Origin of the sequence: Hymenobacter algoricola, from assembly GCF_039539525.1 — a bacterium.
GTDB lineage: Bacteria > Bacteroidota > Bacteroidia > Cytophagales > Hymenobacteraceae > Hymenobacter > Hymenobacter algoricola.
In genome coordinates, this window is sequence record NZ_BAABDH010000016.1 from 1 (window position 1) to 111,788 (window position 111,788).

Sequence of the window (111,788 nt, forward strand, 5' to 3'; positions counted from 1 at the left end):
CCTGCGCGGCCGCGTCCAGGTAGCGGGCCCGCCCGCCCGTGGCCGGCTTGGGGGCCAGCGAGCCGGTGGCGGCCTGCAGACGCAGCAGGTCTTTGACAAACGAGCCGCTCACGCCGAAGCGCCGCGCCACGGCTACTTTCCGGGCACCCGGCTCCTGGCATGCCGCTGCTACCTGGGTGCGTAAATCAAGCGAATACGGTCTCATCTTACAGAATACGGCCACCCGACAAATACGGACGAACTGTTCACGAATCCGCTATATGTACGCAAGAAGCCTTCGGGAAGCATACCCAAATCAGCTTGCTTCCCGAAAGTCTGGCTTTATAGGCCTAACGTGTCGAGTGGGGAAGCGGGGCGGGTAGTTTGCGCCACAGGCGAATGGATTTCGGTGGTTTTGGTGCGGCTATGGCCCAGCCTACCGCTTACTTACTCTGCTCCGCTGCCGGCACCAGCCGAAAATACGTGGCCCGAAACCGGTTGTCTACCACTGTGCCCTGCACTTCCGCCTGCCGGATGGCGCTGCAGAAGCCGTCTTTGGCGTGGGCATCGCCGTGGGAATCGATGGTGGTGCCATCCACGAAGTAGGCCTGCCCGTTCAGGCGAATGGCCAGGTCGCAGCTTTGGCCCGGCAAGCCCAGCCGGCACTGCCCGCAGGCTGCCTCAACCACCCGTATTTCTTGGGCGGTATCAGCAACCGTGGTGCCGGCGGCGGCCCCTTGCTGTGCCTGCGCCGCGGCCGAGGTAAAAAAGCTCAGCAGCAGCAGGGTCAAAAACGGTTTCATAAGGCAGTTGGTTGGGTTGACGGGGAACGGGGGCGAAGGTACTGGTTTAGGACAACTGCCGGGGAGTCCTGCCCGCCGCTATCCGGCTTTGCGCCGCCGCTTACCGGGGCGGGCCGAGCAGCTGGAGCGTCTTGTTATCCGCTGAGCCGCGGAAGAATTTTTCCAGCACGGCCTGAAACACCGGGTTGCTTTGTAAAGAAGCAAACAAGGTCATCGACGACTTCAGCTTCAGATCGTCGGGAGCCCCGAATATCCGGCTGGCGTCACTGGATTCCAGCTGCAGCAGCTCCTGACAGATGCTGACGAGCCGGCTGCCCAGCACCGGGTGCTGCACGTAAGCCTCCGCCTCCCGGCGGTCCTGGATGGCGTAAAACTTCGCCGTCTCACTGAACCCCAACCCCTGAATCTGGGGAAAAACATACCACATCCAGTGGCTCCGCTTGCGGCCGGCCCTGACCTCGGCCAGGGCAGTGGCGTAGTCGGTTTCCTGGGCGGTGAGGAAGCGCTGTAAGCTGTTTTCGGTGGGCATCGGCTGGAGGCTTTAAAACGAGGAATACCTGCCCCGGGGCGGGCAGGTATTCCGGCTCTACGAAACCGGTTGGGCCGGGGTAAGCGCCGCCGCACAAAACGCCCGGCAGGCCGCGCCTCGCTCAACGGGAGTCATTCCACGCAGAAAAGGCCTGCCCGGTACCGGGCAGGCCTTTTCTGCGTGGAATGACTCCCGTTGCCTCAGGGAAACTTGGGGTACTTGGAGAAGTCCGGGGTGCGCTTCTCCACAAAGGCGTTGCGGCCTTCCTTGGCTTCCTCGCTCAGGTAGTAGAGCAGCGTGGCGTTGCCGGCCAGCTCCTGAATGCCGGCCTGCCCGTCGAGCTCGGCATTGAAGGCCGACTTGAGCATGCGCAGGGCCAGGGGGCTTTTCTCCAGAATCTTCCTGCACCAGGCCACGGTGGTTTCCTCCAGCTTATCGAGCGGTACCACTTTGTTGACCAGGCCCATGTCGAGGGCTTCCTGGGCGTCGTACTGGTCGCACAAAAACCAGATTTCGCGGGCCTTCTTCTGGCCCACCACCCGCGCCAGGTAGGAAGCGCCGAAGCCGCCGTCGAAGGAGCCGACTTTGGGGCCGGTCTGCCCGAAGCGGGCGTTGTCGGCGGCAATGCTCAGGTCGCAGACGACGTGCAGCACGTGGCCGCCACCGATGGCCCAGCCGGCCACCATGGCAATGACGGGCTTGGGAATGGAGCGGATCTGCTTCTGCAGATCCAGCACGTTCAGCCGGGGCACCGTGTCCTCGCCGATGTAGCCGCCGTGGCCCCGCACGCTCTGGTCGCCGCCCGAGCAGAAGGCTTTGCCGCCCTCGCCCGTGAGCACCACCACGCCGATGTCGGTGCGCATGCGGCAGATGTCCATGGCCTCAATCATCTCCTGCACCGTGAGGGGCGTGAAGGCGTTGTGGACCTGGGGGCGGTTGATGCTGATTTTGGCGATGCCCTCGTGGAAGGTGAAGAGGATTTCGCGGAACTCCTTGATCGGGGTCCAGATGATTTGTTCAGCCATAAAAGGAGGAAAAAAGAACGTCATGCTGAACAAAGCCGAAGCATCTCGCGGGCAATGGTAATCAGATTACCGTGGCGGTAGAGCTGCTTCGGCTTTGCTCAGCATGACAACGATTGGTAGAGTTAAGAGGAGAAAGACGTGCGCACGGCGGCGCGGTACTGCTCGAAAAAGGCGGCGTTGGTGGCGCTGTCGGTGGTGATTTCCAGCAGCGCCGCGCTGCTGCCGGGTGCAAAGAAAACCGACAAAGCCGTTTTGAGTTCAGCAAAGGTAGTGGCCGTGAAGTAGCGCAGCCCAAAATCCCGGGCCGTGTGCTCGGCCGTGAGCGGCTGGCGGGTTTCGAAGAGCTCCTCTAGCTCCGGCTGCTGCCGCGGCCCGTCGATGAGGCGGAAGATGCCGCCGCCGTGGTTGTTGAACAGCACCACGCGCAGGTTGGGCGTAGCATAGTTTTGCCAGAAGGCATTGCGGTCGTAGAAAAAGGCCACGTCGCCGGTCATGAGCACCACGGGCCGCGCGGGCTGGGCCAGGGCCGCGCCCACGGCCGTGCTGGTGCAGCCGTCGATGCCGCTGGTGCCGCGGTTGGCGAATACTTCCACGCTTTTGGTATCGGGCACGCCCAGAATGTTGGCGTAGCGCACGGCCATGCTGTTGGCCAGGTGCAGCGCGGTGTGGTCGGGGAGGTGGCGCAGAGCGTGGTGGAAGGCCGTAAATTCGTTGAACGGCTGCTCGGGCTGGGCCATAAAATCGGCCAGGAAATCCCGGGCCCAGCGGTCGGCTTTGTGCCAGGGCGTGGCGTAGGCAGCTTTGGCCGCGGCGTCTTTTTCCGGCACCGCCCAGCCCGCTTGCGGCCAGGTGAGGCGCTCGGGGGCACTGGCCGGAATCGGGCCGGCAGGTCCTGGAACGGCTTTGGCGGCGGGCTCCGCTGGCCTGGCCGCACCGGGTGCTTCGTCCGTAGCCGTCAAAACCCGGCCCTCGGCCAGCGGATCAGCAGCGGCCAGCTGCCGGAAAAAGTCGGCGGGGTCGAGGCGGATGATGCGGGTCAGGGATTTGAACGTGTCGGCTACCGGCCCGGCAGCCTGCACGTGCCAGTGCTGGGCCGGGGCCGCGTCGCGCAAATACAGCTTCAGCGCCTTGGAAATCAGGGACTGGCCGAAGGTGATAAGCAGCTCGGGCCGCAGTGCCGCCTTCAGCCCCGGCTCCGGCACGGCCAGAAACAGGTCGTGGTGGCTGATGGGGGCGGTGCGCAGGTCGTAGGTGGCCCCCATGGGCTGGTGCAGGTTGGCAATACTGTCGCCCACTACCGGCGTCTGGTAGGCGGTGCTGAACTGGCGCAGGGCCAGCCGCAGCGCGTCGTCGGGGCGGTGCTGGCCGGCCACCACCAGCACCCGCGGCGTGGTCCGGACGGCCTGGCGCAGGGCTGCCACCTCGGGGCCGGCAAGGTGGGCTGCTCCGGTGGTTTCCCGGATGATGCGGACCTTCTCAAACCGGATTTCCTCGCCCTGCTTGGGGTAAAAGGGCTCCCGCAGCGGCACGTTTACCTGCACCGGCCCGGCCGGAAACTGCTGGGCCAGGTTGATGGCCTCCGATACCAGGCGGGCCGAATGCCATTGGGCGTCGGCGTGGGAGGTGTCGGCGGGGAAGGTGAACGTGCCTTTGGCGTGGGCTCCGTAGAGGTCGGTCTGGCGGATGGTCTGGCCGTCGAGCTGGTCAATCCACTCCGGGGGGCGGTCGGCGGTGAAGATGACGAGCGGAATCTGCTGGAAAAAGGCCTCGGCCACGGCCGGCGCATAGTTCAGCCCCGCCGTGCCGGACGTGCACACCAGCGCCACGGCCCGCTGCTGGCTCTGGGCCAGCCCCAGCCCGATAAAGGCTGCTGCCCGCTCGTCGGGCACCGTGCGCACCCTGATGGCCGGGTGGCGGGCAAAGGCAATGGTCAGCGGCGCGCACCGGCTGCCCGGCGACAGCACCACGTCGGTAATGCCGTGCTGGGCGCAGATTTCGGCGATGTTATGAACAGCCTGCATTTTTAACTGAGAATTAAAAATTAAAAACCGAGTTGCTGACACGAGTCAGGGGCGAGAATCAACCAGACCAGACGAAGCCTGATTTTTAATTCTCAACTTTTAAGTAAGCACCGCGGCCACGGTGCTGAGCTTCATTTCCGTTTCGCTCCATTCGCGCGCCGGGTCCGAGTCGACGGTCAGGCCGGTGCCGGCGTACAACACGGCTTCGGTCGGGCGGAGCTGCAGGCAGCGCAGGTTCACGAACAACCGCGCCACGCCCGCCTGGGGCAGGTTCACGGGGCCCAGAAAACCGCTGTAGTAGGCCCGGTCGTAGCCTTCGTGCTGGTGCAAAAAGTGCAGGGCGGCCTGCTTGGGCATGCCGCCCACGGCCGAGGTAGGGTGGAGCAGGCGCAGCATGTCGGTGCCCAGGGTGGGGAAGGGCACGGCGCGCAGGTTCACGGCAAAGTCGGTGCGCAGGTGCAGCAGCTGTCCGGCCACGGCCGTGCGGGGGCCGGTTTCCTCGTACTCGCGCAGCCGCAGCTGCTTGAAGCAGTTCACGATGTAGCGCGACACGAGGGCCTGCTCCTCAATTTCCTTCTGCCGCCAGATGGCCTGCTGGGGCAGCATGCCGGGGGCCAGCGGCTGAGTGCCGGCCAGCGCCATGGTGCGGAAAATGCCGGCCTCGTCGATGGTGACCAGCACCTCGGGCGACGCGCCCAGCCAGGTGCCCGCGCCCGGCGCACTGACCACCGACACAAACGCCTGCGGGTAGCGCTGGCACAGGCTGTCGAAAGCCCGCAGGGCATCAAACCTCGCCGGCAGCGGCTGCCGGGCGGCCCGGCTCGATACCACTTTCACCACCTGCCCGTGGCGGATGGCCGCCACGCCGGTTTCCACCAGCGCCGTGTACTCGGCCTGCGAAGCCGTGTGCGGCAGCGGCTGCGGACTCAGGTGCCAGGGCAGCGGACCATCGGCCCCCGTCGGAGGCTGGGCCAGAAAATCCAGCAGCGGGCGTGCCAGGTGGTCGGCAGAGTTCAGCTGCAGCTCGGCCGGACTGGCAGCATCCCAAAACACGTCGCCGGGCAGGAACAGGGCCGGGTTGTGGTCGGAGTCGCGGAAGGGGAAAAAGGCGAAGCCGGCCGGGGCGTCGGGCGTCAGGGCCGGCGGCAGGCCGGTCAGGGCCGCCTCGGCCGAAAAGCTCAGGCACAGCTGCGGGGAGGCCGCGCCGGGCAGCCGCCACACCGCCACCGGCAGCCGGTGCAGCAGCGCAAACGCGAGCAGCCGGCGCAGCTGCTCTGCCGGGCTGCCGGGCAGGCTCGGCCACGCTACCGGTTGCGGGCTGGCCTGACTCATGCGGGCTGGCCGGGGGCGGGCGGCAGGTCGATAACGGCCATGGTGATGCGGCTGATGCAGACCAGCGCCCCGGTTTCTTCGTGGCTGATGCGGATTTCCCAGACCTGAGTGGTGCGGCCCACATGCAGGGCCGTGGCCCGCCCCACCACGTAGCCCGAGCGCACCCCCTTGAGATGATTCGCGTTGATTTCCAGCCCCACGCACGCTTTTTTGCGTAGATCAACCTGCAGGGCCGCCCCGATGCTGCCCAGCGTTTCGGCCAGGGCCACCGAGGCGCCGCCGTGCAGCAGGCCCATGGGCTGGTGCGTGCGGTGGTCCACGGGCATCCGGCCCACCAGCAGCTTGTCGCCAACCTCCGTTATTTCTATGCCCAGGTGCTCGCCGAGCGTGTTGCGGCACCAGGCATTAAGCTGAACGAGGTCGGCGGTGAGTTGTTCCATGCGGGATACTGCGAATAAAAAGGGTTTTTTAGGGGCCGAAAGCCGTACTTTGGGGCCTGAAACGACAAAGCTAGCGGGAAAGTGAGCGTCAAAAAAATATACCTCATCCGGCACGGCCAGACCGACTTCAACGTGGCCGGCATCGTGCAGGGCAGCGGCGTCGATTCGCGTCTGAACGAAGCCGGCCACCGGCAGGCGGCGCGCTTCTTCGCGGCCTATAAACACCTGCCCTTCGATAAAGTCTACACCTCCACGCTGCAGCGCACCCACCAGTCGGTGCAGGGCTTCCTCGATCTGGGCCTGCCCCACGAACAGCACGCAGGCCTGAACGAGATTAGCTGGGGCGCCCGCGAAGGCACCCGCATCACGGCCGAGGAAGACGAAGAATACTACCGGGTGCTGCGGCAGTGGCACCAGGGCCAGACTACGGCCCGCCTGCCCGGGGGCGAGAGTCCGGACGAGGTGGCCGCCCGCCAGCGCCCGTTTATCGACCTGATGGCCGCCCGCCCCGAGGAGGAAAATATTCTGGTCTGCATGCACGGCCGGGCCATGCGCGTGCTGCTCTGCCAGCTGCTGAACTACCCGCTCAGCCACATGGACGCCTTCGAGCACCGCAACCTGTGTTTGTACAAAGTGCATTACACCGGCACGCTGTTCTCGGTCCGCAGCTTCCTCGACGTGCAGCATCTGCAGGAGCCGGCCTGAGCCAGGCTTTTCCAAAGCGGCTGTGGCTGAAGCGTTAACCCGAGGGGCTGCGCCGCCGCCGGCAACCCTGGGTTCAAAGGCGAATTTTCGCTGGCAAACGGTAAAGAACCAGAAGCTTCCGGATAGTTTGCTCCCCCGGATTTTCGGGCTAATTTTGACCCTACACAATACAAGCGAAGACACAGATGGCCGAAATCATAAGAATGCCCAAAATGAGCGACACGATGACCGAAGGGGTCATTGCCTCGTGGCTCAAGAAGGTGGGTGATAAAGTCAAGTCCGGGGATATTCTGGCCGAAGTCGAAACCGACAAGGCCACCATGGAGCTGGAAAACTATGAGGACGGCACACTGCTGCACATTGGCCCCAAGCAGGGCGACGCCGTGCCCGTAGACGGCGTTCTGGCAATTGTAGGCAAAGAAGGAGAAGACATTTCCGCCCTGCTGAGCGGTGACCAGGGTGCCCCGGCACCCACGCCTGCCCCCGCTGTTGAAGCAGCCCCGGCCCCGGCCCCGGCTCCGGCCGCTGAAGCGGCCCCGGCCCCAGCTGCCGCTCCGTCTGCACCAGCCCCGGCTGCTGCTGCCGTGGCTCCCGCACCAGCTGCTGCTGCCACTCCGGCCCCCGCGCCAGCTGCTCCGACCGGCAACGGCAAGAAGGCTACCGTCATCCGGATGCCCAAGATGAGCGACACGATGACGGAGGGTACTATTGCCTCCTGGCTCAAGAAGGTGGGTGATAAAGTGAAATCCGGCGACATTCTGGCCGAAGTCGAAACCGACAAGGCCACGATGGAGCTGGAAAACTACGACGACGGCACGCTGCTCTACATCGGCCCGAAAGACGGCGAAGCCGTAGCCGTTGACGGTATTCTGGCCATCATCGGCGAAGAAGGAGCTGACGTGCAGGCGCTGCTCGGCGGCCAGTCGGGTGGCAGCGCTACGCCAGCGCCGGCAGCGCCGGCGGCCGAAGCCGCTCCGGCAGTACCAGCACCGGCCGAAGCCGCTCCGGCAACTCCCGCACCAGCACCAGCACCAGCACCAGCACCAGCCGCAACGGCGGCGGCGGCTCCGCAGTCGGCTACCGTGGCGCAGCCCGGCGGGCGTATTTTTGCTTCGCCGCTGGCCAAGAGCATTGCCAAGGACAAGGGCATTGACCTGACCAGCATCAAGGGCTCGGGCGAAAACGGCCGCATCGTGTCGCGCGACCTGGAAAGCGCCCAGCCCGGCGCTGCTCCGGCCGCCCAGCCTGCCTCCACTCCAGCCGCCGCGGCTCAACCTGCTCCGGCCGCGCCAGATGCGCCAGCAGCTCCGGCCGCGCCAGCGGCTGAAGCTCCGGCCCCGCAACCAAGACCCGAGGACCCCAAGACCCCAAGCTCCCAGGACTACACCGACACGCCCGTGTCGCAGATGCGGAAGGTTATTGCCCGCCGTCTCTCCGAAAGCCTGTTTACGGCCCCGCATTTCTATCTGACGATGGAAATCGTGATGGACCGGGCCATGGAGGTGCGCACCCAGCTCAACACTCTGTCGCCGGTGAAGCTCAGCTTCAACGACCTCGTAATCAAAGCGGCCGCCGTGGCCCTGAAGCAGCACCCGGCCGTCAATTCCTCGTGGCTCGGGGACAAAATTCGCCAGAACCACGTCATCAACATCGGCGTGGCCGTGGCCGTGGACGAAGGCCTGCTGGTGCCCGTGGTACGCAACGCCGACGGCAAGGGCCTCTCGACCATTGCTACCGAGGTGAAAGCCCTGGCCGAGAAAGCCAAAACCAAGAAGCTGCAGCCCAGCGAGTGGGAGGGCAGCACCTTCACCATCTCCAACCTGGGCATGTTCGGCATCGAGGAGTTCACGGCCATCATCAACCCGCCGGATGCCTGCATCCTGGCCGTGGGCGGCATCAAGCAGACGGCCGTGGTCAAAGACGGGCAGCTGGCCGTCGGCAACCTGATGAAGGTGACGCTCAGCTGCGACCACCGCGTGGTGGACGGGGCCACCGGCGCCGCCTTCCTGCAGACGCTGAAGGCCCTGCTGGAAGACCCGATGCGGATGCTCATCTGATAAAATCGTAAGCTATTCAGCCTCAGAGAAGCCAGCCCAATCGGGCTGGCTTTTTTGTTGCCGGCTAACCCCGATAATCCACTGGGCAGCGGATAGGGCGCTTTTTTTATTGTAAAAGCTCTATACTTACCCCCAGAGGGCTTCAGATGGTAGCCTTTGGATGGTTGAATCTTTCACCTTGACTAGCGCTATGAAGCAAAATTTACTGGCACTAACGCTGTGTGTGGTCAGCGCCACCGCCTTTGGGCAGGGCCAGGCCCTGACCGGACAAGTTCTGGATGCCGCCGGCCGGCCCGTTATCGGGGCTACGGTGGTCGAGCGGGGGACTAACAATGGTACGGCCACCAACAATGAAGGCCGCTTTACGCTGTCGTCGCGCACGGCCAGCCCGCGCCTGGTGGTCAGCTCTATCGGCTTTGCCTCGCAGGAAGTAAGCGCCAGCGGCGGCACTGTGAGCGTGCAGCTGGCCGAATCCAGCACCAGCCTGGGCGGCGTACAGGTGGTGGGCTCGCGCAGCCAAAACCGCTCCGTGACCGACTCGCCTTCGCCGGTCGACATTATTGACCTGCGGGAAGTGACGGCCAAAACCGGCCAGCTCGACGTGAACCAGCTGCTGCAGTTCGTGGCGCCGTCCTTCAACTCAAATCGCCAGACCGGCTCCGACGGGGCCGACCACGTAGATCCGGCCTCCCTGCGCGGCCTGGGTCCCGACCAGACTTTGGTGCTGGTGAACGGCAAGCGTCAGCACCAGTCGTCGCTGGTAAACCTGTTCGGCTCCCGCGGCCGCGGCAATACCGGCACCGACCTGAACGTGATACCGGCCGCCAGCATCGAGCGGATTGAAATCCTGCGCGACGGCGCCGCCGCCCAGTACGGCTCCGACGCCATTGCGGGCGTGATTAACATCGTGCTCAAAAGCTCGGTGAAGGAGCTGACGGCCAGCGTGAACTACGGCGCTTACGACGCCAAATACCGCCGTGACGACCAGAAGTTCGACGGCGGCAACTTCAACGCCAACGTCAACTACGGCGTGGGCCTGGGCGAGAAGGGCAGCTTCATCAATGGCACGCTCGACTTCAACCAGCGCCAGCACACCCAGCGCGCCGCCGTGCCCATTGGTCCCGATGGCCTGGCCCGCCGCGAGTACGGCGACCCCCAGGTGGCGAACGTCTCGGCTTACCTCAACTCCAAGTTCGCCCTCAGCGACAAGGCGCACGTGTACGTATTTGGCGGGGCCAACAAGCGCAAGGGCGATGCCTACGCCTGGACCCGCTTCGCCGACGACGACCGCAACGTACCCGCTATCTATCCCAACGGTTTCGACCCCATTATCACCAGCGACATCTGGGATGCCTCGGCCGTGGCCGGGGTGCGGGTCAATGTGGGGGGCTGGGAGCTGGACCTGAGCAACAACTTCGGCTCCAACCGCTTCCAGTACGGGGTCGAAAACTCGCTGAACGCCACCCTGGGCGCCAGCTCGCCGACTTCCTTCGACGCGGGTGGGTTCCAGCTGCAGCAGAATGTGGTGAGTCTGGGCCTGACGCGCAACTACAAAACGGTGCTGGAAGGGCTCAACATCGCCGCCGGGGCCGAGCTGCGGCGCGAGTGGTATTCGCTGTTTGCCGGCGAGCGAACTTCCTGGGATACGTTTGACACGAACCCCGAGGCGGCACCCGGCTCCCAGGGCTTCCCCGGGTACCAGCCCAAAGATGAAGTTGAGGCCCAGCGCGACAACTTTGGCGCCTACGTAGATGCCGAGCTGAACGTGACGCCGCAGTGGCTGCTGGCCGGGGCACTGCGCTACGAGGACTACACCGATTTTGGCAACACGTTCAACTACAAAGCCTCCACTCGCTATATCCTGACCGAGTTTCTGACGTTGCGCGCCACGTACAGCACCGGCTTCCGGGCGCCGTCGCTGGCCCAGATCAACTTCAACTCCACCTTCACCAACTTCATTGAGGGCAAGCCGGTGGAAGTGCTGCTGGCCCGCAACAACAATCCCATTACCCAGAAGCTGGGCATTCCGACCCTGAAGCAGGAAACGTCCAGCAGCGCCAACGTGGGCCTGACCAGCCGCATCGGCTCCTCGCTGAGCCTGACCGTGGATGGCTACTATATCAAGGTCAGGGACCGGGTGGTGCTCACCAGCCCGTTTAAGGCCCGCATTACCGACCCCAACGACGAGACTAAAACCATTCCGGACCCCGTCATCGGGGCCGAGCTGGAAGCCGCCGGAGTAGCGCAGGCCCAGTTCTTCGCCAATGCCACCGACACCCGCTCCCTGGGCCTCGACGTGGTGCTGAACCACAACGCTGCGCTGGGCACGGGCCGTCTGAGCTCCACGCTGGCCGCCAACTTCAACCGCCTGCGCATCGACCGGGTGCAGACCTCGGGCCGCCTGGCCGGGCGCGAAGATGATTTCTTCGGCCCCCGCGAGCAGGCCTTCGTGAAAGCTTCGGCTCCGCCGTCCAAAATCAACCTGACCTTCGACTACAAAGTGAGCAAGTGGGGCGCGCTGCTGCGCTTCGTGCGCTTCGACAAAGTAACGCTGCTCGACTTCGACAACGAGCCGATGAAGTACAAGTCCCGCATCACCACCGACCTGACGCTGAGCTATTCGCTGACCGACCACCTGCAGCTGGCCGTGGGCAGCTCCAACCTGCTGAACAGGTACCCCACGCTGTTTGATCCGCAGCGCACCGAAACCGGTGGTGCCTGGGATCCGGTGCAGATGGGGGCCAACGGACGGTTTTACTTTGCCAAGCTGCAGGCGCGGTTTTAACCCCGGTTGCACTGCCTGTACAAAAGAAGCCTCTTCCTGAGCCAGGAAGAGGCTTTTTGTGGAATAGAGCACCAAAGTACGGCAGGCGGCTACTGGCGGTGCCAAGTGCCGGCCCGCTTCGTGGTAAAGCCTATCAGCCCGTTGTAGCGGGAAAAATATACGGCCGTGACGGTATCGGCCCCGGCGGTGGGCGGCACCACAACCCGACCCAGGTAGCGGTAGGGCTGCCCGCTGAAGGTGGTGTCCCAGGCCACAATACGCTCGGAGCTGCTGGTGCCCACGCGCGAGTAGAACATGGTGCGCCCGTCGCTTTTGTTGGTGAGGAAGGAAGCAAATTCGTCCCCGCCCTTCGATACGTGAACGTAGTTGGCCCGGGCTTCCAGGGCCATGTTCAACAAGGAGTCGGGGCCGCTGCGGTACCACACGTTGATAATTTCATGCTCGAACTTGCCGATCTGGTTGGTGCCCGACCGGATGTGCCGTTTGCGGGCCACGGTCAGGGTGCGCACCTGCCCGGTGCTGCTGCGGAAGGTAAGCACCTCCCCGTGCTGGTTGTGCAGCCAGTTTTTGGTGTAGTCCGGAATTTCCGATTCGTCCATCGAATCCAGCATGTTGCCGCAGGAAGACAAGAGGATAGCAAGGCCCAGGGCCGAGGGTAGCAATAGCTTCATCCAGGGAAGGTAGGGAGAAATTCAGAGTGGCCCGGGGCCACCCCGGCAAGTAACCGGCGGTCAGACCCACATTACCGGGGCGGAAGTGTAGCTTTGCGCCGTCATTGACAGCCTTCGGGCTACTTCTTTTATTCTGTATCATGAAGATTCGCTCTACTACCGTGCTCGGCGTACGCCACAACGGGGAAATTGCCCTCGGCGCCGACGGCCAGGCCACCATGGACAAGCACGTGGCCAAGAGCAATGTGCGCAAAGTCCGCAAGCTCCACGACGGCAAAGTGGTGACGGGCTTCGCCGGCTCCACGGCCGACGCGTTTATGCTGCTCGACAAGTTTGAGGAGAAGCTCAGCGGCTACGGCGGGCAGCTGCGGCGCGCGGCCATCGAGCTGGCCAAGGAGTGGCGCAAAGACCAGTACCTGCGCAAGCTCGAAGCCATGATGGTGGTCTGCGACAAAGACGAGCTGCTCATCATTGCCGGCACCGGCGACGTGCTGGAGCCCGACTCCGACGTGGCTGCCATCGGCTCGGGGGCCATGTACGCCCAGGCCGCCGCCCTGGCCCTGAAAAAGCACGCCCCCCACCTTACGGCCCGGCAGATGGTGGAAGAAGCCCTGCACATTGCTGCCGACATCTGTATCTATACCAATCACAACCTGATGATTGAGCAGCCTTCCTAATTCTTGCCAATTCCTCCTGTATGATAAAGTCAATGGCTACCTGGAAAGTACTTATCGGGCTCTGCCTGCTGCTGGGCGCTACTCCCGACGCCTGGGCCCTGAAGCCGGACCGCGTCTATCACCAGACGCCGGATTCGCTGGGCCTGGCGTACACGGCCCGCGTGCTCAAAACCCCGGACGGGGCCGCCATCAACACCTGGACCTTCGTGCCCGCCGCGGCCAAAAACCGCCACACCACCGTTGTGCTGGCGTATGCTGACGCTGGCAACATGGGCAGCTTCCTCTACCACGCCAATGCCCTCAGCCAGGCCGGCTACCAGGTCGTGACCTTCGACTACCGGGGCTTCGGGCAAAGCTCCGATTTTGCCATGAACCCCAGCCAGCTCTACTATCCCGAGTTTGCGGAAGACCTGCGCACGGTGGTCAGGGCCGCGCGCCGGCAGTTTCCGCAGCAGAAGCTGGGCGTGGTTTCGCTGTCGATGGGCACCATTGTGGCGGCTACCGTAGCGGCGGAAGGCAAGCTGGATTTCCTGGTGGGCGACGGGTTTGTGACCAATCCGCAGGAATTCATCGGCCGGGTGAAGCTGGCCAAAAATAAAGACGTGCTGCTGCCGGCTGCCGCCAGCCAGTACCCGCAGTTGCTGGCGAAGGTGAAATGCCCGATGCTGGTATTTTCCGGCACCCAGGATCAGGTTACCACCTTGGCCGACAGTCAGCAGCTGGTAGCCCGCAAGGACCGCCACCGGGAGCTGGTGCAGTTCGAGGGCGGCCACATGGCGGGCTTCGCGGTACTGTCGCGCCAGCCGATTTCCTTCCAGACTTTTGGCGACTTGTACGTAGAACGTATTTCCGCCTTCCTCAGTAAAGCCGGGCTCGGGTAAGCCGGCTCAACGCCAGGCTCCGAACCAACAACCAAAAACGAAAAACCAACCACCAACCGATGCAAGTCACCAACTTCCTCAAGCACCACTACCGCCACTTCAACGCCGCGGCGCTGATTGATGCCGCCGAGGGCTACAACAAGCACCTGGCCGACGGGGGCAAGATGATGATAACCCTGGCCGGGGCCATGAGCACCGCCGAAATGGGCATCCAGCTGGCCGAGCTCATCCGTCAGGACAAGGTCCAGATCATCAGCTGCACGGGGGCCAACCTGGAGGAGGACATCTTCAACCTCGTGGCCCACGACTTCTACGAGCGGGTGCCCAACTACCGCGACCTGACCCCCGCCGACGAGCAGGCCCTGCTCGAGCGCCACATGAACCGCGTGACCGATACCTGCATTCCGGAGGAGGAGGCCATGCGCCGCCTCGAGCACTCGGTGCTCAAGTTCTGGGAGAAGGCCGACAAGGCCGGCGAGCAGTACTTCCCCCACGAGTTCTTCTACCAGATCCTGAAGTCGGGCGAGCTGGAGCAGTACTACCAGATTGACCCCAAGGACTCCTGGATGCTGGCCGCGGCCGAGAAAAACCTGCCCATCATCTGCCCGGGCTGGGAAGACTCCACGCTGGGCAACATCTTCGCCGGCCACGTCATCAGCGGCGACATCCAGAACGTGCACACCGTGCGTACCGGCATCGAGTACATGATCTACCTGGCCGGCTGGTACACCGAGCAGGCCACCGACGAGAGCCCGGTCGGCTTCTTCCAGATCGGCGGCGGCATTGCCGGCGATTTCCCCATCTGCGTGGTGCCCATGCTGCACCAGGATCTGGGCCGCACCACGGTGCCGCTGTGGGGCTACTTCTGCCAGATTTCGGATTCCACCACGTCCTACGGCTCTTATTCCGGGGCCGTGCCCAACGAGAAAATTACCTGGGGCAAGCTGGGCCAGGACACGCCCAAGTTCATCATCGAGTCGGACGCGACGATTGTCGCGCCGCTGATTTTTGCCATCGTGCTCGGGCAGTAGGTATTGCTCAATAATTTATAAAAAGGCCCGCCGCTGACGTTCAGCGGCGGGCCTTTTTGTGCTTTCTTCCCTGTCACCCGGCATATTTGAGCGATGGCGGGGAGCTATGACGGCAGGTCGGGCAGTACGAAGGACGCACTTGGCTGCCCATTGAGAAATACCTGTTCGATATACCGGATAGCTATGTCGCTTGCGTCATCCCACCAAGTGCCCAGCTCAATACTGTTTTCCGGATTCTTATTCCACAGGACGATGACTTCACAATCAGGGTCTAGCTGAATACCGAATTGAACAGAGGCGTCTTCGTAAACTGCCCAAACGTCTTCTGACTGATACTCCTGAGGGTGGAAGAACCGAAGCTTAGAGATGAAACCGGGAAAACGGGCTTCCAGGCGGGGAAACGAATCCTTGCCGAAGCCTGAGTACCGCGTTTGCGCTTCCGCATAGCTTTCCTCTGCAAAGCGTAAGCTGGCTGGGAGTAAGTCGTGAGTTGTCATGTTTGCCTCAATATTGCTCCGCCGTCGCTCGGCTATGCCGAGTGACCTCTATGCTCTGAACAGCTGTGCTGCGAATCCGTCCGCGCCAACCCGCCCAACCGGCGTGGGACACTCGCGGCCCAGCCGAGCGACTGCCTGCAAAGAAGAGACTTATTCCCGGATAAGAAAACGTCTAAAAAAGAACGTCGTGCAGCGCGCCACGCAGTATCTTTACCTCCATACTACTTAATTACTCGCGCAGTAAAGATGCTGCGCGCGGCATGACGTTCCGGTTGTTTTCTTCTGTCGGAACAAGCCTATTACCTGCCCAGGCGTCAGCACGGCTTCATCCCTGCCCGCCGGTTTTGCGTCAACAATCTTCCTACATGGCTGATTTTCCTGCTTCCATCGACTACCAGACCCTGTTTCGGACCCTGCCCGGCGCGTATCTGCTGCTGGCCCCCGATGGTACCATCCTCGACAACTCCGACCAGCACGCGGCCGTGTCGCTGCTGCCCCGCGAACAGGCGGTGGGGCGCTACATTTTCGATGCCTACCCCGGCGACCCCCAAAGCCAGGCCGGCCTGCTGGCCTCGCACGACGCGGTGCGGCGCACCTTGCGGGCCCACGTGATGCCGCTGCTGCGCTACGACATTGCGCGGCCCACCGCGCTGGGCGGCGGCACCGAGGAGCGGTACTGGCAGATAACGCATTACCCTATCCTCGACACGCGCGGCGAGTTACAGTACATTCTTCAGATTCCGCAGGACGTGACCGAAGCCACGCTGGCCGCCCGGCGTGCCACCGACGTGCAGCGCGCCCTCGACGAGGCCCACGAGCACAACCGCTTCATCCTCGAAAGCCTGCCCATGCTGGTGTGGACCACCCACCCCGATGGCACGGCCGACTTCTTCAATACCCGCTGGACCGATTTCACCGGCCGCCCCCTGGCCGATACCCTGGGCGGGGGCTGGGTCGCTGACCTGCACCCCGACGACGTGGCCCCCACCACCGCCCGCTGGGAAGCCGCCCGCCAGCAGGGCACTTCCTACCAGGCCGAGTACCGCATGCGGCGGCACGACGGCAGCTACCGCTGGCACCTGGCCACGGGCGTACCCCGCCTCGGCCCCGAAGGTCAGATTCAGATGTGGGTGGGCTGCAATGCCGATATTCACGAGCAGAAGCTCATGGTAGCCGAGCTGCTGGAAGCCAATGAGCAGCAGGCCGCCCTTTCGGACCAGGCCTACGAACAGTACCAACGCGCCCAGCAGCAGCGCCAGATCCTGCTGGACCTCTTTGCCGACGCCCCGGCCATGATTACGGTGGTGCGCGGCCCCGAGCACCGCTACGAGTTTGCCAATACCCGCTTCCGGGAGTTGGTGGGCCAGCAGGAAATTGTGGGGAAAACCGTGGCCGAGGTGTTTCCCGAAATTGTGAGCCAGGGCATCATCGCGATGCTCGACGGCGTGTTTCGTACCGGTGAGCCCATGGTGGGCCAGGAACTGTTGGTGCAGCTGGCCAGTCCCGACGGCCAGGAGCTGCACGACCGCTACTTCAACTTTTACTACCAGCGCTTCGCGGAAAACGGCCAGCCCGCCGGCATCACGGCCTACGCCTACGACGTTACGGAGCTGATGCTCACCCGACAGGCCCTGGAGCAACTCCGCAGCCGCACCCCCAACGGCCCCGACAGCGGCCTGGCGTCGTAAGCAAGGCGTCCCGTTGCTTCCCTATCTACCCGCCTTTTGTAGTTCCCGGCATGCCTCTCTCCCCTTTCGACTTTCAACAGGCCCGCGTCAAGCAGGTGCTCTTTAAGTCGCGGCTGCGCTCGGTGCTCTACGGGGTGCGCGAAGCCGAGCCGGCCCTGTTTGCCTACGCCGAAAACCCGCTGGGCCAGTGGATTCAGACGGTTTTGAAGCCCGAATTGGGCAACCAGCCCGCCGTGCACGAGCTGGAAAATACCCTGCAGCAAATGCTGCACACCGGCTCAGACCTGGCCAACCGCTACCAGCGTGGCCTTATTGAGGAAGCCCGCGCCGGCCTCGACCAGGTCAATGCCTTCGCCGACCAGATTGAAAACCAGTTGCTTTCTCTGGAAAGCAGCTTGTAGCGCGGACTTTAGCGTCGCTTCAGCTTACAAGCTTGAGGATTGCTAACCGGCCGCCCGGCGACGCGGGCTACCGGGGCGGCTCCGCATCAGGGGGCGTTTCCAGGGCTTCGGCCAGCAGCCCGGCTTCGCGCCGCCCCCCGGCGAGACGTGCTTCCAGCCGCCGCCGCGCCGTAGCCCCGCACTTATCGCGGAGCTGGCAGCGGGCTTCCAGCTCGAAAAGCGTGAGCCAGTTCTGCTCGTCGTCCGGGCTGGCGACGGGGCCGGGGTAAGTCCGCAGGGCCGGCGCGCCGGCCAGCCGGGCCACGTAAGGGGCCGCCCGGCGGCGCAGCGTTTGCAGCTCCAGCTCCAGGCCCTGAATCCTGGCCCGGCACTGGAGCAGGCGGTAGGTTGCCTCCTCCAGGTCGGGGGGCGGCTCGGGCAGGGCGGCCGGGGCCGGAAAGCTGCCGCTGGCCCCATCGTACACGAGGCCCCGGGCCGCCAGCGTCAGGCGCAGCTCCTGCACCCCGTAGTCGAGGTAGTCGATTGGTAGCCCCGCTCGGCCAGCGCCAGACTCGACCGGGCCACCCCCAGCCAGTCGGCCATCATTTGCTGGGAAAGCCCGAGACGGATGCGGAAGGCGTGAGTATCCATAAGCAGGGAACGGCGGCGCACGAGTCCAAACAATTCGAGGACAAACATTCTCAAATTGTTTATCCTCGAATTGTTTGGACTCGTGCACCGCAGATAAAACGCATCCGACCTTCACCCTGATGTACCACTACGACACGTGCGACACGGCCAGTAGTTGGCCGCCCCCGGCAGTCGCCCGGCTGGGCCGGGCGACCTTTACGCTCTGAGCAGCTATGCTGCGAACCCGGCCGCGCCAGCAGAGTAACCGAACGGCACGGCATGCGCGCGGCGCAGCCGCTCCGGCATAGTGGTCACCCGGCCAGCCGGGCGACGGCGAAGAGGCTTCTTAAAGAGCCGACGTGTTGATTCCCAGGTTCAGGCCGGGCATGGCGGCATTGGTACGCTGCACATACGCCTGAATGCGCTCTGCCGGCCCCTGATAGTCGGCCAGTAGAACCAGGGCGCGCATGCCGGGCGACACCTGCGGGGGCTCGGGTAAGCCGTTGGCCGCAACCGTAAACTGCGAATATATCCCCTGTGGCAACGTAGTCGGGGTAGCTCCCAGCCGCCGCAGAGAGTCGCCCAAGATTGCTGCCGTAATATTCGGCAGCGACGTAACGGCCGTGCCCCAGATAATCGAAGAAGGCATAAAACGCAGTTCTGGGGTGGGTACCTCAACCAAGCTAGGGTTACTGCTGGTGAGTGTGATATGGGTGCTTTGCAGTTCCAGCGTGCCCGTGGTCGTAGCGTTGCCCACCTGTAAGCGCAGAGAATAGGCCCCGACGGGAAGCGTCGAAATATCAACCAGTGAAGAGGCCGGGCCAATAGCCGTCAGGCATATGCCATCGGCAGCCGTAACGCCGGTAAAGGTCAGCCGCAGCAGCTTGTCGTGCCGCTCAAAGTCAGTGACAAGGCCATAATTGAAGCAGGGATAACCGCCCTCATCCTGAAAGCGCAGGACGAGTGTCCGCCGCTGGCCGGTGCGCCATTCCTGCGCCCGCATCTGGACTCGCCCCGTTATGCTCAGGCTAGGCAGCGGAGAGGCCTGGTCACAGCCGCTCAACAGGGCCGTGAGGAACAAAAGAGTGAGGTAGAACAAGCGCATAAGGAACCAGGTATGGGTGAGCTACATCCTTGCCAGCGGAGTACCGGCGCTTTTCGGACGAGCCGGCCATATGGCAAAAGGTTGCACGCGGTCTGCCGCCATGCCTTCGGCTTCTCTTTACTTCCCCCAAACCGCTTCGCATCATACCGCACCCTGACCGCGTCGGGCTCGTCGGTGTGCATCCTCACCTGGTCGGGCCGGAGTGAGCTTGAGCGGGCGGATGGCGGCTTTGCGGGGCTTCGCTTCCGGCCGGCCGTCGTTCCGCACGTTGCCTTAGTGCGTCAGGCGGACAAGCCACAGGCTGAGCAGGTTCAGGAGCAGGCTGTTGCCCAGCAGCCCGATGAAGGCAATGATAAAGCCCCGCCACAGGCTGCCCGCCAGCCGGTAGGCTCCCAGCGCCAGCAGGGTAAAGGCCCACATCTGATACACGGGTAGCAGGAAGGTATCGATGAGATAGAGGGTTTTAAGCCAGGGCGAATGACGGGCCCAGGCCAGCAGGGGCAGAAAGAGAATCTGCACGGCCAGCACGCCGCCTATTACCAGGGCGTTGGCCATCAGGTGCTCCACGAAATTATAGCGCAGTCGCCGTAGCAGAACCCAGGAGAGCAGGCTGTACAGGGGCAGCATGGCAATAGTAAACCAGGCAAAATATTTAAATACCAAATGGTTGGCGGCTATAGCTTCCTGCCCGGCCGCGGTGACGGCGGCGCGGTTGGGCTCCAGTTGCTCAATGTGCAGCAGCAGGAGCAGAAAGGAGGCCGCCCCCGCCAGCAAAAGCACCAGCGCCACCGGCCGAAACAAGTCGACGCGCTGCCCGGCCAGGTAGCGACGGATGGTATGCCCGGGCCGCACCAGCATTTCTTTAAGGGTGTAGGGCAGGCCCCGGTCGACGTGCCAGATGCTGTGCGGAATCTCGTGCAGCAGGTGCGCCAGGGTGAAGCGGTGCGTGGCGGCGCTCTGCCCGCACTGCGCGCAAAAGGCGCCCGTAAGGGACGCCTCGCAGTTCAGGCACGCCAGCGGGGCATGGTCATCGGGTGCCGGAACTGTCGGGGTATCGTTAGGGGTCATAGCAAAGCGGAAGGGGATAGTAGCCCGGGCAAGTTAATCGGAAACTCGTTTGCTGCTGCCCGCAGCATGCTGGTAGTAAACCGCCCAACCCCCAAACCCCCGTACCTTGCCGCCATGCCCCTCGACCCCGCCACCTTCCTGCTCCACACTGAGCCCGCCGCCAAAACCACCGTGCGCACCCGCGCCGCCGACGGCACGGAGCACGAAATAGCCGCCCTGCTCATCGCCCAGACCCGGGACCAGAAGCTGTTCATCACCCTGGAAACCCCGCGCCGCTACCTCACTCACACCCGGCTGCCCGATGGTGAGGACGAAGACGAAATAGAAATCGACTTTGTGCAGGACTACGCCGAAATCGAGGCCCTGCTGGAAGACGCCGGCCTCGACGGCCTCCACGCCGGCGAGCGGGGCGTGCTCTACCCCAACCTGCTGTATCTGCTGATGAACCCGTAGCCAGGACGTTGGCTACGGCTGCGGCCGGGTCGTTGTCGCTGTCTGGGCGGCCGCCTGCGGCTGGGCCGGCCGCATCTGCTGGCGCAGGGTAGGCAGCAGCAGGCCAATCATGATCAGGGCAATAAAGAGCAGCAGCACGATAAAATTGAGCCCGCTGGTGAGCAGGCCGCGCAGGTAGCGGCCCGCAGCCCCCAGGCCGGTGGGCCGCAGCAGCTGGGCGTAGGCCCGGGTCTGGTAGGCGACCATCACCAGCATGGTGACTGAGGTAAGCCGCACGATGCCGGCCGTGCCGCTGAGCACGTACATCAGCGGGATGAAGGCCATGTTAATGATGGAAGCCGTACCGATGACGAAGGCGTTGATAACGATGCACTCGGCGTAGTTGAAGCCGCCACGGCGCAGCACCAGGCGGGTGGGCAGCGCCAGCAGGGGCAGAGCCACCACCTGGTACCAGCTCATGTACCTGAGTACCGGCCCGAAGGCGTGCAGCTGCAGCTCCCGCGTCCGGGCCGACACGCGCGGGTCGTGCAGGTCGAAGGGCACGATGTGGAGGGCCGCCATCAGAAACGTGGCCACGCCCACGGCCAGCAGCAGGTAGGAGAGGGGGGCGAAGTACGGCCGCCGCTGCCCACCCAGGTAGGCCCGCAGCGCGGCACCCGGCCGCAGCACCAGCTCGCGCAGGGTAAACAGGATGCCCTTGTCGACGTGCCAGATGGAGTGCGGAATCTCGTGCAGCAGGTGGGCCGTGGTGATGCGGTGAGTAGCCGCGGGCTGCCCGCAGCGGGCGCAGAACTGGTCGTGCAGGGCCGTGCCGCAGTTCAGGCAGGCGTGCGGAGTGGGGCTGGCACTGGCGGTGGCCGGGAGAGGCAGCTCAAGCGTTTCCATAGCGGGGCAGAGAGTACCCGGGAAATATAAGCAGAAAACGATACTTGCCCACTCACCCCCGGCCGACGGCCAACCTTTGCCCGGCTTTTTACTTACTAGCGGTATGCCCACGCCCATTCCGAAGAAAATCCTGGCTCGCCAGCACGAAATCAGTGCCGACTGTGTGCGCCTGGTCCACGCCCACCTCGCCGACGTGGTGGCCGGCCGCGCCACCGAGATGCTGGAGGTGCGCGACTTTGCCGATCAGCTCCATATTCACTCCACCCACCTGAGCGACACGCTCAAGCTGGTCACCGGCCACCCGCCGTGCTATTTCTTCGAGGCCCGCATCATGGAAGTGGCCCGGGAGCAGCTGCTGGACCCGGCCCGCTCAGTCGCCGCCATTGCCGCCGGCCTCACCTCCGACGCGTCGAACTTCACCAAGTTCTTCAGGCGCTTCCAGGGCTGCACGCCCAAACAGTACCACGAGCAGGCCTGAGCCGACCGGCGGGTTGAAAAAACGGAAACTGTCACCATTTAAACTGAATTAGTCACCATACGGCAGTAGGAGCGGGACCGGACCTTTGGGGTATTCCTTCATCCTCCGCAACCTACCGTGTGAGCACTCCTGAAATTGCCCTCGTCACCGGCAGCCGCCGCGGGCTGGGCCGCAACAGCGCCCGGCACCTGGCCCAGGCCGGCCACGACCTGATCATCACCTACCGCACCAACGAGGCTGAGGCCCGGGCCGCCGTAGCCGAAATTGAGGCCCTGGGCCGCAAAGCCGTGGCCCTGCCGCTGGATACGGGCAACGTCAGCTCCTTTCCCGCTTTTGGGGCGGCCCTGACCGAACTTCTGGCGCTGCACTGGCAGCGCCCCACGTTCGACTTGCTGATCAACAACGCCGGCATCGACGCCCGCTCGGAGTTTGCCGTCACCACCGAGGAGGACTTCGACAACCTGCTCAACGTGCGCTTCAAGGGCGTGTACTTCCTCACCCAGGCCCTGCTGCCCCTGCTGGCCGATGGCGGCGGCATCGGGAACTTCTCCACCGGCCTGGCCCGCTTCACTACGCCCGGCTACGCGGCCTACGCCTCGATGAAGGACGCCGTGGAAACCCTGACCAGGTACCTGGCCCAGGAGCTGGGCAGCCGCGGCATCCGGGCCAACGTGGTGGCCCCGGGCATCATCAAAACCGACTTTACCGCCGCCGCCCGCGCCGCCCACCCCCAGCTGGAGCAGTACATGAGCCAGCACACCGCCCTGGGCCGCATCGGGGAGCCCGACGATATCGGCGGCCTCGTCGCCTTCCTCTGCTCCGACGCGGCCCGCTGGGTCAATGCCCAGCGCATTGAAGCGTCGGGCGGGTATTCGCTGTAAAGAAGCCCCAAAGGCCAACCCCGCCCGTCGCGCCCGCGCTTTGTTGGGCTTGCCGGGCGGGGTTGGCTTTTGGGGTCCGGCCTGAAAACGCCGAATGCCAGCCCGGGACGGGGCTGGCATTCGGAAAGGGGGCAGGCAGGTTGCTAGGCGGCCTTGCGCGACTTCTGGTAGGTGTTGAGATTTTCGCGGATGACGGCCAGTACGGCGGCGTAGCGGCGCTTGGCTTCCTCGTGCGTCTCCAGCTGCTGCAGATGCGCATCGATCAGCTGGCAGAACTCCTCCCGGGAGAAGCGCGGTTTGGGGAGCGGGTGGGACACGTTGCGGAAGGTAAAGACGGAGGGAAGCAGTACGGGGTTATAATACTACGCAGGTTTTCGCAAAAAAAGCTAATCGGTTTCGCCCGGCCATTTGCCTGACTCGCCGAATAAGGCTTGACGCCCTGCAAACGGCTCCGGCCTCCTCCGATTATGTGAGGGCCGGAGCCGCCAAGGCAACCGGAAAACCTAGAAACGAAACAGCGGCCGGGCCGGATTCCAGAGGCCCCACGGAATCATGAGCAGCACCAGAATGAGGGCCACCAGAAACCAGGCAAACGCCTTCTTGTGCTTAAGCACCGGGTCGGTGGCTTTTTTCGACAGCGTGCGGCCCACCTGCGCCACAATGACGGCCAGGATCATCACCGTAATGTGCTCCACGCCCCAGAACCGGCCAATGGGGTCTTTCATCACGGCGCCGCCGGCCGCTTCGAAGGCTTTCACGCCGTAGGGACCGGTGAAGTACAGAATCAGCCCCAGCAGCAGCTGCAGATGCAAAGAGCCCACGAAGGAGGCGCCCATGCCGTTGTCGGCCCCCAGGTAGGGCTTGCGGCCCTGCCAGCCGCTGTAGGCGCGGAAGATGGCAATCAGGCCAAACACCAGCACGAGCCAGCGGGACCAGGAGTGGAGGGCGAGTACAACTGAATACATGCGAAAAGAAATTGGTTGAAGGGCAAAAGTAGGAGTTGCTGTTGGTTGTTGGTTTTTGGTGGGTGGTTTTTGGCTTTCGGTCTGCCGGATGAAAGCCAAAAACCATCCACCAAAAACCACCCACTAAAAACCAACTTCTACACCGGCTCGGTGACCCCGCTGAAGGCAAACACCTCTTCCCGCAGAAACAGGCTGCCCTGCTGGCGCAGGATGGCCAGGTTGTCCACGGTAAGCTTGAGGTTGAAGGTCTGCTTGTTGAGGTACTGCAGCACCGGGCCCAGCAATTCGGGGGTGGTATCGTGCAGGGCCAGGGAAATGTGGGGCAGCCAGCAGTCGGGGCCGCTGAACTTGTCGGTGCGCAAACACAGCGGGGCCGTGGCCGCCACAATGCGCTGGTGCAGCTCGTTGAGCTCTTTGGTGCGCAGTACCGGAATGTAGATGGTCGGATTCGGCCCCGGAAACACGCCCAGCCCGGTAGTGTGCACCGCAAAGGGCTTGGTGCTGCAGGCCACGTCGTGCAGCGCCTGGTGCAGCGCCGACAGCTTGCGCACCCCGGCCAGCTGGTAGGTGATGTGCGGCTCGGGCGTGGCCTGCACGTCGTCGATGCCGAATTCGGTTTCCAGACCCTTGATGATCCGGTTGATGCGGGCCGCGTAGTGCGGGCTGAGCAGCGAGGTAATGGCGAGCATAGGCGCTAAACTACGGAACCGCCCGCAGGGTTGGCCCGGCCGCGCATTTGTTGGCCGCCCCCGGCCCGCCGGCCACCACGACTTGCGCCCGCACCGTCGAATGGGTCAGGAGCCGGCGGGTAAACCGGAACCGGAAAAGGCCCGGCCCGGAAAAGCAGAAACATTCGGCCCGCCCGCGGGTCTGGGTAATGGACGGGGGCCCGATTCAGCCGCTCTGCGGCGTAATTGCGTACCTTTCCTGAGTTGCCCCGCGCCGGCCCGCGAACTTTAGCGGTGCCGCGCCGGGTTTCATGTTTCCTTCCCAGGTCTTCTCTTTACCCCTCCGGCTTATGGCTATTCTGGCTTTTTTTCTGGCGCACTGGTACCTGTCGCTGTTCACGCAGTCGTTTTTTCAGCACCGCTACGCCGCCCACAAGATGTTCACCATGACGCGCTTCTGGGAGCGGTTTTTCTTCGGCATGACCTACGTGTGGCAGGGCTCCTCGTTTATGTCGCCGCGGGGCTACGCGCTGCTGCACCGCATGCACCACGCCTACTCCGACACCGAGCGGGACCCGCACTCCCCGCACTACTCGTCCAATGCCTTCACCATGATGTGGAAAACCCGCGGCATATACCAGGACGTGCTCTTTGGCCGCTCCAAGGAAGCCGGGCGCTTCGAGGGCGAGTACCCCGAGTGGCCGGCGCTGGAAGCCTTCGGCAACAAGTGGTATTCCCGGGTGGGCTGGGGCGCCTTCTACATCCTGTTCTACGTGCAGTTCGCCACCACCTGGTGGCAGTTTCTGCTGCTGCCGGTACACTTTTCGATGGGGGCCGTGCACGGCGCCATCGTCAACTGGGGCGGCCACAAGTACGGCTACCAGAACTTCGACAACAACGATAAGTCGCGCAACTCCCTGTTTTTCGACTTCCTCACCGGCGGCGAGCTGTTTCAGAACAACCACCACAAGCTGCCCTCCCGGGTCAATTTCGGGGTGAAGTGGTGGGAGCTCGACCCTACGTACCCCGTTATCTGGACCCTGGACAAGGTGCGGGTTATCCGCCTCAAGCCCGCCAAGGCCGTCGGCACGGCGGCGGCCACCGCCTCCGCCACCCTGGAAGCGACGGGCGTCAGGGCCTGGGAGTAGCCCTGAGGGCTGGTGCTGCTCTATTTAGCTGAAGGTCAGTTCGTAGTAAACGGCCTGCGGCTGCCAGGCTGAGGGAAGGAACTTTGTGGACTGAGCCGTGTTAAGCAGGCTTGTCCGTAAATTTGCGCTACGGTCAGGCGGCAGCTAAAGCTGCCGGCCTGATTTTTCTGGCGCGCCATTCTACCCCATGTCTGAGCCTTTATTCGACGTTAACCTGCAGCACTTACCCGATGACTACCTCACGGGAGACTGGTGCGTCGCCAACCGCGTGCTGAACCAGGGCAACCCCGCCAGCAGCATGGCCCGGGCCACCCGCCTTTGCCTGCAGCCGGGGAGCGTGGAGGTGCAGCTGCCCGGCCCGCCCGATTCGGGCCACTGGCTCGTGCAGCGCGACGAGCTGCTGAGCCGCCCTTACCTGGAGCTGGAGCTGCTGCAGGAGTCCACCCGGGCCCTGATTACGCGGCTGCGGCGCTCTGCCGATGGCCTGGAAAGCCAGCTGGGTCTTTATTTTCAGTCGGGCATGGAGCTGCAGCTCACCCGCCCTTGTTAAACCCCGCGTCGAATAGCATGAGTGCACCAACCCATTCCGCTCCCCACGAGGCCCTCCTGCGCCAGCAGGGCGAAGAGCAGTTCCACTTTCTGGCCGACTTCATCCCCCAGCTGGTCTGGTTTACGGATGCCACGGGCTACCACACATTCTTCAACCAGCGCTGGGTTGACTTTACCGGCTACACCCTGGCCGACAGCGTGGGGCCCAATATGTGGAACAACCTGCTGCACCCCGACGACCAGGACCGGGCCCGGCGGGTGTGGGGCCATTCGCTGGCTACGGGCGAGTTCTACGAAATAGAGTACCGCTTCAAAGCCAGAGACGGCTCCTACCGCTGGTTTCTGGGGCAGGCCCGCCCGCAGCACGACGAGCAGGGCCGGATCCGGCAGTGGTTCGGCACCTGCACCGACATTCAGGAGCAGAAGGCAACCGAGCTGCAGCTGCGCCAGCGCGAGCAGGACCTGGAGCGCGCCTACGCCGACCTGGAGGTTAAGGTGACGTTCCGCACCCTGGGCCTGGAGCAGGAAGTGCGGGAGCTGCGCCAGCGCCTGGGCGAGTAGAAACCCCGGAAATGATGCTGCAAAGAAGCTGGGCCGGTTGGCGCGGCTTTTTTTGTGCCTTTTTCCGCCCCCGGCCGCCCCCGGCTGCCGGCTGCTTAAACCTGCGGCGCCCAAACGGGTACATGCAGAAGCCTGTGCCCGCGCCAGCCGCGGCCGGGCTCCCGGCGCCGACTTGCCGCCGCGTGGGCAACCGCCCTGCCGGGGTCTTGCGTTAAGGGATTTTTTAGCTTCTAGTCTGCTCCGTGGCTTTGTCTTCGTCGCCTATTTCTGCTCCGATCCAGGCCTCGCCCCCGACGCCCGCCCCGCCCCGGTGGTGGCGCTGGGTGGGCGGCCTGCTGCTGGTGCTGACGGCCCTGGTGCTGGCCGCCCTGCTGCTGCTCGACCCATGGCTGCGGCGTACGCTGGAAGAACAGGTCGCCCGGCGCAGCCAGGGCCGGTATCAGCTGCGCATTGGCACCCTGCACACCAGCCTGTGGCAGCGCTCCATCCGTCTGAGCCGCCTGCGGCTGCGGCCGGCCCAAGATCCGCGGCTCTGGACCGACACCACGGCCCTGTCCCGCCTGCTGGCTGATGTCGGGGAGCTGCGCATTTCGGGCGTGGGCTTGTGGGCCGCTCTGCGCCGGCAGCAAATCCCCGTCGACAGCGTGGTAGTAGCTGGCGTAACGCTGCGGCTACTCGACCTGCCCGCCACGAAAGTCGCCGGCCAGCCTTTGCACGAGCGGCTGCCGGCCCGGGTTCCGGGGCTGGCTATCGGCTACCTGGGCGTGCGGAAGCTGCAGGCGGCCTACGGCGCCGGCCGCCGGCCCGAGGTGAGCTTGCGGGAGGGCACCGTCACGGCCCGGGACGTCCTGCTCAGCGCGGCCGGGGCGGCCGACACTCAGCGCCTGGGCTACGCCCGCACGGTGCTGCTGCGCGTGGCCGGCGTGGCCGCCCGCAGCGTGCTCGACCATGAAGTAGTGCTGGGCCACGGACAGTTTTCTTCGGCCCGGCAGCTGCTCACGCTGGACGCGCTGCGGCTGCGCTCCTGGCGGCCGCCGGGCCGGCGCCAGCGGCTGCCCCAGCTCAACCTGACCCTGGCCCAGCTCCGGCTGACGGGCCTGCAGCCGACGAGCCTGGCCCGCCGCCGCCTGTCGCTCGACTCGCTGCTGATCCGGCAGCCCCACCTCACCTTCACGCCCCCGCGCCAGGCTCCGCCGCCTGTGTATCAGCTGGTAGCGCCTTACCTGAACCGGCTCACCCTGGCCCACGTCCGCCTCACCGGCGGCTACGTGCGCGTTGCCGGGATGGCGGCGGCTCCCACGGTGCGCCGCATTGCCCTCACCGGCACCGACCTGCGGATTGATAAAGCGGCGGCCGCCGACCCCAAGCGGGTGCTGTACGCCCATGCCTGGCAGCTGCGCACCGGCCTCACCACGGCCCGCCTGAGCCCGCCGGTGTACCGGGGCGGCTACCAGGCCCTGAACCTGGACACGAAAACCGGCCGCCTGCAGCTGGAGGAAGCCTTTTTGCTGCCCACCATGTCGGCGACGGCCGTGAACCGCTACAAGGGGCACCAGTCGCCCAACATCACCCTGCGGCTGCCCCGGCTGCAGGCCACGGGGCTCGACTTCGCGGCCCTCGATCAGCGGGGCGCGGTGCTGGCCGGCCAGGTAACGCTGAGCCGGCTGCAGGTCCTTGTCGACGGCGACGGCCGCTTCCCGCTGAATCCGACGCCGTCCATCGTGACGCCCGAGCGCCTGGGGAAGCTGCCGCTGCGGCTCAATGTGCGGCGCATCCGCATTGCGGATGCCACGGTGCGCACCAACTACCTCTCGCCCAGCAGTGGGCGCCAGGGGACGCTGACGTTTAACCGCCTCAACGGGACGCTGACCAACATCACCAACGACCCGCGCCTGATGTCGGCGGCGCAGCCGGCCGTGGTCCGGGCCTCCGGCTACATTGCCAACCGCTGGCGGGCCGACCTGCAGATCTGGCTGCCCCTGCTTGACCCCAACGGCACGCACTGGGGCCGGGCCACCTTCGGCCCCGGTTCCATCACGCTGCTCAACTCCATGACCGAGCCCAGCCGCAACGTGCGCTTCGCCCGCGGCAACGTGCAGCAGGCCACCATCGGGTTCCGGGCCAACCGCCGGCAGATCACGGGTACCATGCGGGCGCAGTACTCCGATTTGAAGCTGGAGCTGCTCAGTCCCAAGGGCGGGGCCGACCGCAAAACGCTGTTCACCAAAATCGGGACCTCGCTGCTCAACGGCGTGGTGGTGCGGGACGAGAATCCGCGCCGCGACGAGGGCCGGCTCAAGGTCGGCGACATGACCAGCCGGCGGGAGCTGCGGGTGTCGGCGCTTTCGCTGTGGCGGCAGGGGCTGGTCAGCGGCCTGCTCAACAGCATCGGGGCCCCGAAGAAGCTGGCCCGGAAAATCAGTGAGCAGCAGTAAGTAGCTATCCGAATTGGGCGTCATGCGGAGCATGACGCTCTGATTTAGGGCCTATCAGGACAGGCTCTAAGCCAAACTTTCCCGGCTCCGGGCCGTTGTCTGCAAGCTTTTACGCCCCGCCAATGTCCCCTCTTCCCGCCAAGCTCACCAAGGGCAACCTGCCCACCAAGATCTGCCTGACTTGCGGCCGCCCCTTCGAGTACCGCAAGAAGTGGCGCGCCTGCTGGGATGAGGTGAAGTACTGCGGCGAGAAGTGCCAGCGCAACAAGCCCCGCACCCCGGCCGCCGCTTCCTGAAGCCGGGCGCTGTGGGGGCTGGGAAAGTGCCCGGCCGGCCCTATCTTACCCCAAAATTCCCGCTATGAACCGAAGACTATTCCTGCGCAACGGCAGCCTGGCCGGCGTGGCCCTGTCCACTCTCTCGCTGAGCGCCTGCACCGCCCCCACCCAGGATTCGGCCTCCGCGCCGGTGGCCGGCGGCCCCGACGACGACGCCACCACCAAGGTCTTTGAGCTCAGCGAGGCCACGGTAGCCCAGCTGCAGGAAAAGATGCAGAGCGGCCAGGCCACGGCCCGTTCCCTGGCGGAGCTGTACCTGGGGCGCATCAGGGCCATCGACCAGGCCGGGCCGAAGCTGAACTCGGTTATCGAGCTCAACCCCGATGCGCTGACCCTGGCCGACGCGCTGGACCAGGAGCGCAAGGCCGGCAAGGTGCGCGGCCCCCTGCACGGCATTCCGGTGCTCATCAAGGACAACATCGACACGGCCGACCAGCTGCACACCACCGCCGGCTCGCTGGCCCTGGCCGGGCACCGGGCGGCGCAGGATGCCTTTATCGTGCAGAAGCTGCGGGCCGCCGGGGCGGTGCTGCTGGGCAAGACCAACCTGAGCGAGTGGGCCAACTTCCGCTCCACGCGCAGCACCAGCGGCTGGAGCAGCCGCGGCGGTCAGACCAAGAACCCCTACATCCTGGACCGCACGCCCAGCGGCAGCAGCGCCGGCTCGGGGGCGGCCGTGGCCGCCAACCTGTGCGCGCTGGCCATCGGCACCGAAACCGACGGCTCGGTAGTGTCGCCGGCCTCGTGCTGCGGCATCGTGGGGGTGAAGCCCACCGTGGGCCTGCTCAGCCGCGCGGGCATCATCCCGATTTCGGCCACCCAGGATACGGCCGGCCCCATGGCCCGCACCGTGCGCGACGCCGCCATCCTGCTCGGGGCCCTGACCGGCGAAGACCCCGCCGACGCCGTCACCAGGGAAAGCGCGGGCAAAGCCGCCGCCGACTACACCACCTTCCTCACGCCCGGGGCCCTGCGGGGCCAGCGCCTGGGGGTGGAGAAAAACCACCTGAAGGGCTCTTCCGACGCCGTTGCCCTGCTGCAGGCCGCCCTGACCGTGCTCCGGGCCCAGGGGGCTACCATCGTGGAAGTGGAGGTCGAGAAGCGCATCGACCCGCTGGGGCAGGCCGAGTACGACGTGCTGCTCTACGAGTTCAAGGACGGCGTCAACCAGTACCTGGCCACGGCCCAGGCCCCGGTCAAAACCCTGGCCGACGTCATTGCCTACAACGCCCAGAATAAGGCCAAGGCCATGCCTTTCTTTCAGCAGGAAATCCTGGAAGACTCCCAGAAGCTGGAGGGCCTGAGCAGTCCGAAGTTCGTGGCCGCCCGGCGCAAGTCGCACGAGGGCGCGCGGCAGGTGCTGGATGCGGTGCTGCGCGACAACAAGGTTGCCGCGCTGGTCGCCATTACCACCGGCCCCGCCCGCTGCATCGACCTGATCAACGGCGACGGGGGCGGCGGCCCGGGCTTTTCCTCCCCCGCGGCCATGGCCGGCTACCCCCACGTGACGGTGCCCATGGGCCTGGCCCACGGCCTGCCGGTGGGGCTGTCGTTTGTGGGCGGACCCTACACCGAGGGGCCGCTGCTGGGGCTGGCCTACGCCTACGAGCAGGCGTCGAGGCTGCGCGCCGTGCCCGGGTTTAAGACCCCGTTTGTGGGCTAGGAGCGGGGCCGCCTTGAACCTGAACCAGTATCTTTGCCCACTACCCTTGAGCCGTTGAGTATGCCGCCCATCACCCAGCTTTCCCAACTCGACCTGACCCGGCGCTACACCTACGCCGACTACCTGACCTGGCAGCTGACCGACTGGGTGGAGCTGATCCGGGGCCGCATCCGCCTGATGAGCCCCGCACCCCGGCGGCAGCACCAGGATATCACCCGCAACATTGAGTTTCCGATCATGCAGTTTCTGCGGGGCAAGTCCTGCCGGATGTACCACGCGCCCTTCGACGTGCGCCTGAGCCGGACCACGCCCAACGGCGACGCGAGCATTGAAACGGTGGTGCAGCCGGACGTGTGCGTGATTTGCGACCCGGCCAAGCTGGATGAGCGGGGCTGCCTGGGTGCGCCCGACTGGATTATCGAAATCCTGAGCCCCGGCAACGTGGCCCGCGACACCAAGGAGAAGTTCGACCTCTACGAGGAAGTAGGAGTACGCGAGTACTGGATGGTGACGCCCGAGCAGAAAAACGTGGTGGTGTACCTGCTGGCCGACGACGGCCGCTACCAGCTGCGTGGCGAATTCTACACGCCCGGCCTGATTCCGGTGGCGACCCTGCCCGAATTGCAGATTGAGTGGGCGGAGGTGTTTGAGGAAATGTAGGGCCGGCGGGCCACTCAGGGAATAAACTGCTGGGTCAGGCCGGTGATGACGCCGTCTTTGGTTTCGACGATAAAGGGCGTGGACCGGAAGAAGTCGGGGCTCTGGGCCCGCAGCTCGGCGGGGGTGGTCAGGTACTGCCGCAGCTCCCCCGACTGGCGCCAGAGCCGGATGACGGCCGTGGCGCTCAGCGGGAGGGTGCGCGGGCTGGGCGTGTCGTTGATGATGTAGTAGTCGTTGAATACGGAGTACACCGTGTCGCCCTTCACTACTTCGGCCAGGGCATCGCCGCGGCGGCGGGCGGCGGCCACGGCGGCCTTACCATCCAGAAACTGAATGTAGTCGACGCTGGCGTAGTACTGGCCCTGGCGCTGGGAGAAGCGGCGCAGGTAGCCGTGGCTGCGGGCCGTGGCGCCCACGGCTTCGGTAGCGGAGGTTTCGCTTTTCAGGGTGGCCGGGATTCGCTCTTCGTAGCTGACCGCGCCCGCCGATTCCTGCTCGGAGCGGCAGGCAGCCAGGGTCAGGAGCAGCGCGGCGGCAAAGGTTGGGTACTTCATGGGAAGGTGTACGCGGGGCGCCAAGGGCGGTTGGAGGCCGGGCCGGCCGGCCCGATGCGCAAAAGTAGCCGCCACCACCCAAACCCCGGCGGCCAGCAGCCGAAAAGCGCATAAGCAAGCCGCAGAGCCCGTGGCGCCGCAAGAAACGCCGGCGGGCCGGGGCCGCCGGCAGGGCGCCGGAAGGTCGGGTGAAGCTCGGGACTACGGGCCGGGCGGCGGGGGGCTACCCGGCCAGGACCTCCGTCAGGGTGCGGTTGAGCAGGCCGGTCAGGTGGCCCGCTTCCTGGTGAATGGCGGCCGTAGCCACCGCATTGCCCCACGCATCGACGGCCGAGCCGGTACTGCCGATTTCGGCCAGCAGCGTCAGGCTGTGAATCAGGGCGGGGATGGTGAGCTGGGCCTGCTCGCGTGAGGAGGCGGGCTGCGCCTGGGTCAGGCCCGCAAGGCGCAGCTCCAGCAGCAGCATCACGGTGGCGGCCAGGTGCTGGAGCAGGGCCTGCTCATCCGCCGAAAACGTGCGGGCCTTCCGGTCGATAACGCACAGGGCCCCGATGTTGAAGCCCTCGGGCGTGCGCAAAGGCTGGCCGGCGTAAAACTGCAGGTTCAGGGCCTGCAGCGCCTGGGGCTCAACCAGGGCGCAGGGACGGGCCTGCAGGTCTTCAAATACCGTGACCTCATCGTGTAGAACCGCCACCGAGCACAGGCTCTGGGTCCGGGCTACCTGGCGGACACCGGGCAGGCCGAACTGCGCCTTGAGCCAGACGCTGCCTTCGGCCACCAACGAAACCAGCGCAATGGGGGCGCCAAACAGCTTGGCCGTCAGGGTGGTGAGCTCATCGAACAGCCCTTCCGGCGCCGTACCCACAATTTCGTAGCGGCTCAGAGCGCGCAGACGGTCCTCATCGTTGCCGGGAATCAGGGATAGACGGGAAAGCGGCATTGAGGGTAAATACGGATGGCGTCCGGGTTTCTACGGATGGTAGTCGGGAAGGATGACTAGGTTTTACCGTATGTTTTGCGGATAGAGTAGGGCGCTGCCGGCACTGGCGGGCCTGGGGCCGCTTATAACTATCTGGGCCGGCCAACTTATTGCCTCAACCGAATGAGTTACCTTTGCCACTTCATAGCACAGCAGGATGATTTCGATTAACGACCTTGATTTCCATTTTGGCTCCCGTACGCTCTACGACAAAGCCAACCTCCACATAAAGCCCAAAGACAAAATCGGCCTGATCGGGCTGAACGGCACGGGCAAATCGACGCTGCTGCGGGTGCTGGTGGGCGAGTACAAGGCCGACGGCGGCAGCATCTCGATGAGCAAGGAGGTGTCGCTGGGCTTTCTGAACCAGGATCTGCTCAGCTACGACACCCACGAGAGCATCCTGCTGGTGGCCATGCAGGCCTTCGAGGAAGCCCTGAACCTGCAGAAGCGCATCGACGAGATTCTGGTCGAGTTCGAGAACAACTACACCGACGACCTGGTCGAGAAGCTGGCCGACGCCCAGGATCGGTTTGAGGCGCTGGGCGGCTACACCATGCAGGCCCAGGCCGAGGAAATCCTGGAAGGCCTGGGCTTCACGACCGAGGAGCTGCAGAAGCCGCTGAAGACCTTCTCCGGCGGCTGGCGCATGCGGGTGATGCTGGCCAAGATCCTGCTGCAGAAGCCCTCCTTGCTGCTGCTCGACGAACCCACCAACCACCTGGACCTGCCCAGTATCAAGTGGATTGAAAACTACCTTTCCGGCTACGAGGGCGCGGTTATCATCGTGAGTCACGACCGGGAATTCCTGGACCGCACCACCAACACCACCGTGGAGGTTACCGGCGGCAAGCTGGTGCTCTACGCCGGCAACTACTCCTACTACCTGGAGGAGAAGGAGGAGCGCAACCTGATTCAGAAGGGCGCCTTCGACAACCAGCAGGCCCAGATCCGGGCCGCCGAGCGGTTCATTGAGCGCTTCAAGGCCAAGGCCAGCAAGGCCAAGCAGGCCCAGAGCCGGGTGAAGGCCCTCGACAAGCTGGAGCGCATCGAAGACGTGGCCAACGACGCGGCCAAGGTCAACATCAAGTTCAACTTCACCGTGCAGCCCGGCCGCCACATCCTGCGCATGGAGCACGTGGGCAAGAAGTACGGCGAGAAAATCATCTTCCGCGACACCCACGTCCACATCGAGCGGGGCGACAAGATTGCCCTGATCGGGGCCAACGGCAAGGGCAAGTCGACGCTGATGCGCCTGGTAGCCGGGCAGGAGGCGCCCACCAACGGCAACCACCAGCTGGGCCACAACGTCATCATGTCGTTCTACGCCCAGCACCAGCTCGAAAGCCTGAACGTGGACAACGAGATTCTGCAGGAGATGAACGAGGCCGGCTCCCGCCGCAACGACATGGAGCTGCGCAGCGTGCTGGGCTCGTTCCTGTTTACCGGCGACCAGGTCTACAAGAAGATCAAGGTGCTCAGCGGGGGCGAGAAAAGCCGGGTGGCCCTGGCCAAGACCCTGATTTCGGAAGCCAACTTCCTGCTGCTCGACGAACCCACCAACCACCTCGACATGCAGTCGGTGAACATCCTGATCCAGGCCCTGGAGCAGTACGAGGGCACGTTCATCGTCATCAGCCACGACCGGTTCTTCGTCGAGAACGTGGCCACCAAGATCTGGTACATCGAGGACTTCCAGCTCAAGGAATACCCCGGCACCTACGCCGAGTACGAGCAGTGGCAGGAAGACCGGGAAAAGGCGGCCAAGAAAGCCGGCCTGCCCAGCCCGTCGGCCCCCAAGCCGCTGCCCAAGCCCGAGCCGGTGAAGGAAACAACCTCGTCGCCCAGTACTTCCAAGCAGAAAAAGGAGCTGGCCGAGGTGGAAGCCCGCATCGAAACCCTGGAAAAGGAGCTGGCCCAGTACGAAGCCCAGCTCGCCGACCCCGGCATCTACAACAACGCCGCCCAGCTCAAGGACGCCACGCTCAAGTTTGAGCAGGTGAAAAAGGAGCTGACCGCCCAGACCAGGCGCTGGGAGGAGCTGATGTAAGCTCCGCCAACCCCAAAGAAGCCTCGCCAAATGCTATCCGCTGCTGGCGGGGCTTCTTTTTTTAAGCTTAAGCAAAACCGGTCCCTTCTTTCTGCCGTTGCCCGAGCCCCATGCTGACCTTCCCCTTTGAGCCGTTTCCCACGCTGACCACCGCGCGCCTGACCCTGCGCCAGCTGCAGCCCGCCGATGCGCCCGACCTGCTGGTGCTGCGCGCCGACCCCGCCGTGATGCAGTTCATTCCGCGCCCGCTGGCGCAGTCCGTGGCCGAGGTGGAGGAACACATTGCCCTCGTAAACGCCCGGACCGCGCAGGGGAAGTCGGTCAACTGGGCCCTGGCCCGGCGCGACACCAACCAGGTGGTGGGCACCATCGGCTACGTCGACCTGCTGCCCGAGCACTTCCGGGCCGAGGTGGGCTACCTGCTGCACCCTGCCTGCCAGGGCCAGGGCCTGATGCAGGAAGCCCTGGCCGCCGTGCTCGACTACGGCTTCGAGCAGCTGCACCTGCACTCCGTAGCGGCCATCATCGATCCGCTGAACGAAGCCTCGGCCCGGCTGCTGGAGCGCAACGGCTTCGTGCAGGAAGGCCATTTCCGGGAGAATGAGTTCTACAACGGCCGGTTTCTGGACGCGGTGCACTACTCCCTGCTGGAGGGCCGCCGGCCGCGCTGAGCCGGTAGCCGGGCACGAAGCCCAGCTCGCCGACTTCGATATGTACCACTACTGTCGTCCCGGGAGTTGTAAAAAAGCGCCGCCGCTGTTTCCTGGGAAGCAGCGGCGGCGCTTTTTTGTGGGTAACGTTGAAGCATTGGCGTTGTGGCGGTATTCTGTGTTCCGTCTGCCGACAACTGAAGCCGATTAAAGATATAATGTTTAATGTTTTCTACTGCTGCTTAATTTATAACATCAAGCTGGAACTGCCGATGAAAAGCGAACTACTGCTGATTGCTCCAACGTCTAGCCGCCATAATGCCAAACCGAAAGCTGGTGACAGTTCATATTTGTAGAGATTTTAGAAAATGTATTGCTTCTTCAAAATCACTCGGGCTATAGTCATTTGGGCTTATTACTATCGACATCTCCCTAGATATTGTTGAATTTCTGGAATAAATAGCATAGGAAAGAATGATGCTTTGTATTATTAGTATAGCGGTTTCGTGAACGGTGTACCCGGTCTGACGGCTTTTCGCCGTCGGACCGGTCGTCGCTGGCTGCCGATAAATACATCGGGCCTACAACGACCGGTCGGACGGCGGAAAAAGCCGTCCGACCGGAGCGAATGCAACCGCTACACTGTTCGCGAAACTGCTATAGTAACGACAAATTAACATTTGCTAATCCTGCCCCTAACACTGGTACCGAAAACTTTTTCTTACGACCCTCAACTTTTATTTTCTCCCACAAGCCAATTAAAGCTTGGTTTAAGATAAGATGGTCGGATTGAGTGTGTTTGTCATTTCCAATGAACTTTAGTTTCGTTAGAATAACCACAAAAATTCTTCTGTTTGCTTGAGGTAAAACGGCGACTGTACCAATTGGATAACGCAGTTTATTTCCACTGGGCTTTAATTGATCTAATTCAGCAATATTTTCCAATCCTACAAGACTTTGTTGGACGATATTGTTAATATAGTTAATGTCGTTGTCAAAAAGCCTGCTTATCATTTGGCTTTTTAAAGACACTCCAATAGTTCGATTGTAGTTGAAATCAAAGAAGTCACTGCTGCCAATCACTATGTCTTCTTTTTCAGCAAGCAGGTCTCCAACTTTTAACGAAATACTGGTTTGAGCACTTTTGAATTTCTTAGTGTAAGACGTTCTGGAAAATGCTTTAAATATTGCAAAAGCAAATGAAACTACCAAAGCAGCTGCCAAAATAAATAGTTCGCCTTTATCAATTAAGTCTTCAAGCTTAGAGCTTAACGCACTTGGACATTCAATCAATAGCCAAATTGTGCCAAATGCGAGATGAAAATATTTTCCAATCAGGAGGTAATTAGTTGTGAATAGATAGTTCCACTTAAGTTTTCTCATTACAGTTTAAGTTTATCACAAATTGCCACCAACGGTCGGGTATTGCTGCAGGCAGGGAATTCATTGCTGTGTCCGCCCCCAACCGCTGATGAATAAAGTTATAAAAGTAAAAGATAACAAACAAAAGTCCACCCGTGTTTGTCCTGCCCGAACCACTGCTGATAGCGACCTACAGCCAAAGATAACAAAGTCCTGCCCTGCTTGCAGCAATACCTTTGTTAGCGGCTGTTTTAGGTAATCTTGGTCATGTCGGCAAGTTCTTTTTCAACGTCAATCTCAATAATTTTCTGTTTGCCTTCAAGAACTAAATCCATATTCGCTCTTGGTTTAATTGTAATTTTTTTGTTAGCCACATTTATTGTCCCAAACCAACCACCGATTAGAAATATGTTTTCCTGTCCGAACTTCCACTTTGCTATTTTGTCGGTTTCTTTGTCAACAATTGTGAAATAAATTTCTTCTTCATTTTGTCCTAATATAGTCTTTGTAGAAATCGTGAATGTAATCTTATTATTCTCCTTGGCTTTATAGATAATTTCAGATAATACTCCTATTTCTTTTGCTTCACTAATTGCTGCTAAAACTTTTTCCTCGTCAAGTTTGTCTAACTCTGCAATATCGATTAGTCCTTCTTTAAGTGCATTTAAAACAAGTGCTTGCTGTTCAGAGTGGTCTGCTTTCAGTAATATGTCTTCCTTTAAAACCGCGATTCCATAGGCGAACCAATCTTCTACAACAATTGCTCTTTTTAAAGCTTCTTCTTTTGTGTCGGCAATAGAAATATAAAGATGGTGATAATGAGGACATTTAAAATCCTTTTGAATTAGTTGTCTTAACACAATGTCTGCATACCGATTTAGATAAAATAAAGTTCTTGGTAGTTTGTAATCGAATAATAACCTAATATCTCGAATTAATGTATCGCTTGTTAATTTTCGGTCTTTCCGTTCTTGTCGTTTAATTTCAGAATTTTCAATTTGAAACTTTTGTAAACTAATATTTTCTTGCTTTGAAGTTGTTATTAAAAATTCGAGAGAAATTTTCTGTCGTATGTTTATAAGAACGTTTTCAAAGGTTTCAAAATCAAACAAATCGTCTTTTTTTAGCTTTGATTTTATGATTTGTAAAGCCTCAAAATATTTGTCTATTAAAACATTTGCAAGTTCAGGCTCATCTATATTTTTATATTCATCTGCTATTTCAAATTTGTCTTTGTAATTTATTTGCTCCTCTTTTTGAAAATGTTCTGAAAATTCTGGGGCTTTCAGATTAATGTCAATAGTTTTAAATTTCCTATTCATTCTCGAATAAGGAAATGTTTCATAGTACTTATTAAATGTAATTTCCATTCCAACAATATCTGGAACAACATACATTGCCGGATAAGATAAACTCAACCAAAGTTCATTGAACGACGATTGAAAATTTGATTTATCCAATTCACTTTGAATAAGTCGGTCTAAGTATTGAAGATTTCCTTTGAGCCCGCCGCCACTAATTCCTACTGTCCTTGGTGATAAATATATTTTCATTATAGCGGATTAGTGAACGGTGTACCCGGTCTGACGGCTTTTCGCCGTCGGACCGGTCGTCGCTGGCTGCCGATAAATACATCGGGCCTACAACGACCGGTCCGACGGCGGAAAAAGCCGTCCGACCGGAGCGAATGCAACCACTACACTGTTCGCGAAACTGCTATAAGCCTGTTGATGTCTGTTATTGTAAACAGTCTGTAAAAATAGCCGCCAACATTCGGATTGCCGCAACTGCCCGTAGCGGCAATCTGCGCGTAGTACGCAGGTGAGTTGCGGCAATATACCCACCGTCGGCTGGCTAGCCGCTACTGCCGCCCAGAAACTTCGCCCATACCACCACGCCGCCAGTTGCGGCTTCACGCCTGGCCGGCCTATCGAAACAGCGGTGGCTTAGCCGTGTCGCGAGCTGGTTTGCGAAAGCGGGTAGGGGACGGGGGCACATCCTACTTCAGGGTCCTTATAAGGGCTGGGCGCCGGAACTCGGGGCCTGATGGGTGAGCACACCACTTGCCGGCCGCAGCACAGGGGGCGGGTGAGGCCTGATACAAGTCGGCTTGATACATTTTTATTTGTATCAAGCCGACTTGTATCAGACTCCGTCGCACCTTTGCCGTGCGGCCCCCTTTCGGGGCGGCCCCTGCCTATGTCTTCTATGCGCCTGCCCGCCGCCGGCACCCTGCCCGCCCTGCGCCGCTACCTGGCGCTGACCCAAACCCAGCTGGCCACCCTGCTGGGCACCACGCGCGGGGCGTTGGCCCAGGCCGAGGCCGGCACCCGCTTCCTGACCGTGGAGGCCCGCGACGCGCTGAGCGCCTTGCTGGCGGCCCTGCCCCTGGCTACGCGGCAGGCGCTGGCCGGGGACGCTGGCGAGGCCCCGCCGCCCCAGGTGCCGGCTCCACCCGCGCCCCTGCCGCGCCCGCTGGCCCGCCGCCGCCACCTGGCCACCCGGGAGCTGGAGCGGGTGCTGGCGGCGCTGGCCCCGCTCGAAGCCCGCCGCCTGGCCAGTGCCGCCCGCCTGGCCCTGCTTGCGGCCCCGGCCTGCCCGCCCGCCCTGGCCCGGGACGGACCCTTTGCCGCCCAGGCCCGCCTGTGGGCCGGCCCCGCTGCCGAGGCCGCCCGCCGCCTGCTGCTGGCCCGCGCCGCCGGCCTGCGGGCCGAGCTGGCCGCCCTGGCCGCGCCCGCCGGCGAAGCAGAGTAGCTGATGCCCGGCCGGGCCGCCGCCGGCCGGGCGCGCCCCCAAAAGGGAGGACGGCTTCGGAGTATCCGGCGTACCTGGCTAAGGGGGAGGCGAATAGCCCGCAATATGCGCGCCCGGACTTTCGTTCAGTGGGTCGCCGGCGGGTGCCGGCGCAGTATTCACTCCTTTCCCTATTTTTTATGACCGTTCCCACCTTTGATTTCTCGGCCCTGACGACCCGCGCCGCCTGCGACAAGGCCCTGGCGCCCACCCGCCGCCTCCAGAATCGTCTCGAAAAAGACGAGGTGGTCCTCGGCTTCAACGAGGAGGAAGGCGAGATTCGCGCCGGCATCGCCCAGCAGCAGTTTGCCCGCGCCGACCGCAACCTGCAAAACGTGACGGCCGCGCTGGCCGACCTGCCGGCCGGCCCCTCCGCCGAGCGCGAAAAGCTCGAAGCCGAACAGGCCACGCTCATAGCCCGCAAGAAAAACCTGGCCCTGCAAGGGGCCTCCGGCGACCAAAGCTCACTCCAGGACTTGGCCGAAGCCCGCAACGCCGCCGACCTGGAACTGGTGACCGGCTACATCACCCAGCTCGAAGCCTACCGCCTCACCCTGCCTGCCTAGCTGGAGTTGCGCGTATCCGCGTCGCGCAGTGGTTGGCGACGAGGATAGCCGTTGTTTTCAATGGAAAACGCCCCGTAACGGATTCGTTGCGGGGCGTTTTCTGGTAAAAGCAACGAACAGGGCTTTGCGATGTTGGGGGATTTGAAAAACGTCAAGCCCGGAACCGCTGCTGATTGAAAAATAAATGTATCAAGATAACAACCAAAAGCCCACCGATGCTTGTCCTGCCCGAACAACTGCTGCCATGTTACTAATGATGAAGATTAAAACGTCCTGCCCCAATATTGCAAAACCCCGTGTTAGCGGTTCGCCTTTCTTCTTATGTTAATTGAGATAAGTCATTTTTGAAATCAATAAAAGATTTCCAACTTAGAAGTTCTACAATGTCAAAAGCCAAGTTAGCGGTACGAAACCGATTAAATTTAGGGTTAATTTCTTTGGTTAATGTGTCAAAACAAGTTATAACTGCTGGGTTAAAATTTCCTTCTTCAAAATGAATGGCTTGATTTCGTCCTTGCCAAATAATTTGCTTTAAAGCCTGTGTACCAATGAGACGACCATTAGGACAATTCGCAAGTCCACCATGAATGATTGAAATACCTTGCTTAGCCATTTGCAATAACGAGCCTGATAAACTTGCAATTGCAAATTCGTGGGTTAACAATGTTTTTCTTTTTAAATCAATCTCTTTGTCTTTATGAAAAGCTTCTTTATCTTCTGTAAAATAAGCGTCCCACATTAACCCTACTCCTGTCATATAATCATCAATGTCTTCGCTTTCTTGAAGATTGTCAGCTCTGCGATATTTGTCTTGTGCAACTCTAATAAGAACTTGAAGTTCTTTGTCAAGTTTATTTATTTCTTCTAACTCATGCCAAATTGAATAAATGGTAGCTGTTGCTGCATATTCAATGTCAATTAAATATTGTTGCATAACGAATGCTGTTTTAAGGTGACCGCTAACATTTGGATTGCCGCAACTCGCCGCTAGAGTAAGTTGCGGCAATACATCTTTAGTACGCAACTCACTTGCGTACTATCGGCCAAATGAGCATGCTTGCCGCAACTCGCCCGGTTGTAACCCGAAGCTGTCGAAGGGCGAGGCGGGGTAGTTGTGCTGAGCCACAGGGGGTAAGTTTCGGTGGTTTTGATGCGGCTGTGTCCCAGCCGGGTTTGCATGATGCGGGTGTCAGCTCCCGCCTCCATCAGCTGCGTAGGAGTGCCGGAGCAGGTGCAAGGTAACCGTTCGGCTGACCTGGGCACGCGCGGCGGCCTGTTTTATTACCTGCTGCAGGCTCCGGGCACTGTAAGGGGCGCCGGGCTGCTGGCCCTCAAACGGGAATGTGGCCGGGCGCAACGGCTCCTGCGGCCGGTGTAGTGGGCTATAGAGCCGTGGCAGGGCGCGGCCCTGTTTGCCCTTGCTGCCGCCGCGTAGCACGATAACCACCGCCTCCTTACCTTCGCCGCTATGCGCTTACTGTTCGCCTTTCCGCTCCTGCTGCTCGCCACTGCCTGCGTTCCGCTCGGTACGCCCATCACCGACCCCAATGCGGCCCGGCGCCCGGCGCCCGGCCAGCAGCCCCCGCCCGAGTACTACGCCGACAAAACCATCCGCTACGAGGACTACGTCTACAATCCCGACGTGCGCTCGGTGCAGTGCTACGTGGCCACGGGCCAGCCCACGGAGGTATTCCAGCCGCCGGTGGTGCCGCTGGGCCAGAGCCAGCCCGTCACGCTGGAGTTTGACCTGCTGGGCTCCAATTCCCAGCGCTTCACGGCCAGGCTGGTGCACTGCGACGCCAACTGGCAGCCCTCGGTGCTCACCGACATGCAGTTTCTGAGCGAGATAAACGAGTTTCTCATCACCGACTACCGCACCGGCGTGGGCACCAAGGTGCCCTACTACCACTACAAGATGCAGATGCCGCGGGTGAAGCTCAGCGGCAACTACCTGCTGCTGGTGCAGAGCGCCGGCGGCGTGCCGGTGCTGAGCCGCCGGGTGCTGGTCTACGAAAACCAGGTGCAGGTCAGTCTGCGCCAGGGCATTCCGGTGGCCGGTGCCGAGCGCTACACCCTGCAGCAGGTCGACTTCTCCATCGGCTACGGCGGCGTCAACTTGGTCAATCCGGCCCAGGAAGTGAAGGTGCTGCTGCGCCAGAACTTCCGCTGGGACAACGCCAAGTACAACCTGCGCCCCACCTTCGTGCGCGACGCCGAGCAGCGGCTGGACTACCAGTACTTCAACTTCGAGAATGCCTTTGCGGCCAGCAACGAGTTCCGCTTTTTCGATTTGCGCTCCTTGCGGGTGATGGGTGCCGGCATGGCCCAGCTCGACCCCAACGCCTCGCCCCGCTCGGTGGTGCTGACCAACGAAGTCAGCCGCAACGGGCAGGCCTACTCGCAGTACGACGACATCAACGGGCAGCGGGTGTTTGAAAACCGCGAATACGGCAACGGCGCCTCCAACGGCGACTACGCCACCGTGGCCTTCCAGCTGCAGGCCGAGCAGCAGGCGCCGGGCGCCGTGTACGTGCTGGGCGCCCTCACCGACTGGAAGCTCAAGGACGAGTTCCGGATGACCTACGACGCGGAAGCCCGGCAGTACAACACCCGCGTGCTGCTCAAGCAGGGCTACTACAACTACTACTACGTGGTGGCCCGGCCCGGCGCGGCTCCCGACGACGTGTACTTCGAAGGCAGCCACCAGGAAACCGAAAACCAGTATGATCTGCTGGTGTACTACCGTCCGCCCGGCACCCGCGCCGACCTGCTCATCGGCTACCAGGCCATCACCATCAACAGCCGGCAGCGGTAAGGGGCAGTCGGGGAGTTGTGGTAAGGGATAAAACAGCACGTCATTCCGGGCATTCTGCGGCTCAGGTAGATTCCTCGCAAGCCCGGAATGCCGGGCTTTGGCAAACCGGGCCGCGCTAATACCGGCCCTCGGCGCCGCCACCGCCCGAGGAGCCGCCCCCAAACCGGAAGCCTGGCTCATGGGGCTGCATGCTTGTTTCCGTGACGTGCGACATAACCACTGACTCCAGCTCCGGCACGCTGAAGGCGGGCTGGTCGGTGGGCTCGGCGGTGAGGCCGTACCTGGCGGGGCGTAAGTAGCGCATGGCGGCGCCGGCCAGCAGAATCAGGACCGCGCCGCCCAGGGCTAGGGCCACTTCCGGGGGCAGCACCGCGCGGTAGAAGCGGTAGGTATAAAGGGAGAAGGCCAGCGTCAGCAAGCCGGTATGCAGCAGGATCCGGTCGTGCCGGCGCAGGCCCTGGTAGAGGTAGAGCAGCGGAAGAGCGCCGGTAAACAGGTAAAACAGCGGCGCGAAGCTGATCTGCACCGACGAAGGCAGGCCGTGGAGCAGGGCGTTGGCTTCGCGCACCACCAGATAGTTGCCGGCCAGGTAGAAGCCCGCCAGCGCCAGCACTTTCACCGTGCGCAAACAGGTGCGGTAGTACAGGTAGTCGGGGCGGCGGGAAAGGAGGCCAACCAGCTGGTAGCCCCCGGCCGAGGCCAGCATCAGCCCAAAGGGCAGCAGGGCTTTGCCGCTGCTGAATTGCAGCAGCAACACGGCTACAGTCGTCAGGTAGAGCCCGAAGCTCAGGGCGCCCACCAGCGGGTCGGCGTAGCGCACTACGGCCGCCAGCAGGAGCAGCAGCCCCGGCAGCAGCAGCCACCCGAGCAGTCCGCGGGCCAGCAGCAGTTCCGGGTCCAGGGAGCCGGGCAGGGCAAGGCTGTACCCGAACGCCAGCACGGCGACAAAGTAGCCCAGGGCCACGTACAGCAGCGCATTGTCGACCCCGGAGCGGTAGAGCTGATTCGACCGGATCAGCACTTCCAGCAGCCCGATGGCGCCCCCCCCACTCAGCAGGCAGCCCAGCAGCAGGCGCCCCTCCCGGTTCTGTGAGCCGCTGTACGAGCCTTCACTGAGCAGCAGGAAAACCAGCCCCGATACGGTGACCACCGCAAAGCAGGTGAAGAGGAACAGGGCTATTTTGACGAACAGGTGGGGCTCGTAAAAGTCGCTGGGAAAGGCCTGCCGGATACTGCCCACCTGCTCGGAAGAAAGAAGCCCGGTTTTGCCCCAGCGCCGGGCCGTATCCTGCACCAGGCGGTTGAAAATGCCTTGTTCGTTATAAGCCTTACTGCTCATGGCTGGCAACTATTTTTTTCAGGTTGAGCAGTAACAGCACCACGCCTACTGCCGACAGCGGGAAGTAGATCGTAGCCAGCCCGACAGAGAGGCTGTTGTCGAGCTGGAAAAAGAGGTAGGTCAGGGCTATGTAGCCGTAGAGCGCGCCCAGCAGCACAAACACGTAGGAATGGGTGCGGCGCGCGTACCAGTACAACGCCCCGCTCAGCCCCAGCATCAGCAGCGCGGCCGCCCCGGGCGGCAGGAAGCCGGCATTGTAGGGGCTGCGCCACAGCGCACTGCTCAGGGCCAGCAGGGCCAGGTTGCTGCCCAGCAATAGATATGTGTAGCCGAAGTGCTTTTTGCGGTCCTGGTATTCCGAGGCCAGGCCCCCGGCCGCCAGCAGCAGGCCCAGCCCGATGGCCGCCGCATCGAGGTGGGGCAGGTCGTAGTTGTTCTGCGAAAAGGCCGAGAGCGGGGCAATGGCCACGCCCACCCAGGCGGCCAGGCCGGTAAGGGCCATGGAAAGTACGCCCCGGTGGTCGAAGCGGTAGGCGCAGAAAAAGAACACGACCGTCGGCACCAGCACCAGCAGGCCGTAGCGGGTGCCGAAGAAGCTGTACTGGTATTGCAGGTAGCCCACCAGGGTCAGCAGGGTAAGGCAGGCCAGCAGCAGCGCGTAGTCGGCCCCGGTGGAGGGCCTGGGGTTCAGCTGCCACGTAAACGGCTGCCGCTGCCGGTAGGCATAGGCAAAGCCCGCCGCCGACAGCCCCGCAATGCCCGCCACAAGCACGCCGTGGCCGAGCGTGTCGATGTTCTTATAAATCAGCAGACCCAGGCCGGTGCTCAGCAGCGTGACGCCCAGCGAAAGGAAGGTGCGCAGCTCGTAGTAGAGCGAAAAGGGCTTTTCCCGCTCGTAGCTGGCCATGGCGGCCGCCTGCTCGGCTGAAAGCAGGTGCAGGGCCCGCAGGGAGGCCAGGATTTTTTCGGTCATACAGAACAGGACAGCGAAGAATGGCGGTGCAGCTGGTCAGGGCTCCGGGGTAAACATAGACTTTTCTCTACGCTCTGCGGTCAATAGGGGCTTGCCGGCTGGCAGATCAGTGCTAAGTCAGCGCCCAAAGTCGTATCCTCAAGAAAATAAAACGGGGTACAGCCAAGGAGTAATACCCTTGTTTTATTTTTTTCGAAGGTGCGCCTCCTGCCTTCCGCCCAGCCCGCCGGCGCCGGCGGGCCGCTGGGTTGCGTAACCAAAGCTTCGGCCGCTCGTTGCAGCAACACACGCTTTCTACCAGCCCACTTATGAAATCTGCCCTGCCTCTGGCCGCTGTCCTGCTGCTCACCTCCGCCTGTTCGACCAACCCCGTCACGGGTAAAAAAGAAGTTATGCTCGTCTCCAAAGGGCAGGAGCTGGCCATGGGCCAGCAGTCCGACCCGGCCGTGGTGGCGCAGTTTGGCCTGTATCCCGACCAGAAGCTGCAGAACTTCATCAACGAGAAGGGCAAGGCCATGGGCGCCATTTCGCACCAGCCCAACCTGACGTACCAGTTCCGCGTCGTCGACTCGCCGGTTATCAACGCCTTTGCCATTCCCGGGGGCTACGTGTATTTCACCCGCGGCATCATGGCGCACTTCAACAACGAGGCGCAGTTTGCCGGGGTGCTGGGCCACGAAATCGGCCACGTCACGGCCCGGCACTCGGCCAAGCAGCAAACCAATGCCATCATCGGGCAGGTGGGCATGATGGGCGCCATGATTGCCTCGCCCCGGCTGGCGCAGTTCGGCGACCAGGCCATGCAGGGCATGCAGCTGCTGTTTCTCAAGTTCGGCCGCGACGACGAAAGCCAGTCCGATGAGCTGGGCGTGCAGTACTCCAGCAAAATTGGCTACGATGCCGCCCAGATGGCCGACTTCTTCGAGACCCTGCAGCGGGAGCAGGCCAAAAGCGGCACCCCGGCCATTCCCGACTTCCTGTCGACCCACCCCAACCCGGCCGACCGCTACAACCGCGTGCACCAGCTGGCCGACCAGTGGAAGCAGCAGAACGGCAACCCCAAGAACCTCAAAGTCAACCGCGACCAGTACCTGCGCCTGATCGACGGCATCGTGTACGGCGAAGACCCGCGCCAGGGCTTCGTGGAAAACAACGCCTTTTACCACCCCGAGCTGAAGTTCCGCTTCCCGGTGCCGGCCGGCTGGAAGCACCAGAACACGCCCCAGCAGTTTCAGATGGCCGACCCCGCCGGCAAGGCCCTGATGATGCTGACCCTGGCGCCCGGGGCCTCCCTCGACGAGGCAGCGCAGGCCGTAGTCAAGCAGTTCAGCCTGCAGCCCGTCGACTCGCGCCGCCTCACCGTCAACGGCTTCCCGGCCGTGGCTTTCGTGGCCGACCAGGTGCAGCAGGATCCGCAGACCGGGCAGGCGGTGGCCGGCATCCGCACTCAGGTATACCTGATTCAGGACGCCAAAACCATCTATGCCCTGGTGGGGGCCGCCGCGCCGGCCGACTTTGGCGGCTATCAGCCCACCTTCACCGCTACCATGGAAGGCTTTGCCCGCCTCACCGACCCGGACAAGCTCAGCCGCCAGCCCGAACACGTGCGCATCAAAACCCTGAAGCTGCGCAGCAACCTGGGGCAGGCGCTGAAAACCAACGGCGTGCCCGAAGCCCGGCTGGAGGAAATGGCCATCCTCAACGGCATGCAGCTCAACGAGCAGGTCAATGCCGGCTCCCTGATTAAAGTGGTCGGCAAATAAGCCGAAGTCACCGCCGCGCCCCGCCGCCAACCCGTGCCTTGGCCCAGTCCCCGCGCCGGCTTGGCCTGCTGTTTGCAACCCTGCTCTCGGGCTGCCCGTTGCAAGCTCGTCCTTTCTCCCACGCTACGCGGCCGATGCCGCCTTCCGCCCATGCCTGTTTCCGCCCTCCACGTTCTTCCTGTAGCCGCCCTGGGGCTGCTCCTGTTGCCCCTGGCCAGCTCTACCACCCCAAGTCCGGCCGTTACCGCCGCTGCCGTCGTCGCGGCCCCCGTGCAGGGCGCCCAGCCCGACCCGCAGATCGTAGCCCAGTTTGGGTTGCTCAACAGCCCCACGCTCCAGCGCTTCATCGATGAGAAAGGCATGCAGATGGGCCGCGTGTCCGACCGGCCGGCCGACGTGAAAGGCTTTACCGTCGTCGATTCGCCTGTCATCAACGCCTTTGCCACGCCCGATGGCCACGTGTACTTCACCCGCGGCATCATGGCGCACTTCAACAACGAAGCGCAGTTTTCGGGGGTGCTGGGCCACGAAATAGGCCACATTACGGCCCGCCACGGACAAAAGCAGCAGACCCGCTCCACCGTGGCCAACGGCGCCCTGCTGCTGGGCTCCCTGCTCTCGAAGCGGATAGCATCCATTGCCCAGCCGGCCTCGCAGGTGGTGGGCCTGGGCTTGCTCAAGTACGGCCGCGACGACGAGAATGAGTCCGACCAGCTGGGGGTGAAGTACTCCTCCAAGATCGGCTACGACCCGGCCACGATGGCCGATTTCTTCCTGACCCTGCAGCGGACCGAGCAAAGCAGCGGGGCCGCCACCATTCCCACGTTTCTCTCCTCGCACCCCAACTCGGCCGACCGCTACCAGAACGTGAAAAAGATGGCCGCGCAGGCCGAGCAGCAGGCCGGCCGCCAGCTGTCCGTCAACCGCGACCAGTACCTGCGCCTCATCGACGGCCTGGCCTACGGCGACAACCCGCGGGAGGGCTACGTGGAAGGCGGCGTGTTCTACCACCCCGACCTGAAGTTCCGCTTCCCCATTCCGTCGGGCTGGAAGTCGCAGAACTCACCTTCGCAGTTTCAGATGGCGGAGCCCAACGGCAAAGCCGTCATCATCCTGATTCCGGCCGGCAGCGGCACCCTGGACGCCGCCGCCGAGGCCCTGGCCAAGCAGCTGAACCTGCAGTCGCCCCAGGCCAGCCGCACCACCATCAACAGCTTCCCCGCCATTGCCATTCAGGGCGACCAGATCGGCCAGGACCAGCAGGGGCAGCAGGGCGTTACGGCCCGCACGCTCAGCTACCTGATTCAGGATGGCCAGTCCATCTACGCCCTCGTGGGCCTGACCGCGCCCTCGACCTTCGATACCTACGCGCCGCAGTTTCAGCGTACCGCCCAGGGCTTTGCCCGCCTCACCGAGGCCAGCAAGCTCAACCGCCAGCCCGAGCGTATCCGCATCCGGACGGCCAAAACCAGCCAGACCCTGGCCACTGCCCTGGCCGCCAATGGTGTGCCCGCCGCCCGCCGCGAAAGCCTGGCTATCCTCAACGGCATGAAGCTGACGGACAAGCTGCCGGCTGGTAGCCTGTTTAAAGTGGTTGGCAAGTAGCCTACGGAGGATTTCTGAGTTGATGCGCAGTCAGCAGGCAGCAGGCAAGTACAGTGACTGAGCTGCTCTGCCAAAGAAAAAGGCCACCCGCTGGGGTGGCCTTTTTTGGTTGTTGTCTGAAGCTCGGGAGGCTATACGTTAAAGCGGAAGTGCATGATGTCGCCGTCCTGCACCACGTATTCCTTGCCTTCCACGGCCATCTTGCCGGCTTCCTTGATTTTCACCTCGGTCTTGTACTCCTGGTAGTCGGGGAGCTTGATGACCTCGGCGCGGATGAAGCCCTTCTCGAAGTCGGAGTGGATGACGCCGGCCGCCGCGGGGGCTTTGTCGCCGCGGTGGATGGTCCAGGCGCGTACTTCCTGCACGCCGGCGGTGAAGTAGGTAATCAGGTTCAGCAGCTCGTAGGAGGCGCGGATCAGCTTGTTCAGGCCCGACTCGGTGAGGCCGTACTCGCCGAGGAACATTTCCTTTTCCTCGGGGTCTTCCATGTCGGCAATCTGCTCCTCAATGGCCGCCGATACCAGCACCACCTGGGCGCTTTCGGCTTTCACATGCTCGCGCAGGGCCGTCACGTGGTGGTTGCCGTCGGTCTTGATGCTGGCCTCGTCCACGTTGGCCACGTAAATCACGGGCTTGATGGTGAGCAGCTGCAGATCGGCTACGGCCTCCAGCTCCAGCTCGTCGGCCGCTACGGCGCGGGCATTCTGCCCGCCTTCCAGGGCCTCCTTGAAGCGCTGCAGTACGATTACTTCTTTTTTGGCCGCCGCATCGCCAGCCTTGGCCGAGCGCTCCGACTTCTGCAGCTTCTTGTCGATGCTTTCCAGGTCTTTGAGCTGCAGCTCGGTGTCGATTACGTCCTTGTCAAATACGGGGTCGACGCCGCCGGCCACGTGCACGATGTTGGGGTCATCAAAGCAGCGCACCACGTGAATGATGGCGTCGACCTCGCGGATGTTGGCCAGGAACTTGTTGCCCAGCCCTTCGCCCTTGGAAGCCCCTTTCACCAGGCCGGCAATGTCCACAAACTCGATGATGGTGGGCAGCACGCGCTTGGGGTTCACCAGCGCCTCCAGGATCTGCAGCCGCTCGTCGGGCACGGTAATCACGCCCACGTTGGGCTCGATGGTGCAGAAAGGATAGTTGGCCGATTCGGCCTTGGCGTTCGAAAGGGCGTTGAACAGCGTGGACTTACCCACGTTCGGCAAACCGACGATTCCGCAGCGGAGACCCATGGTTTCAAGTAAGAATTAGAAATTAAGAAGTAGGAATTAAGCCCGTCGGGCCATTCCAGGGGCAAAGGTACGGCTGATTTTCGGGGAAAGCAGCAGCCGCGCCCACCTTCCGGCGGCGGGGCACGCAAACGGCGCGCCCAGGCCGAAAACCTGGGCGCGCCGCGCGGTACTGGAAGCTGAACTGCAAAGGGGAGTAGGGGTTGTTTTCGCTAGGCGGGCGGGTTAGTAGTTGTCGTCGCTGACGTTGCCATTCACATTGCCATTCACGTTGCCATTCACGTTGCCGTTGTAGGGCTGCTCGTCGTAGTGCTGCCGGGGGCGGTCCAGCTCGGCCACTTCTTCCGCAGTCAACAGCTCTTCGCGCACATACTCCACGGCATCCTGCAGGGCATCCACAAACTTGAGGAAGTCTTCCTTGTACAGGAATATTTTGTGTTTCTCGTACGAGAACGTGTCGTCGTCGCGCAGCTTGCGCTTGCTTTCGGTAATGGTGAGATAATAATCCTGCCCCCGCGTTGCCTTCACGTCGAAAAAGTACGTGCGCTTACCTGCTTTAATGCGTTGGGAGTAAATTTCTTCCTGATCGTGACGGTCTTCCACGGGCCTTCAAATGGTTGAGTTATTCCAAGATGGTTGAATTGCCTCCCAAAGTAAATCGTTCTGGCTGAATATAAAAATTTCGAGGTGGGATTTTTTACTCAAAACCTTGACTATCTTTGTTAAGCAGCCCGTGAAGTACCTCCGGTGCCCGCTCTATGCAAGCCGGTGGCCCATATGCAACCAGTCTGCCAGTTAGCCGGTTTCTATTTTTACCCGTCCGCCTCACCCGTGTAGCCGCGGTCTTTTATTCAATTTTTTTAATATTTTGCCGCATGGCCCAACCCCTCGACCTGGCTGCCGTCCGCTCGTTTGAGAACCTGGAATTTCTGGCCCGCCAGCTGGTGGAAGGTTTCATCACGGGCCTGCACCAGTCGCCCTACCACGGCTTTTCGGTCGAATTCTCCGAGCACCGCCTCTACAACCCCGGCGAAAGCACCCGCCACCTCGACTGGAAGGTGTACGCCCGCACCGATAAGCTCTTCGTGAAGCGCTACGAGGAGGAAACCAACCTGCGCTGCCACCTGCTGCTCGACGTGAGCCCGAGCATGTACTACCCCGCCCCCGGCCACGACAAGCTGCGCTTCGCGGTGCTGTGCGCGGCGGCCCTCACCACGCTGCTGCAGAAGCAGCGCGACGCGGTGGGCCTGGTCACGTTTGCCGAGCAGGTCGAGCTCCAGACGCCGGTGCGCTCCACCACGGCCCACCGCCACACGCTGCTGCTCACCCTGCAGCAGCTGCTGGAGCGCCCACCCGCGCCGCGCCGCGCCACCACCGACGTGGCCGGCGTGATTCACCAGATTGCCCAGCAGATTCCCAAACGCTCGCTGGTAATCCTGTTTTCGGATATGCTGGGGCGCACCCCCGAGGAGCAGACCCAGAGTCTGGCCGCGCTGCAGCACCTGCGCCATCAGCACCACGAGGTGCTGCTGTTCCACATCATGGACCGGGCCACGGAGTCGGAGTTTGCCTTTGCCGAGCGGCCCTACCTGTTCGAGGACGTGGAAACCGGGGAGCAGATCAAGCTGCAGCCGGCCCAGGTGCGCGAGCAGTACCGGGCGGCCATGCAGCAGTACGAGCACGAGCTGGCCCTGCGCTGCGGGCAGTACAAGATTGACTTTGTGCCGGTAGACATCCGGGAGCCGTTCGACAAGGTGCTGTATGCCTACCTCGTGAAGCGCCGGAAGGTGCGCTAACCGTCCGTCGGCCGACTTTATTTCTTACCGCTATGCTACCCATGAAAACCTTATCAGAACCCTATCCACCGATGATTATCTGGAATTGCCGCGTCTGCGGCCTGGGCTACGACGAATCGCCGTGGGGTGTGGACGACCGCACGCCGGATTTTACTTTCTGCGAGTGCTGCGGCGCCGAGTTCGGCTACAATGACTACTCGCCCGAAAGCGCCCGGCGGCACCGGGCCAACTGGCTGGAAGGCGGCGCGAGCTGGCATTACCCCAACCTGAAGCCGCTGGACTGGCGCCTGGAGCCGCAGCTGACGTTCATTCCGGACCGTTATCGGTAGCTTGCGGCTTTACTGGTAAGATGGATCTGATTCTCCTGGGTGTCCTGTCGCTGCCCTGTCTGTTTTCCGGGCTGATAACGGCCTACATTGCCCACATGAACGACCGTTCGCTGTGGCGCTGGCTGCTGTTTGGCTTCTTCGTGCCCTTCGTCGCCATTTTCGTCGCCATGGTCGTCACGTATCTGGATCAGAAGCGGGCCGGTAGCTCAGACGGGGCAAAACCCCAATAGCGGGGCTTCCCTTTGGGGTAAGTATCACTTGGCCGTTCGTTTTCGGGCCTGAGCTCGTTCTTGCCGGAGTGCTGGGTAACCTGTTTTTGCTGCCCCTGCTGACGGCCTACATGGCCTGTAGCCACGGCCGGCGGTTCTGGGTCTGGTTGCTGATCGGCTGCGGCCTGCCTTACGTGTCGCTCTTCGTGGTGATGCTGGTCGTGCGCCGCGACCGGCAGAAGGCCCGACTGCTGCCCCTGGCTCCGACCAGCCCCGGGGCGCTGGCGGCGTAGCGGGCTATTTCGCCGGCTCGTTATCTAATGACCGCCACAGGTACTTGCTGGCAATGCTGCGGTAGGGCCGCCAGGCTTCGGCAATTGCCGTCATGCGGCGCAGCAGGGCGCGGCCGGTTTCCTCGAGGCCGTAGTGCCGGCGCATGGCATTCTGCACGCCCAGGTCACCTTCGGGAAATACGTCGGGCTGATCCAGGGCAAACATCTGCAGCATCTGGGCCGTCCAGCGGCCTACGCCCCTGATCTGCGTTAGATGCTGGGTGAAGGCGTCGGCGTCGAGCTGGCTGAGGTGGGCGTGGTCGAGCTGGTCGCGCTGGGCGAAGCGGGCAATGTCGTGCAGGTAGCCCGCCTTCTGCCGCGAAATGCCGGCCGTGCGCAGGTCTTCCTCCGTCAGGGCCAGCAGGGCGGCCGGCTCGGGGTAGCCATCGGGGGCAAACAGGGCCTGCACCCGGCGCCAGATGGCGGCGGCGGCCTTGGTCGAAATCTGCTGGCTGACGATGGCCCGCAGCAGCGCCAGGTATAAATCTTCGTGGGCCGCGGGCTGCACCACGTGCCCCTGGGCAATGAGGGCCGCCAGCACCGGATCAGCCTGGGTCAGATACTGCTCAGCCGCGGCATAAGCGTTGGCGGAAGGAAGGGAACTGGACATGCGCAGGGAATGAAATAGGAAGGGCGTACGGTTTTCGACGCCCGCCGCGGCCCGGAGTCGCCTGACTGCGGCGGGCGTCGAACGCCACCAGCTAGCTCCGCACGGCTGCCAGCGCGGCTTCGATGCGTCCGATCATGACGTCATCCACGTCGAGGTGGGTCACAAACCGGATCATCTGCGGGCCAAACGCCGAAGCTTTAATATCCTGGCTTTCCAGGTGGGCCAGGAACCGCTCCGACGGCATCTCGTCGCGGAGGCGGAAGATGACCAGGTTGGTGTCGGCGGGCAGCACAAAGTCGACGTAGGGCTGGGCCGCCAGGGTGGCGGCCAGCTGCCGGGCGCGCCGGTGGTCGTCGGCGAGGCGCTCTACGTTGTGCTCCAGCGCGTAGAGGCCCGCCGCGGCAAGGTAGCCGGCCTGGCGCATGCCCCCGCCCATCACCTTGCGGATGCGCTTGGTCTTCTGAATAAAGGCCCGGCTGCCCAGCAGCACCGACCCCACCGGCGCACCCAGGCCCTTGGACAGACACACCGAAATCGTGTCGAACAGGCGGCCGTACTCGGTGGCGGGCTGGCCGGTAGCCACCAGCGCGTTGAAGATGCGGGCCCCGTCGAGGTGGAGCGGAATGCCCTGGCGGCGGGCGACCTCGGCAATGGCCTCGATTTCGGCCAGCTCGTAGCAGCTGCCGCCGCCGCGGTTGTGGGTGTTTTCGAGCGAAATCAGGCTGGTGGTGGGGTAGTGCACGTTTACGGGCCGGATGGCGGCCTCCACCTGCGCGGCGGTGAGGCGGCCCCGCTCGCCGGCCAGCAGCGCCACCGACGCGCCCGAGTGGAAGGCAATGCCCCCGACTTCCCAGAGGTAGATGTGCGACGTCTGCTCGCAGACGACCTCACTCAGCGGCTCGGTGTGGGCCTTGATGGCAATCTGGTTGGTCATGGTGCCGGAAGGGCAGAACAGGCCGGCTTCGAGCCCGAAGCGGGCCGCGGCTTCCTGCTCCAGCGCCCGGACGGTAGGGTCTTCCTCGTACACATCGTCGCCGACCGGGGCCCGGAACATGGCCTCGAGCATGGCTGGGGTGGGCCGGGTGACGGTGTCGGAGCGTAAATCAATTAGGGCTTCTGGCATAGCTGGGGGCACAAAGGGGAGCGGGAAGGTAAGGAAGAAGGCAGGACTATTTTGGGTTTCAAAAATAAGACTTACTTTTGCCCCTCCTTTACAAAAAGACTTAACCGACCCGGAAATGAGTATCACCCGACTAAAGCGCAAGCATCGCAAGAACATTGCGCGCGCCAACAACAAGCAGCGCATCATCAAGCAACTGCTCCTCACGCCCGTTCTGAAGAACGTGGATATCGAAGAGCTGAAAGCCAGCTTCAACGGTGGTGCTGCCCCGGCCGCTACCGAAACCAAGGCTGAGAAGGCCGCCGCCCGCTCCAAAAAGCAGTCTGATGCCAACACGGCAGCCGACAACGCCGCGTCGTTCGACGAGGCCGAAGCCGTAACCAAGCCCGTCAACGAAGACGGTCAGGAAGGCGAGCATCCCAAGCCGGAAATTGCCCTTTAAATAGCTTGCCATCCGAGTCGGTTGGCTTCTGATAGAACAAAAAAGCGCCTCTCCCATTCAGGAGAGGCGCTTTTTTGTTGGTGAAAAAGTGAGGTCGTGAACTGGTGCGTTTTTCGACGTGTCATTGCGAGTGAAGCGAAGCAATCCGTCCTGGACAAGGTAGCAAGCCCTGTAAACCGCAAAGCCCAGGCGTCGGCAGGCGTCGGGGCTTTGTGTTGAAAAAGGAGCGATTCGCATTTCAGCGGACGGATTGCTTCGGCCTTTGGCCTCGCAATGACGGGCCGGGTGAAGGTGCCCGCCAAACCCCCAACGCACACCTCCCTGGCTCCCTCTTTACTTCGGCCCCAGCTCAACGACCTGCAGCTGCTGCACCTTACCCGCGGCCACTGCAAAGCGCAGCAGGGTACGCACCCGGTGGAAGCCGTGGCGGCCGGCCGCGCCCGGGTTCAGGTGCAGCAGGGGCAGCCGGGGGTCGGGCATCACCTTCAGAATGTGGGAGTGGCCGCTGATAAACAGGCCGGGCGGCTCCTGGGCCAGCAACAGGCGGGCGGCGGGGGAGTAGTGCCCGGGGTAGCCGCCGATGTGGGTCATGAGCACCCGCAGGCCCTCGATTTCGAAGCGCTGCACCAGCGGCTGCGTCAGGCGCACGTCGCGGCCGTCGATGTTGCCGTACACGCCGCGCAGGGGCGCCAGCGCGGCCAGCTGCCCGGCCACTTCCGCCGTGCCGAAGTCGCCGGCGTGCCAGATTTCGTCGCAGCCACTCAGGTGGTGCAGAATCCGCTCGTCGAGGTAACTGTGGGTGTCGGAAAGCAGGCCGATTTTTTTCATCTTGGGGTAAAGGTAGGAGGGGTGAAGGGCTTAGGCCGCGTCGGGCTCCCCTAAAATGCCCGGTGCAGCTCGGCGTGACAACTGAACCGGCTGCATCCCGTATCTTGCCCGTCCTCTGCCGATTTCCGTTTGCCAATATTTATGTTGTGTTTTGCGGAGCACCCGGCGTTAATTCTTTCCATTTGCCCTTCCAGATTACCCTGCGATGAATGTATTCATCAACGATATTCCGCTGATCATCAAGAAGACCAGCGAAAAAGTCTACAAGCACCGCTACGACCTCGTGCTGAGCTCGGAGGATGAGTTTTCTTCCAAAGACCTCATCGGCGACGTGCTCGTGCGCGACGTGACGGATATCTTCGTCGACCGGCTGCTGCGCCTGATGGAAGTGAAAAAGCTCAAAAAGCTGAAATCCCTGACCATGCTGGCCCGCAAGAAGTCGCGGCTGATTTTGCACCTGAAAGATCAGTTCCGGATTGTGAAAGCCGCGGGCGGCCTGGTCGTGAAGGACGGGCTGATCCTGATGATTTACCGCCTCGGGAAGTGGGATTTGCCCAAGGGCAAGCTCAAGAAAGATGAAGATCCGGCCATTGGCTCCCTGCGCGAAGTGGAGGAGGAGTGCAACATCAAGATTGAGCTGGGCGACGAGCTGCCCAGCACCTGGCACTCCTACGCCTACAACGGCAACAAAATCCTGAAAAAGACCAACTGGTACATCATGCGCTGCACCGACGACTCGCTCATGAAGCCCCAGGCGGAGGAGTACATCGAGGAAGTGCGCTGGATGAATCCGCAGGAGGCCCTGGCCGTGCTCGATGATTCCTACGCCTCCATCGCCCTGGTGGTGCGTCATTATCTGGGCGAAGTAGCCGGCCGGGAGTCGGCGAAAGAGCCCGCCAAAGAAAAATAATTTTACTTCTCCTTCCCGCTGCCTATGCGCCCGTTTCGCTACTTGCCTTTTGTATTGTTGCTGAGCGGCATCGCCGCCTGTACCGGTACCCAGACTGCCTCCGAGAAAAGCTCCCCGGATGTGGGCAGCGTCACTTCTGCCCGGCCCAACGCCCTGGACATGCCGGCGCTGGTGGGCCGCAACATCGATCAGCTGCGCCGCGCGCTGGGGCCGCCTTCCGAAACCCGGGAGGAAGCTATCGGCCTCGAGCCTACGCCCGAGCAGATGAAGGCAACCAAGGGTGAGGACTGGATCAACACGTTTGAGAAGAACGGCTCCACGGTGGTGGTGACGTTTAATGCCAAAACCCGCAAGGTGCTGGACATGGTGCTGATCGGCTCGAATGAGGATGAGCTGATGCGCCGCGGCAACCTGAGCCTGACGGCCCCCAACTATTTGGTGCTGCCCGTCACGGACCCCAAAAACGCCAAAAAAGTAGCGGGCCTGCGCGTGGTGTCGCGCCGCTAGCGTCCCCTTGTTACTCTCCGCCGACGGGCAGGGCTGCCACCGTTTATTCGGTAGCGGCTCTGCCCGTCGGGCGTTTGGGGCCGGGCTGGTCGGCCCAAGGGGTTTGAAAGCAGCTAAAAGCTCCGATATTGGACCCGACTATGCCACAATCGTCCCAACCAGCGCGGTCTTTCTCCATTCGGGAAGGAAACGATACGCTTTTTATTCAGCAGCCCGGCTCCAAGAAATCCTGGGCGTTGACCAAGCATACCATTCGCACCAAGGATATACCCTTTATGGACGTTAATTCCGAGCTGCTGTTCAGTATCATTCCCATCCTGATCATGGTGTGGGGGCTGCGCCGGTTCGTGGATCTGCCCACCCGGCTGCCCCGGGTAAACCGCCTGCTGACCTACATCTGGGTGCCGGCCGTGGTGCTGTCCGTCGTTGACCTGGTCGTGCACTTCAACACCAAGCTGCTCGACGACGTCTACCAGCTGAGCATGTACGCGCTGTTTATCCTGATTCTGGCGGCGCTAAGGCACTACCGGCCGGCCCGTACCGTATTGCTGGCGGTGCTGCCCTACGTGCTTTACGCCAGCGCGGAGCTGATGCTGAACCTGTGGGACCTGAAGCTGCTGAAGCAGTACGACGGGGTTATCGGCGCCTCGCGCGGGTTTGCCTTCATCTGGATGATTACCTTCGGCCTGATTGCCCGCAGCCAGAAGAAGAACCTGGAGCGGGAGCAGCTGGCGTGGGAAGAGGAAGAAAAAGCCCGCCGGCTTATTGCGGCCCAGAACGTGAAGCTGGAGCGCATGGTCGCCGAGCGCACCTCGGCCCTGACCCAGCAGGCGGAGGCCCTGCGCGAAACCCTGACCGAGCTCAAAACCGCCCAGGCTCAGCTGATTCAGGCCGAGAAAATGGCCAGCCTGGGCGAGCTGACGGCCGGCATTGCCCACGAGATTCAGAACCCGCTGAACTTTGTCAATAACTTCTCGGAGGTGAGCGTGGAGCTGCTGCAGGAACTGCAGGAAGGGCCGCTGCGGCAGCTGCCGGAAACGGAAAAGGAGTATGCCGCCGAGCTGGTCAACGACCTGGTGGTAAACCTGCAGAAGATAACCAGCCACGGCAAGCGCGCCGACAGCATCGTGAAGGGCATGCTCGAGCACAGCCGCGCCAGCACCGGGGAGCGGACCCCCACGGACCTGAACGCCCTGGCCGACGAATACCTGCGTCTGAGCTACCACGGCCTGCGGGCCAAGGACAAGAGCTTTAACGCCACCCTCACCACCGATTTCGACCCGCAGCTGCCGGCCGTGGAAGTGGTGGCGCAGGAAGTGGGCCGGGTGCTGCTGAACATGTTTACCAACGCCTTTTACGCCGTGCAGCAGCGCCAGAAGCTGGGTGCGGCCGGCTACGCCCCCGAGGTGCGCGTGAGTACCCGCCGCCTCCCCGACGACGAGGTGGAAATCCGGGTGCGCGACAATGGTACCGGTATGCCGGAGAGCGTGAAGGTCAAGGTGTTCCAGCCCTTCTTTACCACCAAGCCCAGCGGCGAGGGCACCGGGCTGGGCCTCTCGCTCAGCCACGACATCATTGTGAAGGGCCACGGCGGCACGCTGCAGGTGGAAAGCCAGCCGGAGCAGTTCACCGAGTTCATCATCACGCTGCCCATCTGACCAGCGGCATGCCGCGCCTGGGGTGGCCCCCAGCGGCCGGCCCGCGGGTCCGGCGCCCCGTTTACGAGCCGGTTCGGGACCCGTATCGGTAGTTTGCCCGGCTGAAAAGCCCGATTCCCTGTTGTTTATAGTAGCTTTACCGAGATGAAAATACTGGTTGTCGACGACGAAAAAGACGTCCGGGTGTTGTTTGAGCAGCGTTTTCGCCGCGAAATCCGTAGTGGGGAGCTCACGTTTTCGTTTGCCTACTCGGGCGAGGAAGCCCTGGCCTATCTGCAGGAGCATTTCTCGGAGGTGGTGCTGATTCTGTCCGACATCAACATGCCGGGCATGAGCGGCCTGGAGCTGCTGCGCCACATCCGCCAGGACTACCCGGTGGCCCCGCCGCCGCCGCCGCCCACGGTGCTGATGATAACGGCTTACGGCGACCAGGATAGCTACGACGAAGCCATCCGGCTGGGCGCCAACGATTTGCTCACCAAGCCGGTGGACTTCGTGGCCCTGAAAGAAAAGCTTGACTCGCTGAAATCCCTATGAAAACGAAGATATTGGTTGTTGACGACGAGGCGGACTTAGAGCTGCTGATCAAGCAGAAATTCCGCCGCAAAATCCGGGAGGGCGAGTACGAGTTCGTGTTTGCCTCCAACGGCCAGGAAGCCCTGAACCGCGTGGTGGAGCACGCCGATACCGACATCATTCTGTCCGACATCAACATGCCGGTAATGGATGGCCTGACGCTGCTGACCAAGGTGCACGAGGCCAACCCGACCATCAAAACCGTCATCGTCTCGGCCTACGGCGACATGGCCAACATCCGCACGGCCATGAACCGCGGCGCCTTCGACTTCGTGTGCAAGCCCGTGGACTTCGTGGACCTGGAGCTGACGATGGAAAAAACCATCCAGCAGGTGCAGCAGCTGCGCGACACGCTGCGGGCCATCCAGGAAAACAACATCCTGAAGATGTACGTCGACGAGACGGTCATCAACTTCATGGCCCGTCCCGGCTTCGAAAACACGCTCATGGCCTCCGAAACCGTGGATGCCACGGTGGCCTTCATCGATATCTGCGGGTTTACCTCCCTGTCGGAAAAGCTGCCCGCGGCCACGGTGGTGCAGATGCTCAACGCCTACTTCGACCAGATTGTGAAGCAGGTTATTGCCCAGGGCGGCCACGTCGACAAGTTCATGGGCGACGCGGTAATGGCCGTGTTCCGGGGCGAGTACCACCTCGACCGGGCCATCGACGCGGCGCTGTCGATTCGCACCATCCTGCAGGCCAACCACGACTCGGTGCTGGGGCAGGAGTACAGCCCCAAGATTTCGGTGGGCATCAACACCGGCGAGATGGTGTCGGGCAACATCGGCTCGGCCTCGCTCAAGCGCCTCGACTACACCGTTATCGGCGACGTGGTCAACGTGAGCCAGCGCCTGCAGTCCTCGGCCCAGCCCGGCCAGATCGTCATCAGCCAGGCCGCCTACGAGAAAGTGAAGGAGTCTTTCCACTGCGAGCCAATCGGCGAAATGGTCCTGAAAAACAAGGCCCAGCCCATGATGACCTACGAAGTAATGGCGTAGTGTTCCTGACGTCAGCTGTCAAAAATCGTTTGGCATCCTGAGCAAAGCGAAGGACCTGCCTCTTCGTCTCTGCAAACTGTCATCCAACGCAAAAAGCCCTTTGCCGCGCCAACGGGAAAGGGCTTTGCTCATTCAGAGCGGAGCTGCAGAGAGGCAGAGGCGGGTCCTTCGCAAGCTCAGGATGACAGCCGGATTTCAGGCTTACCCCAGCTCCACGTAGGGCGGGAGCGGGAAGGGCACGAAGTCGTCGACGTTGCCGCCGAAGCGGTGGATTTCGCGGATGATGGTGCTGCTGATGGCGGCCAGGGCCGGGGAAGTGATGAGAAACACGGTTTCCAGCGCCGGATTCACGTGGCGGTTGGCCTGGGCAATGGTGTTCTCGTACTCGAAGTCGGTGGTGTTGCGCAGGCCGCGGAGCAGAAACCGGGCGCCCACCTGCCGGGCGAAGTCGGCGGTGAGGCCCTTGTAGGCCTGCACCGACACGCGCGGCTCGTCGCGGAAAACTTCCTCAATCATACGCACCATCTGCTCCACGGGCAGGTAGCGGCTTTTGCTGGAGTTGTTGCCGATGGCAATGATGATTTCATCAAACAGCCCCGCGCCCCGGCGCACCACGTCGAGGTGGCCGTTGGTGAACGGGTCGAAGGAACCGGGAAACAGAGCTACTCTTTTTGAATTCTGAATTGGGGTCATGCGGGCCGTGCTTACTGGTGAGCAGAATGCTGTTGAGGATTTTGAGCAGCTCGGTGCTTTCGGCGTGCAGGGAGTCGAAGGCGGGCGTACTCAGGTAGTCATTTTCGTGCAGCAGACGCAGCCAGTAGGCCGTTTCGCGGGCTTCTTTGGCCGAAATGGCTGGCTTATGCTCAAAGTCCGCTTTGGATGCGCCCGACAACGCCTCCTCTACATTGGCCCCAATAGAAGTGCCGCTGCGCAATAAGTGCTTGGACAAAACATACTCCCGCTGCTCCGCTTGCAGGTACTTATAAGCCTTCACCACGCGCGAGGCAAAGGCAAAAGACTTGTCCCGAACGGCATTAGGCTTCATTTGAATTATGAATTCATTCTGATAGACTGGATACGACGAACAGGCACCAGTAGCAACTCAGAATTCAGAATTCAACATTCAGAATTATTCACAAAGGTGCAGGGCGTAGAGCTCGAAGTAGCGGTACTCGAACACGTCGTTGAGCTTGTAGCTGTAGGCCAGGTCAAAGGGGCGGTTGCCGAAGCGCACGTGGCGAATGTATTTGCGCAGAATCGTGAACAGCTCGGAGTCGTGCATCAGGTCGCCCCACACCACCACCGGGTCCTGGTCGGGGTTGAGCTGTAGCTCCTGCATCACCAGGATGGTGTAGTAAATCAGGTCTTCGGCCGACGTGAAGGCAAACACGTTGCAGAACTCCACCCGCTTGTCGCGCACGGCCACCAGGGTCAGCTCCTGGGGGCCGATGCTCAGGTACAGGCGCCGCGGCGTGGCCGCCTCGCTCTGGTGGGTGAGGCCCGCCAGCAGGGCACTGGTCTGGTGTACCAGCCGGCCGGTGGGGTAGGTGGCGCGAAACCAGTCGAACAGGGTTTTCTCGGCCGCGAAGATGCTGACCGTATCCAGCGAGGAGTGACGGTAGTGCAGCACCGTTTCGTGGTCGGCGTCGCCGCGGTGGTGCAGGCGCAGGTAGGCGGCCTCGTCGCCCTCGCGGAAGAGGGGCGCCGGCAGCAGGGTAAAGCTGCGGTTCTGCACGGCCAGCCGCACGCTGTTCCAGCCCGGCAGGCCCAGCAGGTCGTGCTGGGCAGCCAGGGTGCGAAACTGCCCGGCCAGCGACGTGGCGGGCGTGAGGGCGTAGTCTTCGAGGGCCACGAACTTATTGCGCCGCACATCGGCCACGCCCAGGCGCAGGCCTGCCGGCCCGGCGGTGAGGTAGAGGTTGTAGGCGGCCAGGTTTTCCGGGTCCAGCGTTTCGTCGCGCAGAAAGTGCTGGGCCACGGGCGGGGCCGCGGAGAGAGGGGAGGCAGAGGCAGTCACGGACACGGCAGAGGGGCAATAGGCGCTGATCGGGCCGTTAAAGGTACGAAAGGGAATGACCTTGCGGGAAGGGCCCGGGCCTAACGGAACAGGTTGTAGGGAATGTACACGTCGTCGGGGCTGATGATGTGGCGCAGCACCGGGTGCACCTGGGCAATGGGCAGGGCCGCCAGCTGCCGGGGCGTGAGGTAGGCCAGCTCGGTGAGCAGCTGCGCCCCGGCCGCGTGCTCGGGGTCGGTGCCGAGGCGGGGCTGCGCGGCCGGGTCGGTGGGCTTCACCTCAAAAAACAGCTCCAGGGCCTGCAGGGTGTCGTTTTTGAATTCGTGCAGGTGCAGAAACCGCCCAACCGTCACGTCCAGGCCCGTTTCTTCGCGGTACTCCCGGCGCAGGCACTCGTGCAGGGTTTCGCCAAACTCCCAGCCCCCGCCCGGCGGCGACCAGAACGGCAGCTGGTCGGGCAGCAGGCCGCGGTGGGCCGTGAGCAGCAGGGCGCCCTGCTGCACCAGCAGGCCGCACACCCGCACCCGCACGCGGCCCTGGTAAGCGGCTAGCAGGGCATCGTCGGCGGAAGAAGGAGCAGCAGCAGAGGCATCAAACATATAAGTAAAGCAGTAGGGTCGAAAAAGCGTCAGGAGTCGATCGGGTCGGCGGTAGTACGGCGGCGCAGCACCACCCGACCAACGCGGCGGCCAAGATACAGCACCAGCAGCACTGCCAGCCCGGCCATGACCAGCGGCAGCAGCAGCCCCAGCACCGACCCGACGATGGCCAGCAGGTTCTCGACCGTGGCCAGCACGGGGTTGGCCAGCCCGCCGGTGGTGGCAGTGGAGCCGGCCCGCAGCAGCGCCGTGCCCGACTGCACCAGCCCCGCCGTGCCGCCCCCGACCAGAATGCCCAGGCCCCAGCGCACCACCGGGTCGAGGTGGGGCAGGGCCGAGGTCATGAGCAGCGTACCGGCAATAAACGAAGCCGGCGTGGTTATCGTATCCAGCAGGTTGTCGACGACGGGCACGTAGTAGGCCAGCATCTCGGCCAGCGTGGCCGTGGCCAGCACCCCAAACGCGGGCCAGGTGCCCAGCCACTCGAAGCCCTGGGAGGGGGCCATAAAGCCGGTCAGGTAGGCCAGATTCGCGGCCAGCAGGGGCACAAACACCCGAAAGCCGCTGCACGCCGCCAGCGCCAGGCCCAGGCCGCCGGCCACCAGATAGTTCATCGTTGTCATGGGCAGAAAGGCAAAAAACGCGTCCGGCGGGGAAGATACGCAAAGCTTGGTAGTAGGGTGCCAGCCGGCCGCGTGCGTACCTTTGAAGCCATGAACAACCTGCTTCCCCCCGACCCGGCGGCCGACTCCCTGGACGCCCGCATCCGCCGCAAGCTCGTCCGCCAGCACTTCATGCACCTCATCGGCGCCGACTTTACCAAGATTGAGTCCGGCCGGGTGGAGGCCGAGCTGACGCTGCAGCAGCAGCACCAGCAGAACCTGGGCTTCGCCCACGGCGGCCTGGTGGCCACGATGGCCGATCTGGTGGCCGGTTTTGCCGCCGTTACCCTCGTGCCCGAAGGCACCGGCGTGGTGACGGTGGAGCTGAAAACGTCTTACCTGCACCCCGGCATCGGCGCGAAGCTGCGCGCCGTGGGCTCGGTGCTCAAGGCCGGCCGCCGGCTGTTCTTCTGCGAGGCGGAAGTGTGGTGCGACGATAAGCTGATTGCCAAAGCCTCGGCCACGATGGCCGTGGTGGAGCCGCAGTAAGTAAAGTGAGTTAGAACGAAGCTCCCCTCCTTTTTTTAGGGAGGGGCTGGGGGTGGTTCAATCGTTGAAGTAGGTAGCTTTAATTGCATGAAATCTACCCGTCACAACCGCCCCGAACTGAAAGCAGCCCGTCAGGCCCTGCGGGCCAGTTTGACGCCTGCCGAGGCCAAGCTATGGAGCGCACTGCAAAACAGTCAGCTGGCCGGCCGTAAGTTCCGGCGTCAGCATAGCATTGCTACTTACATTCTGGATTTCTACTGTCCGAGTGAGCGGCTGGCCGTAGAGCTGGATGGGCAAGGGCACTTTGCGGCTACTGGTGAAGCTGCGGATGTGGCGCGCACGGATTATTTGCAGAATGTCGGCATCCGAGTGGTGCGCTTTGAGAACAAACTGGTGTTTGAGCAGCTGGAGTTTGTGCTGGCCGCCATCCGCCAGGGTTTTCGTTCCGACGATTAACCACCCCCAGCCCCTCCTTAAAAAAGGAGGGGAGCTAGTTTCTTAGCTCTAGCTTTACGCCCTTATTGATTCTTCATGCTTTCCCTGAAAACCCCGTCCGTCCGCGACTATTTTCCCTACGAGCCTACCCAGGACCAGGCCACGCTGTTCTTTAAGCTGGATGAGTTTCTGAAAGATGACCTGCCGGGCCGCAAGGTGTTTGTGCTGCGCGGCTACGCCGGCACGGGCAAGACTACCGTGGTCAGCGCCCTGGTGCAGTGGCTGCACCAGATGGGCCGCAAGTACACGCTGATGGCCCCCACGGGCCGCGCGGCCAAGGTGATGAGCGCCTACTCGGGCGTGGCGGCCAGCACCATCCACAAGAAAATCTACCGGCAGACTTCCGGCACGCCGGCCGCGGGCCTCTCGTTTCAGCGCCAGCCCAACCGCACCGCCGACATGCTCTACATCGTGGATGAGGCGTCCATGATTTCCGACGAGAAGGCCTTCGGCGAAAACGGCCTGCTCGACGATTTGATGGGCTACGTGTTCGAAAAGCCCACCAACCGCCTGCTGCTCATCGGCGACACGGCCCAGCTGCCGCCGGTGGGCCAGCTGCTGAGTCCGGCCCTGGACCCGGAGCTGCTCACCCACCGCTTCCGGGCCAAGGTGGCCGGCGTGGAGCTGCGCCAGGTGATGCGCCAGGCCGAAGCGTCGGGCATTCTGATGAACGCCACGGCCCTGCGCGAGGAGCTGCGGCAGCCGGAGCCCAACATCCAGTTTTTCACCAAAGCCTACCCCGACATCTTCAAAATCGGCGGCGACAAGCTCGAGGATGGCCTGCGCTGGGCCTACAAGAACTACGGGCACGAAAACACGACCATCATCTGCCGCTCCAACAAGAACGCCAACCTCTACAACCAGATGATCCGGCGCACCCTGTTCGATGCCGAGGAGGAAATTGAGGCCGGCGACTACCTGATGGTGGTGCGCAACAACTACTTCTGGCTGCCCAAGGACTCGGAAATGGGCTTTCTGGCCAACGGCGACTTCGTGCAGGTGACCAAGATCGTGCGGCGGCAGGAGGAGTTCGGCTTCCGCTTCGCCGATGCCCGGGTACGGTTTGTGGACTACCCCGACGAGGAGGAGCAGGAAGTAAAGCTGCTGCTCGACACGCTGCACACCGAAAGCCCGGCCCTGCCCGCCGACCGCAGCAACGAGCTTTACCAGACCATTGCCGCCGACTATAATCACCTGACCACCAAGCGCGACAAGAGCGCCGCCATGCGCAAAGACCCGTACCTGAACGCGCTGCAGGTGAAGTTTGCCTACGCCCTGACCTGCCACAAGGCCCAGGGCGGGCAGTGGCAGGCCGTGTTCGTCGACCACGGCTTCCTGAAGGACGACATGGTGAACTCCGAGTTTGCGCGCTGGCTGTACACGGCCGTCACGCGGGCGGCCGAGCGGCTGTTTCTGCTCAACTTCAACCAGAAGCTGGTGGGCGACGCGCCGGTGGAGAAAGAGTACTAAGCAACTTGTGGGGCCGCCCTGAACCTCGGGCGTCGGGCGCCGGTTGTGGGTTGAAGACCAGCCCTGAACCCGGCCCCGGTGGCGAAAACTGGCAGGATAGTTGGCTGCCGGCTCAAAACTTATAAATTTGTTTCCCTCAACTCCCTAACGAAATCAACGTCATGAAAAAAGCACTCGTTCTGGCCTTGTCGCTTTCGCTGGCAGGCTTCGCCTCGCAGGCTCAGTCGGCGGCCGTGAAGCCCGCCAATGCCCAGGAAAAAGTGGCTGGCCCCCAGATTCAGTTTGAGGAAGTGAAGTACGACTTCGGCGCCATCAAGCAGGGCGACGTGGTCGACCACACGTTCAGGTTCAAGAACGTCGGCACCCAGCCCCTGATTATCTCCAACATCGGCGTAAGCTGCGGCTGCACCACCCCGGAGTGGACCAAAGACCCGGTCATGCCCGGCAAAACCGGCACCATCTCGGCCAAGTTCAACAGCGCCGGCAAAATGGGCATGCAGAACAAAGTGCTGACCGTTGAGTCGAACTCGGCGGCGGGCAGCGCCATGGTTTCCCTGGTGGGCGACGTAAAAGACGCCGCCGCTGCCTCCGCCGCGCCCAACATGACGGTAGAGTCGAAGACCGAAACTCCGATGGACGCCAACGGCAAGCAGAAAATGAAGATGGGCGACAGCAAAATGAAAGCCAAAAAGAAGTCGTAAAGCTCCTTCTTTCCACCAAAAAAAGGCGGCCCGTGCTCCACGGGTCGCCTTTTTTGTGCCTCATTCTGTCTGGTCACGACCGGCTCTGCGCTGGTCGGCGCCGCGGCTAGAGCTTGCGCACGGCCAGCAGCAGGCTGATCCAGCCGGCAATCAGCAGCAGGCCGCCCAGCGGAGCTACCGCACCCAGCTTGGTGATGCCCGTGAAGCAGAGCGTGTAGAGCGAGCCGCTGAAGATGATGATGCCGCCCAGCCACAGCCAGGCCGTGAGGTGCAGGGCCCGCAGCTCGGGCCGCAGCGCCAGCAGCACGCCGATGCCCAGCAGCGCCAGGGTGTGGTAGAACTGGTAGCGCACGGCAGTTTCAAACGTGTCGAAGCGGCCGGAGGCTTCCAGCATGGCGCGCAGGCCGTGGGCCCCAAAGGCGCCGATGGCCACGCCCAGGGTGCCGAGCAGGGCCGCAATCTGGAGAATCAAACGAGCAGTCATAGAAAAAAGGGAAGGTAAGAGGTGCGGCCCGCCGAAGCCGGCAGGCGGGGAGAAGTACGCCGGTTTAGCTGGCCACCCCGTAGCTGCGGGCCCCAAAAATAGCGCTGCCCACCCGAATCAGCGTGCTGCCCTCGGCAATGGCCAGCCTATAGTCGGCGCTCATGCCCATCGAGATTTCCCGGAATTCGGGCTGGTTGGCGAAAAACTCGGCTTTAAGCTGCTCGAAGTAGCCGCGCAGCTCCTGAAATTCCCGGCGCAGCTGGGTTTCGTCGGGGGTGTTGGTGGCCACGCCCATCACGCCCGTCAGCTGCACGTGCGGCAGGGCGCGGTAGGCGTCGGAGCGCAGCAGCAGCTGGGCTTCGGCCAGGCTCAGGCCCGACTTGGTTTCCTCGTCGGCAATGTGGAACTGGAGCAGGCCGCGCACCACGCGCTGGTGCTTGGCGGCCTGCTTCTCAATTTCCTGGAGCAGCTTCAGGCTGTCGATGCTCTGGATGGTGTGCACGAATGGAGCAATGTACTTGACCTTGTTGGTCTGCAGACGTCCGATGAGGTGCCACTCGACGTCGGCGGGCAGCGCGGGCTGCTTGGCGGCCATTTCCTGCACTTTGTTTTCCCCGAACAGGCGGGCGCCGGCGTCGTAGGCTTCCTGCAGCTTTTCTACCGGGTGGGTTTTGGTGACGGTGACGAGGCGGCAGCTGGTGTCGGCCAGCTGGGCTTGGAAAAAGCGCAGGTTATCGGCAATGGACATAATGGGGAGTAGGGAGAAGGCGGCGGACGGAAGCGGAGGCCGGGCGGCTAGTCTTCCAGCGCGTTGGTCAGGAACGTGTTTTTCAGGGCCAGCCACAGCAGCCAGAACCCTATGGCCCACAACAGGTAGATGCGGTAATAGTCTTTCGTGTTGCGGAAGCGCGTCTGCTTGATTTCAGACTTTTCGTACTGGTCGATGCGCTGAAACACCCGCCGCAGGCCCTCGTTGTCGGTGGCGCGGAAGAATTGGCCGTCGCCGGCCTGGGCCAGCTCGCGCATGGTGGTTTCGTCGAGGCGGGTTTCCACGTAGCGGGGCTGGCCCGCGGCGTCGGCGCCGTAGGGCACGTAGCCATCCTTGCCCAGCCCGATGGTGTAGATCTTCAGGCCGTAGACGTGGGCCAGCCGGGCGGCCGTGACGGGGTCGAGGCTGCCGGCCGTGTTTTCGCCGTCCGAAATCAGGATGCAGACCTTGGTGCGGCTGGGCGACTCCCGCAGGCGGTTGGTGGCTACGCCCAGGGCCGTGCCAATGGCCGTGCCGTCGTTGGCAATCATGCCCAGCCTCAGGCTCTCAATGTTTTCGCGCAGCAGGTCGTAGTCGGTGGTGAGCGGGGCCAGGGAGTAGGCGTCGCCGGCAAACACGACCAGGCCGATCCGGTCGCCCACGCGCCCGTCGATAAACCCGCGGGCTACGCGCTTGGCGGCTTCCAGGCGGTTGGGCTGCAGATCCTGCAGCTCCATGGAGCCCGACACGTCGAGCAGCAGCAGAATGTCGATGCCGGCCCCCGACTGTACCACCCGCTCGTCGGTGCGCTGGGGCCGGGCCAGGGCCACGAGGACAAACCCCAGACTCAGCCCCAGCACGATATCGGGTACAAACCGCAGCCCGGCCGTCCAGTCGCGGCGTACCTGCCCCGGCACGAAGGCCACGCCCAGGCGGGTGCGGCGGCGCTGCACCAGCAGCCAGCGTACCACGAACAGCAGCGGAATCAGCGGCAGCAGCAGCAGCAGGCGCGGCTGCTCCCAGGTGTAGCTGCTCAGCGTGGCGTAGCGCAGTCCGTCCGCGAGCGGGGCCAGCAGACGTTGCCAAAGCTGATTCATGGGAAGAAGGTGAGGGAATGAAAGAGGAGCCGCTAGTCGCCGCGCTGGGCTGCCACCAGCTCGTAGCGCCGCTCGGCAAAGTTACGCAGCAGCACGAAGGCCAGGTCGGTTTCGGCTTCTTCGTCGGTGAACTGGTTGCCGTAGATAACCCGGTCGGCAATGCGCAGGGCCATGCTTACGTCGGCGTCGTCCTGGTAGTGAGCCACTACTTCCCTGGTCGTCAGGCTATTGATGGTATTGCTTTCGAGCACGGAGAGGTAGTTTTTCCACAGCGTAATGGCCCGCTCCATGTTCAGCAGCGACCTCGACAGCGTGAACCGCTCGATGTGGCGGGCGTACTGGGCCAGGAAGTAGGCGTGGTTTTTCCGCAGCTTGTAGCGCTGGTAGCGGCGGCGCAGCCGGTGGCCGAAGCCCAGCACCAGCGCCAGGGCCAGCAGTCCCAGCAGCCCGGCCCCCGCCAGCCAGTACGGGTAGTTGAATTCGGCTTTCACGGGTACCAGATCCGTGTTCTGGCGCAGCACCGGCGGCTCCCCGCCCGTGGGCTCCGGGGCCGTGCGGGTCAGCCGGATGGTGGCCTCGGGCGCGGGCAGCAGCAGCGTATCGGCGCCCTGCAGCACCGTCACCGGCAGGCTCAGCCGCTGCACCGAGTCGAGGGCGAAGGTGCGCAGGCGGTACACCGTCCGGTCGAGGCTGCGTCCTTGGCGGGTGCGGGTGGGCTGGTAGATTCTGGCCACGAACTCGAAGGGCGCGAAGTCGGCGGTAGAGTCGGGGAAGATAACCTCCTGGGTGGGCGAGTGCCGGTAAGAAAGCTCGTAGTCGATAAGTTCGCCCACGTGGGTGGCGGGGCGGCGAAACCGGCCGCTGAGCTCATCGGCGGGACGCTGGGCGCGGCTGCCAAGCGGCAGCAGGCTCAGCAGCAAGACCACCCAAACGCGGGCCGGGCTATGTAGGGCGCGGACCACCATCTAGGCGCGGCCGCCCCGCTGGTTACGCTGGCGAAACAGCTTCACCAGCTGGGGCACGAAGTCGGCGTTGGTGGCAATGGACAGGTACTCGGTGCGGTGGCGGCGGCAGATCTGCCCGATCTGCTCCCGGTTCTGCTCGTAGGTGGCCCGGTAGCGGGCCCGGAACGACTCGGCCGAGGTGTTCACCCACACCGTGCGGCCGGTTTCCTGGTCGAGCAGCGGGATAATGCCCAGGGGTGGAAACTCCCGCTCCCGCTCGTCGAGCAGCTGAATCACGATCAGGTCGTGCTTGCGGGCCAGCATGGTCAGCTCCCGCTCGTAGCTGGTGTCGATGAAGTCGGAGAGCAGCAGGATGATGCTGCGGCGCTTGAGCAGCCCCAGCGCCTGCTTGATGCCCGCGCCCACGGCCGTCTGTCGCGACTTGGGCTCCAGGTCGAACAGCCGCTTGATGAGGGTGTAGGCGTGGCGGATGCCTTTGCCGGGGGCCAGGTACAGCTCTTTCTGATCGGAAAAAGCCAGGATGCCGAGCTGGGCGTCCTGCCGGGCGGCAGCCAGGGCCAGAATGCCGCAGATTTCGCGGCCCACGTCGAGCTTGCGGCGGCCGGCGGCGCCCACCTGCTGGGAGGCACTCACGTCGAGCAGCAGCAGCACCGACTGCTCGCGCTCCTCCTTGTAGGTTTTGACGAACGTGCCGTGGCCCTTGCTGGATACGGCCCAGTCGATGGCCCGCACCTCGTCGCCGTACTGGTAGAGGCGCACGTCGTCGAATTCGAGGCCCGTCCCTTTGAACACAGAATGAAAATCACCCTGCAGCTGGGCATCCGCGGCCTTGAGAATCCGTATTTCCATCTGCCGCAGCTGGCGGACGATTTGTTGAAAAGGGGTGGCGGTGGGCGAATTCATTGCAGCTAAACTACGGCTTCCTCCTAACTTTGCCACGTGAAAATGCTCCCCACCCGCTCGTTGATGCCTTTGCTGCTGCTGCTGACCCTGTTGCTGGGCCAGTGCCAGCGGCCCGAGGAGGCCCTGCCGCCCCAGCCGCTGCTGCCCAAAGACAAAATGGTGAGCCTGCTGGTGCAGATTCACCTGACCGAGGCGCGGGTGGAAGCCACCAACCTGCCGGCCGACTCGTCGCGGGCCCTGTACCGGCAGCTGCACAAGGACCTGCTCTGGCGGCAGGACGTCACGGATTCGCTGTTTCAGCGCAGCTACCGCTACTACGCCGTGCACGAAAAGGACCTCGACGAAATCTACGGCGTGGTCATCGACAGCCTGACCCGGCGCAAGGAGCTGCTCAATGCGCCCAAGCCCGCCCCCGGCACCGCGCCGCCCGCCGACCTGCCCAAGTGGGATAAGTAGAGCGGGGGCTACGGCCTAGATAAGCCGGTGGCCGTTGGGCACGGGGCCGGCCAGCGTGGCCAGCACGATGTCGCCGTGCGCGTCGGCGGCGCCGGTAACCAGCACTTCCGAGCGAAACGGCCCGATCTGCTTGGGCGGGAAGTTGACCACGGCCAGCACCTGCCGGCCCACGAGGTCGGCGGGCGTATAGTGGCGGGTAATCTGGGCGCTGGAGTTCTTCAGCCCGATTTCGGGGCCAAAATCAATCAGCAGCTGGTAGGCGGGCTTGCGGGCCTGGGGAAACGCGCGGGCTTCGAGGATGGTGCCCACGCGCAGGTCGACGCGCTCAAAGTCGGCCCAGGTGATGGGGGAAGGAGGGTGCATGCCCGCAAATTAGGCCGCCGGAAGTTCCGGCCTACTCGGCCAGGGCAAATTTATCGAGCTGGGTGAGCCGCTGCCGCACCTGCTCTTCCCAGAACTTCTGCTTGGGCTCGTTCAGGCCGTTGCTGGTTTCGCCGTCGTAGCGGGCCTCTTCGCGCTTCCAGGCCGAGAAAGCGGCATTGGAAAGATTGCGGAACGCCGGCTGCAGATGCTCGCAGTCCAGCTTGACCAACGCCAGCTTCTGGCGCATCATGCGCGCGTGCAGCTCCGTGATGTCGAAGTGCAGCTGCTCGTGGCGCAGCAGGTTGGGCGAGGCCTTCTTCGCGTCGCGCACCCACGACTCCGAGGGCACGAACACGGCCCGCACCTGGGCCGAAAACACGTAGTCCTTGCAGCCGATCTGGGCGTCGATGGTTGCCGAGGTGAGGGCCGCCAGCTGGTCGGCGGGAGTCGGGCGGGTTTTGAAGTCGGCCCAGGTCAGGGGCCGGGTCGCCGACCAGGCTATTTTCTCGGCCGGCGGCGCGGCCTGGGGTTGCTGCGGGGCCGGGCGGGAGCCGGAAGTCAGGGCCAGCAGCGGCAGCAGGAAGGAGAAGAAGGGCATGGAGAAGGCAGAAACGGTGAGGCGCGAAAATGCAGCTAAATCCACAAAGGCCGCCGGGCGCCGCTTGGTTCCCCAGGCCGCTTGGCTTCTCTCAGCGGCCGACGGCCACGGCCGGCTCCGCGGCCGGCACGGCACTGTGCTGGCGAAAGCGCCACAGCAGCACGCCCGCCACCAGCGTCAGGCCGGTCAGCAGCCCCACCCACACGCCGATGGCCCCCAGCTTGAGGCCAAACCCGAGCCAGTAGCCAAACGGCAGCGCCATGGCCCAGTAGGCCAGCAGCGCCACCACGGAGGGCACCTTCACGTCTTCCAGACCACGCAGGGCGCCCAGCCCCACCACCTGCAGGCCATCCGACACCTGGAACAGGGCGGCAATGAGCAGCAGCGTGGCGGCCTGGGCCACCACTTCTGGGTCGTGGTTGTAGAAGTGGGGCACCTTGTGGCGGGCCACGATGAGTAGCAGCGCCATGGTGCTCATAAAGACAAACGTGAGGCCGTAGGCCGCAAACCCGGCCTGCCGGGCGCCGGCCGCGTCGCCGGTGCCGCGGAAGTAGCCCACCCGGATGGTAGCGGCCGCAGCAATACCGCTGGCCGCCATGTAGGTGACGGACGCCACGTTGATGGCAATCTGGTGGGCCGCCAGGGAGGTGGCCCCGAGCCAGCCAATCATGATGGCCGAAAAGCTGAACGCGCCCATTTCAAACATCATCTGCACCCCGATAGGGGCGCCGAGGCCAAAAATCCGGCTCACGGTAGCCCGGGCCGGCGTCAGCCACGAGCCGGCGGCCTCGCGGTACTCGTGCAGGCGCCTGGCCCGCAGCACGTAGGCGGCCATCAGTGCTGCCATCAGAATGCGGGCAATGAGCGTGGCCCAGGCCGAGCCCATCAGCCCCATGGCCGGCACGCCGAAGTGCCCGAAGATGAACACGTAGCACAGCAGGGCATTCACCAGGTTCGCCAGGATGGAGAGGAACATGGCCTGCCGGGTGAGGCCCAGGCCTTCGGCAAACTGCTTGAAGCCCTGAAACACCATCAGCGGCAGCAACGACAGGAACAGCACCCGCACCCAGGGCGCGGCCAGCCGCACCACTTCGGCGGGCTGGTTCAGGTACCCCAGCAGCGGGGCAATGAGCAGGCCAAAAGCGGCCAGCACCAGGCCGGCTACGGCACTGAGCCAGACGCCGTTTTTGAGCAGGCGGCCCAGGCCGGCCACGTCGCGCTGGCCGTTGGCGGCGGCCACCAGCGGAGTGATGCCCATCGACAGGCCCAGGCCCAGCACCATCACCACGGTATTCACGCTCACGCCCAACGACACGGCCGCCAGGGGAATCTTGCCGGTCTGGCCCACCATCACACTGTCGCACACGTTGACCAGCACGTGGCCTAGCTGGCTCAGCACAACCGGGTAGGCCAGCAGCAGCGTGGGTTTGATATGGGGGCGGATGGCAGTAAGCGGCATGACGAAAAAGCAGAATGAAGCCGCAAAGGTACGACTCCCCGGCCCAGTACCCCACCGAAAGTACGGGCTACGGCCGTACTGCCCGGCGGGCCGCCAGGGCCGCCGCCAGCCGCCGCAGCGCTTCCCGCAGCAGGGGCTCGGGCACGGCGCAGGAAATCCGGGCAAAGCCGGGCGCCCCGCAGCTGCCGCCATCCACCAGCTCCACGCCCGCTGCCCGCAGCTCCCGAAAGAAACTGGCCGACGCCAGGGCCGTCGGGTGGGCCGGGTCGAGGTAGGCGCCAAAGTCGGGGAAGGCGTAGTAGGTGCCTTCGGGCACGGCACAGCGCACATCGGGCAGGGCCGTCAAGGCTTGCAGCAGATAAGCCCGGGCCGGGGCCAGCCGGGTGCGCAGCCCGGCGGTGATGCTGGCGGCCTCCTCCGTAGCCGCCAGCGCGGCCCGCTGACTCGGTACGGGCACGGCCGCGCCGGTGGCAAACAGCCAGTCGGTGCAGGCGCGGGCCACGGCCACCGGGGCCACGAGGTAGCCCACGCCCCAGCCAATCAGCGCCAGCGACTTGGAGAATCCATTAACGACAATATGCTGCCCCAGCGGGTCGGGCCACGTCAGCAGGGAAGGCACCGGCACCGGCCCGAAGCTGATGCCGTCGTAGATTTCGTCGGACAGCACCCGCAGGTGCGGAAACTCCCGGGTTACGGCCAGCAGCGCGTCCAGCTCGGCCCGGTGGTACACCCGCCCGGTGGGGTTGTTGGGGTTGCTCAGCAGCAGCAGGCGGGTGGTGGGCGTCAGGGCAGCCCGCAGCGTTTCGGGCGTCAGGGCATACTGGTCGGCCGCGGCCAGGGGCAGGGTGCGCAGCGTGCCGCCGGCCTTTTCGACCAGGCCGGGGAAGCCAAACCAGTTGGGCGTGGGCAGCAGCACCTCGTCGCCGGGGCGGAGCAGGACGTTCAGCAGGGCAAACAGCGCCGGCTTGGCCCCGGCCGTCACCACCACCTGCTCGGCGGCTACGGCGGCACCCCGGGCCCGGAAGCGGGCAGCCAGCGCCTCGCGCAGCTCGGGCAGCCCGGCAGTAGGGCTCAGCGGCAATTGCCCGCCCGTCAGCGCCGCTTGCGCCCGCGCCAGGGCCAGGGGTGGGTTCGGGAAGTCGCCGTAGCCGGAGGCCAGGCTGATGACGGCAGGAAAAGCAGGCTCCATGGGCAGCGGAAATAGGCGGGCAGGGCTGGCGGCTACTTCTGCGGACTCAGCACCACGTCGGCAAAGTACTGCTTATCGTCGGTGAAAAAGGCCTGCACATCCAGGCCCGCCGCCGCCGCCGCCGCCCGAATCAGGGGCTGGGTAAACTTGTAGGAATTCTCGGTGTGAATCGTTTCCCAGGCCGCGAAGTCGAAGTCCCGGTCCAGCGCCGGCACTCGCACCGTCTGCTGGTGGGTGCTGACCAGAAACGAGCGGACGGCCCCGCTGAGCGGATCGTAGTCGGTGTAGTGCTGCCAGCGGCTGAGGTCGAAGTCGGCGTCCAGCTCCCGGTTCAGGCGGCGCAGCAGGTTCAGGTTGAAGGCCGCCGTCACGCCCTGGCTGTCGTCGTAGGCATTGCGGATCTGGCGCGGGTCCTTTTGCAGGTCGAAGCCGACGAGCAGCCGGTCGTCGGGGGTGAGGGGCTGGGCCAGGGCGCGCAGAAACTCGTGCTGGTCGGCGGGCAGAAAGTTGCCGATGTTGGAGCCCAGAAACAGCACCACCTTGCGGCCCGGACGGCTGGCCATCAGCGTCAGGGCCCGGGTATATTCGGCCACCAGTCCTTCTACGCGCAGCTCGGGCAGCTCCCGGCGCAGGCTTTCGGCGAGGCCTTCCACGGCGGCGGTGGAAATATCCACCGGCACGTAGGTGAAGCTGGCTCCGGCAGCCAGCAGCTCACGGAGCAGAATCTTGGTTTTGAGCCCATCGCCGGCGCCCAGCTCCAGCAAAAAGAAAGGCTCCGCGGCGGTTTCCGGCCGCAGGGCCGCGGCAATGGCCGCGGCGTGGGTGGTGAGCAGGCCAAACTCGGTGCGGGTGGGATAATACTCGGGCAGGGCCATGATCTGCTGAAACAGACGGCTGCCCTCGTCGTCGTAGAAATACATCGACGACAGCGTTTTCTGCGGGCGGCTCAGGCCCTCGGCCACATGGCGGGCCAGGGCCGAGGTCGGGCTGGCCGTCTGGGCCGGGTGAGCGGCCGCGGCGGAGTCGGCGCTGGAATCAGAAAAACCAACCGGACCGGCGGCAGCAAAAGTCGAAAGGGCAGTCATGCAGGGATGGGTAGGAGTAGGAAAGAACGGCGGCGGCGGAAAAGCCAGGGTCAGCGGGCCAGCCGGATGCCGGTGAACTGCCAGCGCTTGTCGGCGTGAAAGAAGTTGCGGTAGGTGGGGCGGATGTGGCTGGCGGGCGTGGCGCAGGAGCCCCCGCGCAGCACCAGCTGGTTGAGCATAAACTTGCCGTTATACTCGCCCAGGGCCCCGGCCGCGCGCAGGTAGCCGGGGTAGGGGTGGTAGGCCGAATACGTCCACTCCCACACGTCGCCGAGCAGCTGGTGGCACTGGTCCGGGGCGGCCGGGACCGGCAGCGGCTGCGGGTCGAAGCGGCGGCTTTCCAGGAAGGTGCCGGCGGGCTGGGCCCCGAAGTGGCGGGCCGCAATTTCCCATTCCTGCTCGGTGAGCAGGCGGGCCCCGGCCCAGTGAGCGTAGGCATCGGCCTCGTAGAAGCTTACGTGCGTCACGGGAGCTGCCAGGTTCAGCGGCTGCAGCCCGTGGTGGGTAAAGCGGTACCAGCGGCCATCTTTTTGCGTCCAGTACAGCGGCGCTTCCCACTGCTGCTGCTGCGCCAGGTCCCAGCCTTCGCCCAGCCAATAGCGGAAATCCTGGTAGCCGCCGCCGGCCATAAACTCCAGGTAGTCGGCATTGGTCACCAGCCGGTTTTGCAGCGTGAAGTCGGCCACGTACACTTCGTGCGGAGCCTGCTCATTGTCGAAGCAGAACCCCTCGCCTTCGTAGCCGATGCGGTGAATGCCACCGGGCACGGGCAGCCAGGAGACCGGCGGCAGCGCGGCGGCCCGGGCCTGCTGCCCGTCGGCGGGCAGGTAGGCCGGCGCCAGCGGGCTGGTGCTCAGAATGTATTTGATGTCGGTGACCAGCAGCTCCTGGTGCTGCTGCTCGTGCTGCAGGCCCAGCTCAAACAGCTCGGCAAAAGCTGCCGGCAGCGCCGCCTCCGCACCGGCCAGCGCGTCGAGCAGCGTCAGCATGTGCGCATCGACGTGGGCGCGGTAGTCATACACATCCTGCAGCGGCGGGCGCGACAAAGTGCCCCGGTCAGCACGGTTGACGCGGCTGCCCAGGGAGTTATAGTAGGAGTTGAACAGGAAGGCGTAATCCGGGTGAAATACCGCGTAGTCCGGCTGGTATTCTTTCAGCAGAAACGTCTCGAAGAACCACGTGGTGTGCGCCAGGTGCCACTTCGGCGGACTCACATCAATCATGGGCTGCACCACGGTGTCTTCGGGCAGCAGCGGGCGGCACAGGTCGGCGGTCTGCTGCCGCACGGCCCGGTAGCGGCGAAGCAAATCAGTCAGTGCCACCGGGGCCGGGGCCAGGGCGGAAGGTTGTGGGGAGGACATAAGCGGCTGGAGAGGAGGTAGGCGGGAAAGTAACTGCAAAAGCGCCGGCCGGGTTTCGGGCCGGCCGGCGCCAGCGGGTTCGGCACGGTCTACGGTTGAGCCTCGGTACTTCACGCAGCAGCCGTCCGGAACTACGTACAGTTCATCAGTAAAAGTTGGTATTTTGGGGAGTGGAGCCTGGTTTTGAGGGTGATACGCCTATCCTTATAGCAGCGCTTACGTTGAATGCACCTAGTCCTGAAGCTTTCCAATTTCCAAAACTCTGCGCTATGATTACCACCAACCAACCCCAAAAAACCAGCCCGGCCACCAGCTCGGGCAAGGTAAGCCCCAGCGGCAAAAGCATGCGCGGCTTCGCCGCCATGGATCCGGCCGAACAGCGCCGCATTGCCAGTGAAGGCGGCCGGGCCTCGCACGAAAGTGGCCGGGGCCACCGCTTTACCTCCGAAGAAGCCCGGGCAGCCGGTCGCAAAGGCGGGCAGGCCAGCCGCACCCGCGCTACTCCCGCCAGCGCCACCCGCTAGGCGCCGGCCCGGCGACTGGTTCCGCGCCCCTTCGTAAGCTACCCCCTAAAAACCCCAAGCCCCCGTGCCCTGCACGGGGGCTTGGGGTTTTTAGGAAGGCAGCGGCCAATCCAGCCGGCAACTCGGCCGAAGCGGGGCTTTCCTTGTTATTTGCCGGAGTCTTACTTTTTTCGCTTTATGCTTCAGCTTTCCTGGTCACAGCGCGTGCTGCGCTTCAACTTCCCGGCCCGCACCTCGCGTGGGGCCCTGGATGAGCACGTAGCCTACTACCTGCACCTGACCGATACCACGCAGCCCGGCCGGCAGGGGCTGGGTGAAGCGGCCCCGCTGGCGGGCCTCAGCCCTGATTTTGGCCCCGCCTTTCCGCGGCGGGTGCAGGAGTTCTGCGCCGAGTTCAACCAGCGCGGCCTCACGGAGCTGCCGTCTGGGCAGGTGGCCGAACTCATTGCGCCGCAGTGGCCCGCGCTGCGCTTCGCCCTCGAAACGGCGGCCCTCGACTGGCAGCACGGCGGCCGGCACCTGATTTATGACAATGCCTTCAGCCGCGGAGAAGCCGGCGTGCCTATCAATGGCCTGGTGTGGATGGGCGACGCGGCTTTCATGCGGGAGCAGATCCGGAAAAAGCTGGCCGAGGGCTATTCCTGCCTGAAGCTCAAAATAGGGGGGCTCGACTTCGCGACCGAGCTGCAGCTGCTGGCCGAAATCCGGGCCGTGGCGGGTCCCGAGCAGCTCACGCTGCGCGTGGATGCCAACGGCGCCTTCCACCCCGGCGACGCCCTGCGGAAGCTGCAGCAGCTGGCCCCGTTTGCCCTGCATTCCATCGAGCAGCCCATCCGGGCCGGGCAGTGGGCGCCGATGGCCGACTTGTGCGCCGCTTCTCCCGTGCCCATTGCCCTCGACGAAGAGCTGATCGGCGTTACCGACCCCCGCCAGCAGCTGGCGCTGCTGGAGCAGATCAAGCCGGCCTACATCATTCTGAAGCCCACGCTGCTGGGTGGCCTGCAGGCCGCGCTGGGGTGGCTGACGGCGGCCGAAAACCAGTCGGTAGGCTGGTGGCTGACCTCGGCCCTGGAGTCGAACGTAGGCCTGAATGCCATCAGCCAGTTTGCGGGCAGCTACGCCCGGCCGGGCTTCCCGCAGGGGCTGGGCACGGGGCAGCTCTACCACAACAATGTGGCCGCCCCCCTGCACATTCGCGGGGGCACCCTGCACTACGAACCCCAGCAGGCCTGGGAGCCGGTAAGGTAGGCGCCACCAGGGTAGCTGGGTGCAGCCGGATGAATAGAATATTGTCTATCTTACCTGCTGCCCTCCCACCCGTATGTCGCCCCTGCGTCTTTTGGAAGCACTCTACTCGGCTCGTAAATGCGGCTTCTGGCTCCTGCTCTGGCTGAGCTGTTTCGGGCTGCCGGGGCAGGCGCAGCCGTTTCATTTTAAGCACCGGGGAGTGCGGCGCGTAAACCTGCCGTTTGCTCTGCAGCGCAACCTGATTATCGTGGCTGTGGAGCTCAATGGCAAGGGCCCCTATAATTTCCTGCTGGATACGGGCGTGTCGGTTTCCCTCATCACCGACCCCGCCCTGCGCTCGGAGCTGAAGCTGCGGGTGGGCCACCCGTTTCGGGTGGCCGGGGCCGGCAACGAAGCCCCGCTGGAAGCCTTTCAGACCGACAGCGTGCGGGTGGTGCTGCCCGGCATTGTAAGTCCGAACACGCAGTTTCTGGTGCTGTCGGAGGATGTGCTGAATCTGTCGGGGTTCGTGGGCATGCCCATTCACGGCATCCTGGGGTCCGATCTGTTCTACAGCTTTACCGTCGTCATTCACCCCGGCGACGCCACCCTGACTTTCCACGATCCGGCGCGCTTCCGCCTGCCCCGGAGCCGGCGCTGGGCCAGCCTGCCGCTGGATCTGGAAGGCAACAAAGCGTACCTGACTACCCGCGTGGCCCTCACCGACTCGCTGACGCTGCCGCTGCGCCTGGTGCTGGACACCGGCGCGGGCCACGCGCTGTCAGTAGAAACCTCTTCTGACCCGCGCCTGCGGCTGCCGGCTACCCGCGTGCGCACCCAGCTGGGGCGGGGCCTGAATGGCTTCATCAATGGCTACATCGGCCGGGTGCCCGCCCTGGAGCTGGGCCGCTACCGGCTCTCGTCGCTCATTACCTCCTTTCCCGACTCCAGCGACGTGGCTATGCGTGCCAGCGTGCCGCGCAACGGCAACATCGGCTTTGAGGTGCTCAAGCGCTTCGACGTTATCATCGACTACACCCACAACCGGCTGCTGCTGCGCCCCAACGAGCTGTTTCATGACCCATTCGAGCAGGATATGTGCGGGTTTGAGCTGCTGGCGGCCGGCGGCGACCTCCGGCGCTACCTGGTCACGAAAGTGGAGCCCGGCTCGCCCGCCGACCTGGCCGGCATCCGGCCCGACGAGGAAATTGTGGCCATCAACCAGTTGCCCAGCGCCATCTTCAACCTGACCCAGATCAGCCGCATCTTCCACTCCGGCGACGGCCGCTTGGTGCTGCTGTTCCTGCGCCGGCCCGATGGTACCCTGTACACGACCATGGTCCGGCTGAAGCGGCAGATTTAGCCGAACACCCCGCCGCTGCCCCGCCGCCGACCAAAGTGGTGCGGCGGGCGGTGGCGCCGCCGTTTTTTGCTGTACGACACGCTCCGGCGGCGGATAGGCTATAATTTCCTTACATTAGAAGCCTGTCTTTGGTTGAGCTCCCACCTCACGTGCTTTGTTTATCTGATGCCCACGGCCCCCTCGCCCGCGCTGCCGCCGCCACCTTCCGACATCCGGGCCAATCAGCACATCTACTCCGATTATTTCGACGAAGAGTTTGTCAACCAGCTCGATAAGCACGTCCTGCAGCTGCTCGACCGGGTTTGGTTTCGCTCCGCGCTGGTAGGATTCGATGAGTATCCGGCGCGCAACAACCCCGACAAGCCCCTGATTTTTGCGTCCAACCACTCGGGCATGGCCTTTCCCTGGGATGCCATGGTGGCCTTGTCGCACCTGTGGCGCAAGCTGCCCGACCTGCGCGACCTGCCCCGGCCACTGTCGGCGCCCATGCTGTCCCAGTCGGCGCTGATGAACCCGTTTCTGATCCGGGACTTCTGGAAGCGCTGCGGCTGCGTGGATGCCACCACGCTGAACTTCGAAACCATGATGTACTACAACGACCACAACCTGATGCTGTACCCCGAGGGCGTACCGGGCATCGGCAAGGGGTTCAACCGCAAGTACCAGCTCCAGCGCCTGGCGACCAGCATCATCCGCCTCGGCATTCAGCACCGCACCGATATCATTCCCTTCTACACCATCAACGGCGAGTACCTCAACCCCTACGCCTACAGCTGGGACTGGCTGAACAACCTAAGCAAGAAAATCGGGATTCCCTTCATTCCCTTCGGCCCCATCGTGCTGATGGTGCTGCTGCAGCCCTGGTTTTTTTACATGGCCTACCCCGCCAAGCTCACCTTCGTGCTCGGCACCCGCATCAAGCCCTACGAACTGACCGACAAGGCCCACGATGAGCTGACCCGCGCCGAGTACGAAGACTTGTCTACCCAGGTGCGCCAGCGCATGCAGACCGAGATGGACGCGGCCGTGCGCGCCCACGGCCGGCATCCGTACCGCTGGAAGGAAATGTGGCTGCGTATCCGCCAGAACTGGCGCTACTTCCCGTTTTTCCTGCCCTTCGCCTGGCCGGCCATGTTCACTGAGTTTGAGCGGCAGTACTCGCGCAACCCCCAGACCATCAACCTGCAGCTGACCACGCCCGGCGCCTGGCTGCGCATGATCTGGCGCAACCCGTTCACGCTGAGCTTCTTCATTCCGCTGCTGGGCTGGATTCCCATTGCCATCCGCGGCTACAAGGGACATCAGCTGGGCAAAAACAAAAAGTAGCAGCTCCCTAAAGCATGAATCTGCCCTGCGGCCCGAACCCTGGTCAAATTCAAAGAGTACAAGGATTTAAACTACTGATCTGCTTCGCGCTGCGCCGCTGCCTGACCGGTGTTGGCCGCCGGCGCCCCTTCTTCAATTCCCACGCCTTTTCCCGCCCCAAATGCCTTCCCCCCAGCATTTGCTCCTCAAACAATTCCTGACCGCCGCTACCGGCCCGCTGGCGCGTCGTCGGCCGGGCCTGGGTAGTATGCGGCTGGCCCTGGAAGTGGGCAGCCTGTTTCAGTTTCTGCCCTGGGGCGTCCACCTCGAAAGCCTGACCATTGCGGGCATGGCCGCCGAGTGGATCCGGCCCGCCGGCGCCCCGGCCCACCGCGTGCTGCTGTATCTGCACGGGGGCGGCTACGTGCTGGGCTCGCTCAACACCCACCGCAGCCTGATCGGTACCCTGGCCCAGCGCTGCGGCCTGAATGCCCTGGCCATCGACTACCGCAAAGCCCCCGATTTTCCCTTTCCCGCCGCCCTGGATGACGCCCTGTTGGCGTACCGCTGGCTGCTGGCCCAAGGCTTCCGCCCCCACGACATCATCGTGGCCGGCGACTCGGCCGGGGGCGGACTGACCCTGGCCCTGCTCCTGGCCCTGCGCGACCAGCACGAGCCGCTGCCCGCCGCGGCGGTGGGTTTGTCGCCCTGGACCGATCTGGTGCTGTCCACGGCCACTATCCGCCGGGTGGCGCACCAGGAGCTGCAGCTGCTCGAAGCCCTGACCATCCGGAGCTGGGGCAAGGAATATGCCGCCGCCGTGCCCCTGGAGCACCCGCTGGTATCGCCCAGCCAGGCCGACCTGCACGATTTGCCGCCGTTGCTGCTCCAGGTTTCCGACGCCGAGGTGCTCTGCGACGACGTGCTGGGCTTTGCCGGCAAAGCCCGCCTGGCCGGCGTGCCCGTGACGCTGCAGACGTTTGCGGGGCTGGTGCACTGGTGGCACCTGTTCTGGCGCCTGGTGCCCGAGGCCCGGCAGGCGCTGGACAAGGTGGCCACGTTTACCAACGGCATCTGGGCTGCCCAGGCGGCGGCGGCCCGGCTGGTGCGCCCGCCCGGCCCCGGCAAATCCGCCGCCCGCCTGCGGGCTCACCAGTAGGCAGCAGAAGCTGGTTTGGCATAAAATATAGCTTCTGACTTGATTTTAGCCGGAAAAGACGCGGGTAAAAGCCAACCATGACAAAAATTATTTCCTCACGGCCAACTATATAGCTATGTTTTTGTAGGTTTGTTGAAATTACTCGGCTTGCATACTACTTTATGGGCCGGCTGCGTTCTAACCTCGTTTTTCGTTTCCCTCCAACTCATTCAAACACTCAGCACCATGGAAGATTTGTTTAAGAAATTCATCAATGCCGGCGTTGGTTTCGCGTCGCTGACCAGTGACCGGGTGCAGGGCGCCATCGATTCGCTGGTGAAGGAAAGCAAGTTGTCGGAGCAGGAGGGGAAGAAGATCATGGACGACTTGAAGAAGAACTCCGAAACCAAGCGCAAGGAGCTGGAAAAGCAGTTCAGCGGCATTGCCTCCAAGCTCATGAAGAGCGTGGGCGTGGCCTCCAACTCCGACGTGGAAGATCTGAAGCGCAGCGTGAAGGGCGGCTCCAAGTCGGCTTCGTCGTCGGCAGCGGGCAAGGGCAGCCCGGCAAAATCGGCGGCTAAGCCCGCTTCGAGCCCCGTGGCCAAGGCCGCCGGCGCGACCAAGAAAGCGGCGGACAGCGTAAGCAGCGCCGCGGGCACGGCCCAGAAGTCGGCCGCGGCCAAAGCGGGGGCTGCCAAGCCGAAAGCTGCGGCCAAGCCGGCCGCGCCCAAAGCGTCGGAAAGCGGCAGCAGCGCTTCCTAATCAGCTTTTAGCCGCTTTGAAAAGCCAGTGCCCCGAATGCGTGGGCGCTGGCTTTTTTGTGCGCCCGGGCCGCCGCGCCGGGCTCCAGGGCTGATTTGCGGCCGCCGCCGCGCCAAACTGCTTATTTTGCGTTCCTCCATCCACCGTTCCCGCCCCTGATGTTTAAGAATACGATATCCAATCTGAACCGCATCCGGCAGGTGGCGGAAGTGCTGGCGCGCTACGGATTCGAGGACGTGGTGACCAATACGGCCCTGCGGCGGCTGATTACCCAGAAGCGCCGGGGCTCCTGGCAGCACGCCGAGAAAACCGTGTTTGAAACCACCCGCTGGGAGCGAATCCGCATGGTGATTGAAGAGCTGGGCCCCACGTTTATCAAGCTGGCCCAGGCCCTGAGCAACCGCGCCGACCTGCTCCCGCAGCCCCTCATCGACGAGTTTGAGAAGCTGCAGAGCGACGTGCCGCCCTTCGACGTGACGCTGGCCAAGCAGATCATCGAGCGGGAGCTGGGCCGCCCGATTTCGGAGGTTTTCACCGAGTTTGAGGACGTACCCCTGGGCTCGGCCAGCATCGGGCAGGTGCACAAGGCCCGGCTGCTGACCGGCGAGCTGGTGGTGGTGAAGGTGCAGCGGCCCGACGTGCAGGAGAAGGTGCGCACCGACCTGAGCCTGCTCCACGAGCTGGTGCGCCTCACGGCGGGCTTTCTGCGCAACCACGGCCTGGGCAACCCCCAGGACATCGTGGATGCCTTCGAGCGCAGCATGATGAAGGAAATGGACTACACCTCCGAGGCCCGGAGCATGGACCAGTTCCGCAAGCTCTACGAAAACTACGAAACCTTCTACATCCCGAAACCCTACCGGGAGCTGTCGACGACCAAGATCCTGGTGATTGAGTTTGTGAGCGGGTGCAAGATTTCGGACCGGGAAAAGCTGCTGGAGTGGGGGCTGAGTCCGGCCACGGTGGCCGAGAAGGGCATGGACATCTACCTGACCCAGATTTTCGAGTTCGGTATCTTCCACGCCGACCCGCACCCGGGCAACGTGCTGGTGCGGCCCGACGGCACGCTGGTGCTCATCGACTTCGGCATGGTGGGCAAGCTCACCAAGCAGCAGAAGTACGCCTTTGCGGGCGTGTTTATCGGTATGGCCCGGCAGGATGCGCGCAGCATGGCCCTGAACTTCCGCCGCCTGGCCGTGACGGCCGACATTCCGGATATGCGCCGCTTCGAGGCCGACCTGAACGACCTGATTGAGGACTTCACGACCCTGGACGTGAAGGAGATGAGCATGAGCGACCTGGCCGACCGCCTGCAGGTTATCATCTACGACTACAAGCTGCAGGTGCCCGGGGCGGTGTTTCTGATTCTGCGGGCTTTGGTGATTCTGGAAGGCATCGGCAAGGTGCTGCACCCCAATTTCAACACCTTCGAGTTTGTGCGGCCCTACGGCGCCCGGATTATTGCCGAGCAGTACTCGACCGAGAATATCCTCAGCGAAGCCCAGTATACCGGCTCCCAGCTGCTGGCTCTGCTGACGACGCTGCCGACGGACGTGCGCCAGATCATGCGCAAAATCTCCCGCGGCGACCTGCGGGTGAAGGTGGAGCTGGGCGGCTACCAGGCCCTGATGCGCAAGGCCGACCAGCTCGTGTCGCGCTCCATTATTGCGGTGCTGGCGGTGGCATTCCTGCTGTTTTCGGGCCTGAGCCTGCTGGGCCGCTACTCCCCGGAAATGACCTACTACCGCGGCATGCCCGCCGTGACGTGGTGGGGCTTCAGCATCACCTCGTTTCTGCTGCTGATCCTGCTGATCCTGGGCGCAAAGCCCGAGCGGAAGTAGGACACGTCTGCCATCCTGAGCGCAGCGGAGTGAAGGACCTTCCTCTTAGCTACTACAAGCCCCGTTAAATGAGCAAAGCCCTTTCCGTTCGCAACGAAAAGGGCTTTACTCATTTAACGGGGCTGTTGCGCTGCTCGGAGGAAGGTCCTTCGCGCCGCTCAGGATGCCAACTACTGCTTCACGGCCATCGTGACGGGTCCCACGCGTACCGATTGGCTATCAATTACCACCCAGCGGCCGTTGCGGCGCACCACTACGTGCATGCGGCGGAACTCACCGCTGGTATCCTTGCCGTTGTCGGTGCTGGTAGCGGTGGTGTTGTGCCGGATGATGGCCATGTCGGGGCCCAGCAGGCGCACGTTGTATTCGGAGGGCTGGTTGGCGGTCGTCTTGGATTTGCCCGATTCCGCCTCCTGAATCATCTGGGCTTTGGTCATGACGGTCCCATCGGCCTCCGTAAAGAGGCAGTCATCGGCCACAAACTTTCTCTCGAACTCCACGTCGTTGCGCACGGCGGCGGCTCCCCATTCCTGGTCGAGCTTGATGAGCTCCGCTTTCGTGGCTTCGGCGTTGCCGGCCATTTTACCGGCGGTTTTTTGCTGGGCTACTGCGGCCGAAAAACTCAGGCCAAGCAGCAGCAAACAGAATAGGCTTTTCATGGGCAGGTTGAGTTAAGGGTACGTTGGCTGTGCCCAGCCAGAAACCGATTCGGGCTGGCACAGTATGATCAAATATAGTAAAAATATTATATTATTTGCCTTCACCGTCAGGGCCAATGCGCGGCTGTCAATTAGTGTAAATAAAATAGCCCGGCAATACTATTGCCGGGCTATACCTATACCTGTCAAATAAGTCCAGCCTACTTCAGCTGCATATCCTCGATGATGAGGTTGATGTAGTCGCCGAGCTTGGCGTCGACCTGGTCGAAGTCGACGGCCGACTTGAGCGGGTTGCGCACGCTGAAGTAGAACTTGATTTTGGGTTCGGTGCCCGAGGGGCGGGCCGAGACCTTGCTGCCGTCGGCGAGGATGAACTGGAGCACGTTGGAGCTTTCCAGGCCGGTGGCGGTTTCCGCGCCGGTCACCATATTCTTGATGACGCCGGTCTGGTAGTCGCGCAGCTCTACCACGGGCTGGCGGGCAATGGTTTTGGGCGGGTTGGCGCGCAGGCTGCGCATCATCTCCTGGATTTCTTCGGCCCCCCGCTGGCCTTTCTTGGTCAGCGAAATCAGGTCTTCCTTGTAGAGGCCGTACTCGGTGTACATCTGCACCATGGCCTCGTAGAGCGACTGGCCGCGGTCACGGGCCACGGCCGCCATTTCGGCAATGATGGCGCAGGCCGAGATGGAGTCTTTGTCGCGCACGAAGTCGCCGATCATATAGCCGTAGCTTTCCTCACCGCCGCCGATGTAGGTTTCCTTACCCTCCAGGTCGCGGATGATGCCGGCAATGTACTTGAAGCCGGTCAGCGTCTGGTAGGCCTTTACGCCGTAGTGGCGGGCAATGTCGCCGAGCACGTCGCTGGTCACGATGGTGTAGACGATGTAGTCCTGGGCGGTCATCGTGCCGGCTTCCTGGCGGGCCGAGAGCAGGTACTGGGTGAGCAGGGCGGCAGTCTGGTTGCCGTTGAGCAGCACCCACTCGCCGGCCGTGTTCTTCACGCCGATGCCGATCCGGTCGGCGTCGGGGTCGGTGGCCAGCACCAGGTCGGCATCCTGGGCCTGGGCCTGGTCGAGGGCCATCTGCATGGCGACTTTCTCCTCGGGGTTCGGCGACAGTACCGTGGGGAAGTTGCCGTCGGGCGTGGCCTGGGCCTCCACGATGCTCACGTTGGTAAAGCCGAACCTGGCCAACGCTTTCGGCACCATGGTGATGCCGGTGCCGTGCAGGGGCGTGTACACGATTTTCAGGTCGTGCTGGCGCTGGATGGCGGCGGGGTTGATGCTGAGCTTGTGTACTTCGGTCAGGTAGGCCTCGTCCAGGTCGGCGCCCAGCGGGTGGATGAGGGCCGGGTTGGCGGTGAACTTCACCTCATCGGGGCTCCGGATGGCTTCGACCTCGGCAATGATGTTCTTATCGTGGGGGGCTACCACCTGGGAGCCGTCTTCCCAGTACACTTTATAGCCGTTGTACTCCTTGGGGTTGTGGGAGGCCGTAATCACGCAGCCGCTCTGGCAGCCCAGGCGACGGATAGCGAAGGACAGCTCCGGCGTGGGCCGCAGGGCTTCAAACAGGTAGGCCGTGATGCCGTTGGCCGAGAAGATGCCGGCGGCAATCTGGGCAAACTCGCGGCTGTTGTTGCGCGAGTCGTGGGCCAGGGCGACCTTGATTTCCTGGCCGGGGAAGCTCTTGAGCAGGTAGTTGCTCAGGCCCTGAGTGGCCATGCCCAGGGTGTAGCGGTTCATGCGGTTGGAGCCCGCGCCCATGATGCCGCGCAGGCCGCCGGTGCCGAATTCGAGGGTGCGGTAAAAAGCGTCGCCCAGGGCCTCGTCCTGACCCGAATCCACGAGCTGCTGAATGGACGCTTTGGTGTCGGCGTCGTAGTTGCCGGAGAGCCAGGAGTTGACGCGGGTTTGAATTTCGGGGGTAAGGGCCATGCGGGACGGGTAAGGAGAGAGGGGGTAAGAACGGGCGTAAAGAAAAGAGGTTTTGGCTGGAGTTGGGCTGTCAGGTCGTAACGCGAAGTTCCACTGCGCGAGGCATTGAACAATAATCGTTGTTACGGTGCGGCCGGTTCGCGAAGTGGAACTTCGCGTTACAGCAGAAAAGCCCCGACGTTCAGGAACGTCGGGGCTTTTCTATTTCACGGGGAAAGGTTACAGATTCCCGCGCAACGCCTGCTCCCGCTCGATGCTTTCGAACAGGGCTTTGAAGTTGCCTTTGCCGAAGCTCTTGGCCCCTTTGCGCTGGATGATTTCGAAGAACACCGTGGGCCGGTCTTCCACGGGCTTGGTGAAAATCTGGAGCAGGTAGCCTTCCTCGTCGCGGTCGACGAGCAGGTTCAGGGCCTTGAGCGACTCCAGGTCCTCGTCGATGGCGCCGATACGCTCCAGCAGGTTGTCGTAGTAGGCGCCGGGTACCGAGAGGAACTCCACGCCGCGGCGGCGCAGCTCGGTCACGGTCGTGCGGATGTCGTTGGTGGCAATGGCAATGTGCTGCACGCCGGGCGAGTGGTAGTAGTCGAGGTACTCCTCAATCTGCGACTTCTTCTTGCCCTCGGCCGGCTCGTTGATGGGGAACTTCACGTAGCCGTTGCCGTTGCTCACCACCTTGCTCATCAAGGCCGAGTACTCGGTGCTGATGTCCTCGTCGTCGAAAGTGAGCAGGAGCTTGAAGCCCATCACGTCTTCGTAGAACTTCACCCACTGGTTCATCTCACCCCAGCCCACGTTGCCCACGCAGTGGTCGACGTGCAGCAGGGCCACCGGCGCCGGCTGCGGCACCAGGCCCGACCTGGCCACGAAGCCGGGCATGAAGGCCCCGGTATAGTTGGTGCGCTCCACGAAGGTGTGGATACTTTCGCCGTAGGTGTAGATGCCCGAGAGCGTGACGCTGCCAAACTCATCTTCGATGGTGTAGGGCTCGAAGGCCGAGCGGGCCCCGCGCCTGGTGGTTTCCTCCCACGCGCTGCGGGCGTCGTCCACCCACAGGGCCATGACCTTCACCCCGTCGCCGTGCTGGGCCACGTGCCGGGTAATGTCGGAGTCGGGCAGCAGGGAGGTGGTGAGCACGAAGCGGATCTTGCCCTGCTGCAGCACGTAGGAGGCCCGGTCGCGCAGGCCGGTTTCGGGGCCGGCGTAGGCCACCAGCGCGAAGCCGAACGCGGCCTGGTAGAAGTAGGCCGACTGCTTGGCATTGCCGACGTAGAATTCCACGAAGTCAGTGCCTTTCAGGGGCAGAAAGTCGTGGGCGGGGTGGGCCTGAACCTCGGGCGAAGTCATCGTTTGCATGGCGAAAGGGGATAGGACGGGTGGAAACGCGGTTGTGCGGGTAAAAATACGCGTTTGCGCCAAATCGTTCCCCTCCCGGGCCCGTTCCGCCGATAGTTATGGGGCCGTGGTTGTTTGCGGGCGGCAGATTCGTACAATTGCAGAATCCTACGCACCTTTGCGCCTTAACCATTTTCACCCCGTGGCTATGAATAAAGAGGACCTCAACCGCGCCCTCGTTTCGCTGATCGAGAAGAAGCAGGAGCTGCATAAGCTATCCTACGACGATACCCGCTACGACGACGTGGAGGAAGAGCTGCACGAGCTGGAAGATAGTTTCAACGAGGAGTACGGCGCCTACCTGGAGGAGATGCTGGAGAAAGTTCACGAAAAGCTGTGCCCCGATACCGACGTGCTGCTGCCCACGGCCTATTTGCCCAACGACATCGGCGGCGACACCGGCTACGTGCCCTCCCACAAGGAAGGCGTCTGGGTTGATTCCGACGAGTTTCCCGGCAAGGAAGCCCGCCTGGTGCTGGTGCCCAACCCCACGCGCCTGATTCTGTCGGTGGGCAAAACCGTGCGCAAAGAGGTCTGGAAGGCGTAGGCCATAGGCCACGCGGCGGCTTTTATTAAACTAAGAATACGCCTGTCATCCTGAGCCTGCGAAGGACCTGCCTCCCTTGCATTGCAAAACGACGTGAAACGTGCAAAGCCCTTTACCCTGCTGCGGTGAGGGGCTTTCCGGATTTAGAGTAGGTGGTAATGGCCAACAGGAAGGTCCTTCGTCTCTGCTTGAAGCGCAGAATGCTCAGGATGACAAATAAAGAAACCATGATTTACCGGATTGCCGACCGCACCGACTGGCAGCAGGCCCAGCACACCGGCTTTTTCGCCAGTGCCGACCTCGCGGCCGAGGGCTTTATTCACGCTTCGGAGCTGTACCAGGTGCTGGCTACGGCCAACCGCTACTACGCCGGCCGGCCGGATATCGTGCTGCTGGAGCTGGACGAGGCCGAGCTGTGGGTAGCGGCCGTGCCCGTGCAGCGCGAGTACGCCGCGGCCCGCGACGACTACTTTCCCCACATTATGGCGCCGGTGCCGCTGGCCGCCGTGGTCCGGGCGTTGCCTTTCTGCCCCGACCAGGAGGGCCGCTACGCGCTGCCCCCGGACCTGGAGGACCTGGCCTGACAAGCCGCCCCGGGAGCCGACGAAAAGCAACCCTTTTCGCGCTGGTTGCTTCTTTCCTCTGTATAGCAACCGCTGCCCTATGAAAGCCGAATTCTCTATTGGCCGCTGCGGCTGGTCGGCCGCGCTGGCGCTGCTGCTGACTGCCTGCGCCCCCTCGTACTACCTTACCGTCAGGCCCAGCGCAAGCGCCGGGGAGGGCGCAGAGGACCATCAGATGCTGCTGGCTGAGCTCGACAGCGTGGAAATGGGGCTGAGCTTTGCCCACCAGCGCACTACGGAGCTGCTCTTTGCGGCCGAAGTCCGCAATGGGTCCAGCCGGCCCATTCTGGTCGATCCGGCGCAGTTCTACTGCCAGCCCAGCATCACCCCGGCCGGCGCTTCCGCCCCCGGCGGGGCCTACTTCCCGGCCCGGGTGCCGGCCATCGACCCCGAGCTGAAGCTCCGGACGCTGGCCGACCAGCTCAGCACCGCAGACCGCAAGGCCACGGGCGTCAGCGCGTGGGAGTGGCTGACCATTGCCAGCGACCTTACGGCGGACCTCAGCGCCCCCAAGCGCAAGGAAACCCCCAAGGAGGAGTACGAGCGCAAAGTGCAGTACGACCGGAGCCTGCAGAACTTCGACTACAGCCGGGACCAGCACGCCCAAACCGCCGACCGGACGGCCCGGGAGCTGGAGCTGTGGCAGCACCAGATGCTGCGCCGCTACACCCTGCAGCCCGGGGAGCTGATGCGCGGCTACATCGTCTTCCCCAGCCTCAACCAAACCGCCCGGCTGCACATCAGCACCCCGGTCGGGCCGCACACCTTCACCTTCACCTTCGACCAGAAGCCGGTAAAGCACTAGGTGATTTATTCGTTTATTTGGGATGTAACAATTTGGGGTGTAACAATTTAAATTGTTACACCCCAAATTGTTACATCGGCGGCAGGATGGCCCCACGTTGGGGGGATAGTCAAAAAAGGTCTTTCAGCGCGCTGAAAGACCTTTTTTGTGGGGGAAATCGGCCGTTTACATGAATTCGGCCAGCTCCAGCCACCGCTCGCCCTTGGCGTCCAGGGCGGCGTCGGTGCGCTTGAGCTCGGCGGCCCAGTCGGCCAGCTCCTTATGGGAGCCGGTACCGGCGTTGAGCTTCTCAATCAGCTGGAGCTTGAGGGTTTCGAGCTGGGCCATTTCCTTTTCCAGCGTTTCGTACTCCTTTTTCTCGGCGAAGGTAGCCTTGCGCTTGGGCGCGGCCCCGGCCGTCGGGGCCGGGGCCGCCACCGGGGCCGCCGACGGGGCTATGCCGGCCGCGGCCTTGGCCGTCTGGGCCTTTTCGCGGGCGTACTCGGCCGAGTTATTTTCCTTCTGCCACTCGCGGTAGTCGGTGTAGTTGCCCGGAAACTGCCGGATCTGCCCGCCGGGCTCCAGCACGAATACGTGCTCAACCAGGGCATCCATGAAGTACCGGTCGTGCGAGACGATGAGCAGGCAGCCGGCGAAGTTGAGCAGGAAGTCCTCCAGAATGTTGAGCGTGATGATGTCCAGGTCGTTGGTGGGCTCATCGAGAATCAGGAAGTTCGGATTCTTGATCAGCACCCGCAGCAGCTGCAGGCGGCGCTTTTCGCCCCCGCTGAGCTTGCTGACCATGGTATACTGCTGGGCCGGCGGAAACTGGAAGTGCTGCAAGAACTGCGAGGCCGTCACCACGTCGCCGTTGGCCATTTCCACCACCTCGGCCACTTCCTTCACGATGTCAATCACGCGCTGGCTCTCGTCGAACTCCAGCTCGGTCTGGGTGTAGTAGCCAAACACGGTGGTCTGGCCCGCGTCGACCACGCCCGAGTCGGGCTGGAGCTTGCCGGTCAGCATGTTCATCAGCGTCGATTTGCCCGCGCCGTTGGGCCCGATCAGGCCGATGCGGTCCTTCTTCTTGAACACGTAGCTGAAGTCGTCGAGCACTACATGGTCGCCGAACTGCTTGTGCAGGTGCTCGACCTCAATGATTTTGCCGCCCTGGCGCGTCGTCTTTACGCTCAGCTCCAGCTGGGGGCCGCTGATTTTGGTCTTGGCCTTTTCCTGGGTTTCGTAGAAGGCATCGATGCGGGCCTTCTGCTTGGTGCCGCGGGCCTGGGGCTGGCGGCGCATCCAGTCGAGCTCCTTGCGGAGCAGGTTGCGGGCTTTTTCCACTTCGGCCACCTCAATCTGCTCCCGCTCGGCCTTCTTCTCCACAAAGTAGGAGTAGTTGCCCTGGTAGCGGTGCACCTTGCCCTGGTCCATCTCCACGATTTCGTTGGCCACCTTGTCGAGGAAGTACCGGTCGTGGGTCACCATCAGCAGGGTGAGGGAAGGGGAGGCCAGCCGGCTTTCCAGCCACTCAATCGTGTCGAGGTCCAGGTGGTTGGTGGGCTCGTCGAGAATCAGCACTTCGGGCTCCTCAATCAGCACCCGGGCCAGGGCCACGCGCTTGCGCTGCCCGCCCGAGAGCATGCTCACCTTGCGCTCCAGCAGCTCGCCCAGAATGCCCAGGCGGCCCAGAATCTGCTTTACCTGGGCTTCGTAGTCCCAGGCGTTCAGCGCGTCCATCAGCTCCATCACCCGCTGCAGGTCGTCGGACTTATGGTTGGGGTCATTCACGACGTGCTCGTAGTCGCGGATGGCGGCCAGCGTGTCGTTCTGGCTGGCGAAGATGGTTTCCTCCACCGTCAGGTTTTCGTCGAACACCGGCTGCTGGCCCAGAAAGGCCACCCGGATGCCCTTGCGTACGCTCACCGAGCCCGTGTCGGGCTGCTCGAGGCCGGCCAGGATGCGCAGCAGCGTCGTTTTGCCGGTACCGTTGATGCCGACCAGCGCCACGCGCTGCCCTAAGTTCAGACCAAAGCCCAACTCGCGGAACAGCCAGCGGTCGGCGTAATTTTTTGAGAGGTTTTCCCCGGAAAGCAGATTCATGCCGCAAAGGTACGGCAAGGGCGGGCAGCAAGGAAACAGAAGGCCGAATCAGTGGCCGAAGCAGCGTGATTTAGCACCGGGCTGACGGCCAGCGGCTTCGTTCAGATCACCCGTACCCGGTCCATGTTCCGGTCGTCGCGCAGGATTTCGAGGCCCCGGTAAGCCAGGGGCCGGCCCGTGTTGGTGGTCAGCTCGCCGCCGGCGCCGTGCTGGTGGGCCACGTCGAGGACCAGCTGGGTGTATTTGCGCTCCCCGAGTTCGATGGCCACCGGGCGGCCGCGGCCGGAATCGAAGGCGATGAGGGCGCGGTCAATTTCTTCCAGAATTTTACTCATGGGTAGGTAGGCAGGGCGCGGAGGAGGGGTGTAATATAGAATTTTGCCGAAATAGTTGGGGTCCGCCCGGTTTATTTTGCCTGGGCCGCTCCGCCCGAAAAGCCCTTACCTTCGCCGTTGTATGGCACCTTCTCCAGTAACTCTTACCCGCCGGCCCATCGGCGTATTCGACTCCGGCATCGGTGGGCTCACCGTGGCCCGGGCCGTCAACCGCGTGCTGCCCCACGAGCAGCTCGTGTACTTCGGCGATACGGCCCACCTGCCTTACGGCGACAAATCCACGGCCGCCATCCAGGCCTACAGCATCAAAATCTGCGACCTGCTGCTGCGCCAGCACTGCAAAGTCATTCTGATTGCCTGCAACTCCGCTTCGGCGGCGGCCTACGAGCTGGTGCGCGAGTACGTGGGCTCCAAGGCGCGGGTGCTCAACGTCATTGACCCCATCGTGGCCCACATCGGCGAAACCTACGCCCACCGGACCGTGGGCCTGATCGGCACCAAGCAAACCGTGCATTCCAATGTATACAAAAAGAAGATTGACGACCTCGACGCGGGCGTCGAGCTTCGGTCTTTGGCCACGCCGCTGCTGGCGCCCATGATCGAAGAGGGCTTCTTCAACAATACCATCAGCGACAATATCATCCGCGCCTACCTGTCGAACCCGGCGCTGGCCGGTATCGAGGCGCTGGTACTGGCCTGTACCCACTACCCGCTCATCCAGGCCCAGATCAACGACTTTTACCAGAGCCACGTAGCCGTACTGGACGCGTCCGATGTAGTGGCCAATCATGTCAAGGCCTATCTGAGTGCCAACCAGCTGGCGGCGGCGGCGGCCGCGGCGGCACCGGTGCACCAGTTCTACGTGTCCGACTTCACCCGCTCCTTCGAGGAGAGTACCCGCATCTTCTTCGGCCAGGAAGTGCACCTGGAGCACTACCCGCTGTGGGAGTAGCGAAGGCGCCCGTCAAATGCAGGCCTGTAGATTAGCGTCAGCAGGTCGTGGAAGCGCCAAGCTGCCCGGCTACCGGAGGCGCCCGCCCGGTTTTTGAGCCGGCAAGTGGATATATTGTCGTTTAAGAGTTATAACTATTGGAATAAATAACTTAAAAATACTCATCCTATATCATTGTATTATTCTTTTAAATAATTAAGTTTATGCCGTCAAAACGTTTCTCCTGCATGTGGGCAGCGGGCTGACTATTCCGTTAGTGACTTTCCTTATAAGCGCTTCATAACTACTTTTCCATGGCTGCTGCTCCCAAGCCTGCTGTTGTTGTCGTTGCTCCGGTTCAGCCTGCTGTAGCACTCTGGTGGCGCCCCTGGGTGATGGGGCTTAGCTGCCTAATGCTCGGGCTTTTGGCCGCGCCGGCTGCTTCCGCCCAGCAGAAAGCCGTGCCTGCCAAGCCCGCTAATCCGCCGACTACGGCGGCACCCCGGCCGGAAAGAGAGTCGGAGGCCGCACCGCTGCCGGCCAAGAAGCTGGAAGAAGCCCTGCAGCTTCTTTTGAAAGCTACGGCCAAGGATTCCGCTACCCAAAACAGCCGGCAGCGGCCTTTCCGTCCTACCGAAATCGAAGGGCTGGTAGTGGACCAGACGATTACCAAAGTGGGCCACGATTTCTACGATGCCTTTTTTACCCTGTGGGAAGCTCCGGCCAACGCCGGGGACTACACCATCATCATCCGGGAGAAACCCGCCCGCGGAATCAACATCCTCATTTCCGTGGAAGTAAATGAGAACGAGTTGCTGGAGCTGCCCTTACAGCCGAAACTGGAGGTTATCGAAGAAACGGCCACCTACGCCGTGGGCGTAGCCGCCGACTATGTTATCAATTCCCGCAATGTCAGCCAACAGCTTGAAACCGGTGACCAGGCCGGCTCCGGCATTTTCTGATTCTGACGCTTCCTTTCCTCACGCCCTGTTTTCTCCGCCATGACTGCATCCTTACTTCGCTGGACGATCCTGCTGACGATCCTGCTGCTGGGTACCCGGCACTCCATGGCCCAGGACTTTCTCTACGAGCCTAAAAACCCCTCCTTTGGGGGCGGCAACACGTTCAACTATTCCTGGATGCTCAGCTCGGCGCAGGCGCAGAATAGTATCGAGGACCCCGCGGCAGCGGCCAAGACCATAACGGGCTTCAACCAAGATCCGCTCAAGCAGTTTGAGCAGAGCCTGAACCAGCAGATACTGGGGCAGCTTTCCCAGAAGCTGATCGGCGACAAGTTCGGTGCCGGCGGCCTCAAAGAAGGCGCTTATAACGTGGGTGCTTACCAGATCCAGGTGACGCCCAATGCCGGCGGCGGCTTCTCCGTCCAGATAACGGATACGTCCACCGGCAATCAAACCACGATTGTTGTGCCGGGCTTCTAGGCCACGTTTCTCTCCACCTTTGTTCTGTCTTCCTCATGCCGACCTACTCCCGTCGTCTGAACCGCTGGGTATTGCCTTTACTGAGCGTTGTGGCCAGCAGCTGCGCCTCCTATTTTCATCAGCCCATGACGACGGAGCGTGCCCGGCTAGGCTCGGAGGTGCAGGAGAATACTATCCTGCGAAGCCTGCCTGAACCCCGGGAAAGGGTCGTAGTAGCTGTTTACAAGTTCCGCGACCAGACCGGCCAGTACAAGCCCATGCTCAACGGCTCCAGCTTTTCTACGGCCGTCACGCAAGGGGCTACCAGTATCCTGCTGCGCGCGCTGGAGGAGTCGCGCTGGTTTAATCCCATCGAGCGCGAAAACCTCGGCAACCTCCTCAACGAACGGAAGATCATTCGGTCCAGCCGCGCGGAGTACTCCGAAGCCAACGGCCGCAAAGAGCCGCCGCTGCCGCCGCTGCTGTTTGCCGGGGTGATTCTGGAAGGCGGCATTATCTCCTATGATGCCAATGTGGTAACGGGCGGGGCAGGACTGCGCTATTTTGGGGCCGGCGCTTCCGGGCAGTACCGGCAGGACCGCGTAACCATCTACCTGCGGGCCATCAGTACGAGTAGTGGCGAGATCATGAAAACGGTCTATACCTCCAAGACCATTCTGTCGCAGCAGGTAGATGCCAGCTTATTCCGCTTCGTCGACTTTAAGCGTCTGCTGGAGACGGAAACGGGCTTTACGTATAATGAACCGTCGGAAATGGCGGTGAAGGAGGCCATCGAAAAGGCTGTGGAGGCACTGATATACGAAGGAATGAGGGAAGGCCTGTGGGCTCCGCGCAACGTCGCGGACCGTAATGGGCCAGCCGTTGCGGAATACTACCAGGAGAAGCGGGAAAACAATCAGATTGACGTCCTGGGGCGCCTGCAGCGCGACCGGCGGGGCCGGCTGGGGTTGGGCATAACCGGGGCCACAGTGCGCTATTCCGGCGACCTGGCCAAGCCGCAGGTGCGGGCCGGGGCCGAACTAACGGTACGTTATATCCCCAGCCCCAGTCAGAACTTTTCTGCCGCCATTAATATTGGCCGCTTCGAGTTGGGTGCCGGCGACTTCTACCGCGAGAGCTTCAACTACGCCGAACTGTGTGGCCTTTACCGGCTGTTTCCACGCGACCGGTTCACGCCTTACCTGTTGCTAGGTGGCGGGGCCACTACCCGGGCGCAGGGCGGTACAACCAGCAACCTTATGCCGCACGCCGTCGGGGGAGTGGGCTTTGAGGCCCTTATTACCGATCAGTTGGCCCTGAGCCTGGGGGGAGATGCCCATTACTATCTGGCCGATAACTTGGATCGGGTGCAGTTGGGTAAGTACAACGACAATTACTGGTCGGCACGAGCCAGCCTAGTGTTCTACATCGGCAGACCCAGGGAAACGGTTACGCCAGTGGTTAAGTGACCCTGGCTATGGTATTTATCATGATTTTTATAAAATAAAGCATATTTATAAGTAATTGACAGATAGTGAGAAAGATTATTTGTATAACTAATGCAATAAAAATTTTAAATTTTTTTATCAGGAGCCCCTTGACTTTTAACTTTTCAAACATATATTTGTGTCATTCCTCCGGAGGGAATATTTCTTCATAGAATCTTACAAGTAAACTCCCCTCTTCCAACCCCCTTCCTAATGAAAAAGCTTTCTTTCCTCGCAGCAGCCCTGCTCGTAACCGGTGCTGCCTTCGCTCAAGGTAATACGCAAGCGCTCAGCCAGACTGGCAGCGGCAACGGTGCTACCGTTTCTCAAATGGGGAGCACAAGCTCCGCAGTAGGTACCCAGACCGGTAATAGCAATAGCCTGTCGCAGACCCAGGCTTCCGGCGCAATGAACTCTGCCGCCGTAGGTCAGCTTGGCAACAGCAACTCTGCTCTGCAGGATCAGCGCGATGGCGACCGCAACGTTGCTAGCTCGACCCAGGTTGGTAATTCGAACTCTACTATCCAGAAGCAGCACACAGCCGGTGGTTTCGGCGCCGCTGATGAAAGAGCTACTATCGTTCAGATCGGTAACTCCAACATTGGCACCCAAGATCAGGGCGGTGTCGAAAACGTTGCTACCATCACTTCGATAGGCAACTCGAACCAAGCTTTTCAGACTCAGGGCGACAACCCTGCTGGCAGCTACCGCTCCACCGCCTCTATCTACCAGGTTGGTGGCAGCAACATTGCCAGACAGGATCAGAAGCGTGACAATCACTCCGCGACTATCGAGCAGAATGGTTCGTCTAACATCGCCGTACAGGAGCAGGACGCTTTCGGCTTCTTCATCACGCCCGGCAACACGGCTTACATCGATCAGGATGATGCTGGTTCGCACTATGCTCGTCAGCGTCAGATCGGTTCGGGCAACCTGGCTGCTACCTACCAGGGTACGAGCGGCAACTCGAGCGACGTTTCGCAGTCGGGCAGCAACAACCAGAGCTTGGTGAAGCAGAACCACCCATAACTGATCGTCTGACTTAACGAGAGTTATGTCGGAGACTTCAAATAGCACTCCGTGGACGTTTGGTCTGCGGAGTGCTATTTGTCTTTCCGGCCAACAAAAAAATGAATCTTTGTATTTTTTTATTAAAAAATACACTTATTTTTATACCGCCAGAAGCTGAAGGCTGGCTGTCTCTTCAGCTCAGACGGTTGGTAGCTCTTCTTTTTTGACAGCCGCAATTTCATTCGTGCCATGAAAAAACTATATGTATACTTTCTCGCTGCGGCGCTCGGGATTAGCAGCCTGCAAGCGAGGGGGCAGACTCAGCAGAAGGAGTCGAAGGAAGGTGTTAGCAATGAGCAGCAGCTGGCCGAGCAGTTTGGCACTGATCAGCTAGTAGACTTGCCCGTTAATAGTGTCAACCGGGCTGTGCTCACTCAGGTAGGCAATGGCAACGGCAGCAGTATCGACCAACGCACCTTTGGAGGGGCAGGCAACCGGGTAGCCATTCTGCAATCAGGTAATGCCAACACTGCCAATACTTCCCAGACCGGCGCGGGCAATGTCACGACTGTGAAGCAAATGGGAAACCGCAACACAGTTGACTCTGATATTGATGGTTTCAATACGGAATCGGCCATTATTCAGGATGGCAACAACAACCGAGTAAACCAAGGGCTGAGCGTGGATGACCGCCGCTACAAGGTGGAACAGAAGGGCAACAATAACCAGCTTAACCAGCAGGAAAGTGGCATTGCTGCTCCTCCCGGCTATGAGGTGTACATGCAGGGCAATGGCATCCGCATGACTATTGAGCAGGGTATCAAAATAAAGCCTTAACAAAGACTTGGTGCTCACTAAGCTCCGGTGTGGTTCCGGCCATCCGGAGCTTTTTTTGGCCTTATTTTCGGCCTTGCATTATTCCTGTTTCATCAGAATACTTTTTGCTGCGCCATGAACCTTGCCCTTATTTTTGCCTGTCTGCCACTATTGGGTGCTGCAGCCATACGTACGGGACTGCTGCCCCCGCAGCAAGAGTGCCAGGCCCGCTTGGTTGTCCGGCAGCAAGGTGATATGCTTGCGGTCGTAGGCCAATGCCTGAATGTCTCCTCACAGCCGCTAAACTTGAGCTACGAGTTGAAAATGGATAAAACCGGGTCAGCCGGAACTTCCCGCAACTCCCAATCTGGGCGGTTTACCATTGCTTCTCACCAGACCCTGGCTCTGTCACAAACTACTATCAGAGTAGACCCAACTGATTATTACCGCGTGCGTCTGCGGCTATTGGATGAGCAGGGTAGGATCGTAGCACAAGATTCCCTGCTTTATACTCCTAAAGGGAAGCCCTGATCTTTGACCTGATGTCTTTCCGTGTCCCTTCCTCTTTCCGCTCTCTTTCCTCCCAAGCTATGCCCACTTCGTTGCGCGCTGCAGTCCGTCTGTTGCTGGTCCTGTTACTTAGCCACTTCGTGTTGGCCTGTGAAACCAATACCATTGAGCCCGCTTACTACGGCGCTCTGGAAGGAACGGTGGTGGATGGTAGCAGTGGCAGCAAGCCATTGGCCAATGTGGTCATAACTACGAATCCGGCTACCACTTCCTTCACGACTGATGCTCAGGGTAAATTCACCCTGCCCAATCTGCTGGTCGGAAAATATGCCTTGTCGATTCGCAAAACAGATTATAAAACGGAAACCGTAAATGTGCAGGTACAGGAGGGTACTCCCACGCTGGTGACGGTAGTGATGGAGAAAGCGAGTGGCAGCAACCGCCGCCCCAATGCCCCGTCAAATCCGACTCCGGCAAACGGGGCTGCCGGCCAGCCTTCCCGCCTTACCCTGAAGTGGCGGGTAACCGACCCCGACGCCGGTGATTCCCTCAAGTCGGATGTCCTTATATATGAGAGTAACTCCCTGGATCAAAAGCAGGTGTTGACAAACTCTCGGGATACTGTCGTTACCATCGACGTAAAGTATAATACCACCTACTTCTGGCAGGTAACGGTACGTGACAAAGCAGGCGAAACGGTGCGTGGTGATGTATGGCGGTTTCAAACCAGTGCCCTTCCCGACAACCGCTACCTGTACGTTCGGGAGGTGGGGGGCAATACGGATATATACAGCTCTGACAATGCGGGCAACAATCTGACTCGCCTGACCACATCGGCCTTCTTGGAAACCGCGCCCCAGCTGAGTCCTACCCGCGACCGGATAGCGTATACTTCCAATGCCACCGGGCGTTATCAACTCTATACTATGAACCGGGACGGCTCCGACTCACGTCAGATAACGCCGGGCATGATTCCGGTAGAAGGCTACGGCAACTATGGCTTGGCCTATCACTGGTCCCCAGACGGCTCTCAGCTTATCTACGCCAGTAATGACAAGCTGTGGCGCATCAACCGGGATGGTACAGGCTTGGTCCAGGTGGCTACGGCTCCGGCTGGCCGCAACTTCCGCGAATGTGACTGGACTGCCCAAAGCAATAGAATCATTGTGCAGACAGTAGGGACCAATATTTACGACGCCGAATTCTACATTATGAATGCTGACGGCTCAAATCTGGCCAAAGTCATCGACAATCTGCCCGGGCGGCTGGATTCTCCCTCTTTCAGCATCGACGGCAGCCGCCTCCTGTATAGCCGGGATGTAGATGGGTATGAACAGGTGAGCGGACGGCAACTCAACGGCCACATTTTTATGCAGAAGCTGGACGGTACAGGTGTGGTCGATTTGTCCCCGCCAAGTACGGGCTCCATCACGGGTAAGCCAGCGGGTACCAATGATCTGTTTCCGCGGTTCTCCCCAGATGGCGCAAAGGTGATTTTCGTGAACGTGAACAACGATGGAATATCTGTCCCGGAGATATGGATCATGGACCTTGATGGTAAGAATAGAGCAAAGCTGTTTGCGAATGCAACCCTTCCTGATTGGAAGTAATGCTTCACTAGCAGGGCTTTGTACCAAGCGTCTCTGACCTTTTGTACGTACCGAATGGCTGTTCCATGCCTTGCAATGGGGCAGCCATTGGTTTTTGGGGTAGGCAAGCTCAAAAAGAGGCTGTCGGCTCTGTTAGTGCCTGAAGGATATCTGTAGGGGAGTAAGCAAGTACCGTAAGGAAGGATTAGCTAAGTACTCAGCTCTGCATACTATTCAGATACTGGCAGTAGTTAAGGGGCGGGATACTATTTGAGCGAATGTGTTATTTACCTAAGCGAATGTGTAGAAATTCGTGCAACTTTGCACTGCCGATTGAAATATGCAGCTATTTGAATTTTTGGATTGAGTAAAATGGAAGTTGGTAAAGTAATATTGTTATATAGAAGTGAACTAGGTTCATCATTTGGTGCGTTACAGGCAAAAACGTGCTTTGGCACGAAATATGGTGATTAGCAATCATAACTTAACTATGAATCAAAGCACGCCAAATTGTAAAAATACCAAAAAAACTTAGAAAGTTAGTAGTCTATTGCGCTCTAACTAGCGTAATGACGTGAAGTTTTGACCCAGCAACCTAAACCATCTTTTCTGATTGTTTCCTTCCCTTCGTAACCCTTACTCCTTTCATACCATGAAAAACTCTTACTTGAGTACAGGGCATTGGGCTAAGACTCCGCTCATGCGGTTTCTGCTCCTAATGCTCTTGGCTCTGCCAGCCTTTGCCCAAGCGCAAATCACTGTCAGTCCTACGACCACTGCTGGCACACCGTCTGTATTTAACGATACACCGGTTGGCAACGTCTCACCTGCGGTTTCATATACTGTCACCAGCAGCGGCTTCACGGGTCCTACCACCGTAAGTTTCACCAATGCTCTTTCTTTTGAAGGAAGCACAGACGGAGTGGCCTTCAGTCAGACCGTGGCTTTGCCTGCCGCTGGGGGTACGCTTTTTGTACGTTTCAGACCCACTGCTACAGGACAAGTAAACCAGCGGATTGACCTTTTCAACTTTAATGGTGGATTTGGCTTTGCGCAGATATTCGTTCAAGGTACCGGCACTCCCGGCACTCCAACGATCATAGTAAATCCTGCTTCGCTTTCGTTTGGCACGCAGGTGGTCAACTCGGCTTCTACTCCTCAGACTGTTACTGTTTCAGCTACTTCCCTTACGGATGTAATCACCGTAACGGCTCCGGCTGGCTTCCAGGTGAGCAATGGTGGAGCATTTGGTACTACTACCACTCTGCAACAGAATGGCAGCGGCAGCGTCAACACGACCGTTAGCGTTCGGTTCCTGCCTACTTCTGCCGGCAACTTCGTGGGTAACGTTACTTTTAGCAGCCCGGGCGCTACCACGCAAAACGTGGGTGTATCGGGTACTGGCGTGCTGCCCACGCCCGTTCTGACCGTTAACCCAACGGCTTTGGCATTTGGAACAACTACGGTAGGAGCCGCCACGCCCAGCCAGCCGTTTACGGTGAGTGGCAGCAGCCTGCAGGGGAACGTAACCATTACTGCTCCAAACGGCTTCCAGATCCGGACCGGCACCGGTTTCTTCTCGGGCGCCCCTATCACGCTGACTCCCTCCAACGGGACGCTGGCCAACACTACCATCGACGTTCGTTTTATCCCGGGAACTACCGGGGCTTTCAATGACGTAGTTGGGGTGTCGACGCCAAACGGTACGGGTACGATAAGCAACAACGTAACCGTAACGGGCAATGCAAATCCTACCTCCGGCCGGCCATCGATTATGGCGACCCCAAATTCCCTGGCTTTCGGCACCGTCACCAGCAGCGGTAGTACCAATGCGCAGACTTTTGAAGTAAGCGGCACTGATCTGAATGCCAACCTCGTGCTGACTCCGAGCAGCCCGAACGTACAGATTCGGAATGCTTCGGCCGGTGGTAGCTTCTCTTCGAGCCCGCTCAGCATCATGCCAATGGGCGGCACGGTGACACCGCAGATTATTGAGGTACGTCTGGTCGCGTTGGTGGCTCAGGGTTCCTTCAACGAGCGTATTGATCTGACCAGCGCCGGTGCAAACCCGCAGGTAGTTTCGATTACGGCCAACAACCCCAGTGGTGCCACTTCCGATATTTCGGTATCGAACCCAAGCAACAACAGCTTCACCTTTGTGACGCGTCCGAGCACGTTTTCGGCCTCGCAAAGCTTCCTGGTAGCTGGTACGAACCTGGTGCAGCCCCTCGTGGTGTTCCCGGCTGGCCCGAACGCCAACTTCTTCCAGGTTTCGTCCGACAACGTTAACTTCAGCAGCAGCGTCTCCTTCACGCCGGATAATCAGGGCAACGTAACCCAGCGTCCGATCTTCGTCCGCTTCGTACCGGGCGTAAATGCTGTGACTGTCACCAGCACCATCCGCAACTCCAGCGCTCCGGCTCCGGACTTCGACGTATCGGTAACCGGTATCAGTGAGCCAACGATTCGTCTGGATAGCCCAATCGGACCCTTTGCTACCAACGTAGTAAAAGGTACGGAGACGGCTCCCAAGACGGTCAAGTTGGAAGGCTTCCTGCTCAGCGGTGATGTTGAACTGCGCTTCCCACCCGATGCTACGGATGCGGTTCGTAACCCTACGCAGACTCCCCTGTTCCAATATTCGCTGGACGGTGGCTTGACTTACCAGACCAGCGGCGGTATCATTACCCCCGATGCTAACGGTAACTTCTCCCTCAACCTGCTGGTGCGCTTTGCTCCGGTGCGGGTAGGTAACGCCGCCCAGGAGTTGCAATTCCGGAATGCCAGCTTCAACAACAATGAGTTCTTTGCCCTGAGCAGCGGCTTTGGTCGTACCACGGGCTTCGGCATTGCAGTTGAGCCAACGGCTCAGTCAACGGCTACGGTAGTTCGCTCTGCAGATGGCACGATGGCTACCATTACCTTCGACCTGTCGAACCCCGGTACGGGAGCCTTCGGTCAGAACCGGGCCGTTATCGGTAGCAGCACGTACCTGACTACGCTGCCTCCGAACTTGTTTCCAGCGGACAAGCAGAACTTCAACCCCGGTACTACCAATAATGGTGCGTACGTGTACGGTACGGGCACCGAGATCGAAGCTTCTACTAACACCTATGTAGTGTTCAGCGGTTCGAACAATAGCTTCACCGTAACCAACCTGAACCCTGCGCTGCAATACAACTTCTACGGCTTCGAGTTCAACAACGATGGTGTACTGAACGCGGAGAACTACCTCACGCCAAACAACCAGCCTCAGTTCCCGCTGCCAGTTGAGCTGGTAGCCTTCAGCGGCAAGCTGCGCAACAACTCGGTAGTGCTGAACTGGTCTACGGCCAGCGAGAAGAACAACAAGAGCTTCGAAGTACAGCGCAGCCAGTCGGGCAAGCCGGAGGACTACACCACGGTGCTGACCAAGGAAGGTGCCGGCAACGCGACCAGCGTTACCAAGTACGAAGCAGTAGATGCCCGTCCGTTGGCCGGGGTATCGTACTACCGTCTGAAGCAGACCGACCTGGATGGTACGGTGTCCATCAGCAAGGCCGTGGTGATCCGCGCTACGCTGGGTGACGTGAGCCTGTTCCCGAACCCAACGCAGGGTGACGTAACGATTCAGCTGCCCGAGGGCTCTACCGAGAATCTGTCGGTACGCATCACCGACCTCACGGGTCGTCAGGTGCAGGTTGGCCGTCTGGCTGCCGATGGCAAGCTGAACACGAGCAACCTGAAAGCGGGTACCTACATCGTAATCGTAGGGGAAGGCGCTCAGACTGTGACGCGTAAAATGGTGAAGAACTAAGCGCGCCGCGCCGTTTTTGCCTCTTATAGTAAAGAAGGCCTCCCGGGAACGGGAGGCCTTCTTTATTTTTCCGGGGAATCATATCATCTTTTGATAATCCTCGTATGCGCGGGAGAACACTGCGAAGCGATGTATCTTTGAAAATCCCACCTCCGCTGGTTGCGGAGATTACTACCTCAATCCTTTCTGTATGTACAAAAACATTACTCTGTTTTGTCGGCAGTTCCATTCTGGCCCCGGTCGGTGGCGGGTGCTGCTGCCGCTCCTGGTCTTGCTGGGCCTGCCGCTGCTGGGCCGCGCCCAGATCCTCACCCAGGCCGACTTTACCGGCGTAGTAGTTCCGCAGTTCATGGGTAGCGGCACAGCCACCCGCCTGCCGGTCATGTACCGCGCTACGGTCAGCAACCTCACGCCAGGCACTCTATACCGCTACTTCACCCAGGGTGCTACAAACTCGGCCGCCGGCGGCGGTAGCGTGGATATCGGTGGGAGCGGTACCGGAGCCGGCAACCCGCTGCTGATCAACAGCACTTCCGGAACCTACTCTTATACCACTGCCCCGACCTTTACGACGGCTGGTACCTACGAAACCTTCATTACGGATGCCACCGGCTCCTTTACGGGCTGGTTTGGCTTTGTAAACACCGGTAATGGCCGTTTCACCGGCGGCAACGTGGTATTCCCGGCCATTGCGCTGGCCAAGGATGCCACCCCAACCATTACGGAGAAACGCCTGGCCCTGAACCAGGGCATCACGGTGCTGACCTTCGCCGCAACGGCGGGGGCGGCCAACGGTACTTTCATCAAGGGCGCTTCGTTTGCCACGCCCCGCAACCTGGTCGCCATCTACGACAACGCTGCCGGGGCCGGACGGCCGCTGGGCGTGACGGTAGTAGAGCCCATCAGCGTGACAATTGCCAGCGTCATTCCCGGCTACAGCACCACGTCGGGCTCCTGGAACACCATTACGCCCAACACCAACGCCAATGGCGTGCAGCGTGTGGAAGAACGCTCGGTGAGCACCGGCAGCGTGGTAAACTGCAACAACGACACCGACGGCATATGGCCCTCGGGCGCCAATACGGTAAACCCTGCCGGCGGCACGACGCCCATCCAGCTCACCAGCACCGATGCTCCGCTGAACGGCGGCTGCGGCGCGGCCAACACGCCGAGCATTACCGTTTCGACCAACGGCCCGCTGTCGTTTACGGCGACCCAGGGCACGGCCTCCGCTTCCCAGACCTACACCATTGCGGGTTCCAACCTGACGACGGATATCACCATCACGGCGCCGGCCGGCTTCGAAGTGTCGTCGGACGGCCTGAACTACAGCAGCACGCTGACGCTGCCCCAGACCAGCGGCACGGTGGCCAGCAAGACCATCAGCGTCCGGCTGACGGGCGCGGCCAATGGCAGCTTCACTGGCAACGTGACCAACGTGAGCGGCCCAGCTACCCAGAGCGTGGCCGTGAACGGCACCGTGGGCAGCGCGCCGCCCGCGGCTCCAACCGTCACGAGCTTCACGCCGACCTCGGGCCCCGTGGGCACGGTAGTAACCATCACGGGCACCGACTTCAGCGGCGCTACGGCCGTTGTCTTTAGTGCTACGGCCGCCACCACCTTCACGGTAAACAGCAACACCCAGATTACGGCCACGGTACCAGCCGGCGCCACGACCGGCGCCATCAGCGTAACCACGCCGGCCGGCACGGGCTCTTCGACCACCAACTTCACGGTGACGACCACCCCGCCGCCGACGCCGCCGACCATCACGAGCTTCACGCCGGCCTCGGGCCCCGTGGGGACTTCAGTGACCATCACGGGTACCAACTTTACCGGCGTTACGGCCGTCAGCTTTGGCGGGATAGCCGCTGCCTTCACGGTAGTAAATGCCACCACCATCACGACGACCGTACCGGCTACGGCCGCAACCGGCACCATCGCCGTTACCAACCCGGATGGCACGGCTACCTCGGCCACTTCCTTCACCGTGACGGTACCAGTGCCGGCCCCAACTATTGCCTCGTTCACGCCGACCTCGGGTCCGGTGGGCACGGTGGTGACCATCACGGGCACCAACTTCACCGGCGCCACCACGGTCAGCTTCGGCGGCGTAGCCGCTACCACCTTCACGGTAAACAGCGCCACGGAGATTGTCGCTACGGTTCCGACCGGGGCCGTTACCGGCGCTGTTGCCGTGACGACTCCGGGCGGGACGGCTACTTCGGCCACCAGCTTCACGGTGACGGTACCCGTGGCTACCCCGACCATCACGGCGCTGGCTCCGGCCATCCGGGTGCAGGGCAGCGCGGGCTTCAACCTGACGGTAACGGGCACGGGCTTCGCGACCGGGGCTACCGTGACCCTGAACGGCACGGCCCTGACCACCACGTTCGTCTCGGCAACCGTGCTGACGGCGGCCGTACCCACCTCAGCCCTGACGACGGCCGGCACCTACGCCGTGACGGTGACCAACGCCGGCGGCACGCCTTCGGCCGCCGTCAGCTTCACCGTGTCGCCGGCTACGGCGGGACTGTTTGAGGACTTCGAGCAGGGCTCCAAATCCGGCTATGCCTCGGCCACGGTGGCCCTGCAGAGCGGCGACTGGACGCTGGCGGACGCCCTTATCGGCACCGGCACGGCCGACCGCTTCAACGGTACCCGTAGCGTGCGGGTCCGCGGCGGCGGTAGCGTTACCATGAACTTCGACAAGCCGAACGGCGCGGGTACCATCACCCTGAACGCGGCCCTCTACGGCACCGACGCCAGCGTGTCGCTGAAGCTGGAGATTTCCACCGACGGCGGCGCTACCTACGCCGACATCACCGGCACCGCGCCGACGCTGACCACGACCCTGGCCCCGTACTCGTTCACGGCCAACCGCGCCGGCAACATCCGCATCCGGGTGAGCAGCACCAACACGGTGGCCGCCTCCAACCCGCGCTTCAGCCTCGACGACATCAGCATCACCGACTTCACGGCCCCGGCAACGCCGGTTATCACCGTGACCCCGGCGGCGCTGACGGCCTTTGCCACTACCACGGGTACGGCTTCGGCGACGCAGACCTTCACGGCCAGCGCCTCCAACCTGACCGCGAACCTGACCGTGACGGCTCCGGCTGGCTTTGAGGTGTCGCTGAGCCAGACCACCGGCTTCGGCGCTACGGTTACCATTCCGCAAACCGGCGGCACGGTGGCCGCTACCACGGTATATGTGCGCCTGACGGGCGCCGCCGCCGGCTCCTTTGCCGGCGACGTAGCCGTGAGCAGCCCCGGCGCGACTACCCAGAACGTGGCCGTAACCGGCACGGTAACCACGCCGGTGCCGAGTGCGCCGACCATTGCCTCGTTCACGCCGGCTTCCGGCCTGGTGGGCACGGTGGTGACCATCACAGGCACCAACTTCACCGGCGCCACCACGGTCAGCTTCGGCGGCGTGGCCGCTACCACCTTCACGGTAGTGAATGCCACGACCATCACGGCTACGGTTCCGACCGGCGCTACCACCGGCAGCATTGCCGTGACAACTCCGGGTGGCACGGCTACTTCGGCCACTGCCTTCACGGTCATTACGCCGAATCCGGCCCCGACCATTACCAGCCTCTCGCCAAACACGGTGGTGGCGGGCAGTGCCGGCTTCACGCTGACGGTAACGGGCACCAGCTTCGTGACGGGCTCGGTGGTGAACTTCAACGGGGCGGCCCTGGCTACCACGTTCGTATCGGCTACCCAGCTCACGGCGGCCGTTCCGGCCAGCGCCGTAGCCACGGCGGGCACGTTCAACGTGACGGTGTTCAACCCGACGCCGGGTGGTGGCACTTCCGCCGCGGCCACGTTTACCGTGACCACGCCGGTGCCGAATGCGCCGACCATTGCCTCGTTCACGCCGGCTTCCGGCCTGGTGGGCACGGTGGTGACCATCACGGGCACCAACTTCACCGGCGCCACCACGGTCAGCTTCGGCGGCGTGGCCGCTACCACCTTCACGGTAGTGAATGCCACGACCATCACGGCTACGGTTCCGACCGGCGCTACCACCGGCAGCATTGCCGTAACCACGCCCGGCGGCACGGTCACTTCGGCTGCTGCCTTCACCGTGACGGTACCGAACCCGGCCCCGACCATCACCAGCCTGTCGCCGGCCTCGGTGGCGGAGGGCTCGGGTCCGTTCACCATCCTGATTACGGGTACGGGCTTCCTGCCTACTACCACGGCCACGTTCAACGGCGTTGCGCTGCCGGTAACCTTCATTTCGGCTACCCAGGTGTCGCTCAGCCTGCCGACCGGTGCCCTGGTGGGGACTTACCCGATTGTGCTGACCAACCCGACGCCGGGTGGCGGCTCTTCGGCGCCGTTCGTCTTCACCGTGACGCCACGGGCTACCATTACCTCGCTGTCGCCCAACACGATTGCCGCCGGTAGTGCCGGCTTTACGCTGACCGTAACGGGCACCAGCTTCGTGACGGGCTCGGTGGTGAACTTCAACGGCGTGGCCCTGGCTACGACGTTCGTGTCGGCTACCCAGCTTACGGCCCTCGTGCCCGCCAGCGCCGTCGCTACGGTGGGCGTGCGCAACGTGACGGTGACCAGCCCGGTCAACAGCGTATCGGCCGCCGTGCCCTTCAACGTGACCACCGGCACGGCTTCGGCCAGCGCGGCCAACCGCGTGGGCTTCTCGCTGTATCCGAACCCGACAATGGGCGAGGTGACCATTGAGCTGCCCACGACCTGGAACAGCCTCAACCAGGCCGTGCGCCTGACCGACCTGGCCGGCCGCACCGTGCTCCAGACGCGCCTCGGCGCCGACGGCAAGCTCGACCTGCGCCAGCTGCCCACCGGCATCTACCTGGTGACGGTAGGCGAGGGGCAGCAGCGGGCTACCCGCCGCGTGGTGAAAAACTAACCTTCCCCGGCGCGCCGCGCCGGTCCAATAAAAAAAGCTTTCCGTTCTGCGGAAAGCTTTTTTTATGCCCTTACGGGGCAGGCATAACCATACCTTAATATTCGGGGATGGTACCTAACCAGTAGGGAGTTGTAACTTTGGCGCTTTCGTGGTAAGTTTATAATTACCGCCCCTCTGCTCGTCAAACACACCCTTTCCGATATGACTGCAACCTCTACTCTGCTGCCGCGCCTCACCCGACCCGGCGTCACCCCGTGGAAATGCCTGCTGCTGCTGCTGCTGCTCTGCCCGCTGGTAGGGTGGGGGCAGAGTACAATCACATCGTATGATTTTGAAAGCCCAGCAGGTACCCCCTCTGTAGTTGGAGGCACTACCTATACTGGTAACTCAGCAACCGGTGACCGTCCAGCAAGTACTAGCTTTGCTCTTACCACAGCAGGTAAGGGCTATGGTGTAAGTAACACAACCGCTACGCTTACTTCTCCTGTCATCGATGCCAGCGGTTTTTCTGATATCACTGTGTCGTTTCGACTTGCTTCTTTTTCAATCAACTCGACTGGCAATGGAGCAGACGCTGGAGATGATGTAAAGCTAGCTATCAGTACAGATGGAACCACTTTTGTGGAACAAGTAAGTGTTGCAGGCGCAAGTAATGCATA

Annotated in this window: 109 protein-coding genes and 1 pseudogene; 60 read left to right on the top strand and 50 right to left on the bottom strand. The window is 62.2% G+C overall.

The window, feature by feature from the left end; genetic code table 11:
- The 7 genes and pseudogenes from ABD842_RS04105 to ABD842_RS04135 form a co-directional block, all read right to left on the bottom strand.
- Positions 1 to 205 (bottom strand): annotated as a pseudogene (locus tag ABD842_RS04105) (hypothetical protein); the annotation flags it as partial.
- Between the two features lie 217 nt (positions 206 to 422).
- Positions 423 to 782 (bottom strand): DUF6370 family protein, encoded by a 360-nt coding sequence (locus tag ABD842_RS04110; protein ID WP_345110443.1) that lies wholly within the window; start codon positions 780 to 782, stop codon positions 423 to 425.
- A 100-nt stretch (positions 783 to 882) separates the two neighbouring features.
- On the bottom strand, positions 883 to 1,311 hold the full coding sequence (locus ABD842_RS04115; RefSeq protein WP_345110445.1) for a DUF1810 domain-containing protein: 429 nt from the start codon (positions 1,309 to 1,311) through the stop codon (positions 883 to 885).
- Positions 1,312 to 1,511: 200 nt separating this feature from the next.
- On the bottom strand, positions 1,512 to 2,336 hold the full coding sequence (gene menB, locus ABD842_RS04120) for a 1,4-dihydroxy-2-naphthoyl-CoA synthase (RefSeq protein ID WP_345110447.1): 825 nt from the start codon (positions 2,334 to 2,336) through the stop codon (positions 1,512 to 1,514).
- A gap of 122 nt (positions 2,337 to 2,458) precedes the next feature.
- On the bottom strand, positions 2,459 to 4,357 hold the full coding sequence (gene menD / locus ABD842_RS04125) for a 2-succinyl-5-enolpyruvyl-6-hydroxy-3-cyclohexene-1-carboxylic-acid synthase (protein ID WP_345110449.1): 1,899 nt from the start codon (positions 4,355 to 4,357) through the stop codon (positions 2,459 to 2,461).
- A gap of 99 nt (positions 4,358 to 4,456) precedes the next feature.
- On the bottom strand, positions 4,457 to 5,689 hold the full coding sequence (locus ABD842_RS04130; RefSeq protein ID WP_345110452.1) for a chorismate-binding protein: 1,233 nt from the start codon (positions 5,687 to 5,689) through the stop codon (positions 4,457 to 4,459).
- Positions 5,686 to 6,129 carry a hotdog fold thioesterase gene (locus tag ABD842_RS04135; RefSeq protein ID WP_345110453.1) on the bottom strand — a complete coding sequence of 148 codons (444 nt, stop codon included), beginning with the start codon at positions 6,127 to 6,129 and terminating at the stop codon, positions 5,686 to 5,688. The genes ABD842_RS04130 and ABD842_RS04135 overlap by 4 nt, the downstream gene beginning before the upstream one ends.
- An 81-nt stretch (positions 6,130 to 6,210) precedes the next feature.
- Here ABD842_RS04135 and ABD842_RS04140 point away from each other — a divergent pair, with 81 nt between their 5' ends.
- The 3 genes from ABD842_RS04140 to ABD842_RS04150 all read left to right on the top strand — a co-directional run bounded on the left by ABD842_RS04140 (position 6,211) and on the right by ABD842_RS04150 (position 11,676).
- Positions 6,211 to 6,834 carry a histidine phosphatase family protein gene (locus ABD842_RS04140; protein WP_345110456.1) on the top strand — a complete coding sequence of 208 codons (624 nt, stop codon included), beginning with the start codon at positions 6,211 to 6,213 and terminating at the stop codon, positions 6,832 to 6,834.
- Positions 6,835 to 7,019: 185 nt separating this feature from the next.
- Positions 7,020 to 8,891 carry a pyruvate dehydrogenase complex dihydrolipoamide acetyltransferase gene (locus ABD842_RS04145; protein WP_345110459.1) on the top strand — a complete coding sequence of 624 codons (1,872 nt, stop codon included), beginning with the start codon at positions 7,020 to 7,022 and terminating at the stop codon, positions 8,889 to 8,891.
- A 190-nt stretch (positions 8,892 to 9,081) separates the two neighbouring features.
- Positions 9,082 to 11,676 (top strand): TonB-dependent receptor, encoded by a 2,595-nt coding sequence (locus ABD842_RS04150; RefSeq protein WP_345110461.1) that lies wholly within the window; start codon positions 9,082 to 9,084, stop codon positions 11,674 to 11,676.
- Between the two features lie 89 nt (positions 11,677 to 11,765).
- Here ABD842_RS04150 and ABD842_RS04155 read toward each other — a convergent pair whose 3' ends face one another.
- Positions 11,766 to 12,347: a hypothetical protein gene (locus tag ABD842_RS04155; protein WP_345110465.1), complete on the bottom strand. Its 582-nt coding sequence runs from the start codon at positions 12,345 to 12,347 to the stop codon at positions 11,766 to 11,768.
- A 140-nt stretch (positions 12,348 to 12,487) separates the two neighbouring features.
- On the opposite strand from ABD842_RS04155, the gene hslV reads away from it, so the two are divergent.
- From hslV to ABD842_RS04170, 3 genes are read left to right on the top strand one after another with little or no spacing between them, the layout of a single operon-like run.
- A complete protein-coding gene (gene hslV, locus ABD842_RS04160; protein ID WP_345110468.1) occupies positions 12,488 to 13,024 on the top strand; it encodes an ATP-dependent protease subunit HslV in 537 nt (178 codons plus the stop codon).
- Between the two features lie 20 nt (positions 13,025 to 13,044).
- Entirely contained in the window at positions 13,045 to 13,905 is an 861-nt protein-coding gene (locus ABD842_RS04165) for an alpha/beta hydrolase (protein ID WP_345110471.1), read from the top strand.
- A 59-nt stretch (positions 13,906 to 13,964) separates the two neighbouring features.
- Positions 13,965 to 14,936: a deoxyhypusine synthase family protein gene (locus ABD842_RS04170; protein ID WP_345110474.1), complete on the top strand. Its 972-nt coding sequence runs from the start codon at positions 13,965 to 13,967 to the stop codon at positions 14,934 to 14,936.
- A gap of 104 nt (positions 14,937 to 15,040) precedes the next feature.
- Here ABD842_RS04170 and ABD842_RS04175 read toward each other — a convergent pair whose 3' ends face one another.
- Positions 15,041 to 15,433 (bottom strand): hypothetical protein, encoded by a 393-nt coding sequence (locus ABD842_RS04175; protein WP_345110477.1) that lies wholly within the window; start codon positions 15,431 to 15,433, stop codon positions 15,041 to 15,043.
- Positions 15,434 to 15,798: 365 nt separating this feature from the next.
- Here ABD842_RS04175 and ABD842_RS04180 point away from each other — a divergent pair, with 365 nt between their 5' ends.
- Complete coding sequence (locus tag ABD842_RS04180) at positions 15,799 to 17,121, top strand: PAS domain-containing protein (RefSeq protein WP_345110479.1); 1,323 nt, start codon at positions 15,799 to 15,801, stop codon at positions 17,119 to 17,121.
- Between the two features lie 50 nt (positions 17,122 to 17,171).
- On the top strand, positions 17,172 to 17,522 hold the full coding sequence (locus tag ABD842_RS04185) for a hypothetical protein (protein WP_345110483.1): 351 nt from the start codon (positions 17,172 to 17,174) through the stop codon (positions 17,520 to 17,522).
- 67 nt (positions 17,523 to 17,589) lie between these two features.
- Here ABD842_RS04185 and ABD842_RS04190 read toward each other — a convergent pair whose 3' ends face one another.
- From ABD842_RS04190 to ABD842_RS04205, 4 genes are all read right to left on the bottom strand, one after another.
- Positions 17,590 to 18,024, bottom strand: a complete 435-nt coding sequence (locus tag ABD842_RS04190) for a hypothetical protein (RefSeq protein WP_345110485.1) — start codon at positions 18,022 to 18,024, stop codon at positions 17,590 to 17,592.
- Positions 18,006 to 18,152 (bottom strand): helix-turn-helix domain-containing protein, encoded by a 147-nt coding sequence (locus ABD842_RS04195; protein ID WP_345110488.1) that lies wholly within the window; start codon positions 18,150 to 18,152, stop codon positions 18,006 to 18,008. Before ABD842_RS04195 ends, ABD842_RS04190 begins: the two co-directional genes overlap by 19 nt.
- Positions 18,153 to 18,477: 325 nt before the next feature.
- Positions 18,478 to 19,236 (bottom strand): hypothetical protein, encoded by a 759-nt coding sequence (locus ABD842_RS04200; protein WP_345110491.1) that lies wholly within the window; start codon positions 19,234 to 19,236, stop codon positions 18,478 to 18,480.
- A gap of 273 nt (positions 19,237 to 19,509) precedes the next feature.
- On the bottom strand, positions 19,510 to 20,304 hold the full coding sequence (locus ABD842_RS04205) for a DUF3667 domain-containing protein (protein WP_345110494.1): 795 nt from the start codon (positions 20,302 to 20,304) through the stop codon (positions 19,510 to 19,512).
- A 114-nt stretch (positions 20,305 to 20,418) separates the two neighbouring features.
- Here ABD842_RS04205 and ABD842_RS04210 point away from each other — a divergent pair, with 114 nt between their 5' ends.
- Complete coding sequence (locus ABD842_RS04210; protein ID WP_345110496.1) at positions 20,419 to 20,757, top strand: hypothetical protein; 339 nt, start codon at positions 20,419 to 20,421, stop codon at positions 20,755 to 20,757.
- Between the two features lie 12 nt (positions 20,758 to 20,769).
- On the opposite strand, the gene ABD842_RS04215 is transcribed toward ABD842_RS04210, so the two are convergent.
- Positions 20,770 to 21,642 (bottom strand): DUF3667 domain-containing protein, encoded by an 873-nt coding sequence (locus tag ABD842_RS04215; RefSeq protein WP_345110499.1) that lies wholly within the window; start codon positions 21,640 to 21,642, stop codon positions 20,770 to 20,772.
- Positions 21,643 to 21,745: 103 nt separating this feature from the next.
- Between ABD842_RS04215 and ABD842_RS04220 the strand changes: the two genes are divergently transcribed.
- Positions 21,746 to 22,120 (top strand): helix-turn-helix domain-containing protein, encoded by a 375-nt coding sequence (locus tag ABD842_RS04220; protein WP_345110502.1) that lies wholly within the window; start codon positions 21,746 to 21,748, stop codon positions 22,118 to 22,120.
- A gap of 119 nt (positions 22,121 to 22,239) precedes the next feature.
- A complete protein-coding gene (locus ABD842_RS04225; RefSeq protein ID WP_345110505.1) occupies positions 22,240 to 23,001 on the top strand; it encodes an SDR family NAD(P)-dependent oxidoreductase in 762 nt (253 codons plus the stop codon).
- A 143-nt stretch (positions 23,002 to 23,144) separates the two neighbouring features.
- On the opposite strand, the gene ABD842_RS04230 is transcribed toward ABD842_RS04225, so the two are convergent.
- The 3 genes from ABD842_RS04230 to ABD842_RS04240 form a co-directional block, all read right to left on the bottom strand.
- Complete coding sequence (locus tag ABD842_RS04230; protein ID WP_345110508.1) at positions 23,145 to 23,318, bottom strand: hypothetical protein; 174 nt, start codon at positions 23,316 to 23,318, stop codon at positions 23,145 to 23,147.
- Between the two features lie 186 nt (positions 23,319 to 23,504).
- Complete coding sequence (locus ABD842_RS04235; protein WP_345110512.1) at positions 23,505 to 23,966, bottom strand: hypothetical protein; 462 nt, start codon at positions 23,964 to 23,966, stop codon at positions 23,505 to 23,507.
- A 137-nt stretch (positions 23,967 to 24,103) separates the two neighbouring features.
- Positions 24,104 to 24,655, bottom strand: coding sequence for a 2'-5' RNA ligase family protein (locus tag ABD842_RS04240; protein ID WP_345110515.1), 552 nt, complete (start codon positions 24,653 to 24,655; stop codon positions 24,104 to 24,106).
- Positions 24,656 to 24,984: 329 nt separating this feature from the next.
- On the opposite strand from ABD842_RS04240, the gene ABD842_RS04245 reads away from it, so the two are divergent.
- The 7 genes from ABD842_RS04245 (at position 24,985) to ABD842_RS04275 (ending at position 31,988) form a co-directional block, all read left to right on the top strand.
- Positions 24,985 to 25,782, top strand: a complete 798-nt coding sequence (locus tag ABD842_RS04245) for an acyl-CoA desaturase (RefSeq protein ID WP_345110518.1) — start codon at positions 24,985 to 24,987, stop codon at positions 25,780 to 25,782.
- 187 nt (positions 25,783 to 25,969) lie between these two features.
- Entirely contained in the window at positions 25,970 to 26,332 is a 363-nt protein-coding gene (locus tag ABD842_RS04250; protein ID WP_345110521.1) for a hypothetical protein, read from the top strand.
- Positions 26,333 to 26,349: 17 nt separating this feature from the next.
- A complete protein-coding gene (locus ABD842_RS04255; RefSeq protein WP_345110523.1) occupies positions 26,350 to 26,892 on the top strand; it encodes a PAS domain-containing protein in 543 nt (180 codons plus the stop codon).
- Positions 26,893 to 27,140: 248 nt separating this feature from the next.
- Positions 27,141 to 29,327, top strand: coding sequence for an AsmA family protein (locus ABD842_RS04260; protein WP_345110525.1), 2,187 nt, complete (start codon positions 27,141 to 27,143; stop codon positions 29,325 to 29,327).
- 122 nt (positions 29,328 to 29,449) lie between these two features.
- On the top strand, positions 29,450 to 29,623 hold the full coding sequence (locus ABD842_RS04265; RefSeq protein WP_345110527.1) for a DUF2256 domain-containing protein: 174 nt from the start codon (positions 29,450 to 29,452) through the stop codon (positions 29,621 to 29,623).
- 64 nt (positions 29,624 to 29,687) lie between these two features.
- Complete coding sequence (locus ABD842_RS04270) at positions 29,688 to 31,328, top strand: amidase (RefSeq protein ID WP_345110530.1); 1,641 nt, start codon at positions 29,688 to 29,690, stop codon at positions 31,326 to 31,328.
- Between the two features lie 60 nt (positions 31,329 to 31,388).
- Complete coding sequence (locus tag ABD842_RS04275; protein WP_345110533.1) at positions 31,389 to 31,988, top strand: Uma2 family endonuclease; 600 nt, start codon at positions 31,389 to 31,391, stop codon at positions 31,986 to 31,988.
- A gap of 14 nt (positions 31,989 to 32,002) precedes the next feature.
- On the opposite strand, the gene ABD842_RS04280 is transcribed toward ABD842_RS04275, so the two are convergent.
- Together ABD842_RS04280 and ABD842_RS04285 are read right to left on the bottom strand one after the other, a co-directional pair.
- Positions 32,003 to 32,542 carry a hypothetical protein gene (locus tag ABD842_RS04280; protein ID WP_345110536.1) on the bottom strand — a complete coding sequence of 180 codons (540 nt, stop codon included), beginning with the start codon at positions 32,540 to 32,542 and terminating at the stop codon, positions 32,003 to 32,005.
- A 223-nt stretch (positions 32,543 to 32,765) separates the two neighbouring features.
- Positions 32,766 to 33,482: a GAF domain-containing protein gene (locus ABD842_RS04285; RefSeq protein ID WP_345110539.1), complete on the bottom strand. Its 717-nt coding sequence runs from the start codon at positions 33,480 to 33,482 to the stop codon at positions 32,766 to 32,768.
- Positions 33,483 to 33,678: 196 nt separating this feature from the next.
- Here ABD842_RS04285 and abc-f point away from each other — a divergent pair, with 196 nt between their 5' ends.
- Together abc-f and ABD842_RS04295 are read left to right on the top strand one after the other, a co-directional pair.
- Entirely contained in the window at positions 33,679 to 35,571 is a 1,893-nt protein-coding gene (gene abc-f, locus ABD842_RS04290) for a ribosomal protection-like ABC-F family protein (protein ID WP_345110542.1), read from the top strand.
- Between the two features lie 110 nt (positions 35,572 to 35,681).
- On the top strand, positions 35,682 to 36,242 hold the full coding sequence (locus tag ABD842_RS04295; RefSeq protein ID WP_345110545.1) for a GNAT family N-acetyltransferase: 561 nt from the start codon (positions 35,682 to 35,684) through the stop codon (positions 36,240 to 36,242).
- Between the two features lie 636 nt (positions 36,243 to 36,878).
- On the opposite strand, the gene ABD842_RS04300 is transcribed toward ABD842_RS04295, so the two are convergent.
- Positions 36,879 to 37,604, bottom strand: coding sequence for a macro domain-containing protein (locus ABD842_RS04300; protein WP_345110548.1), 726 nt, complete (start codon positions 37,602 to 37,604; stop codon positions 36,879 to 36,881).
- Between the two features lie 230 nt (positions 37,605 to 37,834).
- Complete coding sequence (locus ABD842_RS04305; RefSeq protein WP_345110550.1) at positions 37,835 to 39,136, bottom strand: hypothetical protein; 1,302 nt, start codon at positions 39,134 to 39,136, stop codon at positions 37,835 to 37,837.
- 646 nt (positions 39,137 to 39,782) lie between these two features.
- Here ABD842_RS04305 and ABD842_RS04310 point away from each other — a divergent pair.
- The gene (locus tag ABD842_RS04310; protein ID WP_345110553.1) at positions 39,783 to 40,337 is read left to right on the top strand and encodes a helix-turn-helix domain-containing protein; all 555 of its coding nucleotides are present in this window, start codon (positions 39,783 to 39,785) and stop codon (positions 40,335 to 40,337) included.
- 179 nt (positions 40,338 to 40,516) lie between these two features.
- Positions 40,517 to 40,942, top strand: a complete 426-nt coding sequence (locus ABD842_RS04315; protein WP_345110555.1) for a hypothetical protein — start codon at positions 40,517 to 40,519, stop codon at positions 40,940 to 40,942.
- Positions 40,943 to 41,261: 319 nt separating this feature from the next.
- Here ABD842_RS04315 and ABD842_RS04320 read toward each other — a convergent pair whose 3' ends face one another.
- A complete protein-coding gene (locus tag ABD842_RS04320; RefSeq protein ID WP_345110558.1) occupies positions 41,262 to 41,966 on the bottom strand; it encodes a hypothetical protein in 705 nt (234 codons plus the stop codon).
- A 444-nt stretch (positions 41,967 to 42,410) separates the two neighbouring features.
- On the opposite strand from ABD842_RS04320, the gene ABD842_RS04325 reads away from it, so the two are divergent.
- A complete protein-coding gene (locus tag ABD842_RS04325; RefSeq protein ID WP_345110561.1) occupies positions 42,411 to 43,757 on the top strand; it encodes a type IX secretion system plug protein in 1,347 nt (448 codons plus the stop codon).
- Positions 43,758 to 43,872: 115 nt separating this feature from the next.
- Here ABD842_RS04325 and ABD842_RS04330 read toward each other — a convergent pair whose 3' ends face one another.
- Together ABD842_RS04330 and ABD842_RS04335 are read right to left on the bottom strand one after the other, a co-directional pair.
- A complete protein-coding gene (locus ABD842_RS04330; protein ID WP_345110563.1) occupies positions 43,873 to 45,096 on the bottom strand; it encodes a hypothetical protein in 1,224 nt (407 codons plus the stop codon).
- Entirely contained in the window at positions 45,086 to 46,069 is a 984-nt protein-coding gene (locus tag ABD842_RS04335; RefSeq protein WP_345110566.1) for a DUF2157 domain-containing protein, read from the bottom strand. Before ABD842_RS04335 ends, ABD842_RS04330 begins: the two co-directional genes overlap by 11 nt.
- Positions 46,070 to 46,377: 308 nt before the next feature.
- Between ABD842_RS04335 and ABD842_RS04340 the strand changes: the two genes are divergently transcribed.
- Both ABD842_RS04340 and ABD842_RS04345 read left to right on the top strand, forming a co-directional pair.
- Positions 46,378 to 47,832, top strand: coding sequence for a M48 family metalloprotease (locus ABD842_RS04340; RefSeq protein ID WP_345110569.1), 1,455 nt, complete (start codon positions 46,378 to 46,380; stop codon positions 47,830 to 47,832).
- 150 nt (positions 47,833 to 47,982) lie between these two features.
- Positions 47,983 to 49,437 (top strand): M48 family metalloprotease, encoded by a 1,455-nt coding sequence (locus ABD842_RS04345; RefSeq protein ID WP_345110572.1) that lies wholly within the window; start codon positions 47,983 to 47,985, stop codon positions 49,435 to 49,437.
- A 131-nt stretch (positions 49,438 to 49,568) separates the two neighbouring features.
- Here ABD842_RS04345 and ychF read toward each other — a convergent pair whose 3' ends face one another.
- Positions 49,569 to 50,669, bottom strand: a complete 1,101-nt coding sequence (gene ychF, locus ABD842_RS04350; RefSeq protein ID WP_345110575.1) for a redox-regulated ATPase YchF — start codon at positions 50,667 to 50,669, stop codon at positions 49,569 to 49,571.
- A 222-nt stretch (positions 50,670 to 50,891) separates the two neighbouring features.
- Entirely contained in the window at positions 50,892 to 51,269 is a 378-nt protein-coding gene (locus tag ABD842_RS04355; protein WP_345110577.1) for a DUF3276 family protein, read from the bottom strand.
- A 272-nt stretch (positions 51,270 to 51,541) separates the two neighbouring features.
- On the opposite strand from ABD842_RS04355, the gene ABD842_RS04360 reads away from it, so the two are divergent.
- The 4 genes from ABD842_RS04360 to ABD842_RS04375 all read left to right on the top strand — a co-directional run bounded on the left by ABD842_RS04360 (position 51,542) and on the right by ABD842_RS04375 (position 53,293).
- Positions 51,542 to 52,462 (top strand): DUF58 domain-containing protein, encoded by a 921-nt coding sequence (locus tag ABD842_RS04360; protein ID WP_345110580.1) that lies wholly within the window; start codon positions 51,542 to 51,544, stop codon positions 52,460 to 52,462.
- Between the two features lie 41 nt (positions 52,463 to 52,503).
- Entirely contained in the window at positions 52,504 to 52,791 is a 288-nt protein-coding gene (locus tag ABD842_RS04365; RefSeq protein WP_345110583.1) for a hypothetical protein, read from the top strand.
- A 20-nt stretch (positions 52,792 to 52,811) separates the two neighbouring features.
- Positions 52,812 to 53,021, top strand: a complete 210-nt coding sequence (locus tag ABD842_RS04370; RefSeq protein WP_345110586.1) for a hypothetical protein — start codon at positions 52,812 to 52,814, stop codon at positions 53,019 to 53,021.
- Positions 53,022 to 53,089: 68 nt separating this feature from the next.
- A complete protein-coding gene (locus ABD842_RS04375) occupies positions 53,090 to 53,293 on the top strand; it encodes a hypothetical protein (RefSeq protein WP_345110588.1) in 204 nt (67 codons plus the stop codon).
- 4 nt (positions 53,294 to 53,297) lie between these two features.
- On the opposite strand, the gene ABD842_RS04380 is transcribed toward ABD842_RS04375, so the two are convergent.
- Entirely contained in the window at positions 53,298 to 53,942 is a 645-nt protein-coding gene (locus tag ABD842_RS04380; protein ID WP_345110590.1) for a DNA-3-methyladenine glycosylase family protein, read from the bottom strand.
- Between the two features lie 91 nt (positions 53,943 to 54,033).
- The gene (locus ABD842_RS04385; protein ID WP_345110593.1) at positions 54,034 to 55,065 is read right to left on the bottom strand and encodes a threonine aldolase family protein; all 1,032 of its coding nucleotides are present in this window, start codon (positions 55,063 to 55,065) and stop codon (positions 54,034 to 54,036) included.
- 115 nt (positions 55,066 to 55,180) lie between these two features.
- On the opposite strand from ABD842_RS04385, the gene ABD842_RS04390 reads away from it, so the two are divergent.
- The gene (locus tag ABD842_RS04390) at positions 55,181 to 55,504 is read left to right on the top strand and encodes a hypothetical protein (RefSeq protein ID WP_345110596.1); all 324 of its coding nucleotides are present in this window, start codon (positions 55,181 to 55,183) and stop codon (positions 55,502 to 55,504) included.
- Between the two features lie 333 nt (positions 55,505 to 55,837).
- On the opposite strand, the gene ABD842_RS04395 is transcribed toward ABD842_RS04390, so the two are convergent.
- Positions 55,838 to 56,332, bottom strand: a complete 495-nt coding sequence (locus ABD842_RS04395) for a metallophosphoesterase family protein (RefSeq protein WP_345110599.1) — start codon at positions 56,330 to 56,332, stop codon at positions 55,838 to 55,840.
- A 205-nt stretch (positions 56,333 to 56,537) separates the two neighbouring features.
- Here ABD842_RS04395 and ABD842_RS04400 point away from each other — a divergent pair, with 205 nt between their 5' ends.
- From ABD842_RS04400 to ABD842_RS04420, 5 genes are all read left to right on the top strand, one after another.
- The gene (locus ABD842_RS04400) at positions 56,538 to 57,242 is read left to right on the top strand and encodes an NUDIX hydrolase (protein ID WP_345110602.1); all 705 of its coding nucleotides are present in this window, start codon (positions 56,538 to 56,540) and stop codon (positions 57,240 to 57,242) included.
- A 24-nt stretch (positions 57,243 to 57,266) separates the two neighbouring features.
- Positions 57,267 to 57,749, top strand: a complete 483-nt coding sequence (locus tag ABD842_RS04405; RefSeq protein ID WP_345110604.1) for a hypothetical protein — start codon at positions 57,267 to 57,269, stop codon at positions 57,747 to 57,749.
- 275 nt (positions 57,750 to 58,024) lie between these two features.
- Complete coding sequence (locus ABD842_RS04410) at positions 58,025 to 59,407, top strand: sensor histidine kinase (RefSeq protein WP_345110606.1); 1,383 nt, start codon at positions 58,025 to 58,027, stop codon at positions 59,405 to 59,407.
- Between the two features lie 144 nt (positions 59,408 to 59,551).
- Positions 59,552 to 59,944, top strand: a complete 393-nt coding sequence (locus tag ABD842_RS04415) for a response regulator (protein ID WP_345110609.1) — start codon at positions 59,552 to 59,554, stop codon at positions 59,942 to 59,944.
- Positions 59,941 to 60,984, top strand: coding sequence for an adenylate/guanylate cyclase domain-containing protein (locus tag ABD842_RS04420; RefSeq protein ID WP_345110612.1), 1,044 nt, complete (start codon positions 59,941 to 59,943; stop codon positions 60,982 to 60,984). The genes ABD842_RS04415 and ABD842_RS04420 overlap by 4 nt, the downstream gene beginning before the upstream one ends.
- Positions 60,985 to 61,185: 201 nt before the next feature.
- Here the strand turns inward: ABD842_RS04420 and coaD are convergent, their stop codons facing one another.
- The 5 genes from coaD to ABD842_RS04445 all read right to left on the bottom strand — a co-directional run bounded on the left by coaD (position 61,186) and on the right by ABD842_RS04445 (position 64,223).
- Positions 61,186 to 61,677 (bottom strand): pantetheine-phosphate adenylyltransferase, encoded by a 492-nt coding sequence (coaD, locus tag ABD842_RS04425; protein WP_345110615.1) that lies wholly within the window; start codon positions 61,675 to 61,677, stop codon positions 61,186 to 61,188.
- Complete coding sequence (locus tag ABD842_RS04430) at positions 61,571 to 62,029, bottom strand: four helix bundle protein (protein ID WP_345110618.1); 459 nt, start codon at positions 62,027 to 62,029, stop codon at positions 61,571 to 61,573. The genes coaD and ABD842_RS04430 overlap by 107 nt, the downstream gene beginning before the upstream one ends.
- An 84-nt stretch (positions 62,030 to 62,113) precedes the next feature.
- Positions 62,114 to 63,007 carry a DUF3822 family protein gene (locus ABD842_RS04435; RefSeq protein ID WP_345110621.1) on the bottom strand — a complete coding sequence of 298 codons (894 nt, stop codon included), beginning with the start codon at positions 63,005 to 63,007 and terminating at the stop codon, positions 62,114 to 62,116.
- 74 nt (positions 63,008 to 63,081) lie between these two features.
- Positions 63,082 to 63,600, bottom strand: coding sequence for an NUDIX domain-containing protein (locus tag ABD842_RS04440; RefSeq protein WP_345110623.1), 519 nt, complete (start codon positions 63,598 to 63,600; stop codon positions 63,082 to 63,084).
- Between the two features lie 29 nt (positions 63,601 to 63,629).
- Entirely contained in the window at positions 63,630 to 64,223 is a 594-nt protein-coding gene (locus ABD842_RS04445) for a DUF4126 domain-containing protein (protein WP_345110626.1), read from the bottom strand.
- A gap of 90 nt (positions 64,224 to 64,313) precedes the next feature.
- Between ABD842_RS04445 and ABD842_RS04450 the strand changes: the two genes are divergently transcribed.
- From ABD842_RS04450 to ABD842_RS04465, 4 genes are all read left to right on the top strand, one after another.
- The gene (locus ABD842_RS04450; protein WP_345110628.1) at positions 64,314 to 64,751 is read left to right on the top strand and encodes a PaaI family thioesterase; all 438 of its coding nucleotides are present in this window, start codon (positions 64,314 to 64,316) and stop codon (positions 64,749 to 64,751) included.
- An 87-nt stretch (positions 64,752 to 64,838) separates the two neighbouring features.
- Positions 64,839 to 65,207 carry an endonuclease domain-containing protein gene (locus ABD842_RS04455; protein ID WP_345110630.1) on the top strand — a complete coding sequence of 123 codons (369 nt, stop codon included), beginning with the start codon at positions 64,839 to 64,841 and terminating at the stop codon, positions 65,205 to 65,207.
- 75 nt (positions 65,208 to 65,282) lie between these two features.
- Complete coding sequence (locus ABD842_RS04460; protein ID WP_345110632.1) at positions 65,283 to 66,716, top strand: ATP-dependent DNA helicase; 1,434 nt, start codon at positions 65,283 to 65,285, stop codon at positions 66,714 to 66,716.
- A 161-nt stretch (positions 66,717 to 66,877) separates the two neighbouring features.
- A complete protein-coding gene (locus ABD842_RS04465; protein WP_345110635.1) occupies positions 66,878 to 67,417 on the top strand; it encodes a DUF1573 domain-containing protein in 540 nt (179 codons plus the stop codon).
- 106 nt (positions 67,418 to 67,523) lie between these two features.
- Here ABD842_RS04465 and ABD842_RS04470 read toward each other — a convergent pair whose 3' ends face one another.
- The 5 genes from ABD842_RS04470 to ABD842_RS04490 form a co-directional block, all read right to left on the bottom strand.
- Positions 67,524 to 67,901 (bottom strand): DUF423 domain-containing protein, encoded by a 378-nt coding sequence (locus tag ABD842_RS04470; protein WP_345110637.1) that lies wholly within the window; start codon positions 67,899 to 67,901, stop codon positions 67,524 to 67,526.
- 64 nt (positions 67,902 to 67,965) lie between these two features.
- Positions 67,966 to 68,649, bottom strand: a complete 684-nt coding sequence (locus tag ABD842_RS04475; protein ID WP_345110640.1) for a YggS family pyridoxal phosphate-dependent enzyme — start codon at positions 68,647 to 68,649, stop codon at positions 67,966 to 67,968.
- A 47-nt stretch (positions 68,650 to 68,696) separates the two neighbouring features.
- Positions 68,697 to 69,746 (bottom strand): vWA domain-containing protein, encoded by a 1,050-nt coding sequence (locus ABD842_RS04480; protein ID WP_345110643.1) that lies wholly within the window; start codon positions 69,744 to 69,746, stop codon positions 68,697 to 68,699.
- Between the two features lie 32 nt (positions 69,747 to 69,778).
- Positions 69,779 to 70,672, bottom strand: coding sequence for a hypothetical protein (locus tag ABD842_RS04485; protein ID WP_345110646.1), 894 nt, complete (start codon positions 70,670 to 70,672; stop codon positions 69,779 to 69,781).
- 39 nt (positions 70,673 to 70,711) lie between these two features.
- Positions 70,712 to 71,614, bottom strand: coding sequence for a DUF58 domain-containing protein (locus tag ABD842_RS04490; protein WP_345110648.1), 903 nt, complete (start codon positions 71,612 to 71,614; stop codon positions 70,712 to 70,714).
- Between the two features lie 42 nt (positions 71,615 to 71,656).
- Between ABD842_RS04490 and ABD842_RS04495 the strand changes: the two genes are divergently transcribed.
- Complete coding sequence (locus ABD842_RS04495; protein WP_345110938.1) at positions 71,657 to 72,070, top strand: DUF4296 domain-containing protein; 414 nt, start codon at positions 71,657 to 71,659, stop codon at positions 72,068 to 72,070.
- A 15-nt stretch (positions 72,071 to 72,085) separates the two neighbouring features.
- Here the strand turns inward: ABD842_RS04495 and ABD842_RS04500 are convergent, their stop codons facing one another.
- The 6 genes from ABD842_RS04500 to egtB all read right to left on the bottom strand — a co-directional run bounded on the left by ABD842_RS04500 (position 72,086) and on the right by egtB (position 78,125).
- Positions 72,086 to 72,433, bottom strand: coding sequence for a tRNA-binding protein (locus ABD842_RS04500; protein ID WP_345110650.1), 348 nt, complete (start codon positions 72,431 to 72,433; stop codon positions 72,086 to 72,088).
- 31 nt (positions 72,434 to 72,464) lie between these two features.
- A complete protein-coding gene (locus ABD842_RS04505; protein ID WP_345110652.1) occupies positions 72,465 to 73,031 on the bottom strand; it encodes a DUF922 domain-containing protein in 567 nt (188 codons plus the stop codon).
- Positions 73,032 to 73,122: 91 nt separating this feature from the next.
- A complete protein-coding gene (locus ABD842_RS04510) occupies positions 73,123 to 74,490 on the bottom strand; it encodes an MATE family efflux transporter (RefSeq protein WP_345110654.1) in 1,368 nt (455 codons plus the stop codon).
- Positions 74,491 to 74,557: 67 nt separating this feature from the next.
- Positions 74,558 to 75,679, bottom strand: coding sequence for a pyridoxal phosphate-dependent aminotransferase (locus tag ABD842_RS04515; RefSeq protein WP_345110655.1), 1,122 nt, complete (start codon positions 75,677 to 75,679; stop codon positions 74,558 to 74,560).
- A gap of 32 nt (positions 75,680 to 75,711) precedes the next feature.
- On the bottom strand, positions 75,712 to 76,764 hold the full coding sequence (gene egtD / locus ABD842_RS04520) for an L-histidine N(alpha)-methyltransferase (RefSeq protein ID WP_345110657.1): 1,053 nt from the start codon (positions 76,762 to 76,764) through the stop codon (positions 75,712 to 75,714).
- A gap of 50 nt (positions 76,765 to 76,814) precedes the next feature.
- The gene (gene egtB / locus ABD842_RS04525; RefSeq protein ID WP_345110659.1) at positions 76,815 to 78,125 is read right to left on the bottom strand and encodes an ergothioneine biosynthesis protein EgtB; all 1,311 of its coding nucleotides are present in this window, start codon (positions 78,123 to 78,125) and stop codon (positions 76,815 to 76,817) included.
- Between the two features lie 269 nt (positions 78,126 to 78,394).
- On the opposite strand from egtB, the gene ABD842_RS04530 reads away from it, so the two are divergent.
- The 7 genes from ABD842_RS04530 (at position 78,395) to ABD842_RS04560 (ending at position 86,285) form a co-directional block, all read left to right on the top strand.
- Positions 78,395 to 78,649, top strand: coding sequence for a KGG domain-containing protein (locus ABD842_RS04530; protein ID WP_345110661.1), 255 nt, complete (start codon positions 78,395 to 78,397; stop codon positions 78,647 to 78,649).
- A 177-nt stretch (positions 78,650 to 78,826) separates the two neighbouring features.
- Positions 78,827 to 79,897, top strand: coding sequence for an o-succinylbenzoate synthase (locus ABD842_RS04535; protein WP_345110664.1), 1,071 nt, complete (start codon positions 78,827 to 78,829; stop codon positions 79,895 to 79,897).
- Positions 79,898 to 80,096: 199 nt separating this feature from the next.
- On the top strand, positions 80,097 to 81,239 hold the full coding sequence (locus ABD842_RS04540; protein ID WP_345110667.1) for an aspartyl protease family protein: 1,143 nt from the start codon (positions 80,097 to 80,099) through the stop codon (positions 81,237 to 81,239).
- 165 nt (positions 81,240 to 81,404) lie between these two features.
- Complete coding sequence (locus ABD842_RS04545) at positions 81,405 to 82,565, top strand: lysophospholipid acyltransferase family protein (RefSeq protein ID WP_345110669.1); 1,161 nt, start codon at positions 81,405 to 81,407, stop codon at positions 82,563 to 82,565.
- A 160-nt stretch (positions 82,566 to 82,725) separates the two neighbouring features.
- Entirely contained in the window at positions 82,726 to 83,703 is a 978-nt protein-coding gene (locus ABD842_RS04550; protein WP_345110672.1) for an alpha/beta hydrolase fold domain-containing protein, read from the top strand.
- Between the two features lie 225 nt (positions 83,704 to 83,928).
- The gene (locus tag ABD842_RS04555; RefSeq protein WP_345110674.1) at positions 83,929 to 84,444 is read left to right on the top strand and encodes a phasin family protein; all 516 of its coding nucleotides are present in this window, start codon (positions 83,929 to 83,931) and stop codon (positions 84,442 to 84,444) included.
- Positions 84,445 to 84,602: 158 nt separating this feature from the next.
- Positions 84,603 to 86,285, top strand: coding sequence for an ABC1 kinase family protein (locus ABD842_RS04560; RefSeq protein WP_345110677.1), 1,683 nt, complete (start codon positions 84,603 to 84,605; stop codon positions 86,283 to 86,285).
- A 170-nt stretch (positions 86,286 to 86,455) separates the two neighbouring features.
- On the opposite strand, the gene ABD842_RS04565 is transcribed toward ABD842_RS04560, so the two are convergent.
- From ABD842_RS04565 to hppD, 3 genes are all read right to left on the bottom strand, one after another.
- Positions 86,456 to 86,944 (bottom strand): nuclear transport factor 2 family protein, encoded by a 489-nt coding sequence (locus ABD842_RS04565; protein ID WP_345110680.1) that lies wholly within the window; start codon positions 86,942 to 86,944, stop codon positions 86,456 to 86,458.
- 200 nt (positions 86,945 to 87,144) lie between these two features.
- Complete coding sequence (locus tag ABD842_RS04570; protein ID WP_345110683.1) at positions 87,145 to 88,881, bottom strand: phospho-sugar mutase; 1,737 nt, start codon at positions 88,879 to 88,881, stop codon at positions 87,145 to 87,147.
- A gap of 219 nt (positions 88,882 to 89,100) precedes the next feature.
- Positions 89,101 to 90,234, bottom strand: a complete 1,134-nt coding sequence (gene hppD / locus ABD842_RS04575; RefSeq protein ID WP_345110686.1) for a 4-hydroxyphenylpyruvate dioxygenase — start codon at positions 90,232 to 90,234, stop codon at positions 89,101 to 89,103.
- A 187-nt stretch (positions 90,235 to 90,421) separates the two neighbouring features.
- Between hppD and ABD842_RS04580 the strand changes: the two genes are divergently transcribed.
- From ABD842_RS04580 to ABD842_RS04590, 3 genes are all read left to right on the top strand, one after another.
- Positions 90,422 to 90,820, top strand: coding sequence for a hypothetical protein (locus tag ABD842_RS04580; protein ID WP_345110689.1), 399 nt, complete (start codon positions 90,422 to 90,424; stop codon positions 90,818 to 90,820).
- Positions 90,821 to 91,029: 209 nt separating this feature from the next.
- Entirely contained in the window at positions 91,030 to 91,404 is a 375-nt protein-coding gene (locus tag ABD842_RS04585; RefSeq protein ID WP_345110691.1) for a DUF952 domain-containing protein, read from the top strand.
- Between the two features lie 79 nt (positions 91,405 to 91,483).
- Positions 91,484 to 92,248: a hypothetical protein gene (locus ABD842_RS04590; RefSeq protein WP_345110694.1), complete on the top strand. Its 765-nt coding sequence runs from the start codon at positions 91,484 to 91,486 to the stop codon at positions 92,246 to 92,248.
- A 165-nt stretch (positions 92,249 to 92,413) separates the two neighbouring features.
- On the opposite strand, the gene ABD842_RS04595 is transcribed toward ABD842_RS04590, so the two are convergent.
- Both ABD842_RS04595 and ABD842_RS04600 read right to left on the bottom strand, forming a co-directional pair.
- Positions 92,414 to 94,330 (bottom strand): ABC-F family ATP-binding cassette domain-containing protein, encoded by a 1,917-nt coding sequence (locus ABD842_RS04595; protein ID WP_345110697.1) that lies wholly within the window; start codon positions 94,328 to 94,330, stop codon positions 92,414 to 92,416.
- A gap of 101 nt (positions 94,331 to 94,431) precedes the next feature.
- Positions 94,432 to 94,665, bottom strand: a complete 234-nt coding sequence (locus ABD842_RS04600) for a hypothetical protein (RefSeq protein WP_345110699.1) — start codon at positions 94,663 to 94,665, stop codon at positions 94,432 to 94,434.
- 121 nt (positions 94,666 to 94,786) lie between these two features.
- Between ABD842_RS04600 and murI the strand changes: the two genes are divergently transcribed.
- From murI to ABD842_RS04645, 10 genes are all read left to right on the top strand, one after another.
- On the top strand, positions 94,787 to 95,617 hold the full coding sequence (gene murI, locus ABD842_RS04605; RefSeq protein ID WP_345110702.1) for a glutamate racemase: 831 nt from the start codon (positions 94,787 to 94,789) through the stop codon (positions 95,615 to 95,617).
- Between the two features lie 392 nt (positions 95,618 to 96,009).
- Positions 96,010 to 96,558, top strand: a complete 549-nt coding sequence (locus tag ABD842_RS04610; protein ID WP_345110705.1) for a CsgE family curli-type amyloid fiber assembly protein — start codon at positions 96,010 to 96,012, stop codon at positions 96,556 to 96,558.
- Between the two features lie 39 nt (positions 96,559 to 96,597).
- Positions 96,598 to 97,038 carry a curli production assembly/transport component CsgF gene (locus tag ABD842_RS04615; protein WP_345110707.1) on the top strand — a complete coding sequence of 147 codons (441 nt, stop codon included), beginning with the start codon at positions 96,598 to 96,600 and terminating at the stop codon, positions 97,036 to 97,038.
- Positions 97,039 to 97,073: 35 nt separating this feature from the next.
- Positions 97,074 to 98,486 carry a CsgG/HfaB family protein gene (locus ABD842_RS04620; RefSeq protein WP_345110710.1) on the top strand — a complete coding sequence of 471 codons (1,413 nt, stop codon included), beginning with the start codon at positions 97,074 to 97,076 and terminating at the stop codon, positions 98,484 to 98,486.
- 231 nt (positions 98,487 to 98,717) lie between these two features.
- Positions 98,718 to 99,533 (top strand): hypothetical protein, encoded by an 816-nt coding sequence (locus tag ABD842_RS04625; protein ID WP_345110713.1) that lies wholly within the window; start codon positions 98,718 to 98,720, stop codon positions 99,531 to 99,533.
- Between the two features lie 231 nt (positions 99,534 to 99,764).
- Positions 99,765 to 100,352: a hypothetical protein gene (locus ABD842_RS04630; protein ID WP_345110716.1), complete on the top strand. Its 588-nt coding sequence runs from the start codon at positions 99,765 to 99,767 to the stop codon at positions 100,350 to 100,352.
- A gap of 114 nt (positions 100,353 to 100,466) precedes the next feature.
- Positions 100,467 to 100,862 (top strand): curli-like amyloid fiber formation chaperone CsgH, encoded by a 396-nt coding sequence (csgH, locus tag ABD842_RS21175; protein WP_425553150.1) that lies wholly within the window; start codon positions 100,467 to 100,469, stop codon positions 100,860 to 100,862.
- A gap of 59 nt (positions 100,863 to 100,921) precedes the next feature.
- Positions 100,922 to 102,451, top strand: coding sequence for a carboxypeptidase regulatory-like domain-containing protein (locus ABD842_RS04635; protein ID WP_345110719.1), 1,530 nt, complete (start codon positions 100,922 to 100,924; stop codon positions 102,449 to 102,451).
- Between the two features lie 1,318 nt (positions 102,452 to 103,769).
- On the top strand, positions 103,770 to 106,226 hold the full coding sequence (locus ABD842_RS04640) for a T9SS type A sorting domain-containing protein (RefSeq protein WP_345110722.1): 2,457 nt from the start codon (positions 103,770 to 103,772) through the stop codon (positions 106,224 to 106,226).
- A 190-nt stretch (positions 106,227 to 106,416) separates the two neighbouring features.
- Entirely contained in the window at positions 106,417 to 111,129 is a 4,713-nt protein-coding gene (locus tag ABD842_RS04645) for a beta strand repeat-containing protein (RefSeq protein WP_345110725.1), read from the top strand.
- Positions 111,130 to 111,788 lie beyond the last annotated feature (659 nt).

Bases quoted from the DNA above. Each gene is read 5' to 3' on its own strand.
- ABD842_RS04110 (WP_345110443.1), bottom strand. From the start codon at position 782: ATGAAACCGTTTTTGACCCTGCTGCTGCTGAGCTTTTTTACCTCGGCC.
- ABD842_RS04115 (WP_345110445.1), bottom strand. From the start codon at position 1,311: ATGCCCACCGAAAACAGCTTACAGCGCTTCCTCACCGCCCAGGAAACC.
- menB (WP_345110447.1), bottom strand. From the start codon at position 2,336: ATGGCTGAACAAATCATCTGGACCCCGATCAAGGAGTTCCGCGAAATC.
- menD (WP_345110449.1), bottom strand. From the start codon at position 4,357: ATGCAGGCTGTTCATAACATCGCCGAAATCTGCGCCCAGCACGGCATT.
- ABD842_RS04130 (WP_345110452.1), bottom strand. From the start codon at position 5,689: ATGAGTCAGGCCAGCCCGCAACCGGTAGCGTGGCCGAGCCTGCCCGGC.
- ABD842_RS04135 (WP_345110453.1), bottom strand. From the start codon at position 6,129: ATGGAACAACTCACCGCCGACCTCGTTCAGCTTAATGCCTGGTGCCGC.
- ABD842_RS04145 (WP_345110459.1), top strand. From the start codon at position 7,020: ATGGCCGAAATCATAAGAATGCCCAAAATGAGCGACACGATGACCGAA.
- ABD842_RS04150 (WP_345110461.1), top strand. From the start codon at position 9,082: ATGAAGCAAAATTTACTGGCACTAACGCTGTGTGTGGTCAGCGCCACC.
- ABD842_RS04155 (WP_345110465.1), bottom strand. From the start codon at position 12,347: ATGAAGCTATTGCTACCCTCGGCCCTGGGCCTTGCTATCCTCTTGTCT.
- hslV (WP_345110468.1), top strand. From the start codon at position 12,488: ATGAAGATTCGCTCTACTACCGTGCTCGGCGTACGCCACAACGGGGAA.
- ABD842_RS04165 (WP_345110471.1), top strand. From the start codon at position 13,045: ATGATAAAGTCAATGGCTACCTGGAAAGTACTTATCGGGCTCTGCCTG.
- ABD842_RS04170 (WP_345110474.1), top strand. From the start codon at position 13,965: ATGCAAGTCACCAACTTCCTCAAGCACCACTACCGCCACTTCAACGCC.
- ABD842_RS04175 (WP_345110477.1), bottom strand. From the start codon at position 15,433: ATGACAACTCACGACTTACTCCCAGCCAGCTTACGCTTTGCAGAGGAA.
- ABD842_RS04180 (WP_345110479.1), top strand. From the start codon at position 15,799: ATGGCTGATTTTCCTGCTTCCATCGACTACCAGACCCTGTTTCGGACC.
- ABD842_RS04185 (WP_345110483.1), top strand. From the start codon at position 17,172: ATGCCTCTCTCCCCTTTCGACTTTCAACAGGCCCGCGTCAAGCAGGTG.
- ABD842_RS04195 (WP_345110488.1), bottom strand. From the start codon at position 18,152: ATGGATACTCACGCCTTCCGCATCCGTCTCGGGCTTTCCCAGCAAATG.
- ABD842_RS04200 (WP_345110491.1), bottom strand. From the start codon at position 19,236: ATGCGCTTGTTCTACCTCACTCTTTTGTTCCTCACGGCCCTGTTGAGC.
- ABD842_RS04205 (WP_345110494.1), bottom strand. From the start codon at position 20,304: ATGACCCCTAACGATACCCCGACAGTTCCGGCACCCGATGACCATGCC.
- ABD842_RS04210 (WP_345110496.1), top strand. From the start codon at position 20,419: ATGCCCCTCGACCCCGCCACCTTCCTGCTCCACACTGAGCCCGCCGCC.
- ABD842_RS04215 (WP_345110499.1), bottom strand. From the start codon at position 21,642: ATGGAAACGCTTGAGCTGCCTCTCCCGGCCACCGCCAGTGCCAGCCCC.
- ABD842_RS04220 (WP_345110502.1), top strand. From the start codon at position 21,746: ATGCCCACGCCCATTCCGAAGAAAATCCTGGCTCGCCAGCACGAAATC.
- ABD842_RS04235 (WP_345110512.1), bottom strand. From the start codon at position 23,966: ATGTATTCAGTTGTACTCGCCCTCCACTCCTGGTCCCGCTGGCTCGTG.
- ABD842_RS04240 (WP_345110515.1), bottom strand. From the start codon at position 24,655: ATGCTCGCCATTACCTCGCTGCTCAGCCCGCACTACGCGGCCCGCATC.
- ABD842_RS04245 (WP_345110518.1), top strand. From the start codon at position 24,985: ATGGCTATTCTGGCTTTTTTTCTGGCGCACTGGTACCTGTCGCTGTTC.
- ABD842_RS04250 (WP_345110521.1), top strand. From the start codon at position 25,970: ATGTCTGAGCCTTTATTCGACGTTAACCTGCAGCACTTACCCGATGAC.
- ABD842_RS04255 (WP_345110523.1), top strand. From the start codon at position 26,350: ATGAGTGCACCAACCCATTCCGCTCCCCACGAGGCCCTCCTGCGCCAG.
- ABD842_RS04265 (WP_345110527.1), top strand. From the start codon at position 29,450: ATGTCCCCTCTTCCCGCCAAGCTCACCAAGGGCAACCTGCCCACCAAG.
- ABD842_RS04270 (WP_345110530.1), top strand. From the start codon at position 29,688: ATGAACCGAAGACTATTCCTGCGCAACGGCAGCCTGGCCGGCGTGGCC.
- ABD842_RS04275 (WP_345110533.1), top strand. From the start codon at position 31,389: ATGCCGCCCATCACCCAGCTTTCCCAACTCGACCTGACCCGGCGCTAC.
- ABD842_RS04280 (WP_345110536.1), bottom strand. From the start codon at position 32,542: ATGAAGTACCCAACCTTTGCCGCCGCGCTGCTCCTGACCCTGGCTGCC.
- ABD842_RS04285 (WP_345110539.1), bottom strand. From the start codon at position 33,482: ATGCCGCTTTCCCGTCTATCCCTGATTCCCGGCAACGATGAGGACCGT.
- abc-f (WP_345110542.1), top strand. From the start codon at position 33,679: ATGATTTCGATTAACGACCTTGATTTCCATTTTGGCTCCCGTACGCTC.
- ABD842_RS04295 (WP_345110545.1), top strand. From the start codon at position 35,682: ATGCTGACCTTCCCCTTTGAGCCGTTTCCCACGCTGACCACCGCGCGC.
- ABD842_RS04300 (WP_345110548.1), bottom strand. From the start codon at position 37,604: ATGAGAAAACTTAAGTGGAACTATCTATTCACAACTAATTACCTCCTG.
- ABD842_RS04305 (WP_345110550.1), bottom strand. From the start codon at position 39,136: ATGAAAATATATTTATCACCAAGGACAGTAGGAATTAGTGGCGGCGGG.
- ABD842_RS04310 (WP_345110553.1), top strand. From the start codon at position 39,783: ATGTCTTCTATGCGCCTGCCCGCCGCCGGCACCCTGCCCGCCCTGCGC.
- ABD842_RS04315 (WP_345110555.1), top strand. From the start codon at position 40,517: ATGACCGTTCCCACCTTTGATTTCTCGGCCCTGACGACCCGCGCCGCC.
- ABD842_RS04325 (WP_345110561.1), top strand. From the start codon at position 42,411: ATGCGCTTACTGTTCGCCTTTCCGCTCCTGCTGCTCGCCACTGCCTGC.
- ABD842_RS04330 (WP_345110563.1), bottom strand. From the start codon at position 45,096: ATGAGCAGTAAGGCTTATAACGAACAAGGCATTTTCAACCGCCTGGTG.
- ABD842_RS04335 (WP_345110566.1), bottom strand. From the start codon at position 46,069: ATGACCGAAAAAATCCTGGCCTCCCTGCGGGCCCTGCACCTGCTTTCA.
- ABD842_RS04340 (WP_345110569.1), top strand. From the start codon at position 46,378: ATGAAATCTGCCCTGCCTCTGGCCGCTGTCCTGCTGCTCACCTCCGCC.
- ABD842_RS04345 (WP_345110572.1), top strand. From the start codon at position 47,983: ATGCCTGTTTCCGCCCTCCACGTTCTTCCTGTAGCCGCCCTGGGGCTG.
- ychF (WP_345110575.1), bottom strand. From the start codon at position 50,669: ATGGGTCTCCGCTGCGGAATCGTCGGTTTGCCGAACGTGGGTAAGTCC.
- ABD842_RS04360 (WP_345110580.1), top strand. From the start codon at position 51,542: ATGGCCCAACCCCTCGACCTGGCTGCCGTCCGCTCGTTTGAGAACCTG.
- ABD842_RS04365 (WP_345110583.1), top strand. From the start codon at position 52,504: ATGAAAACCTTATCAGAACCCTATCCACCGATGATTATCTGGAATTGC.
- ABD842_RS04370 (WP_345110586.1), top strand. From the start codon at position 52,812: ATGGATCTGATTCTCCTGGGTGTCCTGTCGCTGCCCTGTCTGTTTTCC.
- ABD842_RS04380 (WP_345110590.1), bottom strand. From the start codon at position 53,942: ATGTCCAGTTCCCTTCCTTCCGCCAACGCTTATGCCGCGGCTGAGCAG.
- ABD842_RS04385 (WP_345110593.1), bottom strand. From the start codon at position 55,065: ATGCCAGAAGCCCTAATTGATTTACGCTCCGACACCGTCACCCGGCCC.
- ABD842_RS04390 (WP_345110596.1), top strand. From the start codon at position 55,181: ATGAGTATCACCCGACTAAAGCGCAAGCATCGCAAGAACATTGCGCGC.
- ABD842_RS04395 (WP_345110599.1), bottom strand. From the start codon at position 56,332: ATGAAAAAAATCGGCCTGCTTTCCGACACCCACAGTTACCTCGACGAG.
- ABD842_RS04400 (WP_345110602.1), top strand. From the start codon at position 56,538: ATGAATGTATTCATCAACGATATTCCGCTGATCATCAAGAAGACCAGC.
- ABD842_RS04405 (WP_345110604.1), top strand. From the start codon at position 57,267: ATGCGCCCGTTTCGCTACTTGCCTTTTGTATTGTTGCTGAGCGGCATC.
- ABD842_RS04410 (WP_345110606.1), top strand. From the start codon at position 58,025: ATGGACGTTAATTCCGAGCTGCTGTTCAGTATCATTCCCATCCTGATC.
- ABD842_RS04415 (WP_345110609.1), top strand. From the start codon at position 59,552: ATGAAAATACTGGTTGTCGACGACGAAAAAGACGTCCGGGTGTTGTTT.
- ABD842_RS04420 (WP_345110612.1), top strand. From the start codon at position 59,941: ATGAAAACGAAGATATTGGTTGTTGACGACGAGGCGGACTTAGAGCTG.
- coaD (WP_345110615.1), bottom strand. From the start codon at position 61,677: ATGACCCCAATTCAGAATTCAAAAAGAGTAGCTCTGTTTCCCGGTTCC.
- ABD842_RS04430 (WP_345110618.1), bottom strand. From the start codon at position 62,029: ATGAAGCCTAATGCCGTTCGGGACAAGTCTTTTGCCTTTGCCTCGCGC.
- ABD842_RS04440 (WP_345110623.1), bottom strand. From the start codon at position 63,600: ATGTTTGATGCCTCTGCTGCTGCTCCTTCTTCCGCCGACGATGCCCTG.
- ABD842_RS04445 (WP_345110626.1), bottom strand. From the start codon at position 64,223: ATGACAACGATGAACTATCTGGTGGCCGGCGGCCTGGGCCTGGCGCTG.
- ABD842_RS04450 (WP_345110628.1), top strand. From the start codon at position 64,314: ATGAACAACCTGCTTCCCCCCGACCCGGCGGCCGACTCCCTGGACGCC.
- ABD842_RS04455 (WP_345110630.1), top strand. From the start codon at position 64,839: ATGAAATCTACCCGTCACAACCGCCCCGAACTGAAAGCAGCCCGTCAG.
- ABD842_RS04460 (WP_345110632.1), top strand. From the start codon at position 65,283: ATGCTTTCCCTGAAAACCCCGTCCGTCCGCGACTATTTTCCCTACGAG.
- ABD842_RS04465 (WP_345110635.1), top strand. From the start codon at position 66,878: ATGAAAAAAGCACTCGTTCTGGCCTTGTCGCTTTCGCTGGCAGGCTTC.
- ABD842_RS04470 (WP_345110637.1), bottom strand. From the start codon at position 67,901: ATGACTGCTCGTTTGATTCTCCAGATTGCGGCCCTGCTCGGCACCCTG.
- ABD842_RS04475 (WP_345110640.1), bottom strand. From the start codon at position 68,649: ATGTCCATTGCCGATAACCTGCGCTTTTTCCAAGCCCAGCTGGCCGAC.
- ABD842_RS04480 (WP_345110643.1), bottom strand. From the start codon at position 69,746: ATGAATCAGCTTTGGCAACGTCTGCTGGCCCCGCTCGCGGACGGACTG.
- ABD842_RS04490 (WP_345110648.1), bottom strand. From the start codon at position 71,614: ATGAATTCGCCCACCGCCACCCCTTTTCAACAAATCGTCCGCCAGCTG.
- ABD842_RS04495 (WP_345110938.1), top strand. From the start codon at position 71,657: ATGCTCCCCACCCGCTCGTTGATGCCTTTGCTGCTGCTGCTGACCCTG.
- ABD842_RS04500 (WP_345110650.1), bottom strand. From the start codon at position 72,433: ATGCACCCTCCTTCCCCCATCACCTGGGCCGACTTTGAGCGCGTCGAC.
- ABD842_RS04505 (WP_345110652.1), bottom strand. From the start codon at position 73,031: ATGCCCTTCTTCTCCTTCCTGCTGCCGCTGCTGGCCCTGACTTCCGGC.
- ABD842_RS04510 (WP_345110654.1), bottom strand. From the start codon at position 74,490: ATGCCGCTTACTGCCATCCGCCCCCATATCAAACCCACGCTGCTGCTG.
- ABD842_RS04515 (WP_345110655.1), bottom strand. From the start codon at position 75,679: ATGGAGCCTGCTTTTCCTGCCGTCATCAGCCTGGCCTCCGGCTACGGC.
- egtD (WP_345110657.1), bottom strand. From the start codon at position 76,764: ATGACTGCCCTTTCGACTTTTGCTGCCGCCGGTCCGGTTGGTTTTTCT.
- egtB (WP_345110659.1), bottom strand. From the start codon at position 78,125: ATGTCCTCCCCACAACCTTCCGCCCTGGCCCCGGCCCCGGTGGCACTG.
- ABD842_RS04530 (WP_345110661.1), top strand. From the start codon at position 78,395: ATGATTACCACCAACCAACCCCAAAAAACCAGCCCGGCCACCAGCTCG.
- ABD842_RS04535 (WP_345110664.1), top strand. From the start codon at position 78,827: ATGCTTCAGCTTTCCTGGTCACAGCGCGTGCTGCGCTTCAACTTCCCG.
- ABD842_RS04545 (WP_345110669.1), top strand. From the start codon at position 81,405: ATGCCCACGGCCCCCTCGCCCGCGCTGCCGCCGCCACCTTCCGACATC.
- ABD842_RS04550 (WP_345110672.1), top strand. From the start codon at position 82,726: ATGCCTTCCCCCCAGCATTTGCTCCTCAAACAATTCCTGACCGCCGCT.
- ABD842_RS04555 (WP_345110674.1), top strand. From the start codon at position 83,929: ATGGAAGATTTGTTTAAGAAATTCATCAATGCCGGCGTTGGTTTCGCG.
- ABD842_RS04560 (WP_345110677.1), top strand. From the start codon at position 84,603: ATGTTTAAGAATACGATATCCAATCTGAACCGCATCCGGCAGGTGGCG.
- ABD842_RS04565 (WP_345110680.1), bottom strand. From the start codon at position 86,944: ATGAAAAGCCTATTCTGTTTGCTGCTGCTTGGCCTGAGTTTTTCGGCC.
- ABD842_RS04570 (WP_345110683.1), bottom strand. From the start codon at position 88,881: ATGGCCCTTACCCCCGAAATTCAAACCCGCGTCAACTCCTGGCTCTCC.
- hppD (WP_345110686.1), bottom strand. From the start codon at position 90,234: ATGCAAACGATGACTTCGCCCGAGGTTCAGGCCCACCCCGCCCACGAC.
- ABD842_RS04580 (WP_345110689.1), top strand. From the start codon at position 90,422: ATGAATAAAGAGGACCTCAACCGCGCCCTCGTTTCGCTGATCGAGAAG.
- ABD842_RS04585 (WP_345110691.1), top strand. From the start codon at position 91,030: ATGACAAATAAAGAAACCATGATTTACCGGATTGCCGACCGCACCGAC.
- ABD842_RS04590 (WP_345110694.1), top strand. From the start codon at position 91,484: ATGAAAGCCGAATTCTCTATTGGCCGCTGCGGCTGGTCGGCCGCGCTG.
- ABD842_RS04595 (WP_345110697.1), bottom strand. From the start codon at position 94,330: ATGAATCTGCTTTCCGGGGAAAACCTCTCAAAAAATTACGCCGACCGC.
- ABD842_RS04600 (WP_345110699.1), bottom strand. From the start codon at position 94,665: ATGAGTAAAATTCTGGAAGAAATTGACCGCGCCCTCATCGCCTTCGAT.
- murI (WP_345110702.1), top strand. From the start codon at position 94,787: ATGGCACCTTCTCCAGTAACTCTTACCCGCCGGCCCATCGGCGTATTC.
- ABD842_RS04610 (WP_345110705.1), top strand. From the start codon at position 96,010: ATGCTCGGGCTTTTGGCCGCGCCGGCTGCTTCCGCCCAGCAGAAAGCC.
- ABD842_RS04615 (WP_345110707.1), top strand. From the start codon at position 96,598: ATGACTGCATCCTTACTTCGCTGGACGATCCTGCTGACGATCCTGCTG.
- ABD842_RS04620 (WP_345110710.1), top strand. From the start codon at position 97,074: ATGCCGACCTACTCCCGTCGTCTGAACCGCTGGGTATTGCCTTTACTG.
- ABD842_RS04625 (WP_345110713.1), top strand. From the start codon at position 98,718: ATGAAAAAGCTTTCTTTCCTCGCAGCAGCCCTGCTCGTAACCGGTGCT.
- ABD842_RS04630 (WP_345110716.1), top strand. From the start codon at position 99,765: ATGAAAAAACTATATGTATACTTTCTCGCTGCGGCGCTCGGGATTAGC.
- csgH (WP_425553150.1), top strand. From the start codon at position 100,467: ATGAACCTTGCCCTTATTTTTGCCTGTCTGCCACTATTGGGTGCTGCA.
- ABD842_RS04635 (WP_345110719.1), top strand. From the start codon at position 100,922: ATGCCCACTTCGTTGCGCGCTGCAGTCCGTCTGTTGCTGGTCCTGTTA.
- ABD842_RS04645 (WP_345110725.1), top strand. From the start codon at position 106,417: ATGTACAAAAACATTACTCTGTTTTGTCGGCAGTTCCATTCTGGCCCC.